This is a genomic window from Arhodomonas sp. AD133, from assembly GCF_051195215.1.
Taxonomy (GTDB): Bacteria; Pseudomonadota; Gammaproteobacteria; order Nitrococcales; family Nitrococcaceae; genus Arhodomonas.
Window position 1 is genome coordinate 230,687 of sequence record NZ_JBNAZM010000001.1, and the last position, 115,343, is coordinate 346,029.

Here is a 115,343-nt window from a genome sequence, read left to right on the forward strand (position 1 = left end):
CGATGGCCGCGCTCAACGTCGCCAGCGTCGTCGGACAGACGTCCGGGCAATACGTATAGCCAAAGAACAGCAGGGTGACGTGACCGCGAAACGCGGCTTCCGTGATGGTACTTCCCCGTTCTCCCGTCAGGGCGAAGTCGAGCCCCGGGAACGCAGCGCCATCCAGTTCACGGGTCCGCCACGTCGGCTCCTGCGAGCAGGCCAGTAACACGACCGCCATCACGGCCGACAACGCCGTTCGCAGTGGCCAATTGCGCCTGGTGCATTCTCCGGCCGGGTGTCGTCGGATCGCACGGCGGTGATGACATCCTCTCATTACGGCCTCGCCCGATCCGATCTCCGGGAACGCTCGTCACCACCGAGGGTAGCCGCAGCGCGCCGCGCTGCAAGCGCGCGGCCTGCCCCGCGCCCCGCGCAGAACGTCACGGTGTGCGCGCGTTGTGACACCGTAACGTTACATTCCGTGACACCCAACGCCGGCCGCGCCGCCGCGATACCGCCCAACGGCCCGCCTGCCGGCATTCCGCAGCCCCACGGACCAACATCCACCACATGGCACGCTCAATGCATCGGTATCATAAGCCCCCCTGATGGGGCCTCATCGTCGCGAGGGGATTGTCACAATGAGCCTGTCCGTAAAAACGCCTCGCAACGGCCAGCGTCGCCAGCGCCGGGCCTCCTCCGCACGGCATGCTGGTAGCCCGGTGGCCAGCGCACTGGACACGCAACGCCTGCTCGAGGACAACCGGCGGCTGGGCGACAGCGGTGGTGTCAGCGAGAACAATCGCCACGCCGGGTTCCGCGCTGCCTTCCGCGATGAGGAAACCGGCAGGGTCGCCCTTCCCCGCTTTCGCGACGGCACACCGGCTCCCATGCACCTGCTCGACGGACTCCCCGATGACTGGGTGCTGCAGCGGGATGCCGCCGGCCGGATAACGGCGTTGAAGCCATCGATAATCGCTGGCTTCCTGCGTGACGGCGATTTTTACACCCGGGAGGAAGCCGCCGAGGCCACCGGCGACTCCTCCCGTTGATGACTAATCCGATTCCAGGTCATGCCACATGTCAGCGGGCCTGTCGGGCGCTCTCGCGGCGTTGCACTCACTCGACGTGAGCCTCGCCACGCCTTCGCGCGCGCCTTGCAGCCGAACCGCACAGCGCTCTGACAGGTGGCATACCCTCCGATTAGTAGCCGTGTGCGCCGCGTGCACGTGCCGCGCGGCACCCCGATGTCACGATTCGTGACACGCACATCACACATTGCCGCCCGGGATACCGCTATTCTGGCGCCTCGATTCAGCCAGCCAGGGATGTCGCCATGTCGCTGACTTCGAGAAACCGCACGCTGCTCGGTCTCTTCACGAGCGCTGCCCTTGTCGCCGGCTGTGCCGGCCATAGACCACACGCCGGTGTCACGGCGGACCTCCAGCCGGTATCGGAACACCTGCGCGCGCAGGCGTACCAGTGCGAAGGCGGCAAGTACATCGTCGTCGAACAGCAGGGGCCGGATGCCGTGTTTCTGTTCCTGCCGGCCCGCAACGTCCGCCTGGAACGCACCGATACAGGCGATGGCCGACGCTATCGCAGCGCGGACGGCATGACACTGCGCACCGCGGCCTCGAAGGCCGTGCTGACGACACCGGATGGCCACCGCTTTCGGTGCCGCGAGCGTCACGCGCGCTCGGTCATCGAGGACGCGAGGCTACGCGGTGTCGACTACTGGGCGCGTGGGGTCGATGCCATCTGGGCGCTGGAGATCGGCCCGGACCGCACGGTATTGTTCACGCGTAGCAACGGCAAACGCCGCTACTTCCCCACCCCCGAGTCCAACGGGGACCCCGGGGCAGGGAACACGCACTATCGCCTGCGTACCGACACCCACGAGCTCGAAATCACCATCGGCGAGCAAGGGTGTGACATGCATGCCGAGCATGCGCCCTACCCCACGACGACCATCCGGCTGACCCTCGACGGCACCGCCCTGCCGCGCGGATGCGGCATGGCGCTTCACTGAGCTTACATCCAGTCCGTCAGCATGAGGCCCAGGCTTGCCCGGGTGCTGACGTGATCATAGTCGACGAGGCCGTCGCCATAGCCGTGGAAGAGCTGCACGTAGCCCTTCATGCCACCCCACAGCGGGTGGCTGTAGTCGAGCTGGACCGCCCCGCGCAGGTCGCCGCTGACATCGAAGTTGCTCCGCAGCATCAGCCCGTAGGTGTGCGGTCCGTCCTTGTAGAACGTCCACACTTCGCCATTGCCGTAGTAGTCCGTGATGCCCGGGTTGTCGTCGTCCTCGTCCGATTCCGGCAGCCGCCACCAGAGCTTCGCGTTCACGGCGAGATCGCCGTTGTCGAACACCGCCCCGGCGATCACCCGGTTCCAGCTCCGGGAGAGGGGGTCCGAGCGGCCGTTGGACATGTGATTCAAACCGAGCGTGAACACGCGCCCGCGCAGACCGAAAAGATCGTAATCGGTGTTGTAGGCATAAATCACCTCGGGCTCGTAGTTGGTTTCGCGAAACGGCGAGGAATCGTCACGATTGTAGGCCTGCCAGAACGACTGCTGCGTGTACGCCACCCAGAGGTCGCCCTGCCGGGAGAACAGGTTCGGCCAGACCTTGGTCTTGAAGCTCACCTGGTATTTGAGCTCGGTACGGTCGAGGCCGTCCTCGAGCACCCCTGCTGACTGGTAGACTTCGTCGTTGGGGCTGGCATTGTACGACAGCGGCAACAGGTAAGTGGGACGGTGCGGCGTGATCACGAAAGGTCCGCGATCGGTCTGCGCCACGAGCTCCCAGCGCTTGGCCATCGCCGACGGCTCCGGCGGCGGAGGCTCGGCCTCCACGGTCTGCGGCCCGGCCCGTCGCTCGGGCAGTAGCTCGTCGGCCGAAACCCCCGTCGGGGTACGCCCCAGGGTGGTGTCGTAGCACGTCAACCGCTCCTGGGGATCCTCCAGTCGGAGACAGCCCTGCAGTTCCTGACTCTCGATCGCACCGCCCAGCCCGTCGGGAGACTCCTGGGCCTGGGCCGCGAATGCTGCGAGCGCAAGCGCGAGACCGGTAAAGTGGTTGGTATTCACGCTCTGACGATCCTTCTGCGAATTGCACATCCCGGCGGGACGCCCATGCGCCGCCGGTGACCCGGTGGCTCATCCTGCCGCAGATCGTGGCCCCGGACCACAACGCGCAGGCAGCGCTGGGCGCCGAAGGCCGCGTCGAGTAAGCTTGCCGGCGGTTAACGACGTCCTGTCGCCGAGCGCTGACAATACCGCGACCCACACGAATGACCAGCGACAAGCCCGAACCATCCGATCCGTGCGCCGTGCCGACCCCGATTGCGCTGTGGGATTCCGGTGTTGGCGGCCTCACCGTCCTGCGGGCATTGCGGCGGGAGCGTCCCGATGCGAACTACCACTATTTTGCCGACAACGCGCATGCGCCTTATGGAATCCGCAGTGCCGATCGCATTCGTGAGCGTGCCGATGCGATCGTCGACTGGTGCACCACCATCGCCGCGGGGGCGCTCGTCGTCGCATGCAACACGGCGACCGCAGCAGCCGTCGAGCACTTGCGCAGCCGGCTCGACATTCCCGTTGTCGGCATGGAACCGGGCCTCAAGCCCGCGACACGACTGACCCGCAACGGCCGGGTGGGGATTCTCGCGACCGCCGGTACCCTGGCGAGCGAGCGTTTTCGCGTGCTGCGGGAACGCTACGCCCGCAGCGTCGAAGTGGTCATCCATCCCTGTCCCGAGCTGGTGACCCTCGCCGAGCGCGGCGAGATCCGCGGCCCTGCCGCACGCGCGGCGGTCACCCGCGCCATCGCCCCCTTTCGCGAGGCCGCAGTGGACACGCTGGTGCTCGGCTGCACCCACTTTCCCCTGTTCCGGCGGGAACTCCAGACTGCCCTGGGCCCCGATGTGCGCCTCGTGGATACGGCATCTGCTGTCGCTCGCCGCACCCTGCACCTGCTGTCAGCCGATATCAACGGATCCGGACGTATCGTGCTGTCGGCCAGCGGGGATCCGTCCGTGCTCGAGGCACTCGCAGAAGCGCAAATGACCGTGCAGGCCCCGTACGACTGACACGCCCGCCGATCACCGTCCGTCCGATCGGCGTCCCCCGGGCCGATCGGTGTGGCCGAGTTCACGGGATGGTGCTATTCGTGTTCTCACGGCTCACTACTCTCAGGAGGCCGTAATGCACGGACGTTACCCGCTACCCGCCGTCATGGCGTTGGCCACCTCGATAATGCTCGGCGCGTGCGCCTCGGCACCGCCACCACCCCCCGGAGACGCGCTGTCCGAAGCGGCGTACGCGATCGAGCAGGCCCGGCAGGCCATCGCCGATGAATCCCGCTCCCTTCCCCTCTACGAGGCCCAGACGAAACTGCAGCGGGCACGCAAGCTCGCCGATGCCGAGGACGACATTTCGGAAAACTATGCCGAAGCACGTCGGCTCGCCGAACGCGCCACCCTCGACGCCCGTCTTGCCGAAGCCGATGCGCGCCGGGTGAAAGCGGAGAATCAGAAGGCCGAGATGCAGGAAAGCCTGGAAATTCTCCGTCGCGAGCTGAAGCTCGAGGAGGGAACCCAATGATACGTCGAAGCCTTCTGACCCTAGGGCTGCTCGCCATGCTCACCGGGTGCGCAACGCAACCCGAGGAGCCCGACGACACCCTCGACGCCGCCGAGGCTGCCATCAGCGCTGCCGAGTCCAGTGCATCCGTGGCGGAGTACGCCCCGGTGGAGCTCGCGAAAGCCCGGGAACGCCTGGACGAGGCCCGGCAGGCACTTGGCGGGGGCGCGCAGCGGCGCGCCGAGCATCTCGCCTACCTCGCCGAGCGGCACGCGCAGATCGCCGTGGCAGCCGCGGCTGCTGCAGAAGCGGAAGCCGTGGCTGGACGTATCGCCAGGGAACGGGAGCAACTGCGCCTGTCACGACGGGAAGAACAAGTGGAACGTCAGCAGCGCGAAATCGACCAGTTGCGCGAGCAACTCGCGGAGCTCAAGCCCCGCGAGACGGAACGGGGCATCGTCCTGACCCTCGGCAACGTGCTGTTCGCGTTCGACAGCGCGCGCCTCACCGAGGCCGCCCAGTCACCGCTCGACCGGCTGGCGGCATTCCTGCGCGAGCATCCCGACCGGCGCATTCGCGTGGAGGGCCACACCGACAGCATCGGCTCACCCCAATACAATCAGGATCTCTCGAAACGCCGGGCCCAGTCGGTCGCCGATGCCATGATCCGGCGCGGCGTCGACCCGGCACGCATGGTCGTGGTCGGCTACGGCGAGAACCGGCCCATCGCGTCCAACGACAGCGAAACCGGCCGCCAGCAGAACCGGCGCGTCGAGTTCGTTATCCTCGACGCGGCATCGTCATGACACCGTAGAAGGGATCAACACCAAGCGCACGAAGGGTACAAAGGGTACGACACGCTGCTGCGGGCACTCACCGCACACCGGTTCGTCCCGCCCTTCGTGTGCTTCGTGGATTGCTCCGTGCACTTTGTGTTGCGAACAATAACTTCTGAGAAGATCCGTATCCCGAGCCATCGGTTAATGGTTCCCTGCAAAACCGGCATAATGGCGGATCGCCCAGTCAACGACGGGAGCCCGCCTTGAGCGACGACGTCATCCGCATCCGCGGCGCACGCCAGAACAACCTTCGCGACCTGGATCTCGACCTGCCTTTGGGGGAGCTGGTGGTCGTCACCGGCGTGTCCGGCTCCGGCAAGTCGTCGCTCGCCTTCGATACCGTGTACTCGGAGGGGCAACGCCGCTATGTGGAGACATTCTCCCCCTACGCGCGGCAGTTCCTCGACCGCATGGACAAGCCCGCCGCGGACCGTATCGACGGCATACCGCCGGCCATCGCCATCGACCAGACCAACCCGGTGCGCACCTCCCGCTCCACGGTGGGCACCATGACCGAGCTCAACGACCATCTGAAGCTACTCTACGCGCGCGCCGCCACTCTCTACTGCAACGGCTGCGGGCGCCATGTCCAGCGGGACAGCCCCGACGGCATCTTCGCGCGCCTGCTCGAACGGGCCCCGGAAGAACGCGCCGTGATCCGCTTCCGCATCCACGTACCGGAGAATTTCAGCGCCGGGGAAATCCGCCAGCTCCTCGAGCGCCAGGGCTATACCCGGATCGAGGATGACAACGGCGCGTTGACGGTCACCCAGGACCGGGTCCGTCTCAGCGAGGATCGGCGCGATCGGATCGTGGAGGCGCTCGAAGCGGCGTTGCATCATGGGCGCGGCCATGTCGCCGTGCAGATCCTCGACGCCGGCCGGAACGTGGTCGCGGTGCACCGCTTTTCCTCGCAGCTACACTGCCCCGACTGCAACATTCATTACCGCGAACCGCAGTCGAATCTGTTCTCGTTCAACTCCCCCATGGGGGCCTGCGATCACTGTCGCGGCTTCGGCCGCGTTATGGGGATCGACTACTCCCTGGTCATACCCGACCCACGTCTAAGTCTCTCCGAGGGCGCGATCCGCCCGTGGCAGTCCGGGCAGTCGGCGGAATGCCAGCGCGATCTCATGCGCTACGCCAGGCGTCGCGGCATTGCCACCGACGTGCCCTGGCAGGAGATGGACGAAAGCGAGCGCGACTGGGTGATCGACGGCGAGGGCGACTGGGACGAGCCTGACACCTGGTACGGCGTGCAACGCTATTTCGACTGGCTGGAGTCGAAGGCCTACAAGATGCACGTGCGCGTGCTGCTGTCGAAATACCGCAGCTACGATCTCTGCCCCGTATGCCACGGCGCGCGCCTCAAACCCGAAGCCCTCGCCTGGCGGCTCGGCTCCCGGAATGACGCCGACGCCGTGCTCGGCAGCGAGCAGCGCTTCCGGCCCCATGGCGCCACGCTGGCGCCGGAGCGTCTGGCCACGCTGCCCGGACTCAATGTGCACGACCTCATGCGCCTGCCCATCGAGCGCACCTACCGGTTCTTCCAGGACGTATCGCTGCCCGCGCCCCTGGACGAGGCCGCAGAGCTGCTGCTCGAGGGCATTCGCTCGCGCCTGCGCTATCTCACGGAGGTGGGGCTCGGCTATCTCACCCTCGATCGCCAGTCACGCACGCTATCCGGCGGTGAGGTTCAACGCATCAACCTCACCACCGCGCTCGGCACGTCGCTGGTCAATACGCTGTTCGTGCTCGACGAGCCCAGCATCGGCCTTCATCCACGGGACATGCAGCGCATCGTCGAGATCATGCACCGACTGCGCGACGCCGGTAACTCTCTGTTGGTGGTGGAGCACGACCCCCAGGTGATGCTCGCCGCCGACCGGCTCATCGACATCGGCCCCGGTCCCGGTGAGCGCGGCGGCAGTATCGTCTTTCAGGGATCGCCGCCGACGCTACTCGAGGCGCAGTCGTCGCTGACAGCGGACTACCTCACCGGCCGTCGCCGCATCGTCGCCGATAATCCCTCACCGAATTCGCCGCCGGAACGCTGGATCAGCGTGCGGGAAGCCGCCGAGCACAATCTCCGCGGCATCGACGTGCACCTGCCGCTGGAGCGGCTCACGGTGCTCACCGGCGTCTCCGGCTCGGGGAAATCCACGCTCATGAGCACGGTGCTCTACAACGGCCTGCGCAAGCTCAAGGGCCGCCCCACCGATGCACCCGGGAGACACGAGCGGATCGAGGGACACGAGGCGATCGACGACGTCATCCTGGTGGACCAGTCACCCATCGGCAAAACCACCCGCTCCAATCCCGCGAGCTACGTGGGCGCGTTCGATGCCATCCGCAAGGCCTTCGTCGCCGAGCCGCTGGCCCGCGAACGCGGCTATACCAAGGGCACCTTCAGCTTCAACGCGGGAAACGGTCGCTGCCCCACCTGCGGCGGCAACGGCTTCGAGCACGTGGAGATGCAGTTTCTATCCGACGTCTACCTGCGCTGCCCGGACTGCGACGGCCGGCGCTATCGCGACGAGTTGCTGGAGGTGAAGCTGCCGCCGTCGAAAGGCGCTGACGCTCGACCCCGCTCAATCGCCGAAGTGCTGGAGATGACCGTCACCGAGGCGATGACGTTCTTCGCCGATTACCCGGAAGTGCAGCGAGCACTGGAGCCCCTGGAAGGCGTGGGCCTTGGCTACCTCAAGCTCGGCCAGCCGGTGCCGACGCTCTCCGGCGGCGAGGCACAAAGGCTCAAGCTCGCCGGGTACCTGGCCAAGGTGGCCGGACGCAAGCGCGAACGCGAGCGGCTGCTGTTCCTATTCGACGAGCCCACCACCGGCCTGCATTTCGACGATGTGGCCGTACTACTGCGCGCATTCCGCCGCCTGATCGCGGCGGGGCACTCCCTGGTGGTCATCGAGCACAACCTCGATGTCATGCAGGCGGCCGACTGGATCGTGGACCTGGGCCCGGAGGGCGGCGACCGGGGCGGCGAGGTAATCGCCGCCGGTCCACCGGAGGCGATCGTGGCCGAGGGTGCGAGCCATACCGGCCGTGCTCTGCTCGCCTACAGCCACGCCCGGGACATGACGCACCTCGCCGACGCCGGCCACACCGACGCCGGGGTGCGCGACGCCCCCCCGGCATATGCCCACCGCGACCAGATCCACGTTCACCACGCCCGCGAGCACAACCTCAAGGGCATCGATGTGGACGTGCCGCGCAACAAGCTGACGGTGATCACCGGGATATCCGGCTCGGGCAAGTCCACGGTCGCCTTCGATATCCTGTTCAACGAGGGGCAGCGGCGTTACCTGGAATCCCTCAACGCCTACGCACGGCAGTTCGTCCAGCCGGCGGCACGCCCGGACGTGGACGCCATCTTCGGCATTCCACCGACGGTGGCCATCGAGCAACGCACCAGTCGGGGCGGTCGCAAGAGCACGGTCGCGACCATGACGGAGGTCTACCATTTCCTGCGGCTGCTCTTCGTCAAGCTCGGCACCCAGCGCTGCCCGGACTGCGACATTCCCATCGAAGAGCAAACGACCGAGGCCATCGTCGCACGGCTGCTGCGCGACTATCGTGGGCGACGCATACGTCTGCTGTCGCCACTGGTCGCCGCCCGCAAGGGGTACTACACGGATCTCGCCAAATGGGCATCGGGCAAAGGGTTCCCGCATCTGCGGGTGGACGGTGACGACCTGCCCACGGATGACTGGCCGCGCCTGGACCGTTACCAGGAACACGACATCGATCTCCCGGTGGCGGCTGTCACGGTCGATGCGGACGACGAGCACGCTCTGCGCGCCGCCCTGGAACAGGCCCTGGACTACGGCAAGGGCACGGTGAAGGTGGAGCACGACGGCGACGACATCCTGCTTTCCACTGAGCGCGCCTGTCCCGGCTGCGGACGCAGCTTCGAAGCGCTGGACCCGCGACTTTTCTCCTACAACTCCAAGCACGGTTGGTGCCCGGGCTGCTACGGCACCGGTGAAGTGCTGCCCGGGTTCGATGCCGAGCAGACCGGCGAAGAACGTACCTGGACACCCAACGAGGCGGATGAGGGCGCCCCGGAAACCTGTGCGGCCTGTGACGGGCGTCGCCTCAACCCGGTGGCGCTGGCGGTACGTCTCGGCGGGCGCAGTATCGCCGACTTCACGGCGGAATCCGTGGAGCAGGCGGCAACCACGGTCGCCAAGCTCGCCCTGACCGGACGCGAGGCGGAAATCGCCCGGGACATCATTCCGGAAATCGCCAACCGCCTCGCCTTTCTCCGGGAGGTGGGCCTGGGGTATCTGACGCTGGAGCGCGGCGCGCCCACGCTTTCCGGCGGGGAGGCGCAGCGTATCCGGCTCGCCGCACAGCTCGGCTCCAACCTCCAGGGCGTGTGCTACATCATGGACGAGCCCACCATCGGCCTGCACCCCCGGGACAACCGCATGCTGCTGGACACGCTCGCGCGCCTGGAGGGCAAGGGCAACACCATCGTGGTGGTGGAACACGACGAGGACACCATCCGCCGCGCGGAGCACGTGATCGACCTCGGACCGGGCGCCGGCGTGCACGGCGGCCGCGTGGTGGCCGCGGGCGATGTCAACGCCCTCCTCGCGAATCCCAACTCGACCACCGGCCGCTGCCTGGCGGAACCGCTGCGCCACCCCCTGCTCGAACATCGCCGTGCCGAAGCCGACGAGCAAATCCGCATCACCGGTGCGCACCGCCACAACCTGCGCTACGTGGACGCACGCATTCCCCTGGAGCGCCTGGTCTGCGTTACCGGTGTATCCGGGTCCGGGAAGTCGACGCTCGTGCGGGAGGTGGTGCACGGCAACCTCAAGCGCCTCATCGCCGAGCGCCGTAAGAAGCAGCGGCCCGCCCTGCGCGGTTGCGATGCCATCGAGGGCTGGCAGAGCGTCGACCGGGTACTCGAGGTGGACCAGACGCCCATCGGCAAGACACCGCGCTCCTGCCCCGCCACCTACGTGGGCTTCTGGGACGACATCCGCCGGCTCTTCGCCCAGACCGAGGAGGCGCGCATCCGCGGCTACGGCCCCGGGCGCTTCTCGTTCAATACCCGGGACGGCCGCTGCCCCGGCTGCGACGGCCAGGGCGTCAAACGCATCGAGATGAGCTTCCTGCCGGACGTGACCATGCCCTGCGACGTCTGCCGGGGCATGCGATTCACGCCCGAGACCCTGGCCGTGCAGTGGCGCGGCAAGTCCATCGGCGACGTGCTCGACATGAGCGTCGACGAAGCCGTCGACTTCTTCGCCGCCCACGCCAAGATCCATCATGCCCTGCGCCTGCTCCAGGATACCGGCCTCGGCTACCTCACCCTGGGCCAGCAGAGCCCGACCCTGTCCGGCGGCGAGGCCCAGCGGCTGAAACTCGTCACCGAGCTCGCCAAGGCGCGTCCCGATACCGGTCGGCGGAAGTCGCCGCATACCCTGTACGTGCTCGACGAACCGACCGTAGGCCTGCACATGGCCGACGTGGAAAAACTCGTCCGCGTCCTTCACCGGCTGGTCGAGGCCGGTAACACGGTGACCGTGATCGAGCACAACCTGGACATCATCGCCGAGGCAGACTGGCTGCTGGACATGGGGCCGGAGGGCGGCGACAGCGGTGGCAGGCTCGTGGCGGAAGGCGCACCGGAAACCGTCGCCGAGGCCGACTCCCACACCGGACACATCCTCTCGGAGTTCCTGCGGGAACGCAGCCGGGATGTGGCGCGGCACACGCAGGAGGCAGGAACATGAACGGTTTTCAATTAACATCTGTTTTTTATTCGTTTGTCACAACATAAGCCCGGGTCGACAATGGCGCTCCAATTTTGTTCACGCAAAAGGAGCGTTTAATGCACGCTACTCATAATTTGGGCTATCCAAGGATAGGAGCCCGCCGCGAGCTCAAGCGGGCACAGGAGCAGTACTGGCGGGGCGACATCGATCAGAGCGCACTGCGCCGGGTCGGTGCGGACCTGCGGCACCGGCACTGGCAGGCACAGGCGGATGCCGGCGTGGACCTGGTACCCGTCGGGGATTTCGCCTGGTACGACCAGGTCCTCGCGACGACACAGATGCTCGGCGCGGTGCCGGAGCGCTTCCTCGAGCACGGCGCCCCCGACAGCCTCGACACGTTCTTCCGCATGGCCCGCGGCAAATCCGCCTCCGGGGCCACGGTGTGGCCGTGTGAGCTCACCAAGTGGTTCGACACCAACTACCACTACCTGGTACCGGAATTCACTGCCAACACGCGCCTCGAGCTCAACCCGGACGAGCTGCTGGAGCAGATCGCCGAGGCCCGCAAGCTCGGGGTCACCCCCAAGCCGGTGATTCTGGGCCCGGTGACCTGGCTGTGGCTGGGCAAGCCCGCCGAGGACGGCTTCGATCACCGCTCGCTGCTGCCCCGGGTTCTGCCGTTGTACCAGCAACTGCTCGCACGCCTCGCCGAGGCCGGCGTCTCCTGGGTGCAGATCGACGAGCCGATACTCGCCACGGACCTGGACGAACACTGGGGCACGGCGCTGCGCGAGGCGTACGCCGCCCTCGCCGACGCGCCGGTGCACCGCCTGGTGGCGACCTACTTCGCCGGCCTGGAGGACAATCTGGCCCTTGCCGCAGAGCTGCCCGTCGACGGACTCCACGTGGATCTCGCCCGTGCCCCGCAGCAGCTCGATGACGTCCATCGTGCCCTGCCGGCGGATCGGGTGCTCTCCGCGGGCATCGTGGATGGCCGTAACATCTGGCGTGCCGACCCGGCCCCGCTGCTGGAACGCCTCGAGACCGTGGCCAGGGCGCGCGGCGAGCGGCTGTGGCTGGCACCCTCGTGCTCACTGCTGCACGTTCCGGTGGACAAGGAGCGCGAGAGTGCGCTGGAACCCGCGATAAAGGGGGCCCTGTCATTCGCCCGGCAGAAACTCGACGAGCTCGCCGTCCTGCGCAAGGCACTGGCCGAGGGACGCGATGCCGCGGGCGCCGAGATCGAGGCGGCACAGGCCGCCCGTCAGGCCCTCGCCGATGCGCCCGGAGTGCGCAACCCGGATGTTCGCCAGCGCATGGAGCAGATCAGCGAGCGCGACGCGCAACGCGGAAGCCCCTGGGCGGAACGTGCCCGACAGCAGCGTGAGCGGCTTCGGCTACCGCTGATCCCGACGACGACCATCGGCTCGTTTCCGCAGACGACGGAGATCCGCCGCACCCGCCGCGACTTCAAGGCCGGACGGATCAGCGAGGCGGACTACAACGAGGCAATGCGCCAGGAGATTGCCCACGCCATTCGCGAGCAGGAGGCGCTCGACCTGGACGTGCTCGTCCACGGCGAGGCCGAGCGCAATGACATGGTCGAGTACTTCGGCGAGCACCTCGCCGGCTTTGCCTTCACCGAGGGGGGCTGGGTACAGAGCTACGGCTCGCGTTGCGTGAAGCCGCCGGTCATCTACGGGGACGTGAGCCGGCCCTCACCAATGACCGTCGAGTGGAGCCGCTATGCACAGTCGCTCACCGAACGTCCCGTCAAGGGCATGCTCACCGGTCCCCTGACGATCCTCCAGTGGTCGTTCCCCCGCGACGATCAACCCCGCGCCGAGACCTGCCGGCAGATCGCACTGGCGCTGCGCGACGAGGTGGTGGACCTGGAGCAGGCCGGCATCGCGGTGATCCAGGTTGACGAGCCCGCGTTGCGGGAAGGGCTGCCACTGCGCCGCAGCGGCCATGCGGCGTACCTGGACTGGGCCGTGGAATCCTTCCGCATCGCCGTCTCCGGCGTCCGCGACGACACCCAGATCCATACCCACATGTGCTATTCGGAGTTCAACGACATCCTCGCCGGCATCGCGGCGCTGGACGCGGACGTGATCACCATCGAGGCGTCGCGCTCCGATATGGAGCTCCTCGACGGATTCGAGCGATTCGCATACCCCAACGAGGTCGGTCCCGGGGTCTACGACATCCATGCCCCGCGCGTGCCCACGGAAGAGGAGATGCAGGACCTCCTCCGGGCAGCGGCGCGGGTGATCCCCGCCGAACGACTCTGGGCGAACCCGGACTGCGGCCTCAAGACCCGCCGCTGGGACGAAGTGCGCCCCGCGCTGGCCAACCTCGTCGCCGCCGCCAAGGGCGTTCGCGAGAACATCGCCGCCTAGTGCGACGCAAAAACGGCGGAGCCCGATCGGGCTCCGCCGTTCGTCCTGTGCCAACGAGCCCATGTCGGCAGCACGTCACCGTTCCACGGGGATGCGCCGGGAGCGGGCGTTCTCACGCTTGCCGATCTCGATGCGCAGCACGCCCTGCTCGCCGCGTGCCTTCACCGCCTCCGGATCGGCGGTCTCCGGCAGCGTGAAGCGGCGATAGAACACGCCGTGGGAACGTTCGCGGCGACGCACGCCCCCCTCCTCGCTCGCGCTCTCGCTGGTGCGCTCACCCCGAATCGAGAGCACGCCATTGTCCATCGTCACTTCGATGTCTTCCGGCTTCACGCCCGGAACGTCCGCCTCCACGATGAAGTGCTCGTTGTCCTCGCGGATATCCACCGCGGGCACCCATTGACTGGTTTCCACGGTGGAAAAATCCCGCGCGAGGTCGAATAGCGGCGAGTTCAACAGCCGGCTGAACTCGTTGGCAAAGCCCGTGAGATTCTGACTGGGACGATAGCGCGTGAGCTCCTCCGTCATGATCCTCACCTCCTGCTAGCTGCGTTCTCGCCATGAAACGTTCACCGCGATTCCACAGCTTTACATGGAGGTAGAAGCCGCAATTTCAAGGGCTTGACCGGATGAAATCCACTGATACATCAAGCCGTGGGTGAGCTCAGCTTGCCGCCACGCGATCCCGCAGATACACCGGCACCACCGTTTCCGGCGCTGAACCACCAGTTCGCGCATACTCGGCCTGGGCAAGCGTGAGGCAGTCACGCGCATGCGGGAGGCAGGTTTCATCCACCCGGCTCAGCCGGCACCCCGTGGCGGCGGCAAGCGCTTCACCGTAGGCTGCGAAGCCGGTTCCCGCTCCCATCCAATCGCTCTCGTCGCCGGCGAGCACGACATTCTCCGGCGCGCTGACGCGCTCCTGACCCTGCAGCGCCGCGCGTCCGTCACGAATGGCGAAGCAGCCCCAGTACACCTCGCCCATGCGTGCGTCCATCGCGACCATCACCCGTGGGGCTGCGCACGCGCGATACGCGCCCTGGGCCACGGTCGCCAGCGTGGACACTGCCACCAGCGGCAAGTCCGCGCCCAAGGCGAGGCCATGCGCCACGCCAACACCGATGCGCACACCGGTGAACGAGCCGGGGCCACGACAGCAGGCAATCGCCGTAAGCCGGTCCAGCCCCGTCTGCGCATCGGCAAGCACGGCGGTGACCATGTCAAGGACATGCTGCGAGTGGCCGCGCCGGACGACCGCCTCACGCGTGAACACCCCCGACGCCGTCGTCAGCGCTACGGAACAGGCCTCGGTGGTCGTGTCGATCGCCAGCATAGCGCTCATGGGTGCGTCTCCGCGAAACGGTCACCGGTCCCGGTGTCCGCGTCCTCTGCCATATCCTCGTGGTCGAAATCGAACTCCAGCTGCAGGTTGCCGGAGGCGTACGCCTCGAACGTCCCGGTGTAGGGCGAGCTGCTGGACGTCATATGGTACGCCGTGGCTTCCGCCGCCGACAGTGGCTCGCCCACCCGCTGACGGAACAGGGCATAACCGGCCAGTGACAGTGCCGCGCCTCCCAGCGTCCAGAACAGTCCCGTGGGGCCGATCATGCCCATTAGCTGCGCTGTCACCACCGGGCCCACGATCATGCCAATGCCGTGGACCAGCAGCAGCCCGGCGCTGGCGCCGAGCAACTGCGTGCTGTCCACGAAATCCGTGGTCAGTGACACCGACAGCGGATAAAGCGTGAACGCCAGTCCGCCCCACAGGACCGCCAGAGCTACCACCGCCTGCTCGCTCAGCCCGGTGACGTAGACGATGGCAAAGCTGCAGCTCGCCACCGCTCCGGAGACAGTTGCGATCACGTCGCGGCGGTTGTACAGATCGGAAAGGCGGCCTATGGGGTACTGCAGCAGAAACCCGCCGACGATCGTCAGCCCCATCAGCGCCGCGATCATGGTCTGGCTGAAGCCGGCTCCCTGCGCGAAAACCGGGCCCATGCCGAGAAACGACCCATTGATCACCCCGGCCGCGGCAGCGCCCACCAAACCGAGCGGAGAGGCCCGGTAGAGCTCGCGCAGGCCAATGGGGCTGGTCTCCCGCAGCTCCGGGGACGATGTCCGGGTGATCGTCACCGGCACGAGCGCCAACCCGATGAGCACCGCGGAAAGGCTGAATAGCTCGAACCCCGCCGGCTCGCCCACCAAGAGCATGAACTGCCCGGCCCCCAGGCCGACGTAGGTGACCACGCTGTACACGCCGAAGACCTGGCCCCGATACTCCGACGGCGTACGGTCGTTCAGCCAGCTTTCCACGACCATATAGAGCCCGGCGATGGCAAAGCCGTAAACGAGGCGCATCGCGCCCCACACCGAAGGCAGGATGAAAATCGGGTACGCGAGCGTGCTGGTCGCGCCGATGGCCGCCAGCGCCGCGAACGCGCGGATATGGCCGACGCGGGCGATTATCCGGCCGCATATGCGGGTGGCCAGCACGAACCCCACCGAGTAGCAAGCCGTGACCAGACCGATGACCTGGGTGGGAAACCACTCCATGGTCATGCGCACACCCACCAGGGTGCCGAGCAAGCCTCCGCCCGCGAGGAGCAAGCCGAACGAGAGAAACAGCGCAATGAATGGCGAAAGCGTATAACGCATGCGGTTCGAACGCTCGTGGGGTTCTCCGGGATGGTGCGCACCGGCGCCGGTCCGATCGCACGTCGAGCGGCCGACCAGCGGGAGCATAGCGAAGCGTGGACGCCGTTACCACTGCTGCGGAACTATCGGCCGCCATCGAGAACGGCAATAAAATTAAATCAAATTCAATAACTTATATTCAACAAATAAAGTCACACGACAGGGTACATCTTGACCACCCACGGCGTCGATGGTCTAATAATTCGCCAATTTTAGCGACGGAGACGAAATCCTTTGGATTTCAAATCCCTCGGCACCTGCCCGGCAGCCCCCGCGAATTCCCCGACTCGCTTACTCGATCCATCGCCTTGCTGATGGCGGCCACAGGGCAGCGCCCGTTGCCACGCGAGCTGCCGTGGCGAGGCGTGCGCCCTCACGTGCACTACCCTGAACACAAGGCTATGCGCCAGGCAGGTCCGCGCATGCAACCGGGAGGAGTACATCTGTGAACGACAAGATCGAGGTGGCCGACATCCACCTCCGCCAACCCACGGTCGCCGACGGGGCCGGGATGTGGCGTGTGGTCAAGGAATCCGGTGTGCTGGACCTCAACTCCAGCTACCTCTACCTGCTGATGGCGCGCGATTTCGCGCGCACCTGCGTAGTGGCGGAACACGCCGGCGATATCGTGGGCTTCGTCACGGGCTACCGGCGTCCCGACCGCCCTGAAGCCGCCTTCCTCTGGCAGGTCGGCGTGCTTGCCCGCGCCCAGGGACTGGGGCTCGGCAAACGGCTCGTCGCTGCTTTTCTCCGCGCACCGGGCTGCCAGGGCGCCACGGTCCTGGAAACCACCATCACGCCGGATAACGCCGCCTCGCGCGCCCTCTTCCGCGCCATTGCCCGCGACCTGGGCACCGGCTGCGAGGTGGGGCCGTGCTTCCGGGCGGCGGACTTCCCCGAAGCGGGGCACGAGGACGAAGAGCTCTTCGAAATCGGTCCTTATTCCCCCGAGAACCTTCAAACATTGACTTACTGAGGTACCCCTGATGGAACTGATGGACGCCATCAACCGTTACGAGTCGGAGGTGCGCAGCTACGTGCGCAGCTTCCCCACCGTTTTCGAGAAAGCGCGAGGCTCCTACCTCTACAACACCGAGGGCACCGCCTACCTCGACTTCTTCGCCGGCGCCAGCGTGCTCAATTACGGGCACAATCACCCGGCGATGAAGGAAGCTCTGATCGACTACCTCGCCGGTGACAACATCACGCACAGCCTGGACATGGCGAGCGTGGCCCGGGCCGAGTTCCTGCAGGCCTACCACGACATCATCCTCGCCCCGCGCGGCATGAACCACCGCATTCAGCTGCCTGGCCCCACCGGCACCAACGCGGTGGAGAGCGCGCTGAAGATCGCCCGCAAGGTCAAGGGCCGCGAAGGGCTGGTAGCATTCACCAACGCCTTCCACGGAATGACACTCGGTTCGCTGTCGGTGACCGGTAACCAGTTCAAGCGCGACGGCGCCGGCGTTCCGCTGTCCTACACAGCGTCGATGCCGTACGACAGCTACTTCGGCGGCGAATTCGACACCATCGATTACTTCGAGAAGATGATACAGGACGGCGGCAGCGGCGTCGGCGTGCCGGCGGCGGTCATCGTCGAGACGGTCCAGGCCGAGGGCGGCGTGCGCGTGGCCAGCAAGGAGTGGCTGCAAAAGCTCCAGGACCTCTGCCGGCGGCTGAATATGCTGTTCATCGTCGACGATATTCAGACGGGTAACGGCCGTACGGGACGGTACTTCTCCTTCGAGGAATACGGCCTGGATCCGGACATCATCACCGTGTCCAAATCCCTGTCCGGCTACGGTCTGCCCTTGTCACTGGTCCTCGTCAAGCCCGAGCACGACATCTGGGAGCCGGGTGAGCACAACGGCACCTTCCGCGGCTTCAATCCGGCATTCGTGACCGCCCGGCGCGCCCTCGAAGTCTTCTGGCAGGACGACCAGCTCGCCAACGAGGTAGCGGCCAAGGGGGCACACGTGCGCAAACGCCTCGAAGAGATCGTGGCGAAGTACCCGCAGACCAACGGGGAGGTTCGCGGCCGCGGCCTCATGCAGGCCATCGAGTTCGAGAATCACGACCTCGCAGGCAAGATCTCCGAGCGCGCGTTCGCCCACCAGCTCATCATCGAGACCGCCGGGCCGGACGACCAGGTGCTCAAGCTGCTCCCGCCGCTGACGACCTCACAGGAAGACCTGGACAAGGGCCTCGACATCATCGACACCGCACTCAGTGAGGCCATCGCCGAGCTCGGGATTGCCTCGTCCCGCGCCTCGGGGGAATAATGCGGCCAGCGGTCGGCAGCCTGCAGCGAGCCGGCACGCACGACCATCCGCCAGGGGGCGGTCGATCCGCCCCCTGCTTTCGTGTCAACGAGGGCAGGTCATGAAGATCGTCAAACTCGAAGAAATCATCGGCACCGATCGCGACGTGGAAGGCCCGGGCTGGAAAAGCCGGCGGCTGCTGCTGAAGAAGGACGGCATGGGCTTCTCCTTCCACGAGACCATCATTCCCGCAGGCGCGGAGCTCAAGCTCTGGTACAAATACCACCTGGAGGCGGTCTACTGCGTCGCCGGCAACGGTACCATCGAGGACCTGGCCACCGGCGAGGTGCACGACATCTACGACGGCGTGCTGTATGCACTGGACAAGCACGACCGCCACATCCTGCGCGGCGGCACCGAGGACATGCGCCTCGTATGCGCCTTCAATCCCCCGGTTACGGGCCGGGAAGTCCACGATGAGGACGGCGCCTACGCCCCCGCTCCCGAGGACGCCTGACCCGGTTTCCGCGGGCGTCGCGCGCCGACGCCCGCACCCGAGCGCCCACCATTACCAGTGCCCTGAGTGGGAATGTCCCTGCACCCCTGTGCGTCATGGCGCCCGAAGGGAGCGCTGGCGCGGCTCGCTAGCGACATTGCGCTGCCCTGACGTGCCCTGGCCACACCGACGCTCACGCACTTTGCCGCCAAGCGGGCACACCAGCCCGGTGCCCTGGCAGGACTTGTTGAACGGTCGGTTAACCCCCAGTATCCCGGATAACAGCGACAGGTGCCCGGAGACGTGACGCGGGCACCTGTCGCTGGTAGCATTGCGAGCGCATTTCAGACGTACGTCCGATTTTCCGGTAGCGTTGCCGCCGGTGCCCCGCATGGGCGTACTGAACAGGACTGACAATTCGGCTCGCCGCCGCGACGCTTCGCAGGCAGACCAGATTCGCGACGTAGCGCGTGGCGGACCGGGTGCCCGAGCGCTGGCGCCTGCCTGCCGCGACCGAAGGCACCCGGCTGGACGTGTTCCTTCTGGATCGTAGGCAATAGGGAGGCGTCGACCATGCTTAACAGCAAGGATCTGTATCCGTCCCGTACCGCTGAGCGGGTGCCCATGATCCCGCGCCTGGATCCGGTCATTCACACCGACCACGACCGGCGCTGGAGCGGTCCGCTCAGTGAGGAGGAGCTGGCACGCTTCGATCGCGACGGCTACCTCCTGTTCGAAGGGTTCTTCGGCCCCGATGAGGTCGCCGAGTTCCGCGAGGAGCTTCGCCGCCTCGAGGCCGACGACGGGCTTCGCGACTGGGAAGGCGTCATCCGCGAACCCGAGAGCGACGAGGTCCGCTCGGTCTTCCAGATTCACAAGCCGCGGATCTCCGCCCGGCTCGCCCGGCTCGCCCGCGATCCGCGATTGCTCGAGCGTGCCCGGCAGCTATTGGCGAGCGACGTCTATATCCACCAGTCGCGGATCAACTACAAGCCCGGCTTCAAGGGCAAGGGCTTCAATTGGCATTCGGACTTCGAGACGTGGCACACCGAGGACGGCATGCCGCGGATGCGAGCCGTGAGCTGCTCGATCATCCTCACGGACAACCACGAATTCAACGGCCCCCTGATGCTCATTCCCGGCTCGCACCGGTACTTCGTACCTTGCGTGGGCCTCACCCCGGAAGACAACTACAAGACGTCGCTGAAGGTGCAACAGGCAGGGGTCCCGGACGAAGAGAGCATCGCCGCATTGAGCCGGGAGCGCGGCATCGAGGCGGCCACCGGCCCGGCGGGATCGCTGTTGATGTTCGAGTGCAACACATTGCATGGCTCCAACGCGAACATGTCGCCGGATCCTCGTAGCAACGTGTTCTTCGTCTACAACAGCGTCCGCAATGTGCCGACGGCACCGTACGCGGCGAGCAAGCACCGGCCCGCCTTTCTGGCCGAGCGCGAGGATTTCACGCCGCTGACGCCGGCGAACGACTAGACGAACGCCGGCGCACCCGCGGGGTGTCAGCCGCCCTGGCCGCGCTTGAAGGCGGCCAGGCGCCGGCGATCCCGGCGATCGGGCCGATGGTGAACCTGGGGCAGTGCAGCGGCGGCCGCCCGTTGCTCGGTTCGTACCCGCTCGCGCCGACGTACGCTTTCCTCCGACTCGGTGTAGAGCGCGCGCGCCTGTGTGGCCGGCCCGCGCTTGTCGGAGAGCGCCTCGACAGTGACCTCGAAGACATAGGCGCCCTTGGTCACGTGTATTTCCTGCCCGACGCGCACCTCGCGGGCCGGCTTGGCGCGGACGCCGTCCACGTCGACCTTGCCGCCCTTGATCGCTTCCGTGGCAAGCCGGCGCGTCTTGAAGAAACGCGCGGCCCACAACCACTTGTCGAGACGCACGCCGGCGTCGCTATCGGCGTTGGCCATGTCGCTCCCGTCAGCTCCGCGCTCAGTATCGGCCGGAGATATAACCGGTAAGCTGCTGGATTTCGCTCTCCCGGTCAGCGACCAGGGCCCCGGTGAGATCGCGCAGCGAGATCATGCCGATCACCTGGTCCCCCCTGGTTACCGGCAGGTGACGGCACGCATACCGGTCAACGATGGTGAGCGCGTCCTCGACCGTGGTTTCAGGCGTGATCGTCCGCACCTGCGAGGTCATCACCTCCGCAAGTCGCGTCCCTTCGTAGTCGAGGCGTCCGTCGATCACCCGGCGCAAGACATCCCGTTCGGTGAAAATGCCCAACAGGCGCTGGTCCGGATCCATCACGAGCACTGCGCCCACGTTGTAACGATTCATCAGCCGCACGGCGTCGTCGACGCTCGACTCCGGCCCGAGCGCATGCAGCTGAGGCGGCTTCTGCCGCAGGATACTACTGACCGGTTGCCGCATGACCATCCCTCCCCGACGAAATGTTCCCTGTGCGTATAACGCTCCCTGATAAGTATATAGGCAGACACCGGCGTTCAGTCGAGTGCCTCTCGTGCGACCACTACACCGTCCTCATCGGCGTACAACCACTCGCCCGGGCGGACCGTCACGCCGGCGAAGGTGACCGCCACATCGCGCTCGCCCTCTCCGCGTTTCTCGCTGCGCCGTGGGTGTACGTTCAGGGCCTTGACCCCGATATCGAGCTCACGGATTTCCCCGGAGTCCCGGATGCAACCGTACACGACGATTCCGCTCCAGCCGTTGTCGCGTGCCATCGCCGCGAGGTTGTCGCCGAGCAGCGCGCAACGCAGCGACCCGCCGCCGTCGACCACCAGCACCCGCCCGTCGCCGGTTTCCGAGAGCGCCTCGCGCACCCGTGTGTTGTCCTCGAAGACCTTGACCGTCACCACCGGTCCGGAAAAGGATCGACGGCCACCGTAATCCAGGAACATCGGCGCGAGAATCCGGAGGCCATCGCCGTAGGCATCGGAGAGGTCAGTGGTGGCCTTGCTCATACGTTGCTGCTCCGTGCGCTTGCCAGGGGACGGTTGACACGGTACCCAGCGCCGCCCCTTCGGACAAGAGGCGCGCCACGCTCTGCCTCGCAGGGGCCGACAGTTGGTACAGTCGGCATCCAGAGCACGGCCGGCCCACGCGCACGCGCCGGTCTTCACGGCAACCTCGAGGCCCAGACCATGCCCCATCAGCACGACAGCCACAGCGCCCCTGTTCTGTTCATCTCCGATCTGCATCTCGATCCGGAGCGCCCCCGGATCACGCGACTGTTCATGGAGTTTCTGGCCGGCGAGGCACGCGGGGCCGGCGCGCTGTACATTCTCGGCGATCTGTTCGAGGCGTGGATCGGCGACGACGCGGTGCCACCGGACCATCCCGTGCTGCAAGCCATGCACGCGCTCGCCGACGCCGGGGTGCCGCTGTGGGTCATGCGCGGCAACCGGGACTTCCTCCTTGGCGAGGGGTTCGCGCAGGCCACCGGCGCGCAGATGCTCCCCGACCCCACCACCATCGTCATCGATGGCGAGCCCGTGCTGCTTTCCCATGGGGATGCGCTGTGCACCGACGACCACGACTACCAACGCTTTCGTGCCACCGTTCGTGACCCGAAGTGGCAGGAGAACTTTCTCGCACTGAGCGTCGAGGAACGCAAGGCCTACGCCGCGCAGGCCCGCACGGAAAGCAGCGAACGCAACCTGAGTATCGACGACTACCTGATGGACGTGAATACCGACGAAGTGACCGCTGTCATGCGCCATCACGCCGTGCACCGGCTAATCCACGGGCACACCCACAGGCCAGCGGTGCATGAGTTCCAGCTCGACGGCACGCCCGCGCAGCGTATCGTGCTCGGCGACTGGTACGAGCAGGGCAGCGTCTTGCGCTGCCGCTGCGGGCGCTACGAGCTGTCGGGGCTACCGCTGACCTGACGCAATGCGGCCTGGGCAGCCGCGTAGAAGCGCTCGTCGAACGCCGCCGGCTGGCCGGGGGCGCCGTACCACTCAGCCACCAAGTCCCACAGCCCGGCATCGGGCCCCTCCGAGGGCTGGCGTTGCGACAGACCCTGGGATAGACGCTCCACCTGGAGCGCCATCCGCCGCTCGTTATCTTCCGCCGGCGAGTCCACGCCACCGAGTATCTCCATACGGATGCACTGGCTGCGCAGAACCTCACCATCCAGGGGAGCCCGGTCGTCCCCCTCGAGCCGCGAGCGCAGCGCATCGAACACCGGGACCAGGCGTCCGTCATCGGGTAGCCAACGACTGAGGTCCACGGACTCCGGTGTCCCCTGCTCCAGCGCGTCCCGGCACGCCGCAGCTGCCTCCCTGACACTGGCGAGCACCGCAACGCTTTCCTCGGCCCGCAGCGTGCGGGTGCGTTCCTCGGCAGCGCGGCGGGCGCGCTCGAAACGTCGCGCGACGCCGTGGCCGACGCGATCGTCAGGCAGCGCGATGGCATCGAAGTGGCGGCGTGCGGCCTCCACGGACGCGGCCAGGGCATCGCTGGAAGTATGCCCGTCGTCGCCGGCCTGCTGCTCCAGCTCTGCGCACAGCGCTTCGGCCTCTGCCACGCGTTCGTTGCCACGGACACGACGGGCGGCACGCGCCTCGTCCCGCCGCGCGAAGATCTCGTCACAGGCCTCCCGGAAGCGTTTCCACAGTGCACGCTCGGGCCCGGGCCGCGCCGGCCCGGCCTCCTTCCACCGTCGTTGCAGGGCCTTGGCCTCCTGAGCCGCGTGCTCGGGGTCGTCGGCCGCGGTGAGTCCCTGCGCTTCCTCCACCAGCTCTTCCTTGGTCACGCGCGCCTGATCGCGTCGCTGGTCGATCACCGCGGAGAGCTCGTCCATCAGTCGCTCGAAGCGCCGGGTCAGCTCCCGGGTCGCTCGTGTGTCCACCGGGGTGAAGTCTTGCCAGTCCTTGCGCGCGGTGCGCCGGATACGATCGAGCTCCCGCGTTTCCATGGCGTTCCGGTCGGCATTCGCCATGAACTCCGCGAGTTGTGCGCACACCGTCTCCCGGCCCTCGCGATTGCGCTCGCGCCGGGCTGCTTCCTGTTCCAGCCAGTCCCGGCAACTCTCGCGAGCATGTTCCGTCGCCGTCTGAAAGCGCTGCCACAACGCACGCGTTCGTGCCGAATCCGACCCGCCGGTCTGCTTCCAGGCCTCGTGAAGCTCGCGAATGCGTGTCAGGCGCGCTTCCGGGGTGAAGCCGTCCCCCTCGCCGAGACGCTCCATTTCCTCACACAGGGACTCTTGCTTGGGCGCGACGGCGAAGTGCCGCCAGTCCCGCAACTCGGCGAGCTGTGCCCTGGCCCGGGCAACGCGGTGCTCACGGCCCGGATCCAAAGAGCCGGGAACCTGGGCGACCGCGCGCCGCAGCCGGGCCACGGCCCGCCGCGCCCGCCGCAGCTCGCCGGCTTCCAGCGCGCGTTCGGCACTGTCCAGCGCTTCGTCGAGCGCCGCCAGGGCAGAGCGCCGCTCAGCCTCGCGCGCAGCGGCGTCGTCGGCCTGCTGTTCACTCTCGCGGCGGCGCCATTGCGCGATACGCTCGCGTAGCCCCGCGACCGCCTTCGGCACCGGCAGATCGCCAGGCCAATCCAGTCGTTCGTCGAGCTCGGTCAGCGAGTGAAGGTCATCGTCGACATCCGCGATCTGTCCGGCCAGCGTCAGGTAGCGCCTGCCCGCTTCCAGCCACAGCCGCCCACGCAGTCGCCCGCCCGCCTCGGTGTCGTCGTCGAGCGCTGCCTGCAAGCGGTTGAGGAGTTCCACGGTGGGGGCGTCGGCGCGTTCGAGCTCCGCGATGACATCCTCGAGGGTACTATCCGGCGTCGCCACCTTTGCCTCGGCGGCGGCAGCACTCGGCGCCACCCGGCCGGCTTCGGCGAGATGCCGGTCGACACGGGCGAGCTGGTCGTCGTATCGGTCGACGAGGCCCTGATTGGCAATCTCGCCCAGGGCCTCACGGCGGTTAACGATGCGCTGGCGCTCGGCGTTCGTTTCGGCACCGGGCTCGGCATCCGCCAGCGCTTCCAGCCGCTCGCACAGCTCGACGAGCTCACGCTCCCGCGCGAGCCGCTCACGCCGCCGTTGTGCCGCGGCATCGAGGCGCTCGCGCGCGACACGCGCGACGCGGCGATCGAACCGGCGACCACGTTCGGCAAGATCCAGCAATACGGTTTCGTCGGTTATCCGCTCCAGGGCATAGCGCCGGACCCTCGCCACCGGATCGTGCAACGCGGCTTCCGCCAGCACGCCGGAATCACGCACGCGCTCCAGCGCCGCCGTTCGCAGCGCCTCTTCGCGTGCGTTGCGTGCGACGTGGGCGATGACCTGGGCATCGTCACAGCCGGAGATCGCCGCCTGGCGGGTACTCTCGTCAAGCCGGTCCCCGCCGGCAAGCAACTGGCAAAAGCGCGCACGCGCGCTCTCGCGCACCGTCGCAGCCTGGTCTTCGTCGATCCGCCGCTGGAGCAGCGACAGGTCATGGACACGGCGGATCGCCGTGGCACGCACCCCCGGGTCGTCATCCTCGACGGCCAGGCGCGCGAGCGTCCCTGCTTGCTCCGGATCTTCCACATCCAGCCGCGCCACCGCCTCGCGGCGAACCGCCGGGTCGGAATGTTGCCAGCGCGGACGGCGAAATCGTTGTAACAGCATCCACTCTCCCGCTCGGATCACGGTCATCCACTACGACGGGGTCGAAGGGGCCGCGACACCGCCCCCTTCCGTAATCGTGTGATTGTGCCTTTCCGCCGCCGGCGTGACCAGCCGCGGTCGCGGGATCGCGACCCTGTCCGGAGGGCAAGTGAGTGGGCGGCGCCCCGGGGCGCCGCCCATGGCCGTGGCCTATTGGAGTGTGCAGATCTCCTTCCAGCTGTTGCCGGTACCCGGCTCGCTCTGGGTCCACCATTTCGCTTCCCAGAGAATGCCATCGTGGATGAGCCGGTCGCCGCCCTTGGCGTGGGACGGATTCCCCTGCCAGTCGGTACGCGGCCAGTCCGGGTAGGTGTTGACATCGTCGGTCTCGATGCCCTGGTCGGCGCAACTGCCGGCGTCTCCGCCGCCATCACCGGTATCGCCGTCATCGAGCTGCGCCAGGGGCTTGCCCGGGAACTCGCTGGCGAGCGCATAGTCGGTGCCGCCGATGCGCACGGTGTAGTGACCCGGCCCGGCGATGGGCAGATAGTACCGGACAGTCACGTCCAGGGACTCGCCCGGTGCAACCGACTTCCAGCCGGGAATGCTGAAGCGCACCCGGTGGAAATCGTTGAGCAGACCGCCGACGTTGTTGCCCGTGGGGTTGCTCCCGTCCTCGGTAACCGCCAGCCCCGCGCCGCTCTGGTCGGCGATGTCACCGCTGGTGGAGGTCGGCACATCGAACTCGAAGACCGTACCGCCAGGCAACGTGACCGCGGTGTTGTTCGTCACGCGCAGCGTGGGGCTGATGGGGTAGTTGTTGTCGCCGAGCGCGAAGTCAATGAGCTCCACGTCGATGGCCACCGCCTCCATCGGATCGGGACGGTTCGCATGTTCAGCAGCGTAAGGCGCCGCTGTGACGAACCCGTCGTAGGCAAGCGTGGTGAGGGTCTCGCCGAAGTAGTACTCGCCGCGGTCCTCGTGCCAGGCGTAGTCTCCGGCGAGCTCCCACATCATTACGCCGCCGAGGCCGTTGCGCTTGACGTAGTCCACCTTCTCAGCCATCGAGGTCTCGTCTTCCAGGGACAGGAAGACGTTCTTCTCGGCGTTCCACAGCCACGGCACCTTCGCGACCTCGTCGTAATGCCGGGTGTAGTCGCCGCTGAGCACATCGGCGGGATCGGAGGATGGCGTCAGCCCCCAGTCGGTGAGGTAGGCGGGCTCGATGCCCTGTTCCAGGTTCTTGGCGTGCCACAACGGGTTGGAACCGGCACCAATCTCCTCACCGGCAGCGTCCTTGTCATGCCAGAGGTTGTCGATGCCCACGGCACCCCAGCCGCATTTGTCGAGACCCTCGGCGCACTCGTTGCTGTCCGGATGCGGTGCCTCGCCCCACAGTCCGTTCTCGCCGCCGGAGACGCCCTGCCAACCGCGCGTGTAGTAAGGGATGCCGATATTGATCCGGCCCGGTGCCACGGCGCCCTGGAAATAGTGCACGGCCCAGTCCGTGTTGAGATAGCCGATGCCCCCGTACTGAGAGGTGGAGTAGACGTTCCACTCCTCGAGCTCGGCGTCTTCACCCGTGTCGTACAACGATGCGTTGTGGCCGACGAAACGGTTCCAGGCACCATGGAGGTCGTACGACATGATGTTGATGTAGTCCAGGTAGCGGGCCACCTGGAAGGTCTCCATGCCCCGCAGGAGGTAGCCCGACGCCGGCGCCGCCACGGTCAGCATGTAGTGGGTCTCGTCCGCCTCGCCGGCGGCATCGAGACGCTCCCGCAGTGTCCGCATCAGCACCTCGTAGGATGCCCAGAGCGCGCCACGCCGCGGCTCGGAGAGATCGAAATCCGCCGGATTGCCGGCCTTCGACATCGACGTGGGGTACTCGTAGTCGATGTCCACCCCGTCGAACTCGTAGGTCCGCAGGAACTCCACCACCGAATCGGCGAACGTCTCGATGCCCTGGTGATTGATGCTGCCGTCGGCATTGGTGGTCATCTCGTAGAAGCCGGTGCTCTCCGCCCAGCCGCCGACGGAGATGAGCGTCTTCACCCCGGGATGATCGCGCTTGTACCGGGTCAGCAGATTGAAGTGGCCCTGGTACGGCAGCTCGGGGTCCATCTCGGCGCCCGGGGTCGACGGCCACGTCATCCCCACCGCGGGGTTGTCCGGCGCCGACGTGTCGCCGATGGAAATGCGGTTGTCCTCGCCGACCGAGGCGAACGCGTAGTTGATGTGGGTGACCTTGTCCCAGGGGATATCGTCGACAAGGTAGGCGGGCAAGCCGTTGTTGCCATTTCGCCAGCTCGTGAAATAACCGATGATGCGCCGGCCATGATCATCACCCAGCGTCTCGCGGCCGTCGCCGTCGTAGACCGCACAGTAGTTCGGATCGGCGTTGGGGCTGTCGTATAGCCCCTTGGGCTTGCAGTCCGCCGCCATGCCCTGCTGAGCGCCGAGCAGCGCCGCCAGACACAGCGAATACCTTAGCAATCGCATAATGCTCACTCCTTTGTCTCGTCCGTGACGGTGGCGTCCCTATCGTCCCGGCCACCGTTCTCTCCTCCGGTTCGTCCGTTGCTGTTCGTCGCTCGTGCCTACACCTCCCGGCCCAATAGAAGACCAGATACCATTAGTTCGATCCGCTTTTACCAGTGCAATCGATGACGAACCTATTGATAGAACATTAACGACGCCTTTTCAAGGCCATAAAGAAACCAATAAATATCCTATAGACGGACAATCACGATATAGTGCCGCAAAAGGTATGGATTGGGTCGTTGCGTCGAGCACGACCCGTGGGCGCGCCGGTGGGCACACGCATGGGGATGGAGGAGGGACTTACGCCCGCCGACGCGCACGCCACGATGCAGCGAGCGTCATGGCGTAGCACGAACAACGGCCGGAAAACGACGCGACGCTACAGCGGAGACGGCGGGAGTCACCCGGCGACAGCAGGGGGCGTGATGAGGTGCCTATGGCAACGGCGCGCCGCCGCCGGGAGACACAGCGGCGGCATGACGCGCAGAAATGCAACGAAACGCCGATTCAGGCCACTATAGCCCGATGCTGAACATGCTTTCGAGGTCGTGGCGGCTCTGCGCCCTGAAGGCGATCAGTGTTTCCGTATCTTCGATGTCCGGCAGATTCTGCATCTTCTCGGTCACGAGCTCGGCAAGGGCCTCGTTGCTCGGCACCCGGATAATCACCACCAAATCGTAGCGCCCGCCCACCGAGTAGACCTCCGAGACGCCGTCGATATCGGCCAGAGTGCCCGCCACCTCGTTCACGCGCCCACGCGCCGCATTCAGGAGCACGATCGCTGTAACCATTCCCGGATCCTCCAGTGTCGATGTGTTTGCAAGGCGGCCAAGTCTACGCGCCCACGCTCCATTCTAGTGTCCTGTATCTGAATATCGTTGCATGTCTGCGCGTCATGGCGCCGCTGTCGCTAGGCGGCGGCGCGACGGCATGATGTAGGAGTCAAGCGCACGCCAAGCGCCTCGAGTGAGCGGAGGCGGCACAAAAAACCCCGCCACGAGGGCGGGGCTGTGTATCGCGACGCTGAGCGTGTCGGCTTACTCGACGTCGCCGGTCACCCAGTATTCGATCCGGGCCTGATGCTCCTGGATGTACTGGTCGACGGCTTCCTCGTAGGAATTCTGCTGGGCGTTGTTCATCGCCGCCTCGAGCTCATCCAGCGGGAGCTGCATGCGGGAGAGGAACATGGCGACGTCCACGTTATCCTGGTAGAAGCCCACGTGAGCGAACGCGTGGATGCGCTCCGCCTTGCCCAGCGTGCCCTTCGGATCCTCCAGGTAACGCAGGTCATAAGCACCGAACATCCAGTGCGGATTCCAGGCAGTGGCCACGATCCACTCATCGCGATCGATGGCGCGCTCGAGGGCGGCGGTCATGCCCGCACCGCTGGAGGACTGCAGATTGTAGTCATCCAGCCCGTATTCCTCGACCGTCTCGTTGGACAGCCGCATCAGGCCGGCCCCCGGGTCGATACCGGTGATGGTGCCGTCGAGCTTCTCGCGGACGCTGTCCTTCTTGAGATCCTCGATGGAGCTGAGCTCGCTCTCGGGAACGTACGCCGGAACCACCCAGCCCAGCTTCGCATTACCGTAGAGCAGGCCCAGATTGATGGCCTGGACACCGTCACTGTTCACCTGGTCCAGATAGTCGGAATGGGTGCCCGGCTGCCAGGACATCAGCATGACGTCGATATCGCCCTCGCCAACCCCCTGGTACTGCGGTGCGATATCCGTCTGCACGAGCTCGACCTCGCGATCGAACCGATCCTCGATCAGTTTCTCGGCGAGCTTGGTGACGAACTCGGCATCGGACCAGGCCGTCCAGCCGATACGGACCGGGTCGTCGGACTGGGCATTGGCGTTGGCGACCATGCCCAGCCCCAGAACAGCGGAGACCATTAACTTCGAGGCTTTGTTGAGCATTAGTGCTCTCCTCTTTTGCTTTTCCATGCAGTCAGATCGCGGCCGCGGTCTGCGGTCGCGTGCGAGTGAGATCGGTTACGTCTTGCCGCGCTTGCGCTGGCCGAAGCTCTGGGTGATCCGGTCGAGCAGGATCGCCAGGATGACCACACCGAGCCCGCCTTCGAAGCCCAGGCCCACGTTGAGTCGCTGGATACCGGTAAGCACCGTGTTACCAAGACCGCCGGCACCGATCATGGAGGCGATTACCACCATGGACAGCGCGAGCATGATGGTCTGGTTGATACCGGCCATGATAGAGGGCATCGCCAACGGAATCTGGACCTTGAACAGCAGTTGGCTGTCGGTACAGCCGAACGAAAGACCGGCCTCGATCTTCTCCTTGCTCACCTGCCGGATACCCAGGTTGGTCAGGCGCACCACCGGCGGCATGGAGAAAATGACCGTCGCGATCGTCCCCGGCACCTTGCCGAGGCCGAAGAAGATGGCCGCGGGGATGAGATAGACGAACGCCGGCATCGTCTGCATGAAATCCAGCACCGGCCGGACTATGTGCTCGACGATGTCATTGCGCGCCATGGCGATTCCCAACGGGATGCCGATCACCAGTGCGACGATGCTCGATGCCAGCACCAGCGCCAGCGTCTCGACGGTTTCCTGCCACAGGTTCATGCCCAGCAGCAGCGCCATGGAAACCAGTGTGAATACGGCGAACTTCCAGCCCACGCGCCACCACGCGATGCCCACGAGGACCAGCGCCAGCAACACCGGCGGCAGGAACATGAGGATATCCTCGAGGCCGTCGGCCACGAACCCGACGATGGCGGCGAAGGCATCCAGCAGCGGCGTGAGATTGTCCTGAACCCAGTCGACGCCCATTTCGACGTATTCGCCGACGGGCAGATCGAAGCTCTCGGAAAATATGGCCATGTTGTCCTACCCCGTCCGGTCCAGCGTCTGCAGAATGGCGGTCTTGGAGATACTCCCGACATAGCGGCCCTCGCCGTCGACCACCGGCACGGGCCAGCGGCTCGCGGCGACCCGTCCGAGCACCTCGTGCAGGGACATATCGTGGGGTACCGCTTCGACCTCCGGGAGGAACGCTTCGGAGTAGTTGGGCTCCGGGTTGCTCTTCTGCAGCTGTTCGTTGAGGCTGTCGATGCTCACGGTGCCCTGGTAGACGCGATCCTTGCTGATCACCACCGCGAAGTCGCGGTCGTGCTGACGCAGGCGCTCCATTGCGGAGTGCACACTCACGCCCGGACGCTCGATCACCGTCACCTGCTTGCGGGTGGCGATATCGCCGGCCGAGTAGACCTGGCTGACGTCGACGCCGTAGAAGAACGAACGCACGTATTCGTTCGCCGGGTTGCTCACGATCTCCTCGGGCGTGCCGACCTGGACGACGCTGCCGCCCTGCATGATCGCGATACGGTCACCGATGCGCATGGCCTCGTCGAGGTCGTGGGAGATGAACACCACGGTGCGGGCATGTTCCTGCTGGAGTGCGACGAGCTCGTCCTGCATTTCCGTGCGGATGAGGGGATCGAGCGCCGAGAAGGCCTCGTCCATGAGCATGATCGTCGGATCCGCGGTGAGTGCGCGGGCGAGTCCGACTCGCTGCTGCATGCCGCCGGAGAGTTCGTCCGGGTAGCTGTTGGCGTTGGCCTTCAGCCCGACCTGGGTGAGCGCCTTGAGTGCGCGTTTCTCGCGCTGCTCGCGGTCGACGCCGGCGACCTCCAGGCCGAAAGCGGCGTTCTCGAGAACGGTACGGTGCGGCATGAGCGCGAATGACTGAAAGACCATGCTCATGTCGTGGCGGCGCAGGTTGATGAGATCCTTCTTGCTCATCCCCGTGACGTCCTGCCCGTCCACGTAGACCTTGCCTCTGGTCGGTTCGATCAGGCGGTTGAGCATTCGCACCATGGTCGATTTACCCGACCCCGACAGCCCCATTATCACGAAGATCTCGCCTTCGTTGATCGTGAAGCTGGCGTCCTGAACGCCGACCGTATTACCGGTCTTCTCGAAGATCTCGTCCTTCTCCATGCCCTGATCCAGGAGCCGAAAGGCTTCATCCGGATCAGGGCCGAAGATCTTGTAGAGACCCTCGACGACGATCTTGTCAGTCATCTTGCACGTGGCCCTTAGTTGCTTGGAAATACTCGCCCGGAGCAGCACGCACGCGCCATCGCCCCGAGCGTCACACGGCCCACGATGCTTACCCGCAAGCCCATCACCCGACTCGTTGCGTCTGCCCCCCGGCGGGCGCCTCATAGGCGCCATCAATTGAAAACAGCTAGTTTTTCAGGTTAGGCAATCTGCGGTCGACACGCAAGCCGCTACAGCGTCGCCAGCACTTGCACGGGTATAGCGTGTCGCGGCGGCATTTGCCATGCCCCCGCACTCCACCATCGCCGCACTACCCGACCCGAGCGAGCCCATCGGATCACGGTTGACCACGGCGCGGACCAATGCAATTATCCGCGCCCACACACGGAACCGCCCATGCCCGCAGCCGATCACCCACTCTTCGTCACAACCCCTCGCAATCTCGAAGGACTGCTCGCCTCCGAGCTTTCCGCCCTGGGCGCCGGGGATGTACGCGAGACCCGGGCTGGCGTGGCCTGTCGCGGCGACGTGGCCACGGCGATGCGCCTGTGCCTGTGGTCACGACTCGGTTCCCGGGTTCTCGCACAGGTCGGCGATACCGACGGCAGCGACGCGGACGCGCTGTTCCGGGGACTACGCACTCTCCCCTGGGAATACCACCTGCCACCGGAGGCCACCTTCGCCGTGGACTTCGTCGGCAGCAATGCCGCCCTCCGCGACAACCGGTACAGCGCCCGTCTGAGCAAGGACGCCATTCGCGCCCGTTTCGACGACCTGGGCCTCGCACCACCGCGTGCGCAGCCAGCCCACCCTGACATTCGCTGCAACCTGCGACTCGCCCGCGGGCGGGTGACCGCTTCCATCGATCTCAGCGGCGAGAGCCTGCATCGCCGGGGCTACCGCAGCAACAACGGCGAAGCGCCCCTCAAGGAGCACCTTGCCGCGGCCTTGCTCGTACGCGCCGATTGGCCGTCCATCGCCGCCCGCGGCGGCGCGCTCGTCGACCCGTTCTGCGGCTCCGGCACATTGCTCGTCGAAGCCGCGCTGATGGCAACGGACACCGCGCCGGGGCTACTGCGAGAGCACTTCGGCTTCCGTCACTGGTGTCTCGCCGATGCCGACATCTGGCGCGGCCTGATCGCCGAGGCCCGGGAGCGCGCGGAAGCAGGCCGCCGCAAGCAGCCATCGATCATGGGTTTCGACCGTGACGCCCGCGCGGTGTCGGTGGCCCGGGAGAACGCGCGGCGGGCCGGGTTCGCCGACGCCGTCGAAATCGTGCAACGCGCTCTCGACGACCAGCCCAGGCAGCCGATCGCACTACCGGCCGGACTGGCGATCACCAATCCGCCATGGGGGCGGCGACTGGAAGCCAACCGCCCCGTGGAGCGGCTCTACATGCAGCTCGGCGACTGGGCCCGGGAAGCGCTGCCCGGCTGGCGGCTGGCGGTATTTACCGGCCACTCCCAGCTGCTGGCAGCGCTGGGACTGCGATCGAGCCACGTCTATCGATTCTACAACGGCCGCCTCCCGGCGCGCTTCGGTGTCTACGAACTCTCGGACGCGCCGACGCGGGCCGGTGTCGACAGCACCGTCACTGCCCCGGCCGCGCTGGTCAACCGGCTGAGCAAGAATCTGCGCCACCTCCGACGCTGGGCGCAACGCGAACGCGCGGGCGCGTTCCGCATCTATGATGCGGATCTGCCCGAATACGCGGTGGCCGTGGACGTATACGACGGCAACGACGGGCGCTATGCCCACGTCGCCGAGTACGCACCGCCGGAGAAAATCGCCCCGCGCAAGGCTGAAGCCCGACGCCGTGCCACCCTGGCGGCGGTCGCAGAGGCGCTGGCACTGCCTGCCGAACGCGTCGTGCTCAAGATCCGGCGCCGGCGGCGCAGTGGCAGCCAGTACGAGCGCCAGGGCGATGCCGGGTTGACCACGGTCATCACCGAAGGCCGTGCACGCCTGAGGGTGAACCTGAGCGACCGTCTGGATACCGGGGTGTTTCTCGACCACCGGCCACTACGCCAGCGTATCGCACAGGAGGCAGGACAGGGACGGTTCCTGAATCTCTTCTGCTATACGGGAGCCGCCACCGTCCACGCCGCTCTTGCCGGCGCCCGCACCACCAGCGTGGACCTGTCACGGACGTATCTCGGCTGGCTCGGGGAGAACCTGGCACTCAACGGCATCGTCGCCGACGACCGCCATACGCTGCTGCGAAAGGACTGCACGCGGTGGCTGGCCGATGGGGGGGACGGTACCCACTATGACGTGATCTTTCTCGACCCGCCGTCAGTATCGCGCTCCCAGGCGATGCGGGGTGATCTGGACATCCAGCGCGACCACGTGACACTCATCCGCGATGCGGCCGCCCTGCTCCGCGAGGGTGGCGTGCTCTATTTTTCCACCAATCGGCGGGGGTTCCGGTTCGATGCGCAGGCGGTGTCGGCAGCGCATCTGAACGCCGAGGACATCTCCGCTGCGACCATTCCACCGGATTTCAAGCGGCGTCCGGATATACACGCCTGCTGGCGGATCACCGCCGGGTAGCGCCGACGCAAAAAAGGCCGACCCCGCAGGGCCGGCCTCAACGCGAAGCGCGGCAGGGTTCACCAGCCGCGCCAGCGGGCGTAGTCGTCCAGGAAGTCCTCGATGATCCGATCCTTGGAGAACGACTTCACCCGCCGCTCCTCGGCCTCCTCGCCAGGATTCTGCACCGAGACGTAGGCGATTCGCGGACCCTGGCCATGTCCCATGGCGGGGAAGGCGAATGACATCTTGTGATAGGCATGCCCCCGAATGGCGTAGGAGAATTCCTCCTCGCCGTTGTAATACACGGTCATGGACGCGTGGTTCATGCCCTTCTCGATCTGAACCTCTCGACCGTGGCGTGCCAGCTCGTCCTTGAGCTCGTTGAACGCGGACATCACCGTGTTCTCGAAGAAGTCCGCAAGCTCCTTGCGCCAGTCCGAGAGCTCGTCTTCGGGGGTCTCCTGCGGGCCGCCGCGGCGGCTTAGGATTCGATTGAGTCGCTCGCGCCAATCCTTCATGGCTTCCTCCGTTAAGTCACCTGGCGAAGCGGCCCTATTCGGCCGGCTCTTCCTGCGGAACCGCTACCCCGGCGCGATAGACGCGCTGGCGAAGACGACGGTCCGCGCTCAGTCCCTTGTAAAGGCTGTAGCAGACGAACAGCATCACGAGCGCGAACGGCAGGCCGGTACTCACCGATGCCGTCTGCAGCGCGCTGAGCGCCTTCTGGCCGCCCACCCAGAGAAGCACACCGGCCACCACACCCTCGGTGACCGCCCAGAAAATCTTCTGACCGACCGGCGGGTTGGGATCCCCCCCCGAGGTGAGGATGTCGATCACGAGCGAGCCGGAGTCCGAGGAGGTCACGAAGAACGTCGCCACGATCAGCACCGCGATGGTGCTGGAAATGGCCGCCAGCGGCAGCTTGTCGAGCAGCACGAAAAGTGCGGTGTCGACGTTCTCATTCACCGCCGAGGCAATGCCGCCGCCGCCGAAGAGCTCCATGTAGAGCCCGGTATTGCCGAACACCGTCATCCAAAGGAAGGTGAGCAGTGTCGGTACCAGCAGCACGCCGCCGACGAATTCGCGGATCGTGCGCCCCTTGGAGACCCGGGCGATGAACATGCCCACGAACGGCGCCCAGGAAATCCACCAGCCCCAATAGAACAGCGTCCAGGACTTGGCCCACTCGTGACCGGCCTCGTCATAGGCGCGGACCTTGAACGACAGCGGCACGAGCTGCCGAATGTACTCGCCGATGTTCTGCACCAGCGAATCCAGCAGGAATACCGTCGGCCCCATGACGAACACGAACAGCATCAGAATAAGGGCGAGCACCAGGTTCATCTCGGAAAGACGGCGTATGCCCTTGTCCAGGCCCGTGACCACGGACACGGTCGCCGCCGCCGTGATGACGGCGATGAGCAGCACCTGCTGGGCCGTGCCCTTGTCCATCAGCCCCAGGTAGTCGAGACCCGCATTGATCTGCATCACGCCGAGGCCCAGTGACGTCGCGAGGCCGAAAAGGGTGCCGAAGACAGCGAGGATCTCCACGCCATGCCCGATGGGGCCGTCGATCTTGTCACCGATGAGCGGGAAAAGTGTCGACCGGATCTGCAGCGGCAGGTCGTGGCGAAAACTGAAGAACGCGAGCGCCAGTGCCAGCACCACGTATACGCCCCAGGGATGAAGCCCCCAGTGGAAGAACGTGATCGCCATGGCATTCTGGGCCGCCGCCGCCGTCTCGCCCGGGCCAGCAGGCGGCGAGAGGTAGTGGAACATTGGCTCGGCGACGCCCCAGAACACCAGCCCGATCCCCATACCGGCGCTGAAGAGCATGGCGAACCAGGTCGGGTAGCTGAAGTCCGGCTCGTCGTGGTCCTTGCCCAGACGGATGTTGCCGAACGGACTGAAGAACAGAAACACGGCGAACACCAGGAACGCCGTCATCGACAGAATATAGAACCAGCCGAAGTTGCTGGAGATGTAGCTGAGTACGTCGCTGAACGCCTCGTTCATATTGTCCGTATAAGTAACGCCGAACAACACGAACAAGACGATCACCACCGCCGAAGTCCAGAAGACCGGTGGGTTGACCTTCATGCAATCGCTCCTTTTCGGCCTCGCACGCAAATGAGTGGCACCGCCCGTACCGTACGGTATGGGCGGCCACGCGTATGCTAAACGTAATCGGGTATCAACGACAGACGGCGGGGAAAACCGTCACCGGGCGTCGGGCTGACCCGCCCGGTCCAGCGCTTCGAGCGCGGCGAGTTCGTCGGAGGAGAAACCGGCGGCTAGACGGGCATCCACGTTGAACGGGCCTTTCACACGCCCACGCATGTAATGGCCAAGCAACTCGCGAAACGTCGGCTCGGCATCGACGTCACGCTGCTCGCAGGCCCAGCGGAACCAGCGCGAGCCGATGGCGACGTGGGGCACCTCTTCATCGAGGATCACCCGCAGGATATCCGCCGTATCGCTGTCCCCGGCTTCCTCCAGGCGGCGAATCATGTCGGGTGTCACGTCCAGCCCGCGCGCCTCCAGTACGCGGGGCACGAGGGCCATGCGGACGAGCACGTCGTGAGCGGTATCCTCGACCATTTCCCACAAGCCATTGTGGGCGGGAAAGTCGCCGTAAGCGTAGCCGAGCTCTTCGAGACGACGGGCGAGCAGCGTAAAGTGACGAGCCTCGTCCTCGGCCACGCGCAACCAGTCGTCGTAATAGGCGCGGGGCAGGCCGCGAAAGCGGTACGCGGCGTCCAACGCCAGATTGATGGCGTTGAACTCGATATGAGTAACCGCGTGGATCAGCGCCGCACGGCCGTCGACGCTGCCGAGCCGACGTCTCGGCAACGCCCTTGGCGGGACGAGCTCCGGTCTCTCCGGCCGCCCGGGCGGGCCGATCGGCCGCGCTGCGGGCCTCGCCGGCGGTTCGCTGAGTTGCCCCGCCTGCCAGTCGGCCCGAAGCGCATGCACCGCGTCGACCTTGGCGTCGGGTCGTGCCAGGTCGATACACGCCTCCAGGCGTTCGAGCACGCCACTAGCGCTCATCGCTGCCCTGATGCAGGCCAATGACAACGTCCATGACGTTCGTGCCGGTCGGGCCCGTATGTAGCAAGTCACCGCTGGCGGCCAGGTAGCGGCCGGCATCGGCGCATTCCAGCGCCGTTGCCGCCGGCGCTCCGTAGGCCGTTCCGCGCTCGACGGTGCCGCCATCCACCACAGCCCCGGCCGCTTCGGTAGGACCGTCTGCACCGTCGGTGCCGCCACCGAGGAGCCAGCAACCCGAATGCCCGGCGAGCTCGGTGGCTGCAGCCAGGGTCAGTGCCTGCATGCGACCGCCCTCGCCCGGCTCGCGCGGGAGCACGACGGTGGGCTCGCCGCCCCACACGTGCACCCCGGGCGCCCCGTCGATGACAGTGCGGGCGAGCTCCCGTCCGAGAGCGACGGCGTCGCCTTCGAGAAATACGTCGTCGTGAACCGTGACCGCATAGCCGCGGCGCTGAGCCTCTTCCGCGGCGGCATGACGGGCGTGGCGGTTAGTGGCCACAAGATGGGTTTCCAGGGCGGAGAAACACGGGTCGTCCGGCGATGGCGGCGCTTCGGCCTCGGCGCAGAGGTCGCGAAACTCGGCTTGCAGCGGCGAACGGTCCGGGTCGGGATCGGGCACCAGAGGCCCCGAGCCGATGGCGACCGGATCATCCCCCTGGACGTCGGAAATCACCAACTGCCTGGCTTCACGCCCGTCGAGCCAGCGCGCGAGCCGGCCGCCCTTGACCCGCGAGAAACGCTTGCGAATGCGGTTCATGGCGATGATGTCCAGCCCGCTCGCCAGCAGCCGGCGGTTGAGTTCGGCGAGTTGCTCGGCACCGGCCTCGTCGGCGAGCAGCTCCAGCAACGCGGAGGTCCCCCCCGATACGAGCAGCAGAAAACGGGCGTTCGCCGGAGCCTCCCGGAGAAAGTCCACCGCTGCCCGTCCGGCCTCGAGGCTACGCCCGTCCGGAACCGGGTGAGCGGACTCCACCACGCGAAAACGTGCGTCCGCCGTGATCGCTTCGTCCAGGTAGCCTTCGCGGGTGACCACGAGCCCGGAGGTGACGCGGTCACCCAGGACGTCCATCGCGCCGTGTGCCATGGAGCAGCCGGCCTTGCCCAGCGCGAGCACGTGCCACTCGCCGGACAAGGGGTGGTCCTCGAGCCAGCGACGCACAGCGCTGCGGCCCTTCACCGCCTCGATGGCGGCGTGATACATCGCTTCCAGATCGTTGTTGACGCTCATCCTCACTCCAGTCGCTGCAGGCCGCGCGCCAGATCGTTCTTGATATCGTCCACGTCCTCCAGGCCCACCGAGATCCTCAACAACCCTTCGCCGATACCGGCGGCACGGCGCTGGTCGTCGGTGTTGCGGCCGTGCGTGGTGGTAGCCGGATGGGTGATGGTCGTGCGCGTATCGCCGAGGTTGGCCGTGATGGAGAGCATGCGCGTGGCATCCACCACCGCCCAGGCATTGTCGCGCCCGCCGACCACATCGAAGGAGACGATGCCGCCGAAACCGCGCTGCTGCCGTGCGGCCAGCACATGCTGCGCGTGGCTCTCGAGGCCGGGATAGTAGACCCGCTCCACCGCCGGGTGTGTCTCCAGCCAGCCCGCCAGAGCCGCGGCGTTTTCGCCATGCGCTCGCATGCGCACTGCCAGGGTCTCCAGGCCCTTGAGAAATACCCAGGCGTTGAACGGGCTCATGCAGGGGCCGGCATTGCGGAGGAAACCGCGAACCTTCTTGCCGACACGCTCGCTGTCACCGACTACCGCGCCGCCGACACAGCGGCCCTGCCCGTCCAGGTACTTGGTCGCCGAATGCACGACGAGATCGGCTCCGAGCGCCAGAGGCCGCTGGAGTGCTGGCGTGCAGAAACAATTGTCGACCACCAACATGACTCCGTGCTCTCGCGCGATGCCGGCAAGGCGTTCCAGGTCGACCAGCTCCGTGAGCGGGTTGGAAGGGGTCTCCACGAACAGCATGCGCGTTCGGGGAGTGATCGCCGCCTCCCACGCCGCAAGGTCAGCGAGGGGCACGAACGTGGTCGACACGCCGAAACGGCTCAAGTGATTGTTGAACAGCGATACCGTGGAGCCGAACAGGCTCGCCGAGGCGACGATGTGATCGCCGCCGTCGAGCAACGCCATGCAGGTGGAGAGGATTGCGGACATGCCGGAGGCGGTTCCGACACAGGCCTCCCCCCCTTCCATGGCGGCGAGCCGTTCCTCGAAGGTGCGCACGGTGGGGTTGGTGAAGCGTGAGTAGATGTTGCCCGGCTCGGTCTCCGCGAACTTCGCTGCCGCTTCCGCCGCACTGCCATAGGTGAAGCTGGACGTGGTGAAGATCGGCTCGGCGTGCTCCTGCTCCGGCGTGCGTTGCTGGCCGGCCCGCACGCCAAGCGTCGCCGTGCCCCAGCCCTGGCTGTCGCTGTCGCTCATAACTGACCTCTGACTGCTCGATCTGCGGCTGCGGCGGGGAAGCAGCCCGGGGCCCGATGTCGTACCCCGGCAGGTGCGCGGGGGAGACTACAACCGGCCCTGAACACAACGGCCCGCGGTTCGCCGGGAGCGAACGACGCGGGCCGCTGCTCCTCGCTTTAGCCGCATTTGTTGGGCGCCCGCAAGCTGAGAACTCAAATCGGCGCCGGAACGACTTTCCACTTTTTGGCAAAGTGCCTCACTCTACGGTAAGGCGAGGGCTCCCGGAGTGTCAATCGGCGCGCCCGAGTGCGCGATCCAGATTGGCGGCGGCACCCTGGCCGGTCTGCTGTTTCGCGTCGTCGGAGCGCACCATCTCGAGCTCCTGCAGATACGCATCCGTGACATCGCCGGTGATGTACTCGCCGTCGAAGCACGAGCAGTCGAAGCGCTCCAGCGCCTCATTGCCCTCGCGCACGGCGGTCATCAAGTCGTCGAGATCCTGGTAGATCACGCGGTCGGCACCGATGACCTCCGCGATCGTCGCTTCGTCACGACCGTGGGCGAGGAGCTCGTGGGCGGCGGGCATATCGATGCCATAGACGTTCGGGTGTCGCACCGGCGGCGCGGCGGAGGCGAAATAGACCTTGTTCGCCCCCACCTCTCGTGTCATCTGTATGATCTGCTGGCTGGTGGTGCCACGCACGACCGAATCATCCACCAGCAGCACGTTCTTGCCGCGAAACTCGAGCTCGATGGGATTGAGCTTCTGGCGCACCGACTTCTTGCGTACCGACTGACCGGGCATGATGAACGTGCGCCCGATGTAACGGTTCTTGATGAACCCCTCGCGGTAAGTCACCCCGAGCTCGTAGGCCATGTCGAGCGCGGCGGTCCGGCTGGTGTCGGGCACGGGGATGATCACGTCGATATCGTGATCGGCCCATTCGCGCATGATCTTACGTGCGAGCATCCGCCCCATCCGCAGCCGCGACTTGTACACCGAGACATCGTCCATGATGGAGTCCGGACGGGCGAGGTACACGTACTCGAAGATGCACGGGGCGAGCACGGGGTTCTCCGCGCACTGGCGTGTATGCAGGTTGCCCTCGAGGTCGATGAAGACCGCCTCGCCGGGCGCGACGTCCCGGATACGCTCGAAGCCGAGCACGTCGAGGGCCACGCTCTCGGAGGCGATCATGTACTCGGTGCCCTCCTCGGTGTCGCGGCGCCCGAAGCACAGTGGGCGGATGCCGTAGGAATCCCGGAAGCTGACCACGCCGTAGCCATTGATCATCGCCACCGCGGCGAAGCCGCCCCGGCAACGCCGCTGCACACCCTCGACGGCGTTGAAGATGTCCTTCTCGTCGATGTGCAGCTTGCGCATCTCGCCCAGCTCGTGGGCGAAGACGTTGAGCAGGATCTCGGAATCCGAGTTCGTATTGATATGGCGCAGATCCTCGAGGTAGAGATCGCGCTTGATCTGCTCGGCGTTGGTCAGGTTGCCGTTGTGCGCGAGGCTGATGCCGTAGGGTGAATTGACATAGAACGGCTGCGCTTCGGCGGAGCTCGCGCAACCCGCCGTGGGATAGCGCACGTGGCCGATGCCCACGTTGCCCTGGAGCTGGAGCATGTGCTGCGTGCGGAAGACGTCCCGCACCAGGCCGTTGCTCTTGCGCAGATACAGCCGCCCCTGATCGTAGGTCATGATACCGGCGGCGTCCTGCCCCCGATGCTGGAGCACGGTCAGGCCGTCATACAGCGACTGGTTCACCGGCCCACAGCCGACCATGCCGATCACACCGCACATTGCGTATCGTGCCTCCGCTTGCCGTCTTCACTCAGAGGGTCGATCACCCGGCCCCGTCTCCGGTGGCCGCGGATCACCGCAGAATTCGCGCCAGTAGTCCCGCGCCGGCGTTCCCTCGGCCACGCGCTCGTCGTCGAGCGGCGAGTAGACCCGCAGATCCGTGAGCCAGTGGCGCACGCCGAGGGCGCAGACCCGGGGCGTGAACCAGGCCACGAGCGTCGATTCCCGCCACCAGACCTCCCGCGGGACGGCCGTGAGCCCCGCTATCAGGACGGCGACCCCGATGATCACCACCCCGCGCAGGCCGCCGAACACCACCCCCAGCGCCCGGTCCGTGCCGGACAGCCCGGTACGCCCCACCAGCTGCCCCGCCACATAGTTGACGATGGCTCCGACGAGGAGAACCCCGACGAAAATCAGCCCGAAGGCCGCAGCGATCCGAAACGTCGGGGAATCGATATAGTCGGCGAGCCAGACCGATGCCGTCTGCGCATGGCGGATGCTCAGCCACGCCGCGGCACCCCAGGCAACGATGGAGAGGACTTCCCTGACGAAGCCCCGCACGATGCTGATAAGAACGGACACGGCTATGACGCCGAGCAAGACGAGATCCAGCCAGTTCATGCACGAGCCCGCACGTTGCACGCATACCCGGCCCACCGGCCAACCACACCGGGTCGCCCGGGGCGAGCCTTGTCCACTGCCAATGGCCCCAACCTGTCAACGACCAGAGAAAGCTCCATAGTGCCGGGGAATTGGACGCAGTCTGCGAGTCAGGGCCACGAAGACAGCTGGAACGATGACCGCGAGTCTACCAGATGCCCCTCTCCCGTGTCCCTTCGATGCGAGCGCGCCCTTGCCTCACGCGAGCGCCCCTGTCGGCCGACGAGTGGCCCGCCGCGCCTGCAGGGCGGAAACCGTGGCTCAACGACTCACCACGAGTACCTGCAACCCCTGCTCCCGGGTAATCCGCTCAGCCAGCGCCTCGGCATCCGCTCGCTCGAGCACCGGGCCGACCCGTACCCGGTATAGCGGGCGACCATCGGAGCTCACCCGGTCGACGTAGACGTTGAATCCCGCCTGGCGAAGACGGTCGCGCAGGGCCACGGCATTGCCCCGCTCGCGAAAGCCACCGACCTGGACGGCCCAGTCGCCGGGTCCGGGTCCCTGGTCCTGGGATGCCTGCGGCGACGACGAATCGTCGCCGGCCCCGGTGGTCGAGTCGTCAGTCCCGGGAGATTCCGCCGGTTCCGACGCTTCGGTTGCCACCTTCGGCGATTCCTCGACGGGCTCCTGCGACGGCTGGGCCGATGCCGGCGACTCGGTAGCCGCCCCCGCCTCGTCGGCGGTCTCCGGCGCGCTGGATGGACTGTCACTCTCATCGGGTCGAGCCGTGACCACCGGCGCCGGTTCGTCCTCGGCGTCAGCGCCAGGATCAGGCTGTGTCGCGAAGTCTTCCTCGGGCAGCGATTCGACCGGCGCTACTTCCGGAGGCGGCACCTCCATGGGCACGGTGATCCGACGCTCCTCGACCGGGCCGTCGAGCAGCATGGGCAAAAAAATCACCACCAACGCGACGATGATCGTCGCGCCGGCGACGCGGTGTTTGAGTCGCGTATCCACGAACGCTCCCAAGTCCGTGCGGGCCTTCGTAGGCTCATGTTACTAGGGCCTGTCGACCATTCCCAAGCGCATAATGCAAGGCGCGCCGGCCAACCCGGCTACAACCCGGCCGGCAACAGGTGTTCGTGGGCGGCGAGCACTTCCTCGGCCACGCGAAACGAACCGAACGCCACTATTCGATCCGTGGCTCCTGCCGCGCTATCCAGCGACGCCATCAGCGATACGGTATCGCCGATCTGCCCCACCGACGCACCGGCATCGCGCAACAGGGCGGCCAGCTCGTCAGGCGCGCGCAGCCCCCGATCGTCCATTTCGATCAGATGCCAGACGTCGACTTCCTTGCGCATCGCGGTCACGATACCCGCGGCATCCTTGCGCTCCATGAGCGCGAAGACGGCGTGGGTACGGCCTGCACACGGCTCGCTGGCGAGTCGCTCGGCGAGTGCTGTGGCGCTGTCGCAATTGTGGGCGACATCGACGATCCACGGCAGCCGGCGCTGTAACCGCTGACAGCGCGCCGGCGGTACGGCAGCGCCCAGTGCGTCGGCAACAACCTCGGCATCATCGGGCAGTCCATCACGCAGGAGCCCGACAGCGGTGATGGCCGCCGCCGGGTTGGAAAGCAATCGCGGCGGCACACCGCCGGGCGCTGGCAATCCCGGCATCCGGCGACTGCCGCTGACGTAATTCCAGCAACCGTCGGCCCCTGGCTCGACGTCGAATGCCTGCCCCAGCCGATACATTGGGCAGTCGAGCTCGTTGGCGCAATCAAGAACGCTCTGCGGAGGCTCCGGATCGGCACAGACCAGCGGTGTTCCCGGACGCAGGATGCCGGCTTTCTCGCGGCCGATGGCCTCCCGGTCCGGCCCCAGCCACTCTGTGTGGTCGACGCCGACACTGGTGATGACCGCCACCGTCGGCGCCACCACGTTGGTGGCGTCGAGCCGCCCACCCAGGCCGACCTCGAGCAGCCACATGTCACAGTCACGCTCCCGGAAGCACCACAGAGCAGCGAGGGTGCCGTACTCGAAATAGCTGAGCGTGATTCCCCCACGCGCCTGATCGATGGCGTCGAACGCGCTCAGCAACAGCTCGTCGGACACCGGTTCACCGTCAATGGCGATGCGCTCGTTATAACGGCGCACGTGCGGGGAAGTGTAAGCGCCGGTACGGTGTCCGCTGGCACCTGCCAGGGCGGTCAACGCCGCAACGGTGCTGCCCTTGCCGTTGGTTCCCGCCACGGTGATCACGGCGGCGTCGGGGGCATCCAGCCCCATGTGCCGCGCCACGGACGCCACCCGCTCGAGCCCCGGGTCGATCCTCCTCGGATGCAGGGTCTCGAGCCAACTCAGCCAGTCGTCGACCCGTGTGAAGCGCAAGGTACTGTCAGCCGTCGGTAAGACGCCGCACGTCCGGCGCCGGTTGATGGGTCAGCATCGCGATCAGGCTGGCCAGACGGTCGCGCATTTCGCGGCGGTCGATGATCATGTCGACGACGCCGTGCTCGAGCAGAAATTCCGAACGCTGGAACCCCTCGGGGAGGGTTTCCCGGACCGTCTGCTCGATGACGCGGGGACCGGCGAAGCCGATTAGCGCCTTGGGCTCGGCGACGTTCACGTCCCCGAGCATTGCCAGACTCGCCGAGACACCACCGGTGGTCGGATCCGTCAGCACGGATATGAACGGCACGCCCGCTTCACGCAGTCGTGCCAGCGCAGCGCTCGTCTTCGCCATTTGCATGAGCGAGAACAGCGCCTCCTGCATGCGGGCGCCACCACTCGCGGTGAAACACACCAGGGGGCAGCGTTCCTCGAGCGCTGCCGAGGCCGCCCGGACGAAGCGCTCACCGACGACCGCCCCCATGGAGCCGCCCAAGAACCGGAACTCGAACGCGGTGGCGACCACCTCCAGCCCATGGACGTGTCCGCGCATCGCCACCAGCGCGTCCTTCTCGCCGGTATTCTTCTGCGCCTGAGCCAGGCGGTCCTTGTACTTCTTGCTGTCCCGGAACCGAAGCGCATCCACCGGCTGTACGTCGGCAGCCAGCTCCGTGCGGGTATTCTCGTCGAGAAACCATTCCAGACGCTGACGGGCGCCGACGCGCATGTGGTGACCGCACTTCGGGCAGACCTCGAGGTTGCGCTCGAGCTCCGGCCGATAGAGTACGGCACTACAGTCGTCACACTTGGTCCACAGCCCTTCCGGGACGCTGCGGTTGCGGTTGGACCCCGCTTCGGTGCGAATGCGCGAGGGCATCAGCTTCTCGAACCAGCTCATCGATCCTCCTCAGGCAATACCGACCGCGCGCTCGTCCAGCGCCCGCCGCATGCCACTGACCAACTCGCCGACGGCGGAACGTGCCGCGGCGGGATCGTCGGCATGCGCCGCGATCAGCTTCACGATGGCACTCCCCACGACCGTCGCGTCGGCGACCGCGCCGACCCGGGCGGCCGTCTCTGCGTCCCGGATGCCGAATCCCACGCCCACGGGCAGCTCCGTAACCGCGCGGATCTGCTCCACGTGCCGGGCGACGTCGTCGACGTCCAGGGAATCGGCGCCGGTAACGCCCTTGAGCGAGACGTAGTACACGTAACCGCGTGCCACCCGGCAAATGGCCTCGATGCGCTCGCGCCGGGTGGTGGGCGCGATCAGCCAGATCGGGGCGAGATTCTCCGCCAACAAGGCGGTGACCAGGTCGTGGCTCTCCTCCGGAGGGAGGTCCACACACAGCACGCCGTCCACGCCGGCGGCGGCGGCCTCGCGGGAAAACGTCTCGTAGCCGATCTGCTCGATGGGATTGAGATAACCCATGAGCACCACCGGCGTCGTCGTATCCTGCTGGCGGAACTCGCTCACCATGGCGAGCACATCGCGCACGCTCGTGCCATGGACCAGCGCGCGCTCGCAAGCCGCCTGTATCACGGGACCGTCCGCCATGGGATCGGAAAACGGCATTCCCACCTCGATGAGATCGGCGCCGGCGTCCACCAGGTTGTGCATCATCGCCACGGTGGCATCGGGGGCCGGATCACCGCCGGTGATATACGGAATGAGGGCTTTGCGCCCCTCGGCGCGTCGCGCGCCGAAACACTGCTCGATTCGACTCATAGCTCCATTCCCTGCAGCGCCGCGACGGTGTTGATGTCCTTGTCGCCGCGCCCGGATACGTTGACCACGATGCGCTGCTCCGGCCCCATCTCTTTTGCGAGGCGGGCGGTGTAGGCAAGCGCGTGTGCCGACTCCAGCGCCGGCATGATGCCCTCGGTGCGGGTGACCTCGTGGAAGGCCGCGATCGCTTCGTCGTCCGTCGCCGCCACATACTCCACCCGCCCCAGATCGCGCAACCAGGCATGCTCGGGGCCGACACCGGGGTAATCCAGCCCGGCCGACACGGAGTGCGTGCCGATAATCTGGCCGTCCTCGGTCTCCATGAGGTAGGTGCGATTGCCGTGGAGCACGCCCGGCCTGCCCGCCGTAAGGGGCGCGGCATGGCGCCCGCTGGCGACGCCCTCGCCGCCCGCCTCGACACCGATCATTCGCACGCCCTCGTCGCCCAGGAACGGATGGAACAACCCGATGGCGTTGGAACCACCGCCGACGCAGGCGACGAGCGCATCCGGCAGCGTGCCGGTCCGGGCGAGCATCTGCTCGCGGGTCTCCCGTCCGATCACTGCCTGGAAGTCGCGCACGAGCAGCGGATACGGATGCGGGCCAGCCACGGTACCGATGATATAGAACGTGTCGTCGACGTTCGCCGCCCAGTCGCGGAACGCCTCGTTCAGCGCGTCCTTGAGCGTGCGCGAGCCGGACTCCACGGGAACCACCGTCGCGCCGAGCAGGCGCATGCGGTAGACGTTGACCGATTGCCGGCGCACGTCCTCGGCGCCCATGTACACCACGCACTCCAGACCCAACCGCGCCGCCACAGTGGCCGTGGCGACGCCGTGCTGCCCCGCGCCGGTCTCGGCAACGATACGGCGCTTGCCCATGCGCGCGGCCAGCAGCGCCTGCCCCATGGTGTTGTTGATCTTGTGCGCACCGGTGTGGTTGAGATCCTCGCGCTTGAACAGCACCTGTGCCCCGCCGAGCTTCTCGCTCCATCGCGCCGCGTGATACAGCGGCGTCGGCCGGCCCACGTAGTCGCGCAGATCATCGGCGAGCTCGCGCTGGAACTCGGGGTCCTCACGCAACCGCAGATACGCCTCGGTCAGCTCCTCCAGCGGCGCCATGAGCAGCTCCGGCACGAAACGTCCGCCGAAGCGGCCGAAGTGCCCGCCTGCATCCGGGAAGTGCGTGAAATCGACAGTGGCCGTGTGGCCCTCAGCAGTCTTCGACACTGGCAACCTCTCTCGCGAAAGCCTCGATACGAGCGCAGTCCTTGAGTCCGGGCGCGGACTCCACGCCGCTGCTCACGTCCACCGCCCACGGCCGTGTAGCGCTGACCGCCGCGGCCACATTCCCGGGAGCCAGCCCGCCCGCCAGAATCAGCGGCCGGTCGATTTCCCGCGGGTAGCGCGCCCAGTCGAAAGCGCTGCCCGTTCCCCCCGCTTCGCCGAGCGAATGGCTGTCGAGAAGGAACCCGCAGGCCCCCGGGTGGCCGGCGGCCTGTTCCGCCGCCGCTGGTGCGTCGCCGCTCATGGCCAGCGCCTTGATGTAGCGGCGGCCGAAACCCTCGCAGAACGCGGCCGGCTCCCGGCCGTGAAATTGAAGCAGATCCACCGGCACGGTGCGCAGGACCTCCGCGACGCGGTCAGCGTCTGCATCCAGGAACAACGCGACGACCTGCGTGAAAGGGCGCACCGCGAACGCGATTTTCCGGGCGCGATCGCAGTCGAGCGCTCGCGGGCTCGGAGGATAAAACACCAACCCGATCGCGTCGGCACCGGCGTCGCTCGCCGCCAGCGCGTCCTCGACGCGGGTAATGCCGCAAACCTTGATGCGTGTACGCAATGGAATGGCCGCCGTCGTGCGGGTTGCCGAGAAGCGTTCGTGAAACAGACCGCTATCCTAACCCGCGGTAACAGGTCACGCAAAAGCGGGAAGCCGCCCCATCGGCGGCAGCCCGTAAGACTCCGGGTATCGCACGCCGACCAGGTAGAGACCGCCACCCGGTGCGGTGATGCCGGCGCGGGTGCGATCCCTGCCTGCGAGGACATCCGCAACCCAGTCCGGCTCACGCTCGCCCGCCCCCACGGCCATGAGTGTTCCCGCAATGTTGCGCACCATGTGATGGAGAAAGGCGTTCGCCTCGATATCCAGGTACAGGTAATCACCCACCCGGGTCAGGGACAGGTGGTATACCGTACGTACCGGATGCTTCGCCTGGCAGGCCACGGCCCGGAAAGCGCTGAAGTCATGCTCGCCGAGGAGGTGCCGTGCCGCCTCCTGCATGGGCTCGACCGCCAGCGTCCGCCACGTCCATGCGACCCGGTCGCGATTAAGTGCCGGGCGCACGGGGTGGCTGAGCATCACGTAGCGGTACCGACGTGCCGTGGCACTGAAGCGGGCATGGAAACGCTCATCGACGCCACGAATCCAGGTGACCGCGACGCTGCCGGGCAGATTCGAGTTCACACCGCGGACCCACGCCCGCTCCGGCCGCTGCGCTGGCGGATCGAGATGGACGACCTGCTGGGTCGCGTGCACGCCCGCATCCGTACGGCCAGCACAAGTAACCGTCACCGGCGCGTCGGCCACCCGGCTCAGCGCGGACTCCAGCACGGCCTGCACGGAATCGGCATGCGCCTGACGCTGCCAGCCACTGTACGCCGTGCCGTCATACTCGACACCCAACGCAATGCGCACGATCTGCAGTCCTCCCACCCGTGGTTCGCCACCCCCCGGCAGCGGGTCGCACAACCGGCCGAATCATGCGGCGACGAGCCGCACGGCCGCGAACCCGCCGGCGGCGGCCAATGGTAGCAGCCATTGCCGCCACGGTGGCGTTGGGGGGACGGTCAGGATCAGGGTCGGCAGGGGGGTGTTCTCGGCGCGTTCGAGTGTCGCCTCGATGGTGGCCGATACGCTCGCTGCCACGCGCCGCACGCGCGACCCACCCGTGACGGGCCGGTCGCGATGCGCCTGTTGCAGCGCGACGAGATAATCGAAGACCAGAACGAGTCGGAGGGCAAAGCGATCCACGGGAACCTTTACCCGCCGTAGCGGCGCCAGCAGCCATATCAGTCCGGCGGCGACACGATCCCGGGCGAGCGGTGCGAGCAACGCCCGGGCCCCGACCACCATGAGCATCAGGATGGCGGCCCGCTGCGCGCCAGCCCACAGGCCATCGATCGACGGCATCCAGCCGCTGGCGCCCGGCGTGAACCAGCCATAGAACACGATGATGGACAGCAGCAGCCATCGCACCCGATAGATACCGGACAACAGCGCACCGCCCGGCGGAAAACCACACAGAGCGGTTGCCGCGAGGAGGCTCATTGCGCCCACGGCAACGTTCCCCCAGCCACCGCCGGCGGCTCCGGCGGCAATGACGACCAGGAGGCTGATGCGCACGGCCGCCTCCAGCCCGTGCGCGTTGTCGGCAGCACCCCCTGCCGCCGCGTTCGCGTCCGTCAACCCGCCTTGCGCAACAGCCCTTCCGCTTCGGCACGCTGGGTGTCGTCGCCCTCCTCGATCACTTCGTCGAGAAGCGAGCGTGCCCCCTCGGCATCCCCCATGTCCATGTAGGCACGCGCGAGATCCAGCTTGGTGGAGACTTCATCCAGCTCCTCTTCGCCATCCCCGGTCGCCTGGTCCGCCGATGCGTCACCGCTTGCGGAATCATCGCCGAAGTCGAGGCCCAGATCGCCGAAATCGAACTCGTCGAGCTCGTCAGCCGGTGCCTGCGTCTCCCCGCGCTTCGAGCCCGATGCGTCGACGCCGGTATCGTCACCCGCCTCCGGCAACTCGAAGTCCAGGCCGTCGCTGGACTCGGCCGACGCCGGCCGCTCCGGCGCCCGCTCGTCTTCCGTCTCGTCCGCCGACGACGGCTCGAACTCCAGGGGTGCCCCCGGATCGTCGGATTGGGTATCGGCGTACTCGCCGCGGCCGCCGGTCTCGCCTTCACCCGGCTCGAGGTCGAAATCGAGGTCGAAGGCCTCGTCCTCCGCCGGAAATCCGGACTCCCCGGCGGTCGCGGCACTGTCGCTCTCCTCGCCTTCGCCCGGCAACTCGAACGTGGGCTCGTCGACATCCGGGCTCGCATCGAAGCTCGGTGTATCTTCGGCGGGCGCACTCGCCTGCGGTTTTCCTTCACCCCCGAATAGCGGGTGCTCAGGCGCAACCTGCCGTCCCCAGGCAACCACCTCCTGCCACTGCGGGTCGTCTTCCGCGGGCATCTGGGTGTACAGCACCTGCGCTTCCGCTTCGAATCCGGAACGATCCTCCTGACGTGCGAGCACCTCGAGCAGCTTGACGCGCAGTGCCCGGTTGTCCGGATCGGCACCGAGGGCCTGATCGAGCACGTCCTGGGCACTCTCGTAGCGCCCGTAGGCCAGGAAGAAGTCGGCCTGCGCGATCGGGTCCCGCTCTTCCTCGGCCTGGTCCGACGAATCCGCGGACACGGACTCTGTCGTCGGCCCGGTAGTGAGCGCCTCCTCGCCCTCTGTGCTGTCGGTGCGCCGTCGCCGCATGACCATAACGAGCATCAACGCGAGCAGGATCAAACCACCGGCTCCGAGAAGCAGCAGTCGGTTCGCCAGCAGCATGTCGGTGATCATGCCGACCAGTCCGGTCGTCGCCGGTTGCGGTTGCGCCGGGCTTTCCGCAGGCTGCGATTCGGCAGCCGACGAGTCAGCCCCGGCCTCATCGGCCGCCTGATCGGCTGGTGCCTGGTCATCCAGCGCCGTCGCACCATCCCCGGCGTCATCGCTCGTGACGGCATTCTCCGCATCGGATGCCGCGGGCGAGGCGGTCCCGGGATCGGACGCCGATTCCCCGGCAGTGTCCGTGTCCGCCGCCTCGCCCATGCCGGTGGTCCCCGGCGGCTCCATCGCATCCGGGGCAGCGTCATCGCCGGGCATGACCGCATCACCGTCCGTGGCGGCCTCCGCGCCGGATTCCGGCGTCACGTTCTCCGTCGTCGTGTCCTCGCCGGCCTTGCCTTCGTCCGCTGCCATCGATGCGCCGGCTTCGCCGGTGTCGGATTGCGCGCCACCGGCCGCCGCCGCGCCCTCCGCGAGCCCGCCGCCGCTGACATTGACCGCACCCTCGAGGCGTTCCAGCTCGGTACGCAAGGCCTCGAGCTCCGCCTTCAGGTCTTCATTCTCCGACTCCAGGCTCGCCTTATCCTCCTCGGCGGCGGTGAGCGCCTGCTGCAGGCGCGAGACGTTCTGCTCATTCGCCTCCAGATCCGCCTGGGCCAGGTTCTCCGTCGCTGACTCCCCACCACTGCTCGACGGTGCGACCACACGCAACTGCCCGTCGGCATCGGCATCAGCATCGGCACTCGCCTGGGCGGAACCCGACTCCCCGGACGTATCACCCTCGGGTGTCTGCGTATCGGCAGCGGCCTGCTCCTGCTGCGGCTGGGCCTCCGCCGGTGCAGTCTCCTGAGACTGCCGCCAGCTCTCCATCTGCCGACTGACCTCGCGCCGGGCTTCCGCATCGCTCACCCGCGTGGCGGCGTCCCCGTCCGGCAGGCGCAATACCGCCCCGCGTTTCAGGCGGTTGATGTTGCCGTCGATGAACGCCTCCGGATTGGCACGCAGAAGCGCGATCATCGTCTGGCGTACGTTCGCGCCGGCCGGGCGCACCTCCTCGGCGATAGCCCACAGGGTATCGCTGGCCTTGACCGGCCCATAGGTCGCTTCCTCCGTCGAGGTTTCCGCCGTACCAGTACCGGTGCCGCCGCTGCCCGGCGCGCTGGCCGCAGCACCACCGTCCTCGACGGCGATCTCGTCCGTGCCGCTCTCGGCCGGAGCGGCCTTGGCAGTGGACGGTGCCGCGCTAGGCGTGGATGCCTGTTCCTGGGCGTAGACAGGTGGGTCGAGAAGAACGGTGAATTCCCGCAGAAGGCTGCCCTGGGACCACTCGACGTTGACCAGGAAATCCAGAAACGGCTCCTGAATCGGGCGCTCGCTGGTGATGGTGACGAACACTTCGCCGTCGTCGTTGCGTTCCACCTCGAAGTCCAGGCGCGTGAGGTAGAACGGCCGCGGGACGTCGGCACGATCGAACTGCTCCGCGGTGGCGAGCCCCACGCGCATCTGCGCCAGGTCCACGTCTTCCGCGGACAGGATCGGGATCCGCGCCGAAAGCGGTTCGTTGAGCCCCGAATTGGCTTGAATGCGTCCGAGGCCGACAGCCGCGACGTTCGTGGAGATCCCAGTCAGCGCAACGAGCGCCGCGGTAGCGAGTCTGCGTCGCATAGCATTCCCTTTTCCCAGCACCCCAGCACTCCCCGCCGGGCGCCCCGTGAAAATCCCCCCTCTACAGGCTGGGTTTCACGCGCCTGCAGGGTGGCTCGTTTATTATCCTGCGTTTCTGCGCCCCTGCCCGTCCGACGGTCGCCCCGTGAACGAATTCACCGTGCGTGTATCGCATTTCCAGGCCCACTGGACGCATCTGTGCCCACGTAAAATATCTTTTCCGCGTGCGCACCCACAAGGGCCAGCATGGGAAATACTGCCAGAATCGTCATATCCAGACAGTGAAACGGGTCACCACAGCGAACCGCCATGATGACCCGTGTAGCGGCGTCGATCGCCGGCGGGCACAGCGGGTCAGTCTTCCATGAGAATCCGCAGCATACGACGCAGGGGCTCGGCGGCCCCCCACAGCAGCTGGTCGCCCACCGTGAACGCCGACAGGTACTCGCCGCCCATGCTGAGCTTGCGCAGCCGCCCCACCGGCACGGACAGGGTGCCGGAGACGGCCGCCGGGGTGAGCTCATGCTTGCTCGCTTCCGGCTCGTTGGGCACGACCTTCGCCCACTCGTTGGCTTCCCCGAGCACGCCCTCGATCTCGGCGACCGGCACATCGCGGGTGAGCTTCACCGTCAGTGCCTGGGCATGGGAGCGCATGGCCCCGATGCGCACGCAGATCCCGTCGATGGGGATGGGACGGTCGCTGCGGCCGAGGATTTTGTTGCTCTCGGCCTCGGCCTTCCATTCCTCCTTGCTCTGACCGGAGTCCATCGCCCTGTCGATCCACGGGATCAGGCTGCCTGCGAGCGGCACACCAAAATGCTCGGCCGGGTAGTCGCCGCCGGTGAGCGCGTCATTGACCGCGCGATCGATGTCCAGGATGGCGCTCGCCGGGTCGGCCAGCTTCGTCGCCGCAGCGTCGCGCAGAAAGCCCATCTGCTCCACGAGCTCGCGCATGTTCTGCGCACCGGCCCCTGAAGCCGCCTGGTAGGTCATGGGACTGATCCACTCCACCAGGCCCTGCTCGAAGAGTCCGGCCATGCCCATGAGCATGAGGCTCACCGTGCAGTTGCCGCCCACGTAGGTTTTCGTGCCGCCGGCGAGCCCATCACGGATGACGTTGAGGTTGACCGGATCCAGCACGATGATGCTGTCGTCGGTCATGCGCAGGGTGGACGCCGCATCGATCCAGTAACCGTTCCAGCCCGCCTTGCGCAGATCCTCGTAGACCCGCGACGTGTAGTCGCCGCCCTGGGTAGTGACGATGGCGTCCATCGTCCTGAGTGTGTCGATGTCGTGGGCGTCCTGCAGGGGAGCGGCACCCTTGCCCACATCCGGACCGGGCTGGCCGGTCTGGGACGTGGAGAAGAAGACCGGCTCGGCAATGTCCGCGAAGTCGTTCTCGGCGCGCATCCGGTCCATGAGCACGGAGCCCACCATGCCTCGCCAGCCGACAAAACCGATTCGCTTCATGATTACCTCTTTGCGTTGCTTCGTTACCGGGCGACGGCCGGCGCGCCGGTCACGCCGCGGCGTGCAGCGCGGCGACGACAGCGTCGCCCATCTCCGAGGTGCCCGCGACGCGGGTCCCATCGGTGTGGATATCCGGGGTGCGCAGCCCCTCGTCGAGCACCTTGCCGACCGCCGCCTGCACCCGGTCGGCGAGATCCGCCTCCGCCAGGGTATAACGCAGCAACATCGCCAGCGACAGGATGGTGGCGAGCGGATTCGCCTTGCCCTGCCCCGCGATATCCGGCGCCGAGCCGTGCACGGGCTCGTACAACCCCTTGGCGCGCTCGTCGAGCGAGGCGGACGGCAACATGCCGATCGAGCCGGTAAGCATCGCGGCGCAATCCGACAGGATATCCCCGAACATGTTACCAGTTACGACAACGTCGAACTGCTTCGGTGCACGCACGAGCTGCATGGCGGCATTGTCGACATACATGTGCGAAAGCTCGACGCCCGGATAATCCTCGGCCAGCGTGGTCATGGTCTCGCGCCAGAGCTCGCTGACCTCGAGCACATTCGCTTTGTCCACCGAGGTCAGCCGGCCGTCACGCTTGCCGGCAATGTCAAAAGCCAGACGGCCGATGCGCTCGACCTCCGGCTCGGAATAGACCAGGGTGTTGTAGCCGCGGCGCTCGCCGGGCTCGCCCTCGATCCCCCGCGGCGCCCCGAAATAGATCCCACCGGTGAGCTCGCGCACGATCATGATATCGAGCCCTGCGACCACTTCCGGCTTGAGCGCCGAGGCCGACGCAAGCTGTGGATACAGGATGGCAGGGCGCAGGTTCGCGAACAGCCCCAGCGCCGAGCGAATCGCGAGCAGGCCCCGCTCCGGACGCAGCTCACGCTCGATGTCGTCCCACTTCGGTCCACCGACCGCCCCCATGAGAATGGCGTCGGCTTCCCGGGCCAGCGCCAGCGTATCCGCCGGCAGCGGTGCACCCTTGGCGTCCGTCGCGGCACCACCGATCAGCGCGTGCTCCGTCGCCACGTCCAGGCCGAAATCCCCACGCAGCGCCGCCAGCACCTTCTCCGCCTCGGCGACGATTTCCGGCCCGACACCGTCCCCCGGGAGAATCAGTATTTTCTTAGACATAGAAGCATTTCCAGGTCATGGGAATCACCACAACGTGCAACGGTCTCATTCCCCGAACAGCCACGGCGCTTCTTCGCGGCGGCGGGCCTCGTAGGCCCGGATTTCATCGGCATGCTTGAGGGTCAGACCAATCTCGTCGAGGCCCTCCACCAGCGCGTGCTTGCGGAAGGCATCGATCTCGAAGGCGAATCGCTCGCCCGAAGGCGTCGTCACGGTCTGCGCGGGCAGATCCACCTCGAGGCTATAGCCCTCGCTGGCCCGGGTTTCCTCGAAAAGCCGCTCCACCGCTTCCTCGGAGAGAGCCACCGGCAGGATGCCATTCTTGCTGCAGTTGTTGTAGAAAATGTCCGCGTAACTCGGCGCGATGATGACGCGAAAACCGTAGTCCGCGAGCGCCCAGGGCGCATGCTCGCGGGAGCTGCCGCAGCCGAAGTTGCGCCGTGCGAGCAGGATACTCGCCCCCTGGTAGCGCGGCTGATTGAGCACGAAATCCGGGTTCAACGGACGCTGGCTGTTGTCCTGGCCCGGTTCGCCGTGGTCCAGATAGCGCCACTCGTCGAAGAGATTCGGACCGAACCCCGTGCGCTTGATCGACTTGAGAAACTGCTTGGGAATGATGGCGTCGGTGTCCACGTTCGCGCGATCGAGCGGCGCCACGACCCCCTTGACGCGGGTGAGCGGTTCCATGGTCAAAGGCTCCTCACGTCGGTGAAGTGACCGGCGACAGCGGCCGCAGCCGCCATGGCGGGGCTCACGAGATGGGTACGCCCGCCCTGCCCCTGCCGGCCCTCGAAGTTGCGGTTGGAAGTCGAGGCGCAGCGCTCCCCCGGCTCCAGCCGGTCAGCATTCATCGCCAGGCACATGGAGCAGCCGGGCTCGCGCCACTCGAAGCCGGCGTCGGTAAAGATCCGGTCGAGCCCCTCGGCCTCGGCCTGCTGTTTGACGACACCGGAGCCGGGCACTACCAACGCGAGCGTCACGCTGTCGGCCACCTGCCGGCCACGGACCACCCCGGCAGCGGCGCGCAGGTCCTCGATCCGGGAGTTGGTGCACGAGCCGATGAAGATCTTGTCAGGTCGGATACCGCTTATGGGCGCACCGGCCTCCAACCCCATATACTCGAGTGCCCGGCGAACGCCCTCGCGCTTGACCTCGTCGGGCTCTGCGGCGGGATCGGGCACCCGGCCGTCCACCGGTGCCACCATCTCCGGCGACGTCCCCCAGCTCACCTGGGGCCGGATATCCGCCGCATCGATGGTGACGACCCGGTCGAATTCCGCGTCGGCGTCGGAATGCAGCGTCCGCCAGTAGTCGACGGCCTGATCCCAACGCTCACCAGCGGGTGCGAACGGCCGGCCGCGCATGTACTCGACGGTAGTGTCGTCCACCGCCACCATGCCGCAACGGGCGCCGGCCTCGATGGACATGTTGCACACCGTCATCCGCCCCTCCATGGAGAGCGCGCGGATCGCATCGCCGCCGAACTCGATGGCGTAACCGGTGCCGCCCGCCGTCCCGATCACCCCGATGATGTGGAGGATGATGTCCTTGGCGGTGACCCCGGGCCCGACCTGCCCGTCCACACGCACGAGCATGCGCCTGGACTTCGCCTGGATGAGCGTCTGCGTGGCGAGGACGTGCTCCACCTCGGAGGTGCCGATGCCAAAGGCCAGCGCCCCGAGCGCGCCATGGGTCGACGTGTGGGAATCACCGCAAACCACGGTCATGCCCGGCTGCGTCGCCCCCTGCTCCGGCCCGATGACATGGACGATGCCCTGGCGCGGGTCGGCCATGTCGAACTCGGTGATACCGTACTCTGAGCAATTGCGGTCCAGCGTCTCGACCTGCAGGCGCGAGACCGGATCGGCGATGCCGCCGCTGCGATCGGTGGTGGGTACGTTGTGATCCGCCACCGCCAGATTCGCAGCCGTTCTCCATGGCTGCCGCCCCGCCAGTCGCAGCCCCTCGAAGGCCTGGGGCGACGTCACCTCGTGAACGAGCTGGCGGTCGATGTAGAGCAGTGCCGTGCCGTCATTGTTGTTCCTGACGACATGGGCGTCCCAGAGCTTGTCGTAGAGCGTGCGGCCCGCCATGGGTACGTCTCTCCTGTGGTCTTCGCCGGTCACCCGGCATCGCTGCGGGTAGTTCGGGCTTGAGTGTAGGCGGGCGAACTCAATAAAATCAATTCATCTTATTTATTGTTTGCATTCCTAAAAGGAATCCCGATGGACACCCAGAGCCTCCGTGCCTTCCTCACGGTCGCCGAGCACAGCTCGTTCTCCCTGGCTGCCGAGGCCCTGGAACTGACGCAGCCCGCCGTGAGCAAACGCATCGCCAACCTGGAGACGCAGACCGGCACCCGGCTGTTCGACCGTATCGGCCGCCGCGTCACCCTGACCGAAGCGGGCCGCACATTGCTGCCGAAGGCGCGCGAGGTGCTCGTCCTGGTGGACGACACTCAGCGAGCACTGGCCAACCTCAACCGCGACGTACGCGGTAGTCTCACGTTGGGTACTAGCCACCACGTGGGGCTTCACCGGTTGCCACCGGTGCTCAAGGGCTATACCCGCGACTATCCGGATGTGCGCCTCGACATGCGCTTTCTCGACTCCGAGCAGGCCTATCAGGCGGTGCTCGATGGCGCCCTGGAGCTCGCCGTGGTCACCCTGGCGCCGCAACCCGACCCGGCACTGACCGTCGTCCCCGTATGGGTGGACCACCTGCGCTTCGTTTGCGCTCGCGAGCACCCGCTCGCCGGTGCCGAAGCCCTCGCGCTGGAAGATCTCACTCACCACGAGGCCGTGATGCCGGGTCACATGACATTCACCCGCGGCATCGTCACCGAGCGTTTTGCTCAAGCGGGGCTGGAGATCAACGTCGGCCTGTCCACCAACTACCTGGAAACGCTCAAGATGATGGCCTCCATCGGCCTGGGCTGGAGCGTGCTTCCGGAGACGCTGATCGACGGCGAGCTGTGCGTCCTCCCCGTCGGCCACACGCCCATTCGCCGCCCACTCGGCTACCTCTACCATCGCAGCCGCACGCTATCGAACGCCGCCCGGGCGATGATCGAGCGGTTGGAGGTGGTGAGAAGGTCGAACGTAGCAACTCAGGGAAGAGAGAATTAATTACAGCCACAAAGAGGAAGGTGGAAAGACGATAGGGCGCGAGTGCAGCGCGGCCGTTACCCCAATGGCTTGCAGGCAGTGTGGGGCGGGCGTTGGCGGCAGTCGAGCGTACAGGGACGTATTCATAGCGTGTCTCGCCAACGCCCGCCCCACACGGTCTATCCGCCAACGTCGAAGCAACCCCGGTATCGCGGGAAAATCGCGCTCACACTCACGTGCGGACGCAAATGCAGCCTGCACCTTCAGCCAGGCACGATCGGCGTATCCGTGGAGACGTCCGCATTCTGCGCGCGATGGCGCAGGTAGTGGTCCATGAGCGTAAGTGCCATCATCGCTTCGGCGATGGGCGTCGCCCGAACGCCCACGCAGGGGTCGTGGCGGCCGGTGGTGACCACCTCGTCGGGTTCACCGCGCACATTGATCGAGCGCCCCGGCACACGGATGCTCGATGTCGGCTTGAGGGCGATGCGCGCGACGATGGACTGCCCGGTGGAGATGCCGCCGAGCACCCCCCCGGCGTTGTTCGAGAGAAAGCCCTCGCGGGTGATCTCGTCGCGATGCTCACTGCCCTTCTGGGGAACGCTCGCGAAACCGGCACCGAACTCGACCCCTTTCACCGCATTGATGCTCATCAGCCCGTGGGCCAGTTCCGCATCCAACCGGTCGAACACCGGTTCGCCCAGCCCCACCGGCACGCCCTCCGCCATGACCGTCACCGACGCACCCACGGAGTCGCCGTCGCGACGCAACTGATCCATGTACGCCTCGAGCTCCGGCAGGCGAGCGGGCTGAGCACAGAAGAATGGGTTGGCATCCACTGCCGCCCAGTCCTCCAGCGCGAGCTCGAAGGGACCCAGCTGGCTGAGATAACCGCGAACCCTCACCCCCAGGGTCTCGCTCAGGAATTTCTTGGCAATGGCGCCCGCGGCGACGCGCATTGCGGTCTCGCGCGCCGAGGAGCGGCCGCCGCCGCGATAATCGCGGATGCCGTACTTGTGGTGGTAGGTGTAATCCGCGTGACCGGGCCGGAAGCTGTCCTTGATCTTCGAATAGTCCTTCGAGCGCTGATCCGCGTTCTCGATCAACAGCCCGATGGGCGTGCCCGTGGTAACCCCCTCGAAAACCCCCGAGAGTATACGCACCTGGTCGGGCTCGCGACGCTGGGAGGTGTGGCGCGAAGTACCCGGCCGGCGCCGGTCCAGATCACGCTGAAGATCCGACTCGTCGAGTGCCAACCCGGGCGGGCATCCATCCACGACAGCGCCCAACGCCGGGCCGTGGGACTCGCCGAATGTAGTGACCGTGAAGAGCTTGCCGAAGGTATTACCGGACATTTTGTGTGAACGCTTCGAGTTAAGGATGTAGAGAACCGACCCGCTCGGCAGCGGACGCCTCAGTCATGTACCGCGAACCGGCGCTGCAGCTCGGCCGCTTCCACCAGGAAGACGCCCTCGCCGCCCCGCTCGAACTCGAGCCAGGTCAACGCCAGATCGGGATAGGCGGCCTCCATCGCGGGCCAGCTATGGCCCACCTCGCAAACCAGGATACCGTGCTCGGTAAGCCTTTCGGCGGCCTGACGCAACAACGGATGGACGAAATCCAGCCCGTCCTCTCCGCCGGCAAGCCCCGTGCGCGGCTCGTGCCGATACTCCTCGGGCAGATCGGCCATCGCCTCGGCATCCACGTAAGGCGGATTGGCCACGATCAGATCGTACCGGCGGTCTCCCGAGACACCGGCGAGCAGATCCGAGCGCAGCGGACGGACACGGTCATCGACGCCATGACGGTCCACGTTGATCCGTGCGACCGCGAGCGCATCCTCCGAGAGATCGAGCGCATCCACTTCCGCTCCCGGGAATGCGAGGGCACACCCGATCGCGATGCAGCCGCTGCCGGTACCGATATCCGCCACGCGCTCCACCGCCTCGGGATCGAGCCAGGGCTCGAACCCGGTCTCGATCAGCTCGGCCACCGGCGACCGCGGCACCAGCACCCGCTCATCCACATAGAAAGGCAGCCCCAGGAACCACCCCTCATGGGTGATGTATGCGAGCGGAAGACGCTCCTCCACGCGCCGGCGAACCCGTGCCGCGATTGCCGCCTTCTCGTCGGCGGTCAGCCGGCACGGAAAGTAGGCGTCGTGAAGGTCCGGTGGCAGATGCAATGCATGCAGGACCAGCGCCGCGGCCTCGTCGATGGCATTGTCGGTCCCGTGACCGAAATGCACCCCGGCCGCCGCGAAGCGGCTCGCCGCCCAGCGAATGAAGTCGGCAATGCTCTCGAGTTCCTTCGGCACCGTGGCCGGATCGCTCATGGCTGGCTCCTCGTCGCGAGCGCGACATGGTACCCCACCGAAGCGCACGTGTCCGCCGCGGGGCTTCCGCTCACCGGCGCTTGCCGACATAATGCCGTCGTTCTCGCATCACGGCCACGGAACGACCATGGACCAGCTCCACACCCCACCACTGATGGAACGCCTCAAGTCCCTGGCGCTCTATCCGCTTCCACATCACGGCATATCCCGCCTGGTCGGCCACGCCACACGGTGGCGTAACCCGCTGTGGAAGAACACGCTCATACGCACGTTCATCCGGGCGTACGACGTCAACCTGGACGAGGCCGAAGACCGGGACGCCGCGGACTGGCCCGATTTCAACAGCTTCTTCACCCGGTCGCTGCGCGACGGCACCCGCCCCCTCCCTGACGACCCGACGGCCCTGGCCTCGCCCGTGGACGGCACCGTGAGCGCGCTGGGCCGTATCGAGGCCGGGCAGCTCATTCAGGCCAAGGGGCAGCGTTTCAGCCTGCAGGCGTTACTTGGGGGCGACCCGGCGCTCACCGAGCGGTTCCGCGACGGCAGTTTCCTGACGGTCTACCTTTCGCCGCGGGACTACCACCGCGTCCACATGCCCGGTGCCGGCCGACTCGAACGCATGATCCACGTGCCGGGCCGGCTGTTCAGCGTCGCCCCACACACCGTGCGCACCGTGCCACGACTGTTCGCCCGCAACGAGCGAGTCGTGAGCCTGTTCCAGGGGCCGAGCGAGCCGTTCGCGGTCATCATGGTGGGCGCGATGTGCGTTGCCAGCATCGAGACGGTGTGGCACGGCGTGGTCACGCCGCCGGCCGGACGGCGGGTTCGCGCCTGGGACTACCACGACGACAGCCGGGACCTCAGGCAGGGCGATGAAATGGGGCGATTCAACATGGGCTCGACGGTGATCCTCGTGTATCCGAGGGGCGCGGTGAGGTGGGCCGAAGCGCTCGGCCCCGGAGACACGGTACGGCTCGGGCAAAAGGTGGGTGCGTGGTTGCAAGGTATCGAGTAGCGCGTTTCAAGTGACTCCCGCCGCGCTGCCAGCGACAGGCGCGCGGCCCGCCCCCCTACGCGCGCTCGACGGGAAATGCGATCACTTCGTCGATGCGCTCGGCACCAAGCGCCAGCATGAACAGCCGGTCGAGCCCGAGGGCGACCCCGGCGCATGGCGGCAGTCCCGCCTGCAGCGCACCGAGCAGGCGCTCATCCACTGACGGCTGCGCCAGCCCCGCGGCTGCACGCCGGGCGCGGTCCGCCTCGAAACGGGCGCGCTGCTCCGCCGCGTCGGTGAGCTCGTGGAAACCGTTGGCGATCTCGATACCGTCGATGAAGAGCTCGAAGCGCTCGGCGACGCGGGGATCGTCCGGGCTGAGCCGCGCGAGTGCGGCCTGGCTCGCGGGAAAATGCGTGACGAAGGTGAAGGCCTCACGCCCGAGCCCCGGGGACACGGCGTGGCTCATGAGCACGTCCAGCAGCGCATCCCGGTCCAGGCCCGATACGTCCAGGCCGTTGCCGTGCCGCGCCGCCAGTGCCCGCAGCTCGTTGTCGCCCACGGTGAGGGGATCCACCGCGAGACACGCCTGGAACACTTGCCGGTAGGTGCGTCTCTCCACCGGCCTCGCCGGCAGCACCGCGACGACGAGATCCGCGATCTCGGCCATCAGCGCCTGGTGATCGAACCCGGGCCGGTACCATTCGAGCAGGCTGAACTCGGGATTGTGGAGGCGGCCACGCTCACCGGCGCGAAACGCCCGCGAGATCTGGTAGATCGCCCCCATGCCGGCAGCGAGCAGACGCTTCATCGCATATTCGGGTGACGTCTGCAGCCACAGCCGGCCGTCCGTCGGCCCTCCCGGAGCCGTGTAGGCAACCGACAGCCCCTCGAGGTTGACGTCGGTAACGCCGGCGGCCGCCATGACCGGCGTCTCGACCTCGCAGACATCACGTTCCTCGAAAAAGCGCCGGACGACCCGCAACAGGGCCGCCCGGCGCGCCAGGCAGTCGATCGAGGCCGTCGGGCGCCAGTCGTCACCCATACCGGTAACGGATCTCAGTCCTTGGCGCGGGAGATGTAGCTACCACTGCGGGTATCCACCTTGAGGGTCTCGCCCTCTTCGATGAACAGCGGTACCTGCACCACGGCGCCGGTTTCCAGCGTGGCGGGCTTGCTGCCGCCGCTGGAGGTGTCCCCACGCAGGCCCGGATCGGTCTGCACGACCTTGAGATTCACGTGCGGCGGCGGCTCGACGGACAGCGGCGACCCGTTGTACAGCGTGACGTTGCACACGTCCTGCTCCTTGAGCCATCGGGCTGCGTCGCCCACCGCCGCCTCGCTGGCCGCCTGCTGCTCGAAGGTCTCCTGATCCATGAAGTACCAGAACTCGCCATCGTTGTAGAGATACTGCATCTCCGTCTCGAGGACGTCGGCGGCCTCGACACTGTCTCCCGACTTGAACGTCCGGTCGATGACCTTGCCGGTCTTGAGGTTGCGCACCTTCACGCGGTTGAAGGCCTGGCCCTTGCCGGGCTTGACGAACTCGTTGTCGACGATGGCGTAGGGCTCGCCGTCGAGCATGATCTTGAGTCCGGACTTGAACTGGTTGGTGGTGTACGTCGCCATTGTGGTCCCCGAAAATCGCGCGGTCTGATCCGCGCCGCCGGTGTGTATTGCCGACGGATACGCTACCATCGCGTCCGTCGCGAACGCCGCGAATGCTAACGGAAAACGCCCGACGATAGAACATGGCCACCGTGTACGAAACCACCGCAAGCTCCGGCGCGGGAACGCCCGCCTGGCAGCGTGAGCTCGCAGACGCGATCCGCGACCCGGCGGAGCTGCTCGCCGCCGTAGGGCTCGATGCCTCCTGGCTTCCCGCCGCCCGCCGCGCCGCCGCGCTTTTCCCGTTGCGCGTGCCGCGAGGTCATGTCGCCCGCATGGGTGCCGGTGACCCGGACGACCCACTGTTGCGGCAGGTATTGCCCCTGGCCGCCGAAGAGCGCCCTACCCCCGGTTTTCACGACGATCCGGTGGGCGACCGCGACGTTCTCCACCCCGGCGGCGTGCTGCACAAGTACCACGGACGCGTTCTGCTGGTAGCCACCGGTGCCTGTGCAATCAACTGCCGCTACTGCTTCCGTCGCCACTTCCCGTACAGCGATGCCCAGGCCGCGCCGCGGGAATGGCGGGATGCTCTCGCCTACATCGGCGAACACCCCGACATCGAGGAGGTGATCTTGAGCGGCGGGGATCCGCTCACCCTGAGCGACCGCCGGCTGGGCAGCCTCGCCGAAAGCCTGGACGAGATTGCCCACGTGCGCCGCCTGCGTATCCACAGCCGCCTGCCTGTCGTTCTGCCGGAGCGCGTCGATGACGCCATGCTGGCGTGGTTCGCCGGTGGCCGCCTGAAACCGGTGATGGTGCTCCACGCCAACCATCCGCGAGAGCTGGATACGGCGGCCGCGGAGGCGGTAACGCGCCTGCGCCGGCACGGGGTGCACGTGCTCAACCAGGCCGTCCTGCTGCGTGGCGTCAATGACGACGCGGACACACTCACGGCACTGTCGGAGCGACTGTTCGACATCGACGTGCTGCCCTACTACCTCCACGTGCTCGACCCGGTGGCCGGGGCAGCCCACTTCGACGTCGGCGACGACGAGGCCGGCGAACTCATGCGCGCCATCGCCGCCCGCCTGCCCGGCTATCTCGTCCCGCGCCTCGTGCGGGAATTGCCCGGCCGACCGGCGAAAACGTGGCTCACCTGGGATCGGGCACCGGAAAATGCCAACGACGACGTTGCGTCAGCACCTTGACGCGGCACATGATGAGCGACCGAACTCGCCCGGCCGGGCGCACAATGGATTGACGGCGACGGGAAACGAGCACTTATGCCAGACAGCGACCGCACTCTCCGGCTCCTAATCGCAGAAGAATCCCTCAACGACGCCGAGCAGCTGGTCAGCGTCCTGCGCAACGCCGGACACGCGGTGCGCCCCACCCGCGTCGAGGATGCCGAGCAGCTCGAGGAAGCGCTGCACGGACGGCCTCAGGACATTCTGCTATGCGCTCCCGGACTCGGGGGGCTGCCGCTGGAGACAGCGGTTCGGACAGTCAACCAGTCCGGCCACTATCTCGCCCTGCTGGTACTCACCGACGAGGACGACCCGGAATTGCGCTCCGAGGTCATGGGTATGGGCGCGGCGGACCTCGTATCCAAGGCGGATACCGAGCATTTCCTCCGCGTGATCGAGCGCGAGCGGGCCACGCTCGCGGCACGCCGCAGTCAGCGCCGCCTGGAAGCGGCCCTGAAAGAAACCGAGCGCCGCTGCCAGACACTGCTCGAGAGCTCGCGTGACGCCATCGCCTACGTGCATGAAGGCATGCACATCTATGCCAACCACGCCTATCTCGAACGCTTCGAGGTGGCGCAGCTCGAGGATATCGAGGGGCTGCCGCTGCTCGACCTGATCGCGCCCGACGAACAGGCGAACTTCCGCGACTTCTTCCGCCAGTACACCCGCGGCGATGCCAGCGAAGCGGAGCTGGAAACGCGTATTCGCACCGAAAGCGGCGATGAGCAGGACGTGCGCCTGACCCTCGCTGAAGGCAGCTGGGACGGCGAGCGCGCCACCCAGATCGTCATACGCGAGAATGACGAGGCCGCCCTTGCCGAGCGCCTCCAGCACCTCTCGCGGCAGGATATGCTCACCGGTCTGTACAACCGCAACCACTTCCTCGAGCACGTCGACCAGACGCTGACCAGTGATCGGTCGAACGAAAATGGCGCGCAGCACGGGCTGCTTTACCTGCGGCTGGACAATGTCGAGACCATCCAGCACAACCTGGGTATCAGCGCGGTGGATCAGGTGGTCGCCGATACCGCCGACCTGCTGCGCGAGAACGTCGGCGACGAGGCCGTGGCCGCGCGCTATGGCGATACGCTGTTCGCGGTTTGGCTGCGCGACGCCAGTGTCCACGACGCCCTGGCCTCCGCCGAGTCGATCCGACAGGCGATCGAGACGCATATCAGCGAGCTCGGCGAGCGTACGATCACCAAGAGCGCCAGCATCGGTGTCGTGGTGGTGGGCGACAATATGGGCACGGCGGAGCAGGCGATGAACGTCGCCGCAACCGCCGCGGAACAGGCGACCGCCGAAGGCGGCAACCGCGTCCACCTGCACGCGGGCACCGAGGACGAAGGCAGTGACAGTGGTGGCGACTGGACGCCGCGCATCGAGGACGCGATGGCCGATCAGGCCATTCGCTGCTTCTACCAGCCCGTGGTCGCCCTCCACGACAGCGGTACCGCCCGGTACGAGCTGAGCTTCGAGCTCGAGGATGACCACGGCCGCGTCGACGGCGACACCCTGCGTGCCCGGGCGGACGCCGCCCGGCTCGCACCGGATCTGGACCGCTACCTGATCCACCAGGGGCTGCGGGCTTTGTCCGCATCCGGCGACGCACGCCCGGTGCTGTTCATCACGGTGTCGTCCGCCAGCCTGGCCGACGAGGAGCTGATCACGTTCGTTCGCCAGCAGCTCGCCGACTGCGGAGTGCATGGCAGCCAGCTTGTGCTGCAGTTCTCCGAGCCAGTGGCGGTCACCCAGCTAAACCAGGCCCGTGCGCTCGCGGAGGGCATGCGCGGACTCGGCGGAAGCACCTGCCTGAGCAGCTTCGGCAGCGGGCTGGACTCGTTCCGCCTGCTCAGCGAAGTTCCCGTGGATTACCTTCGACTGGACGGCGACCTGGTCGAGGGGCTGGCGAGCTCAGGGGAAAGCAGCGAGCGCACGCGCGAAATCGTCGGCAATGCCCACGAGAGCAATCGCCAGGTGATCGCCGACGGTCTCGAGGAAGCAACCCAGCTCGCCGTTCTCTGGCAGCACCAGATCGACCTGGTTCAGGGAAGCTTCCTGCAGGAGCCGCTGCCCACCATGGATTACGACTTCACCGGCATGGTCATCTGAGGGGCGCGTGGCAGCGGACGGCTGGCTGCCACGCTCTCAGGGCTGGTAACGTCCCTCGGAGAGCGCGCGGATGCGCTCCTCGATCGGCGGATGGGACATGAACCACCGCCGCCAGCCCTGGTCCTTGCGGCCGTTGATGCCGAACGCCTCCAGCTGATCCGGCATATCCGCCGGCTCGTGGCCCGCCTGCAACCGCTGCAGGGCCGCGATCATGGCACCGCGGCCGGCGAGCCGTGCCCCCCCGGCATCCGCTCGGAACTCGCGCTGACGCGAGAACCACATTACGATGACCGAGGCGAGAATGCCGAACAGGATTTCGGCGACGATCATCGCGACCCAGAACCCTGGGCCGTAACCCCGCTCGTTGCGGAATACCACGCGATCGACGACCTGTCCCACGAGCCGCGAGAGCACGATCACGAACGTATTGAGTACGCCCTGGACGAGGGCGAGCGTCACCATGTCGCCGTTGGCCACGTGGGTAACCTCGTGGCCGAGCACGGCGTCGGCCTCCTCGCGCGTCATCCGCCGCAACAGCCCCGTGCTCACTGCCACCAGGGCATCGTCGCGGCGCATGCCGGTGGCAAACGCGTTCATTTGCGGCGAATCGTAGACACCGACCTCCGGCATCCCGATGCCCGCCTGCCGGGCGTGCCTGCGGACGGTCTCCACCAGCCACTGCTCAGCCGCATTGCGCGGTTGGGTGATAACCACCACCCCCATGAAGCGCTTGGCCATCCACTTCGAGATCGCCAGCGAGACGAACGCCCCGCCCATGCCGAAGACGGCGGCCAGCACCAGCAGCACCGGCGTGTTGAGATATATGCCCTGCTGCAGCAGCCACGGCTGCAATACGCTGAGCACCACACCGAGCAGCACCAACACCGCAAGGTTGGTGGCCAGAAACAACCCGATGCGTTTCATAGACCGATCACCTCTGTGTGACCAACCCCCGGTTCCGATACCGGAACGCCAACGGGCAACACCACCGCCACCCGATCCGCGACGGTCTCCCCCGTCAACGAAATAGGGGCGGTCACACGGTGTTTCCAGACGCCCATGACCCACCGCGCACGACCGCGGCCGTCATTCGGCCAGGCGTACCCCGTCCACGCGCTGGAACCCCCGGGGCAGCAGACCGCCGCGCCGCGCGCGCGCCCCTTCGTAACCGGCGAGATCCGCGGCGCGGAGGTTGAGGGTGCGCTTGCCGGCCTGCAGCACCACGTCCCGTCCCTCGGGGACGACCAGCACCGCCGCCAAGCGCTCGTCCCCCGCGTTGAGCCGCGCCTTGGGGATATCGATGATCTTGTTGCCCTTGCCCTTGGCAAGTGCCGGTAACTCACTGAGCGGAAAGATGAGCAAGCGCCCCGCGTTGGTCACCGCGAGCAGTCGATCGGTATCCGGATCCTGCACTGGCGTGGGCTTCAGCACGCGCGCCCCCTGGGGCACGGTCAGCAGCGCCTTGCCGGAACGGTTCTTGGCATACAGGTTGGATAGCTCCGTCACGAAACCGTAGCCATGATCCGTCGCCAGCACGAGCTGTGTCGGTGACTCGCCGGCCAGCACGAACTCGAACCGTGCTCCGGAAGGCGGACTCAGCCGTCCGGTCAATGGCTCACCCTGACCGCGCGCCGATGGCAGTGTATGGGCGGGCAGGGAATAGCTGCGCCCGGTGGAATCGATGAAGGCGGCGAGCTGATTGGTCCGGCCGGCCGCGGCATCGCGGAAGTGGTCCCCCGCCTTGTAGCTGAGCCGCTCGGCATCCACGTCGTGCCCCTTCGCCGCCCGCACCCAGCCCTTCTGGGAGAGCACGATCGTAACCGGCTCGCTCGGCACGAGATCGGTCTCCGAGAGTGCCCGCGCACTCTCGCGCTCGACCAGCGGCGAACGGCGCTCGTCGCCGTACTTGTCAGCGTCCTCGCGTAGTTCCCCCTGAATCAGGTCGGTGAGCTTTCGCTCCGAGCCCAGCGTCGCCTGCAGTTCGTCGCGTTCCTGTTCCAGGTCCGACTGCTCGCCGCGAATCTTCATTTCCTCCAGGCGTGCGAGATGGCGCAGGCGAAGCTCCAGGATGGCCTCCGCCTGACGCTCGGTAAGCCCGAAGCGTTCCATGAGGACCGGCTTGGGTTCGTCCTCACTGCGGATGATCGCGATTACCTCGTCGATATTGAGGTAGGCGATGAGGTAGCCCTCGAGCAGATGCAGGCGTGCCTCGACCCTGTCGAGGCGCCAGCGCAGCCGTCGCGTGACCGTCTGTCGACGGAAGGTCAGCCACTCGCTCAGGATCTCGCGCAGATTGCGCACCCGCGGTCGTCCGTCGAGACCGATGACGTTGAGGTTGACCCGGTAAGTCTTCTCCAGATCGGTGGTCGCGAACACGTGCTGCATGAGCTCGGTGGCGTCCACGCGGTTCGACCGTGGCGTGATCACCAGCCGCGTGGGGTTCTCGTGGTCGGACTCGTCACGCAGGTCCTCCACCATGGGCAGCTTCTTCGCCTGCATCTGCGCAGCGATCTGCTCCAGCACCTTGCTGCCCGAGACCTGGTAGGGCAACGCCGTAACGACGATGTCGCGACCGTCGCGCTCCCACCGCGCGCGCATCCGCAGCCCGCCGGAGCCGGTCTCGTAGAGCTTGCGGATATCCGCGCGGGGCGTGACAAGCTCCGCTTCCGTGGGCATGTCCGGCCCCTGGATGTACTCGCAGAGCTCGGCAACGGTCGCATCCGGATTGTCCAGCAGATGGATGCAGGCCTCGGTCACCTCGCACAGGTTGTGCGGTGGAATGTCGGTGGCCATGCCCACGGCGATGCCGGTTCCGCCATTGAGCAGCACGTTGGGCACCCGCGCCGGCAGCACTACCGGCTCTTCCATGGTGCCGTCGAAGTTAGGCTGCCAGTCCACCGTTCCCTGACCGAGCTCGGCGAGCAACAGCTGGGCGTAGGGGGCCAGACGCGCCTCGGTGTAGCGCATCGCTGCGAAGGACTTGGGATCGTCCGCCGAGCCCCAGTTCCCCTGCCCGTCGATCAGCGGGTAGCGATAGGAGAACGACTGCGCCATGAGCACCATGGCTTCGTAGCAGGCCGAATCCCCGTGAGGGTGGAACTTGCCGAGCACGTCGCCCACGGTCCGCGCGGACTTCTTGTACTTGGCCGCCGCCGACAGCCCGAGCTCGGACATAGCGTAGACGATGCGCCGCTGCACCGGCTTCATGCCATCGCCGATATGCGGCAGCGCACGGTCGAGGATGACGTACATGGAATAGTCCAGGTACGCCTTTTCGGTGAAGTCCCGAAGCGGGCGGGTCTCGAAATCGGAATAGGCGGTCGTGGTGTCTGTCATACGGACGTTCCAGATTCGACGTTCAAAGTGGAAAGCTGAAAGGCCCTGCCTCCCCACTCACACGGCGCATCGCTTTGAACTTTGAACGTTACTGATCTTCTCAGAGGTATTGTCATGCGTCAGCCGCGCCGTGCGCCGATGGGGCAAGGCGCGAGGCGCGCCGTGTAGCCGGGCTACACAAGCGGCGAGCAACGCCGAACCATCGGCGCACGGAACGGCCCGAAGGCAGCGCTCATACGAGCGCTTCCGCCAGGTCCCCCTTGCTCTCCAGCCACTGCCGGCGGGCGGCGGCGGCACGCTTGCCGAGGAGCATGTTCATGAGCTTCTCGGTCTCCTCCGGCGAATCCACGGTGAGCTGGACCAGGCGTCTGGTATCCGGCGCCATGGTAGTCTCGCGGAGTTGCATCGGGTTCATCTCGCCGAGGCCCTTGAACCGGGTCACGCTGACCTTGCCCTTCTTCTTCTCGGCGGCGATGCGGTCGAGCACGCCCTGGCGCTCGGACTCGTCCAACGCATAGTAGGTCTCCTTGCCCACGTCGACGCGATAGAGCGGCGGCATCGCCATGAAAACGTGCCTAGCGCGCACGAGCGCGGGAAAGTGCTTGAGAAACAGCGCGCACAACAGCGTCGCGATGTGCGCACCGTCCGGATCCGCGTCGGCGAGGACGCAGACCTTGCCGTAGCGAAGCCGCGAAAGATCGTCCGACCCCGGCTCGATGCCCAGGGCCACGGCGATGTCGTGTACCTCCTGAGAGCCCATGACCTCCGCCGGGTCCACCTCCCAGGTGTTGAGGATCTTGCCCCGCAGCGGCATCACCGCCTGGTGCTCGCGGTCGCGGGCCTGCTTCGCCGAGCCGCCGGCGGAATCGCCCTCGACCAGGAACAGCTCGGTGCGCTCGAGATCCTGTGCCGTGCAATCCGCGAGCTTGCCGGGCAGCGCCGGCCCCGAGGTGACTTTCTTGCGGGTGACCTTCTTCGCCGCGCGTTGGCGGCGCTGGGCGTTGGCGATGACCAGTTCCACGATCGCCTCGGCCGCCTCCACGTGCTGATTGAGCCAGAGGCTGAAGGCATCCTTGACGACGCCGCTGACGAACGTGGCGCATTCCCGGGAAGACAGCCGCTCCTTGGTCTGGCCGGAGAACTGGGGATCTTCCAGCTTCACGGACAGCACGAAGGCGATGCGCTCGAAGATATCCTCCGGCGCGATGCGCACGCCGCGCGGCAGGAGGTTCCGGAACTCGCAGAACTCCCGGATGGCCTCGGTCAGCCCGGTGCGCAGCCCGTTCACATGGGTGCCACCGAGTGTGGTGGGGATGAGGTTGACGTAGCTCTCCTGAACCGCCTCGCCGTCGTCGGGCAGCCAGGTCACCGCCCATTCCGCGGCCTCGTGTTCCGCGGTCATGCGCCCCACGAAGGGCGGATTGGGAACGAACTCGACATCCTGCAGCGCGCCCTTGAGGTAATCGGTCAGCCCGTCCTCGTAGTACCAGACCACCGACTCCCCGCTCGCCTCGTCCTCGAAGCGAACGGTGACGCCCGGGCACAGGACTGCCTTGGCACGCAGAACGTGCTTGAGCCGCGGTACCGAGAACTTCGCCGAGTCGAAGTAGCGGGCGTCCGGCCAGAAGTGCAGCTGCGTGCCGGTATTGCGGCGCCCCACCTCGCCGGTGACGTGCAGGTCCTCGACCTTCTCGCCGTCAGCGAAGACCATGCGGTACTGCTTGCCGTCACGGCGGATGGAGACTTCCAGACGGCGTGACAGGGCGTTAACCACCGACACCCCGACACCATGAAGGCCGCCGGAGAACTGATAGCTCTTGGACGAGAACTTGCCACCGGCATGCAGCTTGCTCAGGATCACCTCGACCCCCGGCAGCCCCTGCTGAGGATGCACATCGACGGGCATGCCGCGGCCGTCGTCGCGCACCGCGAGGGAGCCGTCGCGATAAAGGGTGACCGCTATCTCCTTCGCATGCCCGCCGATGGCTTCGTCGACGCTGTTGTCGATGACCTCCTGGGCGAGATGATTCGGCCGGCTGGTGTCGGTATACATTCCCGGGCGGCGGCGTACGGGGTCCAGCCCGGTGAGCACCTCGATGGAAGCGGCGTCGTAAGTCGTGGCCATGCGTCTCAGTCATCCCTCGGCTTGCGAGTGCGGCGGCAGTGTAACGCACCGAGCGACCGCATGGCGCGGTGCGTTACACTTGCCGGGAATTCATCAAAACCTGCACATGGACCGATGGCCGAAGAGAACGAGAACGGCAACGACGGTGGCTTCGACTTCGAGGCGGCGCTCGGGGAGCTCGAAGAACTCGTGGTGCGAATGGAACGCGGCGATCTCAGCCTCGAGGAATCCCTGAAGGCTTTCGAACGTGGCGTGGGTCTCACCCGCGCCTGCCAGAAGGCCCTGACCGATGCCGAGCAGAAGGTCGAGATTCTGCTCGGCGAGGATGAGGACGCCACTCTCGCCCCCTTCGACGAGGCGGACACGGATGAGCATTGACAAGCGTATCGCCGAAGCCAAGGAACGGGTGGAACACGCCCTGGATGGACGCCTGCCGCCTGCGACCATCCATCCAGCGCGCCTGCACGAGGCCATGCGCTACGCCGTGCTCGGGGGGGGCAAGCGCCTGCGTCCGCTGCTCGTCTATCTCAGCGGCGAGGCCCTGGATGGGCAACGTGCCGCGCTGGACGAGGCTGCCTGCGCAGTGGAGTGCATCCATTGCTATTCCCTGGTTCACGATGACCTCCCGGCGATGGACGACGACGCGCTGCGCCGCGGCCGACCCACCTGTCACCGGGCCTACGACGAAGCCACGGCCATTCTCGTCGGTGACGCGCTGCAGTCCCTCGCGTTCCGACTACTCGCCCGTGCAACCGCCGTGCCCGCCGAAACCCGGGTCGCGATGGTGGAAACGCTGGCGGTAGCGGCCGGCTCCCGGGGCATGTGCGGCGGCCAGGCGATGGACCTCGCGGCTGTCGGTCATCAGCTCACCGAAGCCGAGCTCGAGGACATGCACATCCACAAGACCGGCGCCCTCATTCGCGCCAGCGTCCGGCTCGGTGCCCTGTGCGCACCCGATGCCACGGCGGACGCGCTGGAACGGCTGGATCACTTTGCCAAGTGCATCGGCCTCGCTTTCCAGGTCCAGGACGACGTCCTCGACGTCGACGGGGACGAAGCCGTCACCGGCAAGCCCAGCGGCGCGGATGCGCGCCTGCACAAGCCGACTTATCCGGCGCTCCTGGGCGTCGCCGAGACCCGTGCCTTCGCCAGCAAGCTCTGCGAAGATGCACTGGCGAGCATCGAGCCCCTCGGCGACCGTGCCCAGGGGCTGCGTGAAGTGGCCCGGTATATCGTGGAGCGCGACCATTAGTGCCCCGAATATAGGCGGGCGTTCACTAGGGGCGCTGTTCGATGACGAGCACCCGCCCGTCATGCCGCAGGCTCACGCGGCCAAGGAACGACATGCCCAGCAGCGGCTGCCGTAGAACGCCGCCCTCGAGCACCAGCGCCGGCACGTTACGCACCACCACCTCGCCCACACGCACCCGCGCCAACTGCACACGCCAGCCGCGTGTCGCGCCACCGGCGGTACTCACCCGCATGCGCACACCATCGCTGCGATAATCGATTCCCAGACGTCGGGCGAGCCCGGCGTCGATGGCGACCAGATCCGCCCCGGTATCCACCAGGAATCGCACCCCGTGACCGTTGATACGGCCCGCCGTGTGGTAACTGCCCCGCGCCCCCGGGGCAATGCGCGCCTGGCGCCTGGTAGTGGGCGCATACTCGCCCCCCACCATCCGGTTGACACCCAGGCGACGGCGTTCGCCATCGACCTCGACGACCGCCTGATCGCTACTGGCCTTCACCAGTCGCACCCCGGCCGGACCGGTTTCCCCCTCCGCGAGCACCGTGCGCTCGCCGTCGACCTCCAGCATCACCTTGCCCGGAAACACGGCGAGAACGACGATCCGAGGCGTCGCCAGGGCGGTGACCGCAAACGCGAGCATGGAGAGCATCGCCAGCGCACGCCCCCAGCGTGCAACAGCATCGCCGCTCATTGTGCATTCCCCCGGTTGCGTGCCCGTGCGATCCATCGCACTGATTGCCATGTGGACATCATCATGACGAATGAGTCACCCTCCACTGATTCCTTCGAGCGCACGGCAGGAGGCGCCCATCCCATGGCCGACCCCACCCGCATTCGCGTACGCGGTTTTCATCTCGATCTCTACGGACACGTGAACAATGCCCGCTATCTGGAGTTTCTGGAAGAGGCACGCTGGGATCAACTGCGCGAGCATCTCGATTTCGACTGGTGGCAGGCGCGCAACCTCGCCTTCGTAATCGCCAACATCGATATCGACTTCCGCCGCCCGGCAGGCATGGACGACGAGCTCCTGGTCGACGTCACGTTGAAAACGCTGGGAGAGCGCAGCGGGGTACTGCATCAACGCGTGGTGCGAAGTGACGGCGTGCTGGTCGCCGAGGCCGACGTCACCTTCGTGATCTTCGACGGCGGTGCCGCCACGGTCGTGCCCATCGAGGGGGAAATACGCGAGCGCCTCGCCCGTGCCGGCGCGCAACTGGAATAAATGCCGGCAAGGTGGGCCCGCGCCGGCCGCTGCCATCTGGCAGCGCGCGCGCCACGAATCACCGTGACGCGACGCGGAGCCCCACGGCCCCGCGTCGCGGACTCGCTCACATCGCCGCTTCCTTGGCCTGGGCAATCCACTCGTCGAACTGCTCCTGGTTGTCCTCGATCCACTCCTTGGCGTGCCGCTCCAGATCAGCCGCGCTGTCCTCACCCTCGTTCATGAGCGCGTTCTGGGCGAATATGTCCTCGATTGGAATACGCATGTTCTCCAGCAGGCTCCGAACCGCCGGATTGTCCTCCAGGAACGCCTTGTTGGCCACCGGCCGGATGTCGTTGGCCGGCCAGCCCATCTCGCAGGGGTCGTCCACACAGCCATTGACACCAGACAGCGTGGTGGCGTCTTCCAGCTCCTTCTGATCCGGCGGCAGGTCGGGCCGCGGCACTTCGAGCCACATCACGTCCTCGCCGGGCTTGAGCAGACCCACGGTCCAGTTCGGCGTCCAGGTATAGAAGAAGATGGGATCACCCTGCTCGTAGCGGCCCAATGCGTCTGCCATGGAGGCAGCGTAGCCGGCCTTGATGGGGTCGATGTGATCTCGCAGCTCATAGGCGTCGAGATGATGCGAGATGACCTTCTCGCAGCCCCATCCCGGCGGGCAGGCCACGAGGTCCGCCTTGCCGTTGCCGTCCGTGTCGAACAGCTCCTTGACCTCGGGTTTCTTGAAGTCCTCCAGGTTGGTGATGCCGTACTCCTGCTGGGTCTTCTTGTCGATCAGATACCCCTGCAGCGCACCACCCTCGGCCACGTAGCCAACGATCGTGGCACCGGGCTCGAACGCCTCCCGATACGTGTTGTGCAACGGGAACCAGCCATTGACCCAGAGGTCCACGTCGCCCTGGCCGACGGACTGGTAGAAGGGCGGGTTGTCGAGGGTGATGGGGCGATCGACCCGATACCCCAGCGCCTCGAGTGCCTGCGTGTAGACCTCCGTCTGGAACCAGCCGGTATCCCATGTGGCACGAGCCATCCTGACGGTCTTGCCCTCGCCTGGCAGCTCCTGCGCCAGGGTCACGCCGCCGCTGAACGCCAGCAAGGCCACGGCCAGCACGGACCAGACGACACCACTTATGTGTTTGCGTGCGGTATCCAACATGGTCACCTCCGTCACCTTCCTCTGCCTTACGACAGACTGCATCTCCGCGGAAAGGGCGGCGCGCCGATAGCGCCGCGCCCTCCTTCCCCTAGGAGCCTCGTTGTCCGCTTTCCTCCCCGCCTTGTTGCCGGTGTCCGTGATCCCAGCGCATGAGCACTTCGAGCAGGCGTCGGGGTCCCGGCCGTTCCGCGTGCGGATCACCCAGCGCCTGTGTGATTCGGTCGAGAATGATCGCGAGCAGCACGATGCCCACGCCGCCCACCGTCGCCGCCCCCACGTCGAGCCGCCCGAGCCCGGTATAGACCGTCAGACCAAGGCCGCCGGCGCCGATCAGGGCGGCGATCACCACCATGGACAGCGACAGCATCAACGTCTGGTTGAGGCCGGCCATGATGGTGCGCAGCGCCAGTGGCACCTGGATCTCCCAGAGCACCTGCCAGGAGCTGGCGCCGAAGGCGTAGCCCGCCTCCACCATCTCCGCCTGGACCTGACGGATCCCGAGATTCGTCAAGCGGATGATCGGCGGCAGCGCGAAGATAATGGTCGCGATCACACCGGGAACCAGCCCGACCCCGAAAAGCATCACGATGGGCACCAGGTACACGAACGGCGGGATCGTCTGCATGATGTCGAGAACCGGGCGGAGAACCGACGCGAAGCGGTCGCTCTTCGCGGCGACGATCCCCACCGGCACCCCCACGATGGTGCAGAAGATCACCGCCGTGAGGATCATGGCCAGGGTGGTCATGGTTTCCGACCAGGCGCCGATGAGGTCGATGGCGACCAGTCCGATAAGCGAGAAAATCGCGACACCGCGCCCCGCCGCCCACCAGGCGAACAGGCACACGACGATCACGAACACCGGAAACGGCACAGCCAGCAGGAACGTCTCCAGATTGTCCATGACCCGCGCCACGGGCCACTGGAGCGCCTGGAAAAAGCCCCGGAAATTGGGTACCAGCCAGCCCTTGATGAAGTCCTCGACCCAGACGTCGAGGGGAATCGTCACCCAATCCGACGGTTTCATGACTCGCCACCTCCCGCGCGCGCATCGGCCGGTTCGGACTCAGCGGCCGCGTCGGTTCCGGCGGCGGCGCTACCGCCGGCTTCCGAACCGTCGTCGCCACCGGCGAGCTGGGCGAACACATCCAGCGGATCGAGCACCCCACACAGCCGGTCATCCGCATCGATGACGGCAATCGGCAAACCGCGGGCACACAGCTCGTAGACCTCGTGGAGATGGTCATCCGGCCGGCATCGGGGAAACTCGACCACCATGACCTCGTCGAGAGCGTCCTCGGCGTGTTGATCCCGGAGCGCTTCCGCGCGCACCAGCCCTATCGGCACTCCCTGGGTGTCGACGACGTGGACGGCATTGGCACCGTACTCACGCAGCCTCTCCGATGCGGTATCCAGCGAATCCCGCTCGAGCACAAGCGGCTCGCGCCAGCGCATGAGCTTGGAAGCGGTGAATACCCGGCTGCGATCCACATCGCGGGTGAATGCGGCGACGTAGTCATCCGCCGGCGTCGCGACGATCTCCTCCGGGGTGCCGGTCTGAACGAATACACCGGCACGCATGATCGCAATCCGGTCGCCGAGGATCAGCGCCTCGTTGAGGTCATGGGTGATGAACACGATCGTCTTGTGCATGGAGCGCTGCAGGGTGAGCAGCTCGTCCTGCATATCCCGGCGAATCAGTGGATCGAGGGCGCTGAACGGTTCGTCCATAAGGAGGATATCGGTGTCGGCCGCCAGCGCCCGGGAAAGACCGACGCGTTGCTGCATGCCGCCACTGAGCTGCTGGGGCAGCGAATCCGCCCACTCGCGCAACCCCACCTGGGCCAGAACCTTCAACGCGCGCTCGCGCCGCTCGTCACGTCCCACACCACGCAGCTTCAATCCGAATGCGGCGTTCTCCGCCACGGTGCGATGTGGCAACAGGGCGAAGTGCTGGAAAACCATGCTCATCCGGTCGCGCCGCAGCGCCATGAGCTCCTGGCGGGACATTTGGGTGATCTCCTGCCCGGCTACTGTCACCTCACCCGCGGTGGGCTCGATCAAGCGATTCAGCATTCGGATCAGCGTCGACTTGCCGGAACCGGACAGCCCCATGACGACGAAGATCTCCCCCTCGGCGACATCGAAGGAAACGTCGTTGACACCGACGGTTACGCCGGTTTCCTCGAATATCCGCTCTTTCGTGTATCCCTGATCGAGTAGCTCGTACGCGGCGTCGAGATCGTCACCGAAGAACTTGTAAAGGCCGCGGACGGCAATCTTGCTGGTCATGGCGGTGGATCCGCTGTTGCCGGACAAGAGCAGCGCAAAGCGATTCCCGAAGCGCTTTGCATGTCCATGGGGAGAGCTGTGCACCCCGGACTGCCGAGTAATCGGCAGTGCGGTACCAGTGCATCCGGCGACCTGGCACACCCTAGGGCGGCCAGTGACTCGTGCGCGCGGCCAAGCAGTACCGACGCCCGCCACCGCGCTCGCACTCGGGGTCTGCTGACGATCATTCTGCCCCCCGTGGAGACAGCTGATATCTACCCACAAGTGTTGTCGTCAATTACCAAGAGGTCCAGCCGATTCGCCTGCGAACTCCTCGTCGCGTCCTCGTAACTCGTTGTTCGAGAAAGCGAAAGGCAGCCCATCATCGGCGGGCGGGCATCCATGAGAAAGGGGGCCCGAAGGCCCCCTTTTCCGGCTCACCGGCGTGGCGGTGAGATTGAGGGTTGGATTGCGTGTTCAGGTGGCCTCGCCATGGCCATGCTGACGCATCTCCATCAGCGACCAGATGGCATCCGCGCCGATCAATACACCGAAGATGATGTGGTTCCAGGTCGCCGCCATCGCCATCCCGGCGAAACCGAGCACGAAAGGCGCGAGGATCAACCACACACCGAGCACCAGATTGACCCATTCCTCCCACATGTACGGGCGCGCCAGCACGGCTGCCGCGAACACTGCAACGGCAATACCGATTATGACCGGATTCCAGACTACCGCGCCGCCGATCGCGGTCGAACCGAGCACGAACGGCGATACGATCATCCAGAGACCGAACAGCAACATCAACCAGTCACGCCAACGCTCACGCAACGTAGCCATACGCCACCTCCTAGCCGATGCCTCGGCATTTGGTCGATGAGCGTTCCTGGAGGCCCGGATTGTCAGTTACGTTCCCTGTTAGTAAATATAGGGCTTACTGGCGCAAAATCAAATAGCTACGAAACACGATCCAATCACATCGTGATTCCTCGGAAGCAAGCGCCCGGGACCGCCCCCCCCGAAGCACACCCGCCCCCTCAGGCGGCGTTGACGCAATCACGCCCCTGCGCCTTCGAACGGTACAGCGCAGTATCGACGCGATGCAGTACCGTCGGCAGCGTTTCCTGCTCACCGAGCTCGGTGACACCCACGCTGATGCTCACGTGGATATCCTCGCGACCGAACCGGATCGCCTTGTGCCGAACGGCCTCACGCATGGCCTCGGCGCGCTCGACGGCCTGCTCCCGCGAACACTCGCCAAGCACCACCAGGAACTCCTCGCCGCCCCAGCGGCACACGACATCGGATTCGCGCACGCTCTGGTGAAGCACCGTGGCCACCGCCCGGATGACCACGTCCCCGCCCTGATGGCCATAGGTGTCATTGATCGTCTTGAAATGGTCGATATCGACGCTCACCACGGACACGGCTCCGTTCTGACGCCGCACCTGTTTGACCAGTTGCTCGAACAGGATGTCGAAGACCTGACGGTTCGCCGCGCCGGTGAGCCGATCCCGCGTCGCCATCTCCTCCAGGCCACGCTGATAGCCGCGGACCGTGAAATGCGCCACGGTGAGCACCAGTACGGTCACCCCCAGTGCCAACAGCGTATTGAACAGGAACGTGTACCACAGACGGGCCTCGCCCGGGGTCTCGGACTGCTCGACAATGAGGTACCAGTCGAACTCTGGAACCAGGCGGCTGTTCACATACACCAGCGCTCCGTCCGGCCGTGTATAGCTCAGCGACGTACTCGGGTTGGCGAGAATGCGGGTGGCGAATCGCCCGAGGCCGGCCCGGTCGTGGAGGCGTTCGGCGCCGGTGAAGCTTTCGCCGTGCAGCGTGACGCCGCCCTGTCGGTCGACGAAATACACCTGTCGCCCGTAACGCTCTTCGTAAGTCTCGATGAGCCGTGCCACAGCGTTGACCGATAACCCGATACCGATGGCACCGAGATAGTCGCCGTCGTCGTCGGTGAGCCGGTGATTGATGAAAATGCTCACCCGGGTGCGATCGGCGGTATCGCTGTCGATATTGATCTCGTAGGGCGCATTCATCTCCCGGACCCGGAAATACCAGGCATCAGCCGGATCGTCCGGATCGACTGTCTTGATGACCCCCGTGGGGTGATAATAGCGGCGCGTCCGGTCGGAGACGAAGAACGCCGTAATCGTGTCGTAGCGTTCCTGGATCGCGGCGAGGTAGCGGGTCATGCGCCGGGGATCTTTCTCGCCATCCAGGGTCCAGTCACGTACGAACGTGTCGTGCGCCATCAGCGAGGCGATCAGCGTGGAGCGGACCAGATCGCGCTGAATCTCCGAGTAGATGTTGTCACTGGTCAGCGGCAGCGTCTGCTCGGCGATCTGATCGGTCAGGGAATCGTGCGCGACGAAGTAGCTGATCGCGCTGGTCGCGACGAATCCAACGCTCAACAGAACCGCCAGAGCGACCGCGAAATAGAGCTTCTTGCGCTGCACGTATTGGTTATCCGTTGTTCGGGCTGCGACCTATCGCGAGTGCGCCGCGGTTCCTCCCCCCGCCGCAGGTGCCCCACGGCGAATGCGTCCAGCATCACGACAGGGCCGGGAACCCCGGCAACGCCGCACTCGGGTCTATCGCCTCGTCAGCGCCGGTTTCCACGGCATCGAGCGGATCCATTGCGCCTTCGCGCTCACCGGTCGTCGCGGCGTCGGCGGCCAGGGCACGGAAGTCGAACAGATCGGCATCGGCGAGATGGGACGGCTGTACGTTCTGTAGCGCACGGAAGATATTGGTCAGCCGCTTGGGGTCTTCCGCCTGCCAGGCCCGGAGCATTTCCTTGATCTTCTGACGCTTGAGATTGGTCTGGGAGCCGCAGAGATTGCACGGGATAATGGGAAACGCCTTCAGCTCACTGTAGCGCTCGGTATACGTTTCCGGCACGTAGGCGAGTGGCCGGATCACCACGTGACGGCCGTCATTGCTGCGCAGCTTCGGCGGCATGGTCGACAAACGGCCGCCGTAGAACAGGTTCAGAAAGAGCGTTTCGAGGATGTCATCACGATGATGGCCAAGGGCGATCTTGGTAATGCCCATCTCCTCCGCGGCACCGTAGAGAATACCGCGACGCAGCCGCGAGCACAGGCTGCACATCGTCTTGCCCTCGGGAATCACACGCTTGACCGTGCTGTAGGTATCCCGCTCCAGGATACGGTACTGCACCCCCAGCCCATCGAGATACTCGGGCAGAACGTGCTCCGGGAAACCGGGCTGCTTCTGGTCGAGGTTCACCGCCACCAGCTCGAAGCGTACCGGCGCACGCTGCTGGAGCAAACGCAACACCTCCAGCAGCGTGTAGGAATCCTTGCCGCCGGAGAGGCACACCATCACGCGGTCACCCTCCTCGATCATGGTGTAATCGCGGATGGCGTTGCCGGTGAGATAAGTCAGGCGCTTCTCGAGAGTCTTGAGGTTCATGCCCATCGTTCGATCGCCGGTGCAGTAAGGCGGTTACGAGACCCTGTGCCTCGACAATGCGACGCACTTCCGGTTCAGCAGGCCGAAGTGTAACACCGCGCCGTTCTCACGATCAGAAGGATCGCCGTGCTGCCACGTGCCGCAATTCTCGCCAGGACCGGACGTGCGCGACCTTGTTGATCCGGGAGACTAATGCCGCCAGAACGCCGGCGTGAACAGCACCAGCAGCGTGAACACTTCCAGCCGGCCGAGCAGCATCGCGAAGACCGCGAGCCATTTCACGAACTCCGGCACGTCCGCGAAGTTACTCGCCACCGTCCCCAGCCCGGGCCCCACCAGGTTGATCGTCGCCATTACCGCGCCGAAGGCGCTCTCCAGATCGAGGCCGGCGGCCATCATCAGCGCCGTGAGCACCAGCGACGACAACACGTAGAGCGTATAGAAGCCCCACACGGAGTTCATCACGCTCTCCGGCACCGGCTTGTTCCCCAGTTTCACCGGCATCTTCGCGCGCGGATGGATCAACAGGAACGACTCGTGCACGCCCTGCTTGTACAGCAGCACAATGCGCACGACCTTCATCCCGCCGGCCGTCGAGCCGGCGCAGCCGCCGATGAACCCGATGGCGGCGATCAACAGCGGAATGTAAAGGGGCCATTGGGCGAAGCCCGCGGTGGTGTAACCGGTGGTGGTGATGATGGAAATCACGTGGAACACCGCATCCCGCATCGACTCACCAGCGCTGGTGTAAGCACCGGTCAGCCAGAGTGTGGCGGCGATGAGGGCGGCAAAAGCCACGATCAGCACGAGATAGGCGCGCGTTTCCGTATCCCGCCAGTAGTACCGTGGATCCCGCCCCCGCCAGACGAGAAAGTGCATCGCGAAGTTCACCCCGCCGAGCAGCATGAACACGTTGGCCACCGTCTCCACGGCGAAGCTGTCGTAGTAGCCCAGGCTGGCATCGTGGGGAGAATACCCCCCGGTGGCGATCGTGCTGAAGGAGTGCGCGATCGCGTCGAAGACCGTCATTCCCGTCCACCAGTAGGCGACGGCGCAGACGACGGTCAGCCCCAGATAGACATACCACAGCGTCCGCGCCGTATGCATGATGCGCGGTGTCAGTTTGTCGTCCTTCATGGGGCCCGGCGTCTCGGCGCGATAGAGCTGCATGCCACCGACGCCGAGCATCGGAATGATCGCCACGGCGAGAACGATGACGCCGAGTCCGCCGAGCCACTGCAGCTGCTGACGGTGATAGAGCACCGAGGGTGGAAGCCCGTCCAGGCCGATGATCACGGTGGCACCGGTCGTGGTGAACCCGGAAACCGCCTCGAACACGGCGTCGGTGAGGTCGAGATGCGGGCCGAGCATGAAGGGCACCGCACCGAACAGCCCGAGCACGGTCCAGAACAGTGCCACGACCAGAAAGCCGTCGCGCGTACGCAGTTCCCCCTGGAAGTTCCGCACCGGCATCCATAGCGCCAGACCCGTGGCGAGCGTCAGCGCGAAGGTAGCCCCGAACACCCCGGCCTGACCGTCGTCCGTGAGCAGCGATACCACCACCGGCGGCAATGCCGTCACGCTGAAGAGCATCAGCAGCAAGCCGATGAGGCGTTGGATCACGGCCCATTTCATACGCTCACAACACGCTTCGCCATTGCGCCGATCACCCCGCCCGTACGCGCCAGTGCTGCTTCATGAGAGTAAAGCGACAATCGATGGCATGTTACCGGATCGCCCGGACATGGCGCGGCATTATGGGTCTTAGCGGCACATGAATCCACCCGCGCCGACCAGCCCCGCGGTGCTCGGTAAAGCGTCGGTAACCCCTGTGCCATGACCCTGCCATCTGCCGCCGCCACCCTGCGGGAAACAGCAGCCGAGTACGCAGGGAATGCCCGAGACGATGCCAGGCAACGATCCGGAAGTCGCCGCGACCCCGCGGTTCGCGGTGGAGATGGCCAGCACGCGTGCCGCCGTGGCCGAGGCACAGCGGCTACGCTACCACGTCTTCGCCGAAGAGCTCGGCGCCACCGTTCACACGGAGCAACCCGGCCACGAATGCGATACCTACGATGCGTTCTGCCGTCACCTGCTCGTGCGCGACACCCAAAGCGCCGAGGTGGTCGCGTGCAGCCGGATACTCGACGGTGAAACCGCCGCAACCGCAGGCGGCTTCTATTCGGAAAGCGAATTCCACATGCACGCGATCAGGCGGCTGCCCGGACGGCTCATGGAGCTCGGCCGTACCTGCGTGGCCCCCGGCTATCGTGGCGGCGCGACCATCGCCGCACTCTGGTCCGGGCTGGCCCGCCACATCGTCGAAGAAGCGTACGACTACCTCATCGGCTGCGCCAGCATCCCCGCCACCGACGGCGGCGCCGAGGCGGCTGCGATCATGCAGCGGTTGCGACGGCGGCACATGACGCCTGACGGACTTCGCGTGCAGCCCCGCACCCCCTTGCCCGCGAATGTCCGCCACCTCACCGGCTCGGTGCGCATGCCGGCGCTGTTGCGGACCTATCTCGCCCTCGGGGCCCAGGTGTGCGGCGAACCCTGCTGGGACCCGGAGTTCCGCGTCGCCGACGTGTTCATCCTGGTGGACACGCGTTCGCTGTCGGCGCGCTACGTGCGCCATTTCCTGCGCGTGGACGCCACCGCCATACCGCGCGGCGCCAACGCTGAACCGGCGTTGCACACGCGCTCATGAGCGTGGCCGCCGACGACGGCGCAGCGACGTCGCGGCCCGCCATGACCTCACCCGTAAACGCGCCTGCTTGATGTAGAATTCGCACGCTCAACCAACCGTGCCGGAGCGCATCATGCAGCATCAGGTCGACCGTCTGCTCGACCAGGCCAACGGAGTCATTCTCGGCAAGGAACGTCAGCTGCGCCTCGCGGTAGCGTGCGTGGTCGCCGGCGGCCATCTTCTCATCGAAGACCTGCCCGGCGTGGGCAAGACCACCCTCGCCCATCTGCTGGCACGCCTGCTCGGGCTCGAAATGCACCGTGTGCAGTTCACCAGCGACCTTCTGCCGGCGGACATTCTCGGCGCCTCCGTCTACGACCGCGACCGCGGTTGCTTCGAATTCCACGCCGGTCCGGTATTCACCCAGCTACTGCTCGCCGACGAGGTCAACCGCGCGACACCGAAAACGCAAAGCGCCCTGCTCGAGGCCATGGAAGAACACCAGGCCACCGTGGACGGCATCAGCCGGCGACTGCCCGAACCGTTTTTCGTGATCGCCACACAGAACCCCGGCTCGCAGACCGGCACGTATCCACTGCCCGAATCCCAGCTCGACCGTTTCCTGCTCAGCCTTGAGATGGGGTATCCCGACCACGCCGCCGAGCGCGAGCTGTTGCAGGGAGCCGACCGCCGCGCGCTGATCGACGGGCTGGATTCACTCCTCGACGCCGAGGCGCTGCTCGCGCTACGCCAGCAGGCGCGTGAAATCCACGTGGCAAACGCTTTGATCGATTACGTCCAGGCCCTTCTGAAACGTACCCGCACCGCCGACGCCCGCGGCCCCGGTCTTTCCCCGCGCGCCGGGCTCGCGCTGGTTCATGCCGCCCAGGCCTGGGCCCTGGTGGGTGGCGACACTGCCGTCCTGCCCGAGCACATTCAGGCAGTCTTTCCGCATGTCGCCGCGCACCGACTGCAGACCGGCAGCATGGGCCTGGCAACGGCACGCGAAGCCAGCGAGCGGTTGCTCGCAGACGTCGCGATCCCCTGACATGGAGCTTCCCAAGGCGATTCACCGGTTCCTGGCACGCCGCCGGGGCGATACCCGTGGCCGGGTGACCCTGCGTTATCGCCAGCTCTACATCCTGCCCACCGCCCAGGGCTGGCTCTTCGCGGTATTACTGTTCACGCTCTGGCTCGCGGCGACCAATTACCGGCTCAACCTCGGCTTCGCGCTCACGTTCCTGCTCACCGGCATCGCCCTGGTGGCCATGCACCATTGCTATCGCAATCTCGCCGGAGTGACCGTGGTACCGGCCGACGCGTCACCGACATGGGCCGGGGAAACCGCGTACTTTCCGTTGTCGCTGGAGAATGCCGCGCGCAAGCGACGCGTCGCCATCGCCGCGGACGCCGGTCACGGCGTCGTCACCATCGACGTACTTCCGGACGACACCGCCGTGCTCCACGTGCCGGTGACCGCCGGACGCCGCGGGCGCCTGCACCCCGGCCGGGTTCGCATCGAAAGCCGCCAGCCGACAGGTTTGTTCCGGACGTGGAGCTGGCTGGAACCGGCGGTGGAAGCGGTGGTGTACCCGCGCCCGGAAGCGCCGGCACCGGCGCTTCCTGAGAATGCACCTGGCGCCGCGAGCGGCGTGCGCGGTACCGCCGCCGGCGATGACGATTTCCAGGGACTGCGCGGGTATCGTCCCGGCGACCCCGTGCAGCGCATTGCCTGGAAGGCCACGACCGCCGCGGAGCTCCAGGTGAAGGTCTTCGCCGGCAGCCCGGGCGCCGAACGCTGGCTCGACTGGCAGGCCACGGCCGGTCTCGGCACGGAAGCCCGTCTGCAGCGCCTTGCCGCCTGGGTGGAAACAGCCGACCGTAGCGGCGCCCGATACGGGCTGCGCCTGCCGACGGTGGTAATCCCCCCCGGCGAGGGGCCGGTGCACCGCCACCGCTGTCTCGAAGCCCTGGCGGTGTTTCCGGCATGAGGGATACCAGGGCCGTTGATCGCCGCAGCCTGCTGTGGGCGCTGATAGTCGCGGCGGCGGTGCTGGCGCCGCACCTGCTGCGCTTGCCGCCGGCTCTCACCGCGGGGATTGCGCTGGTGCTGGCGTGGCGGCTTGCCGCTGGCTTCCGCGGCTTGCGCCTGCCCGGACGCTGGTTGCTCACGGCGCTGACCGCCGGCGGCGTCGCTCTCGTGTTCGGTCACTACGGCACTATCGTGGGCCCGGCAGCCGGTGTCGCGCTGCTCGCGCTCATGACCTCGCTCAAGCTGCTGGAGCTGCGTGGCCGCCGGGATCTGCGCGTCATCGTGTACCTGGCCTTCTTCCTCGTACTCACCCAGTTCATCTTCAGCCAGTCCCTGCTCATGGCCGCCTACCTGCTCATCGTGAGCTGGATGGGTGTTGCGCTGCTGGTCGCCGCCAACCGACCCACCGGCGAGGGGCTGACGGCGGCCGACGGCCGCACGGCCGGATCTCTGATGCTGCAGGCGCTGCCCATCATGGCGATTCTGTTCGTGCTGTTCCCGCGTCTGCCCGGCCCCTTGTGGGCACTGCCAGAGCCCGAGGGCGCGGGGGTCACGGGGCTGAGCGACCGCATGTCCCCGGGTTCCATCAGTCAGCTCAGCGAGTCCGACGCGGTGGCGTTCCGCGTGCGATTCGACGATGAAGTGCCCCCGCGCGAGGCGCGCTACTGGCGTGGCCCGGTGCTGGACGCCTACGACGGCACGACCTGGACCCGGGGCGCCCGCGATGCGGAGCCCCCCCGGGTCAGCGTCTCGGGCACACCGGTGGATTACGAGCTCACCTTGAAGCCCCACGCCAAACGCTGGCTACTCGCCCTGGACCTGCCCGTGAACGTGGATGGCGCCGCCACCCGGACCGACGCCTACGAATACCTTGCCTCGACGCCGGTGCACGAGCTCCGTCGATACCAGGGGCGCTCCTATGGCGACTACCGGCTGCAACCGGATCTCTCCGGCGAGGCGCGACGCCGCTATACGTCACTGCCGGACCGCCAGCACCCTCGCGCGCGGGCACTCGCCCGGCGTCTGTCAAACGGCAGGACGCCGTCGGCGACCATTGACGCCACAATCGAGTGGCTGAGGGCGCGCGCCTTCGTCTACACGCTGCGCCCGGGAGCCATCGAAGGGGATACCGTAGACCGCTTCCTGTTCGAGACCCGGCGCGGCTTCTGCGAGCACTACGCCGGCGCGTTCGCCGTGCTCATGCGCGCGGCGGGAATCCCGGCGCGGGTGGTTACCGGCTACCTCGGAGGCGAGCGCAACCCGGGAACGGATTACTTCGTCGTGCGCCAGTCGGACGCTCACGCGTGGGTAGAGGTATGGACCGGAGAAACCGGCTGGCAGCGGATCGACCCGACCGCCGCCGTCGCACCAGCCCGCGTGAGCGGTGGACTCGGCGCCGCCGTTCCCGAAAGCGACCCGGTTCCGTTGATGGCTCGTGGCACACCCGGTATGGCACGCGAGCTGCGCCTGCTCTGGGACCGGATGGACGCCATGTGGAACAACTGGGTACTCGCCTACGGGCCCCAGCTCCAACGCGACCTGCTCGGTAACCTGGGGCTGCGCGGAGCGTTGGAGATAGCGCTGGCGACGGCGGCGGCGCTCGCGGTGTCACTGCTCGTCCTCGCGGTGTGGACGCTGCGCCCGGGCCGCGCGATCGCCCGCGATCCGGTGCAGCGCGTCTGGCAACGCTACTGTCGTCGGCTGGCCGCCGTGGGGTTGGAGCCCGGACCGAGCGACGGCCCCCATACACTGCTCGCACGGGTTCGCCGCGACCGTCCCGACCTCGCCGACGCCGCCGCGGCCATCACGGATCTGTACGTACGGCTGCGCTATCGCAGCGAGGGAGGAACGCCGGAACGGCGGGCGCTTCGGCGACAGGTCAGGCGCTTTCGTCCGCGTCGCCGGCGAATGCCTCGACGATGGCAGGGTCCGCGGCAACCGCCTCCAGCGTGATGCCATCCAGGAAGTCGTAGATGTGCCCCGAAAGCTCGCGCCAGAGGCCGTGGGTGAGGCAATGCTCGCCGCTTCCCTCCGGCTCGGCCTCCGGGTCGTCCACCGCCGCCACCACTTCGGCGATGCTGATCGCCCCCGGCGCCCGGGCCAGCCGGTAGCCGCCCCCCGGTCCGCGCATGCCGGCGACCAGCCCGGCTCGTCGCAGCGACGCGAACAGCTGTTCGAGATAGGACAGCGAGATGCCCTGGCTCTCGCCGATATCGGCCAGGGCGGTGGGAGTGTCACTCCCACGCAGCGCGAGCACCGCCATGGCGGTAACGGCGTAGCGCGCCTTGGTGGTGAGCTTCATGGTGTCTCCGCGACTACTTCGTCAGTCCGCCGCGGTGGATCAGCAACCGCTCCAGCGACGGGCCTCGGGCCGGCGCGCCACGGGCGCATCCCGCTCGGCGACGAACGCATGCCCTTCACCCAGACAATAGCGCAGCCAGCGGTTGAGGAAGCGGTTCGCCTCCCAGCGCCAGGTCAGCGTTCCAGGCCGTGGCGGCACCCGGCCGGCCCACTGCCGGAACCCCGACAGCCGTGACTCCGGCAGCACCTCGGCGACCCGGGCATCGTGGTACACCCGCACCTTCAGGTCCGGCGCGCGCTCGGACTCGTCGCCGGCGTCGAACCAGTGGGTCAGCAGCACGCTGGTCGTGTAGGCACAGCGCTCGAGCACCCGCAGGTGAAGGTCGGGGGTACCGGGCACCCGCGAAACGACACAGTCCCCATTGCGATCCGGCTCCGGCAGCAGCCGCCGCATGAAGATGTAGTTGTTCTCATAGAGCTCCATGAGCGCCGCGAAGCTGCGGTCCGCCCCGGTCTCCAGAGGATTGTGCGTCGTCTCGAAGATCATGCGGCGGATAGTATCACAGCGCCCCGCCTCGGCAGAGAGGCGCTCGACGAAGGTGTCGACCGGACCGCAGACCAATGGTCTATGTGGCAAGCCACGATATTTTTTAATACAGTCGCCGTCGCAGTTGCCGGGTGTGAATGATCGTCGTGGCGATCTCCTCGATGGACATGATCGTGGTCTCGGCCACGGGCAGTTTTTCACGCTGAAAGAGTCCTTCGGCACGCGCGACTTCGTACTGACACTGGCGCAGCGAGGCGTATCGGCTGTCGGGCCGGCGTTCGGCACGAATGCGCGAGAGCCGCTCCGGACGGATGGTCAGGGCATAGAGCTTGCGGCGATGCGGGCGGAGTATGGACGGCAGGCGTCCGCCGAGGAGGTCCTCCTCGGTAAGGGGATAGTTGGCGGCATAGATGCCGTACTGCAGGGCGAGATAGATACAGGTCGGCGTCTTGCCCGAGCGCGAGACGCCCACGAGAATGACATCGGCCTGGTCGTACTGGCGAACCACCGCACCGTCGTCGTGTGACAACGCGTAATTCATGGCATCGATGCGTACGTCGTACAGACGGTTGTCGACCATGCCGTGGGAACGCCCGATAGTGTGGCTGGAGCGCTCGCCGAGCTCATCCTCCAGGGGGGCGATGAAGGTGTCGAAGAAGTCGAACAGAAGCGCGTCCGCCTGGTGAATCCGGTCACGGAGGTCGGCATCGATCACGGTAGTGAATACGATAGAGCGCGCACCGTTTTGCCGGTTCGCCTCTTCGACGCGCTGAACGGCGGCCTCGGCGCGTTCCAGGCTGTCGACGAACGGCAGTGTGACCTGGTCGAAGTCGGTGCTGAACTGCGTAAGAAGGCTGTGACCGAGCGTCTCGGCGGTTATGCCGGTGCGGTCGGAGATGAAGAAGACCGTGCGTTTTCCTGTCATCCTCGCCTCGCGGGGTTCGGGGAAAGTGGACTACAACGATAAAGAGGGCCCGGCCCGAGCGGAAGGCCGTCACGAGCCGCAATCGGCGGCGACGGGCATCAGCACGGGCACAGGCCGCAGGGGAACGGGTGCAAGCGCCCGTCGCTATCCATTTTCGTATGCAGCTGCGTTGACAATCTGGGAGGCAGTAAATTGACCGAGTACGTTGTCTGGTTCGAGTCCCTCGGCATGGGAGACGTCGACCGCGTCGGCGGTAAGAACGCATCCCTCGGGGAGATGATCAGCCACCTCGCCGCAGCGGGCGTACAGGTGCCGGGAGGCTTTGCCACCACCGCTCGCGCCTATTGGGACTTCCTCGACCAGAGCGGGCTACGCGAGCGCATCAACGCCGAGCTCGACGGCCTGGACGTGGACGATGTGGAACGCCTCGCCGAGGTCGGGGCGCGTATCCGGCAGATGATCGTCGACACGCCCTTCCCCGAAGCGCTCGCCGACGAGATCACCACCGCCTACCGCGAGCTCGAGCAGCGCGTGGGCAAGGCGGAGATGTCCGTGGCCGTGCGCTCGTCCGCTACCGCCGAGGACCTGCCGGACGCCTCCTTCGCCGGCCAGCAGGAGACCTTCCTCAACGTTCGCGGCCTGGACAACGTCCTCGTCGCCATCAAGGACGTGTTCGCCTCGCTATTCAACGACCGCGCCATCTCCTACCGCGTCCACAAGGGCTTTGCCCACGAGCAGGTCGCGCTGTCGGCGGGCATTCAGCAGATGGTGCGCTCCGATCGTGGCGCGGCGGGCGTGATGTTCACCATGGACACCGAGTCGGGTTTCCGCGAGGTGGTGTTCATTACGTCCTCCTACGGCCTCGGCGAGACCGTGGTGCAGGGCTCGGTGAACCCGGACGAGTTCTACGTGCACAAGCCCACCCTCGATGCCGGGCGCCCGGCGATTCTGCGCCGCATCCTCGGGGGCAAGGCCATCAAGATGGTCTACAGCGATGAAGCCGGGCACGGCAAGTCGGTCCAGACCGTGGAAGTCGACGACGCCGACCGCAACCGCTATTCCCTCACCGACGAGGACGTGGAGAGTCTCGCGCGCCAGGCGCTCATCATCGAAAAGCACTACGGCCGTCCCATGGACATCGAGTGGGGCAAGGACGGCGAGACCGGCCGCCTGTATATCCTCCAGGCACGCCCGGAAACGGTGAAAAGCCGGGACGGCAGCCAGGTGCTGCAGCGCTATCATCTCAAGGAGCGCGGGCGGGTGATCACCACCGGCCGTGCCATCGGCCAGCGCATCGGCGCCGGGCGCGCCCGGGTGGTGGACAGCATCGACGACATGCACCGGGTCGAGGCCGGCGACGTGCTCATCACCGACATGACGGACCCGGACTGGGAACCGATCATGAAACGCGCCGCCGCCATCGTCACCAACCGCGGCGGGCGCACCTGCCACGCGGCGATCATCGCCCGCGAGCTGGGCATTCCCGCGGTCGTGGGCGCCGGCGACGCCACCGAGTCCATCACCGACGCCCAGGACGTCACCGTCTCCTGCGCCGAGGGCGATACCGGTTACATCTACGAGGGCAAGCGCGACTTCGAGGTCAAGGAAATCAGCCTCACCGACATGCCGGAGCTGCCGTTCAAGATCATGATGAACGTCGGCAACCCGGATCGCGCCTTCGACTTCGCCCATCTGCCCAATGCCGGCATCGGCCTCGCGCGGCTGGAATTCATCATCAACCGCATGATCGGCATCCACCCGCGCGCGCTGCTGGAGTTCGACCAGCAGACACCGGACATGCAGGGCGTCATCCGCAACCAGATGAGCGGCTACGACGACCCGGTGCAGTTCTACATCGACAAGCTCGCCGAGGGTATATCGACGCTCGCCGCCGCGTTCTACGACAAGCCGGTCATCGTTCGCCTGTCGGACTTCAAGTCCAACGAGTACGCCAACCTCATCGCCGGCACGCAGTACGAGCCCGACGAGGAGAACCCGATGATCGGGTTCCGGGGCGCCTCGCGCTACATCTCCGAGGACTTCCGCCCCTGCTTCGAGCTCGAGTGCAAGGCGCTTAAGAAAGTGCGCGACGAGATGGGGCTCGACAACGTCTGGATCATGGTGCCGTTCGTGCGCACCGTTGACGAAGGCCGGCAGGTCGTGCAGCTGCTCGAGGACAACGGCCTGAAGAAGGGCGAGAACGGCCTCAAGATCATCATGATGTGCGAGGTGCCCTCCAACGCCGTGCTCGCCGACGAGTTCCTCGAAGTCTTCGACGGCTACTCCATCGGCTCCAACGACCTCACCCAGCTTACCCTGGGCCTCGACCGGGATTCGGGCCTCGTGGCCGAGCGCTTCGACGAGCGCGACCCGGCGGTCAAAGCGATGCTGCACATGGCCATCCAGGCGGCCCGGAACAAGGGCAAGTACGTGGGCATCTGCGGCCAGGGGCCGTCGGACCACCCCGATCTCGCCCGCTGGCTCATGGACGAGGGCATCGAGAGCGTCTCGCTGAACCCGGACACGGTGGTCGAGACGTGGCTCTTCCTCGCGGGCGAGGAAGCCCCGGCGGACTGAGCCCCGGGAACAGCAGGAAAGCGGCGCTGGCCTGACGGATCAGCGCCGCTTTCGTTATCGAGCCCTGCTCACCACGACGCCTACCGCCATGGCTCACCGGGACCGCTAGGCGATATGCGCACCGCGGGTGTTGACGTAGACCGCGTAGAGTGACTGGCTGGCGGTCATGAACAACCGGTTACGCTTGGCGCCGCCGAAGCAGAGGTTGGCGCAGATCTCCGGCAACCGGATCTGTCCGATGCGCGCCCCGTCCGGGGCGAAGATATGCACGCCATCGTAACCCTCACCGACCCAGCCGGCGCTGGACCAGATATTGCCATCCTCGTCCGCACGTATGCCGTCAGCCACACCGGAACGGCCATCGAGCTCCATATCGGCGAAAGTGCGCGGATTGTTCAGGCGAGCGCCGTCCACGTCGAACTGCCATATGATATTCCTGGCTTCCGGGTAGTGGGACGTGCCCGAATCCGCCACGTAGAGCGTCTTGTAATCGGGCGAGAAGCACAACCCGTTCGGCTTGAAAGGCTCGTCGGCGACCTTGGCCACCTTGCCGCTGTTTGGATCGATTCGATAGATCGCCTCCTTTTGAAACGGCTGCACGGAATCGGTATCGACCTTGTGCCCTTCGTAGGCGACGAGACTGCCGTAGCCCGGATCCGTGAACCAGATTGCGCCGTCCGGGTGCACCACCACGTCGTTCGGCGCGTTCAGTGACTGTCCGTCGAAGCGATCGGCCAGAACGGTCGTGCTGCCGTCGTGCTCATAGCGCACCACCCGACGGGCCGCGTGCTCACAGGCGATCTGGCGTCCCTGATAGTCGAAAGTGTTGCCGTTGCTGTTACCGGACGGAGAACGGAAACGCCGGCCGATGTGGCCGTCTTCCTCCAGCAGGCGCAGTTGCTCGTTATTGGGGATGTCGCTCCAGACCAGGTACCGTCCAACCGCGTTCCAGGCGGGTCCCTCGGCCCAGAGGTTTCCATGGTAGATACGCTGAATCGACGCGTTGCCGAGCTTCGCCTCGAAGCGCTCGTCCAACGCCACGATGTCGGGGTCGGGATATCGTACCGGCGCGGCGTCGGGGCCGAAATTGCGCGCAAACGCCGTGCCCTGCATGCCGGTCACGGCCGCCATGCCCGCGGCGGCCTTCAGGAAGGTTCGCCGGTCGATACCGGCACGCCCACCGTCTTCCGTTCTCCCTGTAGGGTCGCCGCCATTCGCGAGATCCGCGGCCCCACGTCCCTGAACGTGTCGCATGGCTCCTCCTCGATTGTCCGAAAGTACATTCTGGTTCTATCGCGCGGGCCGCGCCCCGCAGAGGGACTGCCCGCACGGTGGCATCCTACCCTTACGCAGCGGCAACCCGCCACCCTGCACCGCCAGGCACAGTCGATACGGGGGCACGTCGCAACTGCGGTGGCTAGTGGCTCGTCCCGCGCACGTAATGCGTCTTGTTCCAGACGTTGTACTTGCCCGAGGGCTTTTTCATCGGCAACCGCGCGACCTCTTCCAATGTCTCGGCATCGTAGACGACAAGCGCACCGTCCTCCGCCCAGACACTCACCAGCGCATACTGACCGTCCCGGGTGAATTCCACGTGGGCGGCCGTCTTGTCCGGCGCCGGGCGCAGCGTCTTCACGATTTCCAGCGTCTGCTTGTCGATGACATGGAGCGCGTCACGGTGCGGGCCGAAAAACACATCGGTCCACACGTAGGGCGTGTCGTCGTGGCTGCGCAGGAAGAACCCCGGCCCGAGCGTTTCGATACGCTTGATTACGGACCAGTTCCGCGTGTCGATGACGGTGAGCACGCCTTCCTTCAGGTTGGGTGTGGCCATGACCTCGCGGCCCTGATGGTCCCAGGTGATCCCCGAGCCGAGATGCGGCAGCCCCGGGACATCCAGGGCAGCGACGGGCTTGCCCACGGTGAGGTTGACCACCTGGCCACCACCGTCCCGGGAGGCCCCCACGACGTGCTCGTATTCCGGGTCGAAGAAGAAGTCGTCGAGATACCCCGCGACCCGGATGCGGCGGACGGGAAACCGGCGTTCGTCCAGGGGCGGCTTTTCGCCGGATTCGCGCCGGTAGTCGTGCATGATGCCGCGATAGACGGGCAACGCCTCGGCCTCGTCGTCGTAGGGGATTTCCCAGACTTCCGGGATATCCTTGAGGGCGGCGATGAAGCTGTGCCGCGGCGGTGCGGTATAGACCGCACTCACCCGCGAGGTACGTCCCTCGCCGTCGCGCACCGGAATGACCTGCAGCACCGACAGATCCCCGGCATCAAGCACCACCAGCGTGTGCGGCAGATAGTTGGCCACTGCAAGCAAGCGCCCGTCGGCGGAAACGGCAATGTTGCGGCTGTTCACGCCGGCACGTACTTCCACCACCTTTCGCAGGTTGTAGAGATCGTACTTCGTCACCCAGCCGTCCCGGGACATGAAGTACGCGAAGCGCCCGTCGGGGGAATACTTCACCCCGCCGTGAAGGGCGAAACGGGTCGAAAACCGCGCGATGGGCTCGAACCGGTCGCCGTCGAGCACCGTAATGGCGTGATCGCCCTTCTCCACCACCAGGAAGACGTTCATGGGATCGGCGTCGAAGACCGGACGATCCGGCAGATCCATGGCCCCGTCGTGGACGACCCGGCTGCTCTCGATCTCCGCCTCGTTCCATTCCGGCACGCTCGCCGGCGCCGTGTAGATGTAATCCACCAGGGCCGCGACATCCGCCTCGTCGAGCCGGTCACCGAATGCGGGCATTTGCGTCGCCGGCCGGCCGTCGGTGATGACGGCGTTGGCCTCCGCCGGACGTAGACGGCGAAGATTCGCGGGCAGCAACGCCGGCCCGGTCCCCCCGAGACGGTTCGCCCCGTGGCAGCTGGCGCAATGCTCGCGATAGAGCTCACCGCCGTTCCCGGCGGCCGCGGGGTGCACCATTGCCATAACAACCATCGCGGCGACCGCCGCCAGTCGGGTCCATGCCCTCATGCTTCCCCCAATGCCTCGGTTCACGTTCGGTGAGCGCTACACCGCGGCCAGTGTTTCGCCGGTGCACTCGGCAAGGCTGCCGAACCAGTCCAGACGCTCCCGCAGCCGCACCACCTCACCAATGATCGCGAGCGTCGGCGGCCGCACGCCCGCTTGCTCGGCGAGCGTCGGCAGGGTCTGCAACGCTCCAGTGACGACGCGCTGGTCGTCGAGAGTCCCGCGTTGGATGACCGCCGCCGGGTGACTCGCCGGCAACCCGCGGGCAATCAGCTCGTCACACAGCAGTGCCAGTCCACCGAGGCCCATGTAGACGACCACCGTGTGCTCGGGCTGCACCAGCGCGTCCCAGGGCAGATCCAGCGTGCCGTCCTTGAGATGTCCGGTAACCAGCGTGCACGCGTGCGCGTAGTCCCGATGCGTCAGCGGGATCCCGGTGTAAGCCGAGCACCCCAGTGCGGCAGTGATACCCGGCACCACTTCGAACGCGACGCCCGCCGCCTTGAGTGTGTCGATCTCCTCGCCACCGCGCCCGAACACGAACGGATCGCCGCCCTTCAGGCGCACCACACGTTGTCCCTGGCGGGCGAAATCCACCAGCAAGGCGTTGATACGGGCCTGGGGCAATGCATGGCGGCTCGCGGCCTTGCCCACGTAGATGCGCTGCGCGGCCGGCGGCACCCATTCCAGCAGCGCCGGTGCCACCAGCCTGTCATAGAGCACCGCATCGGCCCTGGCCAGCACCTCCCGCGCCCGCAGAGTCAGCAACCCCGGATCGCCGGGGCCGGCACCGACGAGGTAGACGCGCCCGGATCCTACCGTGCGGTGGAGGCCTTCGGGCACCCGTTCGGTGCGCAACGGCAGCGTCACTGTCGAGTGTTCCGTGCAACCCAGGGCATGAACCAGCACACCGCGCCGGTCCGCGGCGTCGATGACGGTCTGGTTGAAGTCACGGGAATCCGACGCCGCCACCGCCAGATGGCAACCGTCGAAGTCGGCGTCACGAAGCTCGCGGGTGTGCAGCGTCCAGCGCCGTCTCGCGGCCGCCGCCGCCAGACTCGCCCGCACCGCGGGTGCCACGAGCGAGACGCCCGCGCCATGATCGTCCAGCCATTCGGCGTAGCGCCGGGCATCGTCGCCGTTGCCGACCACGAGCGCCGTGCGACCTGCCAGGTTGAGTGTCGCCGCGATGCCGTTCATGCGCGCTGTCCCTCCATGCAGGCGGTGGCTGCAGGCACGCCCGGGCCGATCTCGGAATCGGTGAGATAGCACCCCGGATCCTCCGCCCAGAGATCCCCGCTGAGCTGCCAGGCACGAACCCGTGTGTTGCCGCCGCAGATGTCGCGGTAGGCACAGGCACCGCACCGGCCGGTGAGCGGCCGGGGGCGCTGGCGCAAGCCACCCAGCACCGGGTCGGTCTCATCGCGCCAGATCTCGGAGAACGGGCGCTGGCGCACGTTGCCCAGGTTGTGGTGCCACCAGAACGTATCCGGATGCACGTTCCCCAGGTTGTCGATATTGGCGATGTTGATGCCCGAGGAATTGCCGCCCCACTGCCGCAGCAGCTCCGCCACGTGGTACACGGACTCGGGAAAGCGCTCAGCGACCCACTGCAGCAGGTAAACGCCATCGGCATCGTTGTTGCCGGTAACGTAATCCCGCGGGCGGCCGGCGCGCAGATCGGCCAGACAACGCTCGAAGAGCATGTCCAGCGCCCATCGGGTGCGCTCACCGGCGGCGTCGCCGCGGCGGTTCTTGTTGCCCCGGCCTGCGTAGTTGAGGTGCGAGAGGTAGAACTTGTCCACGCCCTCCGCGTCCATCACGTCGAGAAGGCCCGGGAAGTCCTGGGCGTTCTCGGCGGTGAGCGTATAGCGCATACCCACTTTCACGCCGTTTTCCCGGCACAGGCGGATGGCCTTCATGGATGCATCGAAGGCGCCGTCTAACCGCCGGAAGCGGTCATGCGTCTCACCCAGTCCGTCCAGGCTGATGCCGACGTAGTCGAAGCCCACGTCCCGGAGCACCGCGATGTTCGCCTCATCGATCAGCGTGCCGTTGGTCGACAATCCCACGAAGAACCCCAGGTCCTTGGCACGCCGGGAAATGTCGACGATGTCCGGGCGCATGAGGGGTTCACCGCCGGAGAGGATGAGCACGGGCACACCGAAGGCCCTGAGGTCATCCATGACCGCATACACCTCGGCGGTGGAAAGCTCGCCCTTGAAATCGATATTCGCGGAGGTGGAATAGCAGTGCTTGCAAGCCAGATTGCACCGGCGAATGAGGTTCCAGATGACCACGGGTCCGCTCGGGGCCCGGCTCGGCGGTACCGAGCCGGGCTCGAGCGCTGCCTGCAGATAACGGCTGATTCGAAACATGAGTGCCCCCACGCGTTGCGGCCGCCACGCCTGCTCGGCCGCCTTCCTCGGCCCGGGTCATTCCCCGGGGCTTTTCGGTCACTGTGACACGGGCGACGAACGCTTCGATTGACCCGTATCAATCCGCAGCCCCGCCTTCTTGAGCAGACGGCGGCTGTAGAGCACGTCGCGCGCGCCCACGGCATCGCCGAGCACCGCGGCCACGCGCTCGATATGTGCCTCCACGTCGCCGCGGGTGTGCCCATGCACCATCGCGAACAGGTTGTACGGCCAGTGCGGGCGATGCCGCGGCCGGCGGTAGCAATGAGAAACGCAGTCCAGCGCGCCGACCGCCGCGCCGAGGTCGTCGACGCAGTGGTCGTCGACGTCCCACACGGTCATGGCATTGGCGCGGTAGCCGAGCGCGTAATGGTTGGGGATGACGCCTATGCGTCGGATGACGCCGCTGGCGAGCATGGCCTGCATGCGCGTCATGACGAGTTCCGGGGCGATACCGAGACGCTCGGCAATCGCGTGATACGGCCTCGGCACCAACGGCAGGCCGGTCTGCGTGGCCTCGATGATGCGGCGGTCGAGCTCGTCGATGGCCGGACGCGGCTCGCTCATGCCTCGATCCTCAAACCGATGTAGTACTCCCGCTCCTTGGGCATGTCGTAGACGGGCATTCCCGTCTCGTATTCGATCTCGTCGAGCACGGCGGGTAGCCGCTGCGGATCATCGACGCATACGACGAACCACAGGTTGAGACGATGAGTTCGTTCGTAGTTGTGAGCGACCTCGGGCCGGGCATTGATCCGGGCGGCGACACCATCGACGTGCTCGTCGGGCACGGCCATGGCGGCGAGCGTCACGGCGCCGCCCATCCGTTCGGCGTTGTACAACGGCCCGAAACGGCTGAGTACGCCCTCGTCCAGCAACCGCCGGATACGCTCGACGAGCTCGGCCTCGGTGATGCCGAGAGTCGCGGCTGCGGCCGCGTAAGGGGCCTCGCACACCGGGAATCCGCCCTGCAGCTCGTTGACGATGCGCCGGTCAAGCGGCTCCATGGGCAACGGCCTCCGGAAATCGGTAGCGTGCGCCGCGCTGTTTGAAACAGCGGCGGCTGAACAACAGATCATGGCCGCGTGCGGCATCCCCGGCCACGGTCGCCAGTACCCGCGCCTGGGAGGTCACGCGCTCGCGGCTGCGGCCGTGAATCATGCAGAAGAGGTTGTACGGCCACTCGGGCAGGCGCCGCGGCCGCCGGTAACACAAGGTGACGAACGGATGGCCGGCGAACGCCCGCCCCACCTCCGCCACCTCAGTGTCCGGCACATCCCAGACCACCATCGCGTTGGCGCGATAGCCGAGCTCGCGATGCCGCACCACGACCCCGAAACGCGCCAGCACGCCGTGGGCCTGCCAGCGCCGCAGCGTCGCGAGCACCCGGTCCTCGGTAAGCGCGGCGCCGGCCGCAAGACGCGCGAAAGGCCGTGGGACCAGCGGCAAACCACCCTGCACGGCCGCCACCAGTGCCCCCTCCCCGGGGCCCGGCCGGTAAACCGGTATCGGCGGTTGCGCGGCGGGCCTGGAGGCGTCGACGCCGTCCACGGGAAAACCCAGGTCGATGTGATAGGCCTCCAGCATCGGCAGATCCAGCACGGGAAGTCCCGTCTGCGCCCTCACGCCCGCCAGCGCCTTGGCCACCGCCGTGCGATCGGGGCCCGTCGCCACGAACCACAGATTGAAACGGTGCTCGCGTTCGTAGTTGTGATTGACTGCAGGCAGCGCACTGACTTTGGCGGCTACGGCATCCAGACGCGCCGAGGGCACGGCCATCGCCGCCAGGGTGCTGGCGCCGACAGTACCGGGCCGGAACACCGGCCCCACCCGGGAGGCCACGCCGCGCCCGATGAGCTCACGAAGCGCTTCCAGAACGCCGGTTTCAGTCGTTCCCAGGTGTCGCGCCATTTCGCGAAACGGGCGCGGCGACAAGGGCAGCCCGTTCTGATATGAGGCGAGTACCGCCCGGGCGTGCGCCGAGAGTCCGTCGATTTCGCCGCCCATCGCGCTACAGCCCGACCCGGCCGGCACGGTCGGTGAAGAAGATGCCGCTGGGCTTGTTCGCGGGCAGCTCCGCGAGCACCTCGCGGGTTCGCGTGTCGTAGACCTGTACGCGGTCCTCGTCGCGCACCGACACCCACACGTGCTCGCCCCGTGGCGTGAACTCCATGTGCAGCACGCCCTTGCCCGGTTCGAGGGTATCAGCGACCGCCAGCGACTCGACGTCGATGATCTGCACCGTATCGTTGTCGGGGAAAGCGAAATTCACCCAGACCTCGCGGCCATCCGGGCGCGCCATGACGAAGACCGGCTGACCGTGAACCGGGATTCGCGTCACCTCCTGCCAGTCGTGACGATTCACCACGAGCACTTCGTGGCGCCCCACCGCCGGGAGCAGCGCGTAGTCGCCGGCCATGGCCCAGCCTTCCAGATGGGGCATCTTGTACACGGGCAGGCGTTCCTCGCCGCGGCCGTAGTGGTCCAGGATGCGCCGTACCCCGCGCTCCGGATGCCACAGATCCACCAGCGCGAGCCCGTCCTCGCCGAACAACCCCGCCACGTAGTAGCGGCCGTCGGGGGTAATCAGGGCATCGTAGGGCTGACGACCCACCTCCCGGAGCCGGGTTATCTCGGGGGTATCGCCGGCGCTGAAGTCGGCGATCCAGATCTCGCCGGCATCGAAGAGGCTGAACACGAACCGGTTGCCCGGCGCATCCACCAGGCCGACGACCTTGGAACGTTCGCCGTCGGCAGTGACGGCGGGAATATCGGCCACCGGCTCCAATGTCCGGGCATCGAACACGCGCACACCACCCGGCTCGTAGTTGGATACCGCCACGAGCCGGCCATCCTGGGAGATGGCTCCACCGATGCTGTTGCCGGACTGCACCACGCGGGCGACGACGCGCCGCCGAAGCAGATCCACCTTGCTCAAGCCGCCGTCGCGGCCGAAGACGAATGCATGGCGCTCGTCCTGCGAGAACACCACCGAGGCGTGCGAGAGGTCGCCGAGCCCCGGGACGACGTCCAGTACCTCCCTCGCCGACGTGTCCACAACGGCGAGCGCGCCATCGGCCCGCTCCACCACCACCCCCAGATCGCCGGTGCCGCGCAACGCCGTTCCCGGCACGGTGCAGCCGGCCATCAGCGCCAGCGCGACCAGCACGGCCAGCGCCCGAATCCGTGCCGGGGGCAGGATGCCTGGCGACCGTCCGTATTGACTCCGGTAAGCTCCGCTCATGCCTGATCCTTGTGTGTGACTCATCGATCCTGGAGAAAACGGCCCTGACGCAGGGACTCCACGACCCAGCGAATCTCGTCATCCGTGAGAAATGGCTCCCAGGGCGGCATCGCCGTGCCCGGCCGGCCATGCTTGATGGTCGCCTCCAGACCGGCGGACGCTCTCCCTTGCAGGGCCCGGGGCGTCAGCGCCGGGCCCAGGCCGCCGCGCAGGCGCAGCCCGTGACACGATCCGCAATCCTGGCGGACCAGGTGGGCGATCTCGGCGCGGCGCTCAGCCGGCGGTTGCGCGTGCGCGGTGACCACAACGAGCAACGCGGCGACCGCTGCCATGCGCCAGCGATGCGCCACGCCCGTGTCGTCATCTCGTCTGGTGGGCACCCGGAACATCCTTCGTCCTCGCCGGTCCGGGGGCGGCGATACCGCCCCCTCTCGCAGCAGTTGGGTCAGTACACGTCGTGCTGGGTGTTGTAGACGTTGAACTTGCCCGTCGGGGTGACCAGCCAGTCGCCCTTGATCACCTTCTTGAGCTCCAACGTCTCGTCGTCCACCACGACGATGGCCGACGCCTGCTCCTGGCCGTTCCACACGGAGAACCAGACCTCATCCCCGGCCTTGTTGAACTCGGGATGAACCACGCGTTGCGGCCCTTCATCGATACCGGCCCACTTCGCGATGGGCAGAACCTCGTAACCCTCGTCGAGGTTGTTGATATCGAATACGGCCACCGACTGCGAGACCTCCTCGGTCGGATGCAGCGGGGTGTCCACGTACAGATGGTTGGACTCGGGGTGGGTCTTCACGAACAGTGAACCACCGCCCTGCCCCTCCAGGACATCCACCGCCTGCCAGGCATTGTCCGGATGGTCTTTCGGGTCGGTGCCGATGAGCGTGATGTCGGCGTTGCCAAGTGCACTGGTCGCCCAGACGGGGCCGTATTCGGGATGGACGAAGTTCGCACCGCGCCCGGGATGCGGAATCTTCTTCGCGTCCACGAGCGCTTCCATCTCCCGATCCTTGGAGTCCACCACCGCAATCTTGTTGGACTGGTTGGCCGCGGTCAGGAAGTATCGCTTGGTCTGATCCCAGCCGCCGTCGTGGAGGAAGCGGGCGGCATCCAGCATGGCGACTTCCAGGTTGTCCAGGTCGGTGTAATCCACCAGCCAGATCTTGCCCGTTTCCTTGACGTTGACGATGAATTCCGGATGCTCGTGGGAGGCCACGATCGCCGCCACGCGCGGCTCCGGGTGGTACTCTTGGGTGTCCACGGTCATGCCCCGGGTGGAGACGATCTTCAACGGCTCCAGCGTATCGCCGTCCATGACCACGAACTGCGGCGGCCAGTACGTGCCGGCGATGGCGTATTTGTCCTCCCAGCCCGGGTACTTGGAGGTTTCCACTGAACGCGCCTCGAGGCCGGTGTCGATCTCGGCGACGGTCCGCGGCGTCTCCATCCACAGGTCGATGAGGGTGATCTTCGCGTCCCGGCCGATGACGAACAGGTAACGTCCCGAGGCCGACATCCGCGAGATATGCACCGCGTAGCCGGTGTCGATGGTGGTGACCAGTTCCTTGCTGTGACCGTCGATCAGCGCGATCTGCCCGGCATCACGCAGCGTTACCGAGAACAGGTTGCCGAGATCGAGATCGTTGGCCTGCTCGGTGGGCCGCTCCTGCGGCGGCACCAGCACGTTCCAGGTCGCCTTCATGTCCTCCAGGGAGAACTCCGGCGGCTCGGGTGGCGGATGCTGCAGGAACTTGGCCATCGTCTCGATTTCGGCGTCGCTTAGCTCGCCGGACGTCCCCCAGTTCGGCATGCCCGCGGGCGACCCGAAGTTGATGAACGTCTTCAGGTACTCGGTACCCCGCTCCTGGGTGATATCGGTGGTCAGGGGCTTGCCCGTTGCACCTTTGCGCAATACGCCATGGCAACCGGCGCAACGCTCGAAATAAATCTGCTTGGCCTTCCCGAACTCGGCTTCCGTCATGGCCGGTGCACCAGGCGATGTGACCATCTTGGCATCCGGCTCGGACTGCGGTGTGCCCATATAGCTCATTTCGCCCTTGCTGGTGTCCGGATGCCCGGAAGACTCTCCGGCCTCGTCCCCGGCCGCGGTAGCGGCCAGGGACGTTCCCAGCAGGAAAGCCGTCACCGCTGCGGAGACGAGCGTCGGTTTTTGCGGGCGTGTTGTTGTCATCGCGATCCCCCGTGGAACGAAGTGTCACCAGTTGGCGTATGTCTACGGCTCTATGCGCAGCGCCCTGTGTATACATTTTTCGGTGTTGCGTTCACTGACGCTTTGATACGAATCAACCGGTGCGCGCGCGGGTCTGCTTCCCAGCGCACTCGCCACTGCCGCCCCCGACATTGACCAACGCCCGGTGACTGCGCTCACGGCGTCGACGCTTGTCGACCAGAGGCGGACACTGGCGGTCGTTCCAGTAGATGACCTGGCAGTCCAGGCAGTGGTGGCACTCGTTGGGATCGATCTCCCCGGTCGGCCCGATCGCCCGCACGTGACAGGCGACCGCGCAGATCTGGCAGGGCCGCCCGCACTCCTTGCGCCGGCGCAGCCAGTCGAGCAGGCGCAGGCGCGCGGGGATCGCGAGCGCCGCCCCCAGCGGGCAGACGTACTTGCAGTAGAACTTCGGGTTGACCACGGAGATCGCGATGAACCCGGCGGCGTAGAGCACGAACGGCCAGGCGCGGTCGAACCGCAGGGTGATCGCCGTGCGGAAGGGCTCCACCTCGGCATAGGGCCGCACGAGGGTGAGTGACTCCAGGGACAGCCCGAACAGGGCGAGAAAAATGACGTACTTCACCGCCCAGAGGCGCTCGTGCACCACGGCAGGTAGCTCCAGCCGCCGGATACCCAGGGCCCGGCCGGCGTAATTGGCCAGCTCCTGCAATGCCCCGTAAGGGCACAGCCAGCCGCAGTAGACCCCCCGCCCCCAAAGCAGCATGGCCACCGCCACGAAAGACCACAGAATGAACAGCAGGGGATCGGCGAGGAACGTCTCCCAGCGGAAATCGTGGGTCACGGCGTGGAAGAACGTGAGGACGTTGAGCACGGACAGCTGGGCAAGGCCCCACCAGCCGATGACCGTGGCCGTGAACACGAGAAACCCGCGACGAATCCAGCCGATCAGACGCGGGCGGCGGACGAACCAGTCCTGGAAAACCAGTACGACCAACAGCATGCCCAGGCCGGCGAGGAGCAATCCGATGGCCACCGGACGCGAGCGCCAGGCGTGCCGCCAGGCCGGCGCCGTTTCCGCTCCCTCCCGTGCGTTTCCGAGCAGTCCCCGGGAAACGGCGACCTCGCGGGCCGCGGCCTCGATCGACGCATCCAGCGCCATGGCCGTGATCGTTGCGCCGGTGAGCCCGTCGAGGGTGACATACCCTTCACGCTCGACGCCGCCGATCTGGGTACGATAGCCGAGATCGAGGTCCCGATACTGCGCGACGAACCTGGCGAGCTCGGCCTCACTGACACCGGCACCGAGAATGGGCTCCTGGTGCGCAACGATGTGCAGGCCCGCGATACGGCCGCTCGCATCCACGCCCACCAGCGTCGAGACCGGCCGGCCCGAGTAGCCGGGAATATCCACGACGCGGTCGGTGAGCAGCACATAGCCGACCCGCTCACCACCCGCGTAAACCGCGGCCGCCGGCGGATCGCCTTCGAGGGGGCCGATGCGGTCGCTTTGCGGGAACACCGCTCCAACATGCGCCGCCCAATCGGGTTCCGCCGCCCGGGCGAACGCCGGCAACGCGGCGAGGGTCAACAGCACGAGCACCATCGCGAGCCATCGACGTGGCGTGATCCGTCCCCGTGGTGCCTGATTTGTGCGCCCCCCGATCATGGACGCAAACCGTAGGCGTCCCGGCGAATAGCGACCTTGATTCACATCAACGCCAAGTCACGAACGCCGCGTCGCCACCCCCCGGGACGTTCCCTTGGCGAGTAATGGGTCAGATAACCGCCGTTGGGAATCCCCCGGGTTGGCTCGGTCATGCCTTGCACCGCCACATCGGCGAGTGGGCTGCAGGATGAATCTGGACGGGCCCCGGGGGCGATTCTTCGCTCGACGCCGTGAAGCGCTTCAGAGAATCAAGTCGTAGCGGGCACAGATAGCATTTAGGTGTGGGCTATACCGCCAGCTCTGAGAGTCCGCCCATTCGAGGCTGGACTGAGCGCGGTCGAAAACGGCGACACCGAACTGATCATTGTCGTGTCGAACCCGGTATATGAGTCCGGCGGGTTCGTCGGGATGGTCACGGATTGCTTGCGCCCATGCCTGCGCTTTCGCCATCTCGCCCGCGCTCATGGCTGCCGTCGCGCCGAGTCGGCTCAGACCGCTTCCGTAGCATGCCACCATGGGGAGGGCTTCGATAATCTTGATCGATGCAAGCGAGCGATATTCGAGCTCGGTTGCGTCAACGAAATCACCGCGGCGCTGACGCAAGAATGTTTCGGCAAACGCCCCTTCCGGCGAAAGCGCGCAGTAACAGACACCGAATCTCGACGAAGGGTCGTCGAAACGATTCTTGGGGTGCCCGACACTGAAGAATAATGGCTCGTACCGCCGCTGGTGCGAGCGGTACAAGAACCAATCCGCTTCCAGAGTCTCGATGGGCAGGCGTCGCGTCGCAAAATCCCCTGGCGGAAATTCGCTAGGCGGCACCCTGCTCTCCGTAAAGTGTTGCGGCTTCTCTCACTTCATCGATATCGCCTTGTAGAAGCGCATCTACCGGGCGACGGTTGTCCAGGCGGGGCTCGGGAGAGAGCAGCCAGTTCAGCCGCATCCAGGGGCTGTCAACCGACAGCGCCCTAAGCACACGCCGCAGCCCCTTCAACTCCTGACCTTCGTGGAACTGCACAGCGGGCAGCAGAAACCGCTTGCCGGAACGGATTGCAATGAGACTGCCGCTACGGCTGGCCTTGCGGACCGACTCAGGGGTAACCCCCAACAGCTTGGCGGCCTCGTCAACGGACAGGGTGCCTCCGGCCCGCTCCAGCAGGTCTTTCCTAAACTGCACCCCCCGCAGGCGCGACTTCTCCACCGCGGTCAGCTCGCGCGCGAACGTCTCTTCGATGGCCAGTGTCGTAACCGTACCGATGTCATCTTCGGCAAGCGCGCGTGCCACAACGTCATCAGACGCACCGGCCACCAGTGCCTCCAGACGACGAGCCAATGCCTCGCGAGGTGACGGCGAATGCGGGTATCCACCCTTGCCGTGCTGCAGTATCCCCGCATGCTGCTTTGCTGCCTCGGTTGCCGCTCGCCTGGCGGCGCCAGGTGCCCCTGGATAGTCTCGTTCCGACGCATCGCGCACAGTCATCGCGTAATGCTCCGAATGGTTGTGATGAGCCAAATTATATAGAATTTGCACCAGCACAACCACTACGGAACAAGCGCAGGCGCCGACGAATGACCGATCCGGTAAGTGAACAATCGCGGCTTTCGGAGAGCGACGGCGAACCGGCACCGGCGGCCGATCGTCCCCGGCCCGCCCGGCGGTGGCCTCGCTATGGCATTGCGGCGGCGTTGCTGTTCGTGCCCTTGTCCGTGCCGGCCATCGAAACACTCACACTGCGCGCCGGCGACATCACTTTCGCCGGCGGCGCGATTCATGATGCAGAGGTGGCATTCGACCTGGCCGCGGATCGTCTCACGCTGAGCGCCGCGCGCATGGCACTGGACGTGGCGAAGCAACCTCCCGTGACGGACCTGCGCGTCACCTGCACCGCCCCCACGCTGGCCGGCACGGTCCGCGGCTGTGAAAACGCGGAAGTAAGCGCGAGCTGGCCGCCCCTGGGCGCCGTGAGCTTCCGGGCGGACATCGCCTACCAGCCGGCCTCCGGCGCCATCGACGTCACGGTGCAAGACCTGCCGGTGGGGGACGGTCGGCTTCGAATCGCTGCCCATGACGGCCCGGAGGGCTGGCGAGTCAACCTCCAGGGACAGCGTCTGCCGGCGGCCCGCCTCGCCGGCATTGCCGGCCGGCTTCCCGAGGGATGGCAAGTCGACGCCGGCACCATGAGCGTGAATGCCACGATCAGCGCCACCCCTGACGGCGTCGTGCGCAGCGCCGGCGAAATCAACGCCGACGCCCTCGCCTGGAGCAACGCCACCGGGCTGCAGGCCGCCGAGGGACTCGAGGGACGCCTTGGCTGGGCAGCACGCCGCAGCGGCGCCGAGTGGCACGGCCAGGGGGCGCTCTCCCTTCCCCGGGGCCAGATTTATTCCGACCCGGTGTTCGTCGACTTCGCCGGCCAGCCACTGACGGTGAACACAGACGTCGTGGCGCCGGCCGGCTTCGCGACCCTGCGTCTGGAGCGTCTGCGGCTCGCTCACACCGGCGTCGCCGAGGGCCAGGGAGAGCTGGAATGGCAAGCCGGCGCCGGGGTGATCCAGGCCCGCTTCCAGCCCCTGACCCTGCACCTGCCCGCGGCCTACGAGCGCTATGCGCAGCCGTTTCTGGTGGGAACACCGGCGGGGACGCTCACCACCGCCGGCGAGGCCACGTTGACTCTGGACTATGCCGGCGGCGAACCCCGGAGCGCCAGCCTCTCCCTGGAGGGTGTGGATCTCGCCGCCGGCGCACAGCACGGTTTACGCGGGCTGACGGGCCGGCTGCATTGGCGCGCGGAGCCGCTCGAAGCACCGCCGGCGAGCGAGCTCCGGGTTGCGGGCGGACGACTCTACGGCGTGGACGTCGGCGCAACGGAGATGGCCGTGCGCCTGCACGGCGACGGCCTGGCGCTGCAGGCGCCGGCCCGCATCCCGATCCTGGACGGTGCCCTGGAAATCAACCGCCTGGCGCTGGACGACCTTACGACCGAAGCGCCGAGCGGGGAGATCGACGCGCGCATCGCCCCCATCAGCCTGGGCGAGCTCACCCCCGCCTTGGGCTGGCCCAGGTTCGCCGGCAGCCTCTCCGGCCGCCTGCCCACGCTACGCTATGCCGACGGCGTGGCGACGCTCGGCGGCGCGCTCACGCTGCAGGCGTTCCAGGGCGAAGTCCGCGTGAGCGAGCTCGCCCTGACGGATCCCCTGGGCACCCTTCCCCGCCTCACGGCCGATGTGAGCGTCGACGGCCTGGACCTGGAGACCCTCACGCGCGCCTTCGAGTTCGGGCGCATCACCGGCACGCTGGACGGAGAGATCACCGATCTGCGCCTGCTCGCCTGGGAACCCGCCTCGTTCCGGGCCTGGTTCCACACGCCGGAGGACGACCCGGTGCGCCACCGCATCAGCCAGCGCGCCATCCAGGCGCTGTCGGATATCGGTGGCAGTGGCGCGGCGGGCGCGCTCTCCCGGGGTTTTCTCCAGGTGTTCGAGGATTTCGGCTACCGCCGCCTGGGGCTGGGTTGTGCCCTGCAGGACGACGTCTGCCTCATGCGGGGCGTCGCTCCGGCGGAAATCGGCTACTACATCGTCGAGGGCGCGGGCCTGCCCCGGGTCGACGTCATCGGCCACGCCCAGCGCGTGAGCTGGTCCACCCTCATCGAGCAGATCAAGAGCGTCACCGGCGACCGCAAGCCGGTGGTACAGTGACACGCGACCATCGCCACTCAAGACCAAGGAGGCCCCGAGTGCGTCAACTCAAAGCCTTGAGCATCGTCCCCGTGTTCCTCGTGCTCGCTGCCTGCGTGACCATCAACGTGTACTTCCCCGCCGTGGCCGCAGAGAAAGCCGCCGACCGCATTATCGAGGATGTCTGGGGGCCGAAGGGCGAGCGTCCCGAGGGCGAGGACGGTGCGCCGGAATCGGAGACCGAACCACAGAGCCGGGCACCGGAGGCATCCCTGCCCGTGGCCATGCGCGTGCTCAACGTGCTAATCGCCCCGGCCCATGCGCAACAGCCGCGGATCGACATCTCCACGCCGGCGATCAAGCGGCTGACGGCGTCCATGGAGCAACGCCACCAGCAGCTTCGCCCGTACTATGCCTCCGGCGCCATCGGGCTGACCCGGGATGCGCTGGTGACCGTGCGCGATCTCAATGCCGTGCCCCTGCCCGAACGCGGCCAGGTACGCCAGCTCGTGGCCGCGGAGAACGAGGATCGCAAGGCCCTCTACCGCGAGATCGCCATCGCCAACGATCACCCGGAGTGGGAAGACCAGATCCGCGACGTGTTCGCCGGCCGCTGGGTCAGCAACGCCCAGAGCGGTTGGTACTACCAGAACGACAGCGGGGCCTGGGTGCAGAAATAGCGCCCGCGCAGACGCGGCCGGCGGCGCGCCGCCGCCGGCTCATTCCGGCAGCGGAATGAACTCGTCGTCCCCCGGCACCGGGTCGAAACGGCCCGCCCGCCAGTCCGCCTTCGCCTGTTCGATGCGCTCGCGGGAGCTCGCCACGAAGTTCCACCAGATGAAGCGCGGGCTTGCGATTGCCTCGCCGCCGAGCAGCATCGCGTGCGCCGCGCTCCGGGCGCGGAACGGCACCGCATCACCCGGGCGGAAAAGCAGCATGCGGCCCGGCGTGAACACCTCACCGGCGATCTCGATCTCCCCGGCCACCAGGTACATCGCCCGCTCCTCGTGCTCCGCCGGCAATACCAGCGACGCCCCCGGATCCAGATGCACCTCGGCGTAGAAGAGGCCGGAAGCCGTCACCACCGGAGCGCGCTCACCGTATAGCGTCCCCGCGATCACCCGCACCCGGGCATCGTCGTCCGCCAGCAAAGGCAGCTCGTCGCTACCGTGATGAACGAACGCCGGGGCGGAATCCTCCTGACCATCCGGCAACGCGACCCAGGACTGAATACCGGCAAGGCGCGACGGCCCCGAACGCACCGCCGCGGGCGTGCGTTCGGAATGAACGATGCCGCGACCGGCGGTCATCCAGTTGAGCTCGCCGGGCCGGATCGGTTGAACGCTGCCGAGGCTGTCGCGATGCATCAGCTCGCCATCGAACAGGTAGGTCACGGTCGCCAGGCCGATATGCGGGTGTGGGCGCACGTCGATGCCCTCGCCGGCCTCGAACGCCGCCGGCCCCATCTGATCGAAGAAGATGAAGGGGCCGACCATCTGGCGCCGCGCCGCCGGAAGCACGCGACGCACCTCGAAACCACCAAGGTCACGTGCACGGGGAACGAGCTCCGCTTCGAGCGCGGGGCAGCCACCGGGCTCGCCGGCGGGTTCTTCAGCAGGCAGCCAGCTCATGAGGGGTACTCCATGGTCTTCGATCTCAAACAAGCATAGACCCCGTCCGCGGTCGGACACAGGGCAATGGCGGCGCCATCCGCCCGTCACCGATGCGCGCCCATGCCGGGTACCTTCGACAGTCGATCACAGTTGACAGGCGCGTGCCTTTGCTGAGAGTTTCAAAAGCGCAGGGTGTGAGTAAAGCGTTGCTAAATCGATTCAACAAGCGCCACAGCCTGCTCATACGAACAAATGGCTTCGTCCTTCGAAGCCATCACAAGTCGGAAGGAGGAGAGTCATCATGGTCTTCGACTGGATGCACCGCGTAGTGGTGAGGGGCGCGCTCGCCCTCGGCGTGGCGGCCGTCCCGTTCGGCGTCTGCGCCCAGGACAATGAGCCGCCGACCATCGGGGTCGTCGCCAAGGTCGGCGGCATTCCCTGGTTCAACGCCATGGAAGACGGCATCGAGGAACGCGCGGAGGCGCTCGGCGTCAATGGCTTCATGGTGGGGCCGACCAGCGCCGATCCGGCGCTGCAGGTGCGCGCCGTGGAGGACCTCATCGCCCAGGGCGTGGACGTCATCGGCATTGTTCCCAACGACGCCGAAGCCCTGGAGCCCGTGCTCGGGCGGGCGCAGGAAGCCGGCATCACCGTGATCTCCCACGAGTCCCCGGGCCAGGAGAACGTCGACTGGGACTTCGAGCTCGCCTCGGCACAAGGCTTCGGTGAAGCCTACGGCAAGCGCCTGGCGGAGCTCATGGACGGCAAGGGCAAGTACGCCGTTTTCGTCGGCTCGCTCACGGTGCCACTCCACAACGCCTGGGCGGACGCCGCGATCGCCTATCTCGAGGAGAACCACCCGCAGATGACGCAGATCGGCGAACGCTACGGCGTCGCCGAGGACGTGGACCAGTCCCGCCGCACCACACTCGACCTGATGCGCGCCAATCCGGACATGAAGGGCGTGCTCGCCTTCGGCAGCCAGGGCCCCATCGGAGCCGCGCGCGCCGTCGGCGAGCGCCGCAAGGGCGGCGAGATCGTCGTGCTCGGTCCGTTCTCCCCCGGACAGGGACGGCGACTCGTCCACGACGGCCTGCTCGCCGGCGGCTTCATGTGGAACCCGAAGCAGGCCGGTGAAGTCTTCGTCACCCTCGGCACCATGCTCAGTCGCGGCGAGACCATCGAGGACGGTATGGAGATCGAGGGCCTCGGCACCGTCCATCCGGACTTCGAGGGCCGCGACATCATCGTCGACGAGCTGGTGCCCCTGAACGAGAACACCGTCGACAAGCTCGCGAAGATGGGTCTCTGACCGGGGGGCACCAGCCATGCGGACTGAATCAGCCCCGAACGATCGCACGCCGTTGCTGAGCATCGGCAACGTCTCCAAGCGCTTCGGTGGTGTTCAGGCGTTGAAGTCCGTCTCCTTCGAGATCGACCCCGGCGAGGTGGTGTGCCTCGCCGGGGAGAATGGATGCGGGAAATCGACGCTCATCAAGATCGTCAGCGGCGTACATGCTCCGGAACCCGGCGCGACCCTGCGCTTCGACGGGGAACCCGTCACCGGGCTCACGCCGGCGGCGGCACGCGCCTTCGGCATTCAGGTGATATGGCAGGACCTGGCGTTGTTCGCCCACATGAGCGTCGCCGAGAACATCGCCTTCGAGGCCAACCTGGGCGGCCGCCCCCGACTCGTGGACCGGACCACGATGCACCACCGGGCCTCGGAGATTCTCGGGCGCCTCGGCGTCGAGCTCGATCTCGACCAGCCGCTCCACCGCCTGTCCATCGCCCAGCGCCAGATCGTCGCCATCGCGCGGGCACTGGTGGCCGACGCGCGCCTGGTGTTCATGGACGAGCCCACTGCCTCGCTGACCCGGGCCGAGACCGACGCGCTGCTGGGGATCGTCCGTCGCCTTTCGCACGCGGGCATCGCGGTGGTTTTCGTCAGCCACCGCCTGGCCGAGGTACTCGCCGTGTGCAGCCGCGTCACCGTGCTGCGCGACGGCGAGTACGTCGGCACCTTCCCCACCGAGGGCATGACCCAGAGCCGGCTCACCGAGCTGATGACCGGCGGCACCTTCGACGAGTCGGTGCATGCCGGCCGCACCGATATCGGCGCACCGGTTCTCGACGTCGACGGTCTCAGTCGCGCCGGCGAATACGAGGACATCAGCTTCGAGCTCCACCGCGGCGAGATCCTTGGCATCACCGGGCGTCTCGGCGCCGGGCGCACCGAGCTCGCGCTGTCGCTGTTCGGCATGACACGACCGGATGCCGGCCGCATTCACCTCGACGGGCGCCCCCTGGGCCTGCGCTCCAACCGCGACGCCATCGCTTCAGGCATCGCCTACGTCTCCGAGGACCGTCTCGCGCTGGGCCTGATACAGCAACAGTCCATCGCGAGCAATATCGCGGTCACCGTTATCGACCGCCTGCTCGATGGCCTGCGGCTGCTCTCACCGGCGAAGACACGCGCGGTCGTGGGCGAGTGGGTACAACGGCTGGCGGTGAAAGCCGGCGATACGGACGACCCGGTCTCCACGCTCTCCGGCGGCAACCAGCAGCGCGTGGTGCTCGCGAAATGGCTGGCGACGAACCCCAGAGTGTTGATTCTCGACTCCCCCACGGTAGGCGTCGACGTCGGCGCCCGCGCCGGGATCTTCGCGATCGTCCGCGAGCTCGCCGCCCAGGGGATGGCCATCGTGCTCATCTCCGACGAGACCCCGGAGGTCTACTACAACGCCGAGCGCGTGCTGCACATGCGCGACGGCAGGCTGGTGGAGGCCTTCGTCCCCGGCGAGGTACCGCTTGCCCGGATCGAGGAGGCCGTTCATGAATAAACGCGACGCCCTGAGGTGGCCGCGCATCGAGTCGACGGAGAAATGGCTGCTCGGCGTCATCGCCGCGCTGTGCGTTTTCCTGTCGCTGACCACCGATACGTTCCTGACACTGGTCAACTTCGCCGACATCCTCAACTACTCGGCCGTGAGCATCATTTTCGCCGCCGGCCTGCTGGTGGTGCTGATCGCCGGCGGCATCGACATCTCGTTCGCGGTGGCCGCCTCGGTGGTCCAGTACCTGGTCGCGCTGACGGTGATGCAGCTCGGCGGCGGCAACTGGGCGGTCGGCTTCGTCCTCGCCACCGCCTACGGCTTCTGCCTGGGCGCCATCAACGGCGCGCTGATCCATCACCTGCGCATCATTTCCATCATCGTGACCATCGCCACGTTCAACATCTACTTCGGCGGGCTGATGTATTTCACCGAGGGGCGGTCCATTTATTTCCTGCCGGACTGGTGGGTGGACCGGGTGATCGTGCTGGAGCACGAGACCGCCATGGGCTACGCGGAGATCACGCTGCCCGTCGTCGTCATGGTGGTGGCGGTCGCCCTGACCTGGCTGCTGCTGCGACGGCTGAATGTCGGACGCCAGCTCTTCGCCATGGGCGACAACCCGGAAGGCGCCCGGCGGCTGGGTATCAACATCGCCGCCATGCACTATCTCGCCTACGGGTGGCTGGGCGCGATGGCGGGCATCGCCGGACTCATGCAGGCCCACTATGCCCAGGAGGTGGTGCCGAACGCGCTCTACGGCCGGGAGCTCGAAGTACTCGCGGCCGTTGTGCTCGGCGGCGCCCGCCTTGGCGGCGGCCGCGGTACCCTGCTCGGCGCCGTGCTCGGCCTGATGCTCATCACCCTCACCCGCAACGGGCTCACGCTCATGGGCATTTCGCCCTACGCGTTCAAGATGATCGTCGGCGGCATCATTCTCGTGGCGATCGCGCTTTCCAACGAGGGCATGAGCATGCTCGTCGAGCGGGTACGCAGCGCGCGGCTGGCCGGAGGTTCCCGATGAACGGCCTGATCGCACGACTCCACGACGACGTCCGCAACGCCTCCGCCGGTATCCGCGAGATCCTGGGATTGATCGCCGTGCTGATCGCACTGGTGGCCCTGTTCGGGCTGACCACGGAGCGCTTCCTCTCCCAGGCGACGTTCACCTCCATCGCGTTCCAGTTGCCGGTGCTCGGTCTGCTCGCGCTGGCGATGATGATCCCCATGCTGACGGCGGGCCTGAATCTCGCCATCACCTACAGCGCCAACTTCTCCGCGCTGGTGTTCGCATGGACCATCCAGGCGGGCGGCGGCCCCGACGCCGGCACCGGGGTCTTCATCCTGGCCGTGGCGGCTTCATTGGTCAGCGGCGCCGTCATCGGCTGGCTCATGGGCGTCATCATCGCCCATACGCGGGCACACCCGATTCTGGTGTCGCTGTCGATGATGATCTTCCTGCGCGGGCTGGGCGAGTTTCTCACCCGCGGCGGCGACGTCTCGGGCTTTCCGCCCATCGTCGCCACGCTGGGCCAGGGCCTGCTGCTCGGCATCCCGCTGCCGCTGTGGATCTTCGGCGTCTGCGTGGCGCTGTGGACGTTGATCCTCGGCCGCACCCGGCTCGGCTTCAATATCTACCTGAGCGGCTCCAACATCGAGGCGACGCGCTACTCCGGGGTCGACACGACGCGGGTGATCACACTGGTGTACACGCTCTCGGGGATCATGTGCGCAGTGGCCGGCATGGTGATGCTGGCACGCTTCAACTCCGTGCGCGTCGGCCACGGCGAATCCTACCTGCTGATCACCGTGCTCGCCTGCTTTCTCGGCCGCGTCGACCCGTTCGGAGGCTTCG

97 protein-coding genes (2 of these 97 running past the window's edge) are annotated in these 115,343 nt (G+C 66.6%); 31 read left to right on the forward strand and 66 right to left on the reverse strand.

Annotated features, from left to right (window positions below):
- Window positions 1-220, reverse strand: partial view of an SCO family protein gene (locus tag ACPEES_RS00935; protein ID WP_435099930.1) — the 5' portion only. 332 nt of this gene lie to the left of the window's left edge; only the first 220 of its 552 coding nucleotides appear in the window; its start codon is at window positions 218-220; its stop codon lies off the left edge, out of view.
- 403 nt (window positions 221-623) lie between these two features.
- Between ACPEES_RS00935 and ACPEES_RS00940 the strand changes: the two genes are divergently transcribed.
- Complete coding sequence (locus tag ACPEES_RS00940; protein WP_435099933.1) at window positions 624-1,034, forward strand: hypothetical protein; 411 nt, start codon at window positions 624-626, stop codon at window positions 1,032-1,034.
- Between the two features lie 284 nt (window positions 1,035-1,318).
- Window positions 1,319-2,014, forward strand: a complete 696-nt coding sequence (locus ACPEES_RS00945) for a hypothetical protein (protein ID WP_435099936.1) — start codon at window positions 1,319-1,321, stop codon at window positions 2,012-2,014.
- A 2-nt stretch (window positions 2,015-2,016) separates the two neighbouring features.
- On the opposite strand, the gene ACPEES_RS00950 is transcribed toward ACPEES_RS00945, so the two are convergent.
- Window positions 2,017-3,078, reverse strand: coding sequence for a phospholipase A (locus tag ACPEES_RS00950; protein ID WP_435099939.1), 1,062 nt, complete (start codon window positions 3,076-3,078; stop codon window positions 2,017-2,019).
- Window positions 3,079-3,281: 203 nt separating this feature from the next.
- Between ACPEES_RS00950 and murI the strand changes: the two genes are divergently transcribed.
- From murI to metE, 5 genes are all read left to right on the forward strand, one after another.
- Window positions 3,282-4,082 (forward strand): glutamate racemase, encoded by an 801-nt coding sequence (murI, locus tag ACPEES_RS00955; RefSeq protein WP_435099942.1) that lies wholly within the window; start codon window positions 3,282-3,284, stop codon window positions 4,080-4,082.
- A 115-nt stretch (window positions 4,083-4,197) separates the two neighbouring features.
- Window positions 4,198-4,596, forward strand: a complete 399-nt coding sequence (locus ACPEES_RS00960) for a DUF4398 domain-containing protein (protein WP_435099945.1) — start codon at window positions 4,198-4,200, stop codon at window positions 4,594-4,596.
- Entirely contained in the window at window positions 4,593-5,381 is a 789-nt protein-coding gene (locus tag ACPEES_RS00965) for an OmpA family protein (RefSeq protein WP_435099948.1), read from the forward strand. Before ACPEES_RS00960 ends, ACPEES_RS00965 begins: the two co-directional genes overlap by 4 nt.
- A gap of 236 nt (window positions 5,382-5,617) precedes the next feature.
- Window positions 5,618-11,179 (forward strand): excinuclease ABC subunit UvrA, encoded by a 5,562-nt coding sequence (uvrA, locus tag ACPEES_RS00970; protein WP_435099951.1) that lies wholly within the window; start codon window positions 5,618-5,620, stop codon window positions 11,177-11,179.
- A 98-nt stretch (window positions 11,180-11,277) separates the two neighbouring features.
- Window positions 11,278-13,563 (forward strand): 5-methyltetrahydropteroyltriglutamate--homocysteine S-methyltransferase, encoded by a 2,286-nt coding sequence (gene metE / locus ACPEES_RS00975; RefSeq protein WP_435099954.1) that lies wholly within the window; start codon window positions 11,278-11,280, stop codon window positions 13,561-13,563.
- A gap of 75 nt (window positions 13,564-13,638) precedes the next feature.
- Here the strand turns inward: metE and ACPEES_RS00980 are convergent, their stop codons facing one another.
- From ACPEES_RS00980 to ACPEES_RS00990, 3 genes are all read right to left on the reverse strand, one after another.
- Entirely contained in the window at window positions 13,639-14,091 is a 453-nt protein-coding gene (locus tag ACPEES_RS00980) for an Hsp20/alpha crystallin family protein (protein WP_435099957.1), read from the reverse strand.
- A gap of 136 nt (window positions 14,092-14,227) precedes the next feature.
- Entirely contained in the window at window positions 14,228-14,905 is a 678-nt protein-coding gene (tsaB, locus tag ACPEES_RS00985) for a tRNA (adenosine(37)-N6)-threonylcarbamoyltransferase complex dimerization subunit type 1 TsaB (RefSeq protein WP_435099960.1), read from the reverse strand.
- On the reverse strand, window positions 14,902-16,218 hold the full coding sequence (locus ACPEES_RS00990) for an MFS transporter (RefSeq protein ID WP_435099963.1): 1,317 nt from the start codon (window positions 16,216-16,218) through the stop codon (window positions 14,902-14,904). Before ACPEES_RS00990 ends, tsaB begins: the two co-directional genes overlap by 4 nt.
- Window positions 16,219-16,702: 484 nt before the next feature.
- Here ACPEES_RS00990 and ectA point away from each other — a divergent pair, with 484 nt between their 5' ends.
- The 4 genes from ectA (at window position 16,703) to thpD (ending at window position 20,505) form a co-directional block, all read left to right on the forward strand.
- Window positions 16,703-17,233 (forward strand): diaminobutyrate acetyltransferase, encoded by a 531-nt coding sequence (ectA, locus tag ACPEES_RS00995; RefSeq protein ID WP_435099966.1) that lies wholly within the window; start codon window positions 16,703-16,705, stop codon window positions 17,231-17,233.
- Between the two features lie 10 nt (window positions 17,234-17,243).
- Window positions 17,244-18,539, forward strand: coding sequence for a diaminobutyrate--2-oxoglutarate transaminase (gene ectB / locus ACPEES_RS01000; RefSeq protein ID WP_435099969.1), 1,296 nt, complete (start codon window positions 17,244-17,246; stop codon window positions 18,537-18,539).
- A gap of 100 nt (window positions 18,540-18,639) precedes the next feature.
- Window positions 18,640-19,035 carry an ectoine synthase gene (locus ACPEES_RS01005; protein WP_435099972.1) on the forward strand — a complete coding sequence of 132 codons (396 nt, stop codon included), beginning with the start codon at window positions 18,640-18,642 and terminating at the stop codon, window positions 19,033-19,035.
- Window positions 19,036-19,587: 552 nt separating this feature from the next.
- Window positions 19,588-20,505, forward strand: coding sequence for an ectoine hydroxylase (gene thpD, locus ACPEES_RS01010; RefSeq protein WP_435099975.1), 918 nt, complete (start codon window positions 19,588-19,590; stop codon window positions 20,503-20,505).
- 26 nt (window positions 20,506-20,531) lie between these two features.
- On the opposite strand, the gene ACPEES_RS01015 is transcribed toward thpD, so the two are convergent.
- The 3 genes from ACPEES_RS01015 to rraA form a co-directional block, all read right to left on the reverse strand.
- Window positions 20,532-20,936 (reverse strand): RNA-binding S4 domain-containing protein, encoded by a 405-nt coding sequence (locus tag ACPEES_RS01015; protein WP_435099978.1) that lies wholly within the window; start codon window positions 20,934-20,936, stop codon window positions 20,532-20,534.
- Window positions 20,937-20,958: 22 nt separating this feature from the next.
- Window positions 20,959-21,399 (reverse strand): CBS domain-containing protein, encoded by a 441-nt coding sequence (locus ACPEES_RS01020; protein WP_435099981.1) that lies wholly within the window; start codon window positions 21,397-21,399, stop codon window positions 20,959-20,961.
- Between the two features lie 74 nt (window positions 21,400-21,473).
- On the reverse strand, window positions 21,474-21,953 hold the full coding sequence (gene rraA / locus ACPEES_RS01025) for a ribonuclease E activity regulator RraA (RefSeq protein WP_435099984.1): 480 nt from the start codon (window positions 21,951-21,953) through the stop codon (window positions 21,474-21,476).
- A 180-nt stretch (window positions 21,954-22,133) separates the two neighbouring features.
- Here rraA and ACPEES_RS01030 point away from each other — a divergent pair, with 180 nt between their 5' ends.
- Window positions 22,134-22,883, forward strand: a complete 750-nt coding sequence (locus ACPEES_RS01030) for a UDP-2,3-diacylglucosamine diphosphatase (protein ID WP_435099987.1) — start codon at window positions 22,134-22,136, stop codon at window positions 22,881-22,883.
- Here the strand turns inward: ACPEES_RS01030 and ACPEES_RS01035 are convergent.
- The 6 genes from ACPEES_RS01035 to proV all read right to left on the reverse strand — a co-directional run bounded on the left by ACPEES_RS01035 (window position 22,853) and on the right by proV (window position 32,184).
- Window positions 22,853-25,609, reverse strand: coding sequence for a DUF349 domain-containing protein (locus tag ACPEES_RS01035; protein ID WP_435099990.1), 2,757 nt, complete (start codon window positions 25,607-25,609; stop codon window positions 22,853-22,855). The two genes, ACPEES_RS01030 and ACPEES_RS01035, sit on opposite strands and share 31 nt — an antisense overlap.
- A gap of 189 nt (window positions 25,610-25,798) precedes the next feature.
- Window positions 25,799-28,090, reverse strand: coding sequence for a glycosyl hydrolase family 18 protein (locus tag ACPEES_RS01040; RefSeq protein WP_435099993.1), 2,292 nt, complete (start codon window positions 28,088-28,090; stop codon window positions 25,799-25,801).
- A 557-nt stretch (window positions 28,091-28,647) separates the two neighbouring features.
- Window positions 28,648-28,923, reverse strand: a complete 276-nt coding sequence (locus tag ACPEES_RS01045; protein WP_435099996.1) for an Lrp/AsnC family transcriptional regulator — start codon at window positions 28,921-28,923, stop codon at window positions 28,648-28,650.
- A 246-nt stretch (window positions 28,924-29,169) separates the two neighbouring features.
- A complete protein-coding gene (locus ACPEES_RS01050; protein ID WP_435099999.1) occupies window positions 29,170-30,054 on the reverse strand; it encodes a glycine betaine ABC transporter substrate-binding protein in 885 nt (294 codons plus the stop codon).
- Window positions 30,055-30,129: 75 nt separating this feature from the next.
- Window positions 30,130-30,981 carry an ABC transporter permease gene (locus ACPEES_RS01055; protein WP_435100002.1) on the reverse strand — a complete coding sequence of 284 codons (852 nt, stop codon included), beginning with the start codon at window positions 30,979-30,981 and terminating at the stop codon, window positions 30,130-30,132.
- A 6-nt stretch (window positions 30,982-30,987) separates the two neighbouring features.
- Window positions 30,988-32,184: a glycine betaine/L-proline ABC transporter ATP-binding protein ProV gene (proV, locus tag ACPEES_RS01060; RefSeq protein ID WP_435100005.1), complete on the reverse strand. Its 1,197-nt coding sequence runs from the start codon at window positions 32,182-32,184 to the stop codon at window positions 30,988-30,990.
- A gap of 375 nt (window positions 32,185-32,559) precedes the next feature.
- Between proV and rlmKL the strand changes: the two genes are divergently transcribed.
- The gene (gene rlmKL, locus ACPEES_RS01065; protein ID WP_435100008.1) at window positions 32,560-34,716 is read left to right on the forward strand and encodes a bifunctional 23S rRNA (guanine(2069)-N(7))-methyltransferase RlmK/23S rRNA (guanine(2445)-N(2))-methyltransferase RlmL; all 2,157 of its coding nucleotides are present in this window, start codon (window positions 32,560-32,562) and stop codon (window positions 34,714-34,716) included.
- 59 nt (window positions 34,717-34,775) lie between these two features.
- Here the strand turns inward: rlmKL and ACPEES_RS01070 are convergent, their stop codons facing one another.
- From ACPEES_RS01070 to leuC, 20 genes are all read right to left on the reverse strand, one after another.
- Window positions 34,776-35,216: a hypothetical protein gene (locus ACPEES_RS01070; RefSeq protein WP_435100011.1), complete on the reverse strand. Its 441-nt coding sequence runs from the start codon at window positions 35,214-35,216 to the stop codon at window positions 34,776-34,778.
- 34 nt (window positions 35,217-35,250) lie between these two features.
- Window positions 35,251-36,798 carry a BCCT family transporter gene (locus ACPEES_RS01075; protein ID WP_435100014.1) on the reverse strand — a complete coding sequence of 516 codons (1,548 nt, stop codon included), beginning with the start codon at window positions 36,796-36,798 and terminating at the stop codon, window positions 35,251-35,253.
- 120 nt (window positions 36,799-36,918) lie between these two features.
- Window positions 36,919-37,749 (reverse strand): ferritin-like domain-containing protein, encoded by an 831-nt coding sequence (locus ACPEES_RS01080; protein WP_435100017.1) that lies wholly within the window; start codon window positions 37,747-37,749, stop codon window positions 36,919-36,921.
- On the reverse strand, window positions 37,739-38,977 hold the full coding sequence (locus ACPEES_RS01085; protein WP_435100020.1) for a glycerate kinase type-2 family protein: 1,239 nt from the start codon (window positions 38,975-38,977) through the stop codon (window positions 37,739-37,741). Before ACPEES_RS01085 ends, ACPEES_RS01080 begins: the two co-directional genes overlap by 11 nt.
- Before the next feature lie 2 nt (window positions 38,978-38,979).
- A complete protein-coding gene (locus ACPEES_RS01090; protein ID WP_435100023.1) occupies window positions 38,980-40,173 on the reverse strand; it encodes an O-succinylhomoserine sulfhydrylase in 1,194 nt (397 codons plus the stop codon).
- 271 nt (window positions 40,174-40,444) lie between these two features.
- A complete protein-coding gene (purF, locus tag ACPEES_RS01095; protein ID WP_435100026.1) occupies window positions 40,445-41,962 on the reverse strand; it encodes an amidophosphoribosyltransferase in 1,518 nt (505 codons plus the stop codon).
- A 27-nt stretch (window positions 41,963-41,989) separates the two neighbouring features.
- Window positions 41,990-42,586: a CvpA family protein gene (locus ACPEES_RS01100; protein WP_435100029.1), complete on the reverse strand. Its 597-nt coding sequence runs from the start codon at window positions 42,584-42,586 to the stop codon at window positions 41,990-41,992.
- A gap of 300 nt (window positions 42,587-42,886) precedes the next feature.
- Entirely contained in the window at window positions 42,887-43,585 is a 699-nt protein-coding gene (locus ACPEES_RS01105) for an SPOR domain-containing protein (RefSeq protein WP_435100032.1), read from the reverse strand.
- 98 nt (window positions 43,586-43,683) lie between these two features.
- Entirely contained in the window at window positions 43,684-44,964 is a 1,281-nt protein-coding gene (locus ACPEES_RS01110; RefSeq protein WP_435100035.1) for a bifunctional folylpolyglutamate synthase/dihydrofolate synthase, read from the reverse strand.
- Between the two features lie 7 nt (window positions 44,965-44,971).
- Window positions 44,972-45,862 (reverse strand): acetyl-CoA carboxylase, carboxyltransferase subunit beta, encoded by an 891-nt coding sequence (gene accD / locus ACPEES_RS01115; RefSeq protein ID WP_435100038.1) that lies wholly within the window; start codon window positions 45,860-45,862, stop codon window positions 44,972-44,974.
- 9 nt (window positions 45,863-45,871) lie between these two features.
- Entirely contained in the window at window positions 45,872-46,693 is an 822-nt protein-coding gene (gene trpA / locus ACPEES_RS01120) for a tryptophan synthase subunit alpha (RefSeq protein ID WP_435100041.1), read from the reverse strand.
- Complete coding sequence (trpB, locus tag ACPEES_RS01125; RefSeq protein ID WP_435100044.1) at window positions 46,690-47,922, reverse strand: tryptophan synthase subunit beta; 1,233 nt, start codon at window positions 47,920-47,922, stop codon at window positions 46,690-46,692. The genes trpA and trpB overlap by 4 nt, the downstream gene beginning before the upstream one ends.
- On the reverse strand, window positions 47,906-48,535 hold the full coding sequence (locus ACPEES_RS01130; RefSeq protein ID WP_435100047.1) for a phosphoribosylanthranilate isomerase: 630 nt from the start codon (window positions 48,533-48,535) through the stop codon (window positions 47,906-47,908). The genes trpB and ACPEES_RS01130 overlap by 17 nt, the downstream gene beginning before the upstream one ends.
- A gap of 75 nt (window positions 48,536-48,610) precedes the next feature.
- A complete protein-coding gene (gene truA / locus ACPEES_RS01135; RefSeq protein ID WP_435100049.1) occupies window positions 48,611-49,390 on the reverse strand; it encodes a tRNA pseudouridine(38-40) synthase TruA in 780 nt (259 codons plus the stop codon).
- A gap of 63 nt (window positions 49,391-49,453) precedes the next feature.
- Window positions 49,454-50,098, reverse strand: coding sequence for a hypothetical protein (locus tag ACPEES_RS01140; protein ID WP_435100052.1), 645 nt, complete (start codon window positions 50,096-50,098; stop codon window positions 49,454-49,456).
- A 59-nt stretch (window positions 50,099-50,157) separates the two neighbouring features.
- Window positions 50,158-52,953 (reverse strand): FimV/HubP family polar landmark protein, encoded by a 2,796-nt coding sequence (locus ACPEES_RS01145; protein ID WP_435100055.1) that lies wholly within the window; start codon window positions 52,951-52,953, stop codon window positions 50,158-50,160.
- A 354-nt stretch (window positions 52,954-53,307) separates the two neighbouring features.
- On the reverse strand, window positions 53,308-54,423 hold the full coding sequence (gene asd, locus ACPEES_RS01150; RefSeq protein ID WP_435100058.1) for an aspartate-semialdehyde dehydrogenase: 1,116 nt from the start codon (window positions 54,421-54,423) through the stop codon (window positions 53,308-53,310).
- 49 nt (window positions 54,424-54,472) lie between these two features.
- A complete protein-coding gene (gene leuB / locus ACPEES_RS01155; RefSeq protein WP_435100061.1) occupies window positions 54,473-55,555 on the reverse strand; it encodes a 3-isopropylmalate dehydrogenase in 1,083 nt (360 codons plus the stop codon).
- A 45-nt stretch (window positions 55,556-55,600) separates the two neighbouring features.
- Window positions 55,601-56,242 (reverse strand): 3-isopropylmalate dehydratase small subunit, encoded by a 642-nt coding sequence (gene leuD / locus ACPEES_RS01160; protein WP_435100064.1) that lies wholly within the window; start codon window positions 56,240-56,242, stop codon window positions 55,601-55,603.
- Between the two features lie 2 nt (window positions 56,243-56,244).
- Entirely contained in the window at window positions 56,245-57,648 is a 1,404-nt protein-coding gene (gene leuC, locus ACPEES_RS01165; protein WP_435100067.1) for a 3-isopropylmalate dehydratase large subunit, read from the reverse strand.
- A 132-nt stretch (window positions 57,649-57,780) separates the two neighbouring features.
- Between leuC and ACPEES_RS01170 the strand changes: the two genes are divergently transcribed.
- Window positions 57,781-58,683, forward strand: coding sequence for a LysR family transcriptional regulator (locus ACPEES_RS01170; protein ID WP_435100070.1), 903 nt, complete (start codon window positions 57,781-57,783; stop codon window positions 58,681-58,683).
- A 242-nt stretch (window positions 58,684-58,925) separates the two neighbouring features.
- Here the strand turns inward: ACPEES_RS01170 and aroC are convergent, their stop codons facing one another.
- Complete coding sequence (gene aroC, locus ACPEES_RS01175; protein ID WP_435100073.1) at window positions 58,926-60,017, reverse strand: chorismate synthase; 1,092 nt, start codon at window positions 60,015-60,017, stop codon at window positions 58,926-58,928.
- Window positions 60,018-60,076: 59 nt separating this feature from the next.
- Window positions 60,077-60,997: a 50S ribosomal protein L3 N(5)-glutamine methyltransferase gene (gene prmB / locus ACPEES_RS01180; RefSeq protein ID WP_435100076.1), complete on the reverse strand. Its 921-nt coding sequence runs from the start codon at window positions 60,995-60,997 to the stop codon at window positions 60,077-60,079.
- Window positions 60,998-61,124: 127 nt separating this feature from the next.
- On the opposite strand from prmB, the gene asd (ACPEES_RS01185) reads away from it, so the two are divergent.
- A complete protein-coding gene (asd, locus tag ACPEES_RS01185) occupies window positions 61,125-62,012 on the forward strand; it encodes an archaetidylserine decarboxylase (protein WP_435100079.1) in 888 nt (295 codons plus the stop codon).
- Window positions 62,013-62,067: 55 nt separating this feature from the next.
- On the opposite strand, the gene epmA is transcribed toward asd (ACPEES_RS01185), so the two are convergent.
- A complete protein-coding gene (gene epmA / locus ACPEES_RS01190; protein ID WP_435100082.1) occupies window positions 62,068-63,036 on the reverse strand; it encodes an EF-P lysine aminoacylase EpmA in 969 nt (322 codons plus the stop codon).
- Window positions 63,037-63,050: 14 nt separating this feature from the next.
- Entirely contained in the window at window positions 63,051-63,620 is a 570-nt protein-coding gene (gene efp, locus ACPEES_RS01195; RefSeq protein ID WP_435100085.1) for an elongation factor P, read from the reverse strand.
- Between the two features lie 122 nt (window positions 63,621-63,742).
- On the opposite strand from efp, the gene epmB reads away from it, so the two are divergent.
- Together epmB and ACPEES_RS01205 are read left to right on the forward strand one after the other, a co-directional pair.
- A complete protein-coding gene (gene epmB, locus ACPEES_RS01200; protein ID WP_435100088.1) occupies window positions 63,743-64,810 on the forward strand; it encodes an EF-P beta-lysylation protein EpmB in 1,068 nt (355 codons plus the stop codon).
- Window positions 64,811-64,885: 75 nt separating this feature from the next.
- Window positions 64,886-66,961, forward strand: coding sequence for an EAL domain-containing response regulator (locus ACPEES_RS01205; protein WP_435100091.1), 2,076 nt, complete (start codon window positions 64,886-64,888; stop codon window positions 66,959-66,961).
- 36 nt (window positions 66,962-66,997) lie between these two features.
- Here ACPEES_RS01205 and htpX read toward each other — a convergent pair whose 3' ends face one another.
- The 3 genes from htpX to parE form a co-directional block, all read right to left on the reverse strand.
- The gene (gene htpX, locus ACPEES_RS01210) at window positions 66,998-67,885 is read right to left on the reverse strand and encodes a protease HtpX (RefSeq protein WP_435100094.1); all 888 of its coding nucleotides are present in this window, start codon (window positions 67,883-67,885) and stop codon (window positions 66,998-67,000) included.
- 162 nt (window positions 67,886-68,047) lie between these two features.
- A complete protein-coding gene (gene parC / locus ACPEES_RS01215; protein WP_435100097.1) occupies window positions 68,048-70,297 on the reverse strand; it encodes a DNA topoisomerase IV subunit A in 2,250 nt (749 codons plus the stop codon).
- Window positions 70,298-70,529: 232 nt separating this feature from the next.
- Window positions 70,530-72,422, reverse strand: a complete 1,893-nt coding sequence (gene parE / locus ACPEES_RS01220; RefSeq protein ID WP_435100100.1) for a DNA topoisomerase IV subunit B — start codon at window positions 72,420-72,422, stop codon at window positions 70,530-70,532.
- A gap of 114 nt (window positions 72,423-72,536) precedes the next feature.
- Between parE and ACPEES_RS01225 the strand changes: the two genes are divergently transcribed.
- Window positions 72,537-72,800 (forward strand): exodeoxyribonuclease VII small subunit, encoded by a 264-nt coding sequence (locus tag ACPEES_RS01225; RefSeq protein ID WP_435100103.1) that lies wholly within the window; start codon window positions 72,537-72,539, stop codon window positions 72,798-72,800.
- Window positions 72,790-73,674 carry a (2E,6E)-farnesyl diphosphate synthase gene (ispA, locus tag ACPEES_RS01230; RefSeq protein WP_435100106.1) on the forward strand — a complete coding sequence of 295 codons (885 nt, stop codon included), beginning with the start codon at window positions 72,790-72,792 and terminating at the stop codon, window positions 73,672-73,674. The genes ACPEES_RS01225 and ispA overlap by 11 nt, the downstream gene beginning before the upstream one ends.
- Window positions 73,675-73,699: 25 nt before the next feature.
- Here ispA and ACPEES_RS01235 read toward each other — a convergent pair whose 3' ends face one another.
- The gene (locus ACPEES_RS01235; protein WP_435100109.1) at window positions 73,700-74,365 is read right to left on the reverse strand and encodes a retropepsin-like aspartic protease family protein; all 666 of its coding nucleotides are present in this window, start codon (window positions 74,363-74,365) and stop codon (window positions 73,700-73,702) included.
- A gap of 123 nt (window positions 74,366-74,488) precedes the next feature.
- On the opposite strand from ACPEES_RS01235, the gene ACPEES_RS01240 reads away from it, so the two are divergent.
- Window positions 74,489-74,899 (forward strand): acyl-CoA thioesterase, encoded by a 411-nt coding sequence (locus ACPEES_RS01240; RefSeq protein ID WP_435100111.1) that lies wholly within the window; start codon window positions 74,489-74,491, stop codon window positions 74,897-74,899.
- Window positions 74,900-75,005: 106 nt separating this feature from the next.
- On the opposite strand, the gene proX is transcribed toward ACPEES_RS01240, so the two are convergent.
- The 7 genes from proX to ACPEES_RS01275 form a co-directional block, all read right to left on the reverse strand.
- Window positions 75,006-76,055 (reverse strand): glycine betaine/L-proline ABC transporter substrate-binding protein ProX, encoded by a 1,050-nt coding sequence (proX, locus tag ACPEES_RS01245; RefSeq protein ID WP_435100114.1) that lies wholly within the window; start codon window positions 76,053-76,055, stop codon window positions 75,006-75,008.
- Between the two features lie 88 nt (window positions 76,056-76,143).
- Window positions 76,144-77,082, reverse strand: a complete 939-nt coding sequence (locus ACPEES_RS01250) for an ABC transporter permease (RefSeq protein WP_435100117.1) — start codon at window positions 77,080-77,082, stop codon at window positions 76,144-76,146.
- Window positions 77,079-78,347 (reverse strand): quaternary amine ABC transporter ATP-binding protein, encoded by a 1,269-nt coding sequence (locus ACPEES_RS01255; RefSeq protein WP_435100120.1) that lies wholly within the window; start codon window positions 78,345-78,347, stop codon window positions 77,079-77,081. Before ACPEES_RS01255 ends, ACPEES_RS01250 begins: the two co-directional genes overlap by 4 nt.
- A 456-nt stretch (window positions 78,348-78,803) precedes the next feature.
- The gene (locus tag ACPEES_RS01260; protein WP_435100123.1) at window positions 78,804-79,166 is read right to left on the reverse strand and encodes an SPW repeat protein; all 363 of its coding nucleotides are present in this window, start codon (window positions 79,164-79,166) and stop codon (window positions 78,804-78,806) included.
- 197 nt (window positions 79,167-79,363) lie between these two features.
- A complete protein-coding gene (locus ACPEES_RS01265) occupies window positions 79,364-80,803 on the reverse strand; it encodes a sensor domain-containing diguanylate cyclase (RefSeq protein WP_435100126.1) in 1,440 nt (479 codons plus the stop codon).
- Between the two features lie 94 nt (window positions 80,804-80,897).
- Window positions 80,898-81,782, reverse strand: coding sequence for a tRNA 2-thiocytidine(32) synthetase TtcA (gene ttcA / locus ACPEES_RS01270; RefSeq protein WP_435100129.1), 885 nt, complete (start codon window positions 81,780-81,782; stop codon window positions 80,898-80,900).
- 189 nt (window positions 81,783-81,971) lie between these two features.
- Entirely contained in the window at window positions 81,972-83,417 is a 1,446-nt protein-coding gene (locus ACPEES_RS01275; protein ID WP_435100132.1) for a TrkH family potassium uptake protein, read from the reverse strand.
- A 259-nt stretch (window positions 83,418-83,676) separates the two neighbouring features.
- On the opposite strand from ACPEES_RS01275, the gene ACPEES_RS01280 reads away from it, so the two are divergent.
- The 4 genes from ACPEES_RS01280 (at window position 83,677) to ACPEES_RS01295 (ending at window position 88,456) form a co-directional block, all read left to right on the forward strand.
- A complete protein-coding gene (locus ACPEES_RS01280; RefSeq protein WP_435100135.1) occupies window positions 83,677-84,492 on the forward strand; it encodes a GNAT family N-acetyltransferase in 816 nt (271 codons plus the stop codon).
- Between the two features lie 112 nt (window positions 84,493-84,604).
- Window positions 84,605-85,519: an AAA family ATPase gene (locus tag ACPEES_RS01285; RefSeq protein ID WP_435100138.1), complete on the forward strand. Its 915-nt coding sequence runs from the start codon at window positions 84,605-84,607 to the stop codon at window positions 85,517-85,519.
- 1 nt (window position 85,520) lies between these two features.
- Window positions 85,521-86,462, forward strand: coding sequence for a DUF58 domain-containing protein (locus ACPEES_RS01290; RefSeq protein WP_435100141.1), 942 nt, complete (start codon window positions 85,521-85,523; stop codon window positions 86,460-86,462).
- Window positions 86,459-88,456, forward strand: a complete 1,998-nt coding sequence (locus ACPEES_RS01295; RefSeq protein WP_435100144.1) for a transglutaminase TgpA family protein — start codon at window positions 86,459-86,461, stop codon at window positions 88,454-88,456. The genes ACPEES_RS01290 and ACPEES_RS01295 overlap by 4 nt, the downstream gene beginning before the upstream one ends.
- Here the strand turns inward: ACPEES_RS01295 and ACPEES_RS01300 are convergent.
- From ACPEES_RS01300 to ppsR, 3 genes are all read right to left on the reverse strand, one after another.
- Window positions 88,383-88,805: an Rrf2 family transcriptional regulator gene (locus ACPEES_RS01300; RefSeq protein WP_435100147.1), complete on the reverse strand. Its 423-nt coding sequence runs from the start codon at window positions 88,803-88,805 to the stop codon at window positions 88,383-88,385. The two genes, ACPEES_RS01295 and ACPEES_RS01300, sit on opposite strands and share 74 nt — an antisense overlap.
- 39 nt (window positions 88,806-88,844) lie before the next feature.
- Entirely contained in the window at window positions 88,845-89,351 is a 507-nt protein-coding gene (locus tag ACPEES_RS01305; protein ID WP_435100150.1) for a DUF1249 domain-containing protein, read from the reverse strand.
- A gap of 103 nt (window positions 89,352-89,454) precedes the next feature.
- Window positions 89,455-90,276, reverse strand: a complete 822-nt coding sequence (gene ppsR, locus ACPEES_RS01310) for a posphoenolpyruvate synthetase regulatory kinase/phosphorylase PpsR (protein ID WP_435100153.1) — start codon at window positions 90,274-90,276, stop codon at window positions 89,455-89,457.
- A gap of 192 nt (window positions 90,277-90,468) precedes the next feature.
- Here ppsR and ppsA point away from each other — a divergent pair, with 192 nt between their 5' ends.
- Window positions 90,469-92,853, forward strand: coding sequence for a phosphoenolpyruvate synthase (gene ppsA, locus ACPEES_RS01315; RefSeq protein ID WP_435100156.1), 2,385 nt, complete (start codon window positions 90,469-90,471; stop codon window positions 92,851-92,853).
- 105 nt (window positions 92,854-92,958) lie between these two features.
- Here the strand turns inward: ppsA and ACPEES_RS01320 are convergent, their stop codons facing one another.
- The 13 genes from ACPEES_RS01320 to ACPEES_RS01380 form a co-directional block, all read right to left on the reverse strand.
- The gene (locus tag ACPEES_RS01320; protein WP_435100159.1) at window positions 92,959-94,107 is read right to left on the reverse strand and encodes an SMP-30/gluconolactonase/LRE family protein; all 1,149 of its coding nucleotides are present in this window, start codon (window positions 94,105-94,107) and stop codon (window positions 92,959-92,961) included.
- Window positions 94,108-94,270: 163 nt separating this feature from the next.
- Complete coding sequence (locus tag ACPEES_RS01325) at window positions 94,271-95,839, reverse strand: cytochrome D1 domain-containing protein (RefSeq protein ID WP_435100162.1); 1,569 nt, start codon at window positions 95,837-95,839, stop codon at window positions 94,271-94,273.
- Between the two features lie 36 nt (window positions 95,840-95,875).
- Window positions 95,876-97,036 (reverse strand): uroporphyrinogen-III C-methyltransferase, encoded by a 1,161-nt coding sequence (gene cobA / locus ACPEES_RS01330; protein WP_435100165.1) that lies wholly within the window; start codon window positions 97,034-97,036, stop codon window positions 95,876-95,878.
- Window positions 97,033-98,214: a heme d1 biosynthesis radical SAM protein NirJ gene (gene nirJ, locus ACPEES_RS01335; protein WP_435100168.1), complete on the reverse strand. Its 1,182-nt coding sequence runs from the start codon at window positions 98,212-98,214 to the stop codon at window positions 97,033-97,035. Before nirJ ends, cobA begins: the two co-directional genes overlap by 4 nt.
- 78 nt (window positions 98,215-98,292) lie before the next feature.
- Complete coding sequence (gene ahbB, locus ACPEES_RS01340; RefSeq protein WP_435100171.1) at window positions 98,293-98,820, reverse strand: siroheme decarboxylase subunit beta; 528 nt, start codon at window positions 98,818-98,820, stop codon at window positions 98,293-98,295.
- The gene (locus ACPEES_RS01345; RefSeq protein ID WP_435100174.1) at window positions 98,817-99,260 is read right to left on the reverse strand and encodes an AsnC family transcriptional regulator; all 444 of its coding nucleotides are present in this window, start codon (window positions 99,258-99,260) and stop codon (window positions 98,817-98,819) included. The genes ahbB (ACPEES_RS01340) and ACPEES_RS01345 overlap by 4 nt, the downstream gene beginning before the upstream one ends.
- Window positions 99,247-100,260, reverse strand: coding sequence for a siroheme decarboxylase subunit beta (ahbB, locus tag ACPEES_RS01350; RefSeq protein ID WP_435100177.1), 1,014 nt, complete (start codon window positions 100,258-100,260; stop codon window positions 99,247-99,249). The genes ACPEES_RS01345 and ahbB (ACPEES_RS01350) overlap by 14 nt, the downstream gene beginning before the upstream one ends.
- Window positions 100,261-100,264: 4 nt before the next feature.
- A complete protein-coding gene (locus tag ACPEES_RS01355; protein ID WP_435100182.1) occupies window positions 100,265-101,497 on the reverse strand; it encodes a cytochrome D1 domain-containing protein in 1,233 nt (410 codons plus the stop codon).
- A gap of 20 nt (window positions 101,498-101,517) precedes the next feature.
- Window positions 101,518-101,877: a c-type cytochrome gene (locus ACPEES_RS01360; RefSeq protein WP_435100184.1), complete on the reverse strand. Its 360-nt coding sequence runs from the start codon at window positions 101,875-101,877 to the stop codon at window positions 101,518-101,520.
- A gap of 65 nt (window positions 101,878-101,942) precedes the next feature.
- Window positions 101,943-103,694 carry a cytochrome D1 domain-containing protein gene (locus ACPEES_RS01365; RefSeq protein ID WP_435100186.1) on the reverse strand — a complete coding sequence of 584 codons (1,752 nt, stop codon included), beginning with the start codon at window positions 103,692-103,694 and terminating at the stop codon, window positions 101,943-101,945.
- A gap of 112 nt (window positions 103,695-103,806) precedes the next feature.
- Window positions 103,807-105,300: a 4Fe-4S binding protein gene (locus tag ACPEES_RS01370; protein ID WP_435100189.1), complete on the reverse strand. Its 1,494-nt coding sequence runs from the start codon at window positions 105,298-105,300 to the stop codon at window positions 103,807-103,809.
- Window positions 105,301-105,603: 303 nt separating this feature from the next.
- Window positions 105,604-106,185 (reverse strand): RES family NAD+ phosphorylase, encoded by a 582-nt coding sequence (locus tag ACPEES_RS01375; protein WP_435100191.1) that lies wholly within the window; start codon window positions 106,183-106,185, stop codon window positions 105,604-105,606.
- On the reverse strand, window positions 106,175-106,843 hold the full coding sequence (locus tag ACPEES_RS01380; RefSeq protein WP_435100194.1) for an excisionase family DNA-binding protein: 669 nt from the start codon (window positions 106,841-106,843) through the stop codon (window positions 106,175-106,177). The genes ACPEES_RS01375 and ACPEES_RS01380 overlap by 11 nt, the downstream gene beginning before the upstream one ends.
- 89 nt (window positions 106,844-106,932) lie before the next feature.
- On the opposite strand from ACPEES_RS01380, the gene ACPEES_RS01385 reads away from it, so the two are divergent.
- A complete protein-coding gene (locus tag ACPEES_RS01385; RefSeq protein ID WP_435100197.1) occupies window positions 106,933-109,062 on the forward strand; it encodes a hypothetical protein in 2,130 nt (709 codons plus the stop codon).
- Between the two features lie 38 nt (window positions 109,063-109,100).
- A complete protein-coding gene (locus ACPEES_RS01390; RefSeq protein WP_435100200.1) occupies window positions 109,101-109,721 on the forward strand; it encodes a YdbL family protein in 621 nt (206 codons plus the stop codon).
- Between the two features lie 39 nt (window positions 109,722-109,760).
- On the opposite strand, the gene ACPEES_RS01395 is transcribed toward ACPEES_RS01390, so the two are convergent.
- A complete protein-coding gene (locus ACPEES_RS01395; RefSeq protein ID WP_435100203.1) occupies window positions 109,761-110,672 on the reverse strand; it encodes a pirin family protein in 912 nt (303 codons plus the stop codon).
- 283 nt (window positions 110,673-110,955) lie between these two features.
- Here ACPEES_RS01395 and ACPEES_RS01400 point away from each other — a divergent pair, with 283 nt between their 5' ends.
- The 4 genes in view from ACPEES_RS01400 to ACPEES_RS01415 are tightly spaced (at most 16 nt apart) and all read left to right on the forward strand, a layout consistent with a single transcriptional unit that may run on beyond the window.
- Window positions 110,956-111,966, forward strand: coding sequence for a substrate-binding domain-containing protein (locus ACPEES_RS01400; protein WP_435100206.1), 1,011 nt, complete (start codon window positions 110,956-110,958; stop codon window positions 111,964-111,966).
- Window positions 111,967-111,982: 16 nt separating this feature from the next.
- On the forward strand, window positions 111,983-113,497 hold the full coding sequence (locus tag ACPEES_RS01405; protein WP_435100209.1) for a sugar ABC transporter ATP-binding protein: 1,515 nt from the start codon (window positions 111,983-111,985) through the stop codon (window positions 113,495-113,497).
- Window positions 113,490-114,512 (forward strand): ABC transporter permease, encoded by a 1,023-nt coding sequence (locus ACPEES_RS01410; protein WP_435100212.1) that lies wholly within the window; start codon window positions 113,490-113,492, stop codon window positions 114,510-114,512. Before ACPEES_RS01405 ends, ACPEES_RS01410 begins: the two co-directional genes overlap by 8 nt.
- Window positions 114,509-115,343: the 5' portion of an ABC transporter permease gene (locus ACPEES_RS01415; RefSeq protein WP_435100215.1), read on the forward strand. 251 nt of this gene lie beyond the right edge of the window; the window shows 835 of its 1,086 coding nt (coding positions 1-835); it begins with the start codon at window positions 114,509-114,511; the stop codon falls past the right edge of the window. The genes ACPEES_RS01410 and ACPEES_RS01415 overlap by 4 nt, the downstream gene beginning before the upstream one ends.

What these genes read in the sequence shown, in the direction of transcription:
- ACPEES_RS00940 (WP_435099933.1), top strand. Translation starts at nt 624, where the DNA reads ATGAGCCTGTCCGTAAAAACGCCTCGCAACGGCCAGCGTCGCCAGCGC.
- ACPEES_RS00945 (WP_435099936.1), top strand. Translation starts at nt 1,319, where the DNA reads ATGTCGCTGACTTCGAGAAACCGCACGCTGCTCGGTCTCTTCACGAGC.
- murI (WP_435099942.1), top strand. Translation starts at nt 3,282, where the DNA reads ATGACCAGCGACAAGCCCGAACCATCCGATCCGTGCGCCGTGCCGACC.
- ACPEES_RS00960 (WP_435099945.1), top strand. Translation starts at nt 4,198, where the DNA reads ATGCACGGACGTTACCCGCTACCCGCCGTCATGGCGTTGGCCACCTCG.
- ACPEES_RS00965 (WP_435099948.1), top strand. Translation starts at nt 4,593, where the DNA reads ATGATACGTCGAAGCCTTCTGACCCTAGGGCTGCTCGCCATGCTCACC.
- metE (WP_435099954.1), top strand. Translation starts at nt 11,278, where the DNA reads ATGCACGCTACTCATAATTTGGGCTATCCAAGGATAGGAGCCCGCCGC.
- ACPEES_RS00980 (WP_435099957.1), bottom strand. Translation starts at nt 14,091, where the DNA reads ATGACGGAGGAGCTCACGCGCTATCGTCCCAGTCAGAATCTCACGGGC.
- tsaB (WP_435099960.1), bottom strand. Translation starts at nt 14,905, where the DNA reads ATGAGCGCTATGCTGGCGATCGACACGACCACCGAGGCCTGTTCCGTA.
- ACPEES_RS00990 (WP_435099963.1), bottom strand. Translation starts at nt 16,218, where the DNA reads ATGCGTTATACGCTTTCGCCATTCATTGCGCTGTTTCTCTCGTTCGGC.
- ectB (WP_435099969.1), top strand. Translation starts at nt 17,244, where the DNA reads ATGGAACTGATGGACGCCATCAACCGTTACGAGTCGGAGGTGCGCAGC.
- ACPEES_RS01005 (WP_435099972.1), top strand. Translation starts at nt 18,640, where the DNA reads ATGAAGATCGTCAAACTCGAAGAAATCATCGGCACCGATCGCGACGTG.
- thpD (WP_435099975.1), top strand. Translation starts at nt 19,588, where the DNA reads ATGCTTAACAGCAAGGATCTGTATCCGTCCCGTACCGCTGAGCGGGTG.
- ACPEES_RS01015 (WP_435099978.1), bottom strand. Translation starts at nt 20,936, where the DNA reads ATGGCCAACGCCGATAGCGACGCCGGCGTGCGTCTCGACAAGTGGTTG.
- ACPEES_RS01020 (WP_435099981.1), bottom strand. Translation starts at nt 21,399, where the DNA reads ATGCGGCAACCGGTCAGTAGTATCCTGCGGCAGAAGCCGCCTCAGCTG.
- rraA (WP_435099984.1), bottom strand. Translation starts at nt 21,953, where the DNA reads ATGAGCAAGGCCACCACTGACCTCTCCGATGCCTACGGCGATGGCCTC.
- ACPEES_RS01030 (WP_435099987.1), top strand. Translation starts at nt 22,134, where the DNA reads ATGCCCCATCAGCACGACAGCCACAGCGCCCCTGTTCTGTTCATCTCC.
- ACPEES_RS01035 (WP_435099990.1), bottom strand. Translation starts at nt 25,609, where the DNA reads ATGCTGTTACAACGATTTCGCCGTCCGCGCTGGCAACATTCCGACCCG.
- ACPEES_RS01040 (WP_435099993.1), bottom strand. Translation starts at nt 28,090, where the DNA reads ATGCGATTGCTAAGGTATTCGCTGTGTCTGGCGGCGCTGCTCGGCGCT.
- ACPEES_RS01045 (WP_435099996.1), bottom strand. Translation starts at nt 28,923, where the DNA reads ATGGTTACAGCGATCGTGCTCCTGAATGCGGCGCGTGGGCGCGTGAAC.
- ACPEES_RS01050 (WP_435099999.1), bottom strand. Translation starts at nt 30,054, where the DNA reads ATGCTCAACAAAGCCTCGAAGTTAATGGTCTCCGCTGTTCTGGGGCTG.
- ACPEES_RS01055 (WP_435100002.1), bottom strand. Translation starts at nt 30,981, where the DNA reads ATGGCCATATTTTCCGAGAGCTTCGATCTGCCCGTCGGCGAATACGTC.
- proV (WP_435100005.1), bottom strand. Translation starts at nt 32,184, where the DNA reads ATGACTGACAAGATCGTCGTCGAGGGTCTCTACAAGATCTTCGGCCCT.
- rlmKL (WP_435100008.1), top strand. Translation starts at nt 32,560, where the DNA reads ATGCCCGCAGCCGATCACCCACTCTTCGTCACAACCCCTCGCAATCTC.
- ACPEES_RS01070 (WP_435100011.1), bottom strand. Translation starts at nt 35,216, where the DNA reads ATGAAGGATTGGCGCGAGCGACTCAATCGAATCCTAAGCCGCCGCGGC.
- ACPEES_RS01075 (WP_435100014.1), bottom strand. Translation starts at nt 36,798, where the DNA reads ATGAAGGTCAACCCACCGGTCTTCTGGACTTCGGCGGTGGTGATCGTC.
- ACPEES_RS01080 (WP_435100017.1), bottom strand. Translation starts at nt 37,749, where the DNA reads ATGAGCGCTAGTGGCGTGCTCGAACGCCTGGAGGCGTGTATCGACCTG.
- ACPEES_RS01085 (WP_435100020.1), bottom strand. Translation starts at nt 38,977, where the DNA reads ATGAGCGTCAACAACGATCTGGAAGCGATGTATCACGCCGCCATCGAG.
- ACPEES_RS01090 (WP_435100023.1), bottom strand. Translation starts at nt 40,173, where the DNA reads ATGAGCGACAGCGACAGCCAGGGCTGGGGCACGGCGACGCTTGGCGTG.
- purF (WP_435100026.1), bottom strand. Translation starts at nt 41,962, where the DNA reads ATGTGCGGTGTGATCGGCATGGTCGGCTGTGGGCCGGTGAACCAGTCG.
- ACPEES_RS01100 (WP_435100029.1), bottom strand. Translation starts at nt 42,586, where the DNA reads ATGAACTGGCTGGATCTCGTCTTGCTCGGCGTCATAGCCGTGTCCGTT.
- accD (WP_435100038.1), bottom strand. Translation starts at nt 45,862, where the DNA reads ATGAGCTGGTTCGAGAAGCTGATGCCCTCGCGCATTCGCACCGAAGCG.
- trpA (WP_435100041.1), bottom strand. Translation starts at nt 46,693, where the DNA reads ATGAGTCGAATCGAGCAGTGTTTCGGCGCGCGACGCGCCGAGGGGCGC.
- ACPEES_RS01145 (WP_435100055.1), bottom strand. Translation starts at nt 52,953, where the DNA reads ATGCGACGCAGACTCGCTACCGCGGCGCTCGTTGCGCTGACTGGGATC.
- asd (WP_435100058.1), bottom strand. Translation starts at nt 54,423, where the DNA reads ATGAAGCGAATCGGTTTTGTCGGCTGGCGAGGCATGGTGGGCTCCGTG.
- leuB (WP_435100061.1), bottom strand. Translation starts at nt 55,555, where the DNA reads ATGTCTAAGAAAATACTGATTCTCCCGGGGGACGGTGTCGGGCCGGAA.
- leuD (WP_435100064.1), bottom strand. Translation starts at nt 56,242, where the DNA reads ATGGAACCGCTCACCCGCGTCAAGGGGGTCGTGGCGCCGCTCGATCGC.
- leuC (WP_435100067.1), bottom strand. Translation starts at nt 57,648, where the DNA reads ATGGCGGGCCGCACGCTCTACGACAAGCTCTGGGACGCCCATGTCGTC.
- ACPEES_RS01170 (WP_435100070.1), top strand. Translation starts at nt 57,781, where the DNA reads ATGGACACCCAGAGCCTCCGTGCCTTCCTCACGGTCGCCGAGCACAGC.
- aroC (WP_435100073.1), bottom strand. Translation starts at nt 60,017, where the DNA reads ATGTCCGGTAATACCTTCGGCAAGCTCTTCACGGTCACTACATTCGGC.
- prmB (WP_435100076.1), bottom strand. Translation starts at nt 60,997, where the DNA reads ATGAGCGATCCGGCCACGGTGCCGAAGGAACTCGAGAGCATTGCCGAC.
- asd (WP_435100079.1), top strand. Translation starts at nt 61,125, where the DNA reads ATGGACCAGCTCCACACCCCACCACTGATGGAACGCCTCAAGTCCCTG.
- epmA (WP_435100082.1), bottom strand. Translation starts at nt 63,036, where the DNA reads ATGGGTGACGACTGGCGCCCGACGGCCTCGATCGACTGCCTGGCGCGC.
- efp (WP_435100085.1), bottom strand. Translation starts at nt 63,620, where the DNA reads ATGGCGACGTACACCACCAACCAGTTCAAGTCCGGACTCAAGATCATG.
- epmB (WP_435100088.1), top strand. Translation starts at nt 63,743, where the DNA reads ATGGCCACCGTGTACGAAACCACCGCAAGCTCCGGCGCGGGAACGCCC.
- ACPEES_RS01205 (WP_435100091.1), top strand. Translation starts at nt 64,886, where the DNA reads ATGCCAGACAGCGACCGCACTCTCCGGCTCCTAATCGCAGAAGAATCC.
- htpX (WP_435100094.1), bottom strand. Translation starts at nt 67,885, where the DNA reads ATGAAACGCATCGGGTTGTTTCTGGCCACCAACCTTGCGGTGTTGGTG.
- parC (WP_435100097.1), bottom strand. Translation starts at nt 70,297, where the DNA reads ATGACAGACACCACGACCGCCTATTCCGATTTCGAGACCCGCCCGCTT.
- parE (WP_435100100.1), bottom strand. Translation starts at nt 72,422, where the DNA reads ATGGCCACGACTTACGACGCCGCTTCCATCGAGGTGCTCACCGGGCTG.
- ACPEES_RS01225 (WP_435100103.1), top strand. Translation starts at nt 72,537, where the DNA reads ATGGCCGAAGAGAACGAGAACGGCAACGACGGTGGCTTCGACTTCGAG.
- ispA (WP_435100106.1), top strand. Translation starts at nt 72,790, where the DNA reads ATGAGCATTGACAAGCGTATCGCCGAAGCCAAGGAACGGGTGGAACAC.
- ACPEES_RS01235 (WP_435100109.1), bottom strand. Translation starts at nt 74,365, where the DNA reads ATGAGCGGCGATGCTGTTGCACGCTGGGGGCGTGCGCTGGCGATGCTC.
- ACPEES_RS01240 (WP_435100111.1), top strand. Translation starts at nt 74,489, where the DNA reads ATGGCCGACCCCACCCGCATTCGCGTACGCGGTTTTCATCTCGATCTC.
- proX (WP_435100114.1), bottom strand. Translation starts at nt 76,055, where the DNA reads ATGTTGGATACCGCACGCAAACACATAAGTGGTGTCGTCTGGTCCGTG.
- ACPEES_RS01250 (WP_435100117.1), bottom strand. Translation starts at nt 77,082, where the DNA reads ATGAAACCGTCGGATTGGGTGACGATTCCCCTCGACGTCTGGGTCGAG.
- ACPEES_RS01255 (WP_435100120.1), bottom strand. Translation starts at nt 78,347, where the DNA reads ATGACCAGCAAGATTGCCGTCCGCGGCCTTTACAAGTTCTTCGGTGAC.
- ACPEES_RS01260 (WP_435100123.1), bottom strand. Translation starts at nt 79,166, where the DNA reads ATGGCTACGTTGCGTGAGCGTTGGCGTGACTGGTTGATGTTGCTGTTC.
- ttcA (WP_435100129.1), bottom strand. Translation starts at nt 81,782, where the DNA reads ATGAACCTCAAGACTCTCGAGAAGCGCCTGACTTATCTCACCGGCAAC.
- ACPEES_RS01275 (WP_435100132.1), bottom strand. Translation starts at nt 83,417, where the DNA reads ATGAAATGGGCCGTGATCCAACGCCTCATCGGCTTGCTGCTGATGCTC.
- ACPEES_RS01280 (WP_435100135.1), top strand. Translation starts at nt 83,677, where the DNA reads ATGCCCGAGACGATGCCAGGCAACGATCCGGAAGTCGCCGCGACCCCG.
- ACPEES_RS01285 (WP_435100138.1), top strand. Translation starts at nt 84,605, where the DNA reads ATGCAGCATCAGGTCGACCGTCTGCTCGACCAGGCCAACGGAGTCATT.
- ACPEES_RS01290 (WP_435100141.1), top strand. Translation starts at nt 85,521, where the DNA reads ATGGAGCTTCCCAAGGCGATTCACCGGTTCCTGGCACGCCGCCGGGGC.
- ACPEES_RS01295 (WP_435100144.1), top strand. Translation starts at nt 86,459, where the DNA reads ATGAGGGATACCAGGGCCGTTGATCGCCGCAGCCTGCTGTGGGCGCTG.
- ACPEES_RS01300 (WP_435100147.1), bottom strand. Translation starts at nt 88,805, where the DNA reads ATGAAGCTCACCACCAAGGCGCGCTACGCCGTTACCGCCATGGCGGTG.
- ACPEES_RS01305 (WP_435100150.1), bottom strand. Translation starts at nt 89,351, where the DNA reads ATGATCTTCGAGACGACGCACAATCCTCTGGAGACCGGGGCGGACCGC.
- ppsR (WP_435100153.1), bottom strand. Translation starts at nt 90,276, where the DNA reads ATGACAGGAAAACGCACGGTCTTCTTCATCTCCGACCGCACCGGCATA.
- ACPEES_RS01320 (WP_435100159.1), bottom strand. Translation starts at nt 94,107, where the DNA reads ATGCGACACGTTCAGGGACGTGGGGCCGCGGATCTCGCGAATGGCGGC.
- ACPEES_RS01325 (WP_435100162.1), bottom strand. Translation starts at nt 95,839, where the DNA reads ATGAGGGCATGGACCCGACTGGCGGCGGTCGCCGCGATGGTTGTTATG.
- cobA (WP_435100165.1), bottom strand. Translation starts at nt 97,036, where the DNA reads ATGAACGGCATCGCGGCGACACTCAACCTGGCAGGTCGCACGGCGCTC.
- nirJ (WP_435100168.1), bottom strand. Translation starts at nt 98,214, where the DNA reads ATGTTTCGAATCAGCCGTTATCTGCAGGCAGCGCTCGAGCCCGGCTCG.
- ahbB (WP_435100171.1), bottom strand. Translation starts at nt 98,820, where the DNA reads ATGAGCGAGCCGCGTCCGGCCATCGACGAGCTCGACCGCCGCATCATC.
- ACPEES_RS01345 (WP_435100174.1), bottom strand. Translation starts at nt 99,260, where the DNA reads ATGGAGCCGCTTGACCGGCGCATCGTCAACGAGCTGCAGGGCGGATTC.
- ahbB (WP_435100177.1), bottom strand. Translation starts at nt 100,260, where the DNA reads ATGGGCGGCGAAATCGACGGACTCTCGGCGCACGCCCGGGCGGTACTC.
- ACPEES_RS01355 (WP_435100182.1), bottom strand. Translation starts at nt 101,497, where the DNA reads ATGAGCGGAGCTTACCGGAGTCAATACGGACGGTCGCCAGGCATCCTG.
- ACPEES_RS01365 (WP_435100186.1), bottom strand. Translation starts at nt 103,694, where the DNA reads ATGACAACAACACGCCCGCAAAAACCGACGCTCGTCTCCGCAGCGGTG.
- ACPEES_RS01370 (WP_435100189.1), bottom strand. Translation starts at nt 105,300, where the DNA reads ATGGTGCTCGTGCTGTTGACCCTCGCCGCGTTGCCGGCGTTCGCCCGG.
- ACPEES_RS01380 (WP_435100194.1), bottom strand. Translation starts at nt 106,843, where the DNA reads ATGACTGTGCGCGATGCGTCGGAACGAGACTATCCAGGGGCACCTGGC.
- ACPEES_RS01385 (WP_435100197.1), top strand. Translation starts at nt 106,933, where the DNA reads ATGACCGATCCGGTAAGTGAACAATCGCGGCTTTCGGAGAGCGACGGC.
- ACPEES_RS01395 (WP_435100203.1), bottom strand. Translation starts at nt 110,672, where the DNA reads ATGAGCTGGCTGCCTGCTGAAGAACCCGCCGGCGAGCCCGGTGGCTGC.
- ACPEES_RS01400 (WP_435100206.1), top strand. Translation starts at nt 110,956, where the DNA reads ATGGTCTTCGACTGGATGCACCGCGTAGTGGTGAGGGGCGCGCTCGCC.
- ACPEES_RS01405 (WP_435100209.1), top strand. Translation starts at nt 111,983, where the DNA reads ATGCGGACTGAATCAGCCCCGAACGATCGCACGCCGTTGCTGAGCATC.
- ACPEES_RS01410 (WP_435100212.1), top strand. Translation starts at nt 113,490, where the DNA reads ATGAATAAACGCGACGCCCTGAGGTGGCCGCGCATCGAGTCGACGGAG.